The sequence below is a fragment of the Flavivirga aquimarina genome (genome assembly GCF_030540835.1).
GTDB lineage: Bacteria > Bacteroidota > Bacteroidia > Flavobacteriales > Flavobacteriaceae > Flavivirga > Flavivirga aquimarina.
The window spans coordinates 1-98,875 of record NZ_JAUOEK010000024.1 but is presented as its reverse complement, the minus strand read 5'-3'; the positions used below and the strand labels follow the sequence as shown (position 1 = coordinate 98,875).

Below are 98,875 nucleotides of genomic sequence, written 5' to 3'. Positions count from 1 at the left end.
TACGCGTTACGCACCCGTGCGCCGGTCGTCGGCGGTAGCAAGCTACCCCGTTACCCCTCGACTTGCATGTGTTAGGCCTGCCGCTAGCGTTCATCCTGAGCCAGGATCAAACTCTTCATCGTTAATTTTTTAAGTCTTGTTTGACTTGTTTTATCAACAACTAAATTTGGAATTTCTAGTACTCAAAATGGTCTATTCTCGTTTGTCGATCGTTATCGTTTCCAATAACTTTCTTACGCTGTCAATTCAATATGTTTATGAACTTTTATTTCTTGTCTTAACTTGTTTCCTTGCTAAGCGGGTGCAAATATAAAACCCTTTTTTAACTCACACAATACTTTTTAAATCTTTTTTTGAAAAAAGTTTTTTATCGCTCTTTTCGCTTTTATTTTATCGTGCTTGTCAATGAACTTCGCTACATAGACATTGTCTTTTTTAGCGGCTGCAAACATACGACCCTTTTTGTATTGCGCAATACCTTTTTTAATCTTTTTTTTATTCTTTTTTTATTCCCTTTTTAAATGCCTTGTTTTCCGCTATTTATAACTCTTTATTTTTTAAACATTTTTGGCGTTTTTGGTATTTGCACGGAAAATTGTGAGAGGATAGCTGCCGGTTTTGACACTAAATCGCTCTAAGATGTTAAATTGTGCGACGAATATTGTGCGATTATATGCGTATAGATAATCACAAATCGGTAATCTTACCTATAGATGATTTGTGACTTTTTGTATCATTTTATACTTTATTAATCAGAAACCTTTAATGGTATGCTCAATCTTTGGACTATAAAATGACTTATACGAACATCCCCGCGTTAGGGATTGAGGCATTTGTTGAAGCTCTTTTTATGTTGTTGCACATATGCAACATAAAAAAGCGACTGACGAAAGCCCGACCCTTTTGGGAAACGCCCTAGTACTTATATTATAAAAAGAAATTCCATACAATACCAAAACGTAAAGTAAAATCTCTATATGGATAGTTGGGTGCCGAATAAAAATCGTATCCTGTAAAAGATGAATTGAAATGCTCGGCTTTAAAAAAGATTCTAGTTTGCCTGATTTTTGCGTTTAAAAAGAAATCTAATCGTGGAAAGCCACCATATTCCCTTTCTGTTTGCACATAAAATTCTGCTAATAAAGGATTGTAAGCATTCATATAGTACTTAGTAAAATAATTGAAAGTTACACCTGTTTGCAGAAACATGGCCTTTTTAAATAAATGACTGGAATAATATAAAGTGTTACGGATTGTAAGTTCCGGCATATTTAATGTATTATTTTCGTCTGTTACCTTTTGATATAACACAGTATTGTTTAAGGCAAACTTACCCGCTTTTATTTCTCTATCTAATTTAATTCTTAAATAACTAATTGAATTGTCATTTTGAAACGCCTGTACTTGACTACTTGTTTCGTCCTCTTTAAAATAAACATAGTCACTTATTGTAGAATAATCGGCTGAGATATTAGCAATTTTCTTAGACTTTAATTGGAATGCCAATTGCTCTGTTTCTGTATTATTAAAATTGTTTTGCCAATTATAATTTATATAATCACTTTGATATAATAAAGCATTATAGTTTGGTGCTTTTGAGCTATGGTTTACTGATGCTATTGCCGATAAATCGTCGTTAAGTTTAAAAGTGGCTTTTGCTTTAAAAAAATTGCCGTTAAAATCGCCAGATACATTTAAACCGAACGCTCCATCTAAATCGAAACCTCTATATTTTTTATGATACTTACCTCCTGCTGAAAATATATCGCCTTTTAATCTATTCGTTATGGTATTTCCATTTAATACTACCAACTTATCGTAACCATAGTTATAATTATTACTGGTTATATTAAATTGTAAATCACCAATAATATTATTACTATAGTTTAATTGTACTTGATTATAAAAATTTTCCAATGTTGCTCGGTCTCTAAGACTAGAATTTTTAAATGCATCTCCAAAGAAAACATCTGATGCAGATTGATTATATTCATAGTATTTATCTTCAAAAGACATAATATGTCCTAAACTAAGTTTGTTTTTTGATAACGAGTCTTTTTTCCTAATGATTTTATAAGTGTGTTCTAAATGAAAACGTTTTCCTCTTATAATATTCTCTGCGTTTTCGAAATTCACTTCTAAGATAGAACGGTCTATAAACTCATCTTCCCCTGTTTCAAAATTCTCTACACTTGGATCATCTTTAAGTCCGCCATTTTCTTCGTTTAACAAATCTTGCGTTACTATATGTCCTCTAAAGTTGTAACGGTTATTTTTAGTTCTATAGTTTGTTGTAAATCTGAAATTACCTGTACTTGTTAATATGTGCTGGTACTTACCCAATGAGCGCAATCCTTTGTATGCTATCGAAAAATTGACTCGTGGTGATGTATTTACTGTAAAAAATGCGTCTAATAATTGTCCTTGTTCAAAAGCGGATTTATAAAACAATTCTGTTAGTGGCGTTGGTACACGATAATAATTAATATCTTCAATCTCCATATAATTAAAGTGCCTTGCGCGAGCACCAAAATCAGGCATTAAACTGGTATTTTGAAAATCATAGGTTAAACTATTATATGTTTGTCCTAAGTTTGAAAATGGTATTAAACCAAAATTATCCCTTCTTAAATAATTAAACTTATATTCTTTTTGAATTGTTAATGTGGTATCTACAAATGTTGTATCGTTTACATGTGAGATTATTAAGTAATCCTGAATTTTGGCTTTTTTATCCTTAGGGTCTTTCTTTTTCGTCGAATCTTGTTTCTTCACAACTGCATCCGACAAAGACCTTTTAGTCTTAGACTTTGTTTGCGCGTTTAATGGATTAAAAAGGCATATTAAAAAAAGGGCTAAAAATAGTTTCTTCATAATTATGTGTAAACGGTGCAAATGTAAATACAAAATATGATAACGTGGAAAAATGGGAAAATTATATTTTAATTTCATCATATTTTTCGAACACAAAAAACCCTACACTTACTTGATGTAAGTATAGGGTTAGATTATTACTAGCTAATTTTAATTCTTATGTTATCGGACGAATTTTTCGATTAAAAAAAGTACCCATAAGCTCTAAGCGATTCGTTATCCAAACTAGTAAAAGCTCCTGCAGCATTAAGATAATTACTGACACTTCCTCTGAATGCCCCTTCATTAGTGTAAAGCAAACCTTGAGAGCTACCGAAAAACGCTATTAAAGGCAGTACATCTGCTTCAAAAAATGCGTCGTTAGCTCCTGAAAATGGCCCTTGATACTCTAAGAACAATGTATTATCTTGAATACTTGCCAAATGACAATAATTTGCTCTAAAATTATCACCGTTAGCATCTTGCAAAAAGATCGCCAAATTAGTACAGTTACCTTCAAAATTTAAGAAAACAGCAAAAAAAGAAAATCTTAATACTCCTGGACCAAATCGATTATCTAAATTAGTATTAATTTGATCTAATACCTGTTCTTGAAAACAAGGGCTTAATAATGGATTTGTCCCGTCTGCTGTATCATAAATATACGTTGAACCTGGTAACTCAAAAATATCTTCTCCCGTAGGAACAGATGGCGACGTTTGAAGGATTCTTGCAGTAGCCCCATTTACAGTTGCTACATATTGAACTTCAGGTGCACTGGAATCTAAGATAAAATCCTTGAAGCTATTATCTCCAACCTCTAATACAGGGCTAATTGATATTGCTTGTTCTCCTCCAATTAACGTAAAAGCGACTCCAAGACTTTGCCTTGAACTAACACCTCCTGCATCTGTAGTTTCAGCATCAAAGAAAATATTATTTGGATCGTAGTTCAAAATATAACTAATGGTTTCACCTCCATTATTTATTTCCATCACAAGATTATCATACACAGACGCAGTTGCACAATCAACTTCTGAAAAAGCTTGTCTATTAGCATAAGTAATATCTGCACTAGCGACACTTTCTGTATCAAAATCTGTAAAACCTGAGGGAGACATTACAAAAACACCATCGCTACGCACATCTTTAAAAGTAATATTACCATTTTCTTCACCTGCATATTGAAATGAATTGCTCCCAAAAAAGGTATTAAATCCTGCCGCTCCATCTTGGATTAAATCCGTTATATGTCTCGATCCACTTGTAAACACTAATTCTGCCGAAGTAGTTCCTGTAACAATCTCGTATCTCGTGTCTGTAAGACTCGTAGTGCTTTTGAAATCTGATGTTATTTTAACTCTAAGATCTTCTGTAAAATTCATGTGAAAATTAATGCCTCCCACAACATCATCATTTGGAAAATATACCCCAGAAAACCCCTGCGATTCTGACAGCAATAATGTTCTTAATTCACTTATTTCTTTATCTATTCTTACTGTTGGCGAATCGTCAAATATTTCTTCAGTTCTATCTACTTCACAGGAGTTTAGAACTAGTGTTAACATTAATAAACTGAATATATAATTAATTGTTTTTTTCATTTTTATTTTTTTTTAGTCCAAACTATCTAAAAGTGCTTGATATGCTAATTCCTGTAATTCATAAAGGTCTATACCAAAATTCTCTTGAAAATACGTTAGCACAATTTCTAACTTTTGTCTTATAATTGCCTGCCCAGAAGGACTCGCACTATCAATAATTGCTTCAAAATCTGCTCTGGAGTTTGTTAGCATAGTTGCTACAATTTCAACAAAATCTTCATTTTCTTGACTTGATGCATATGCTGTAATAAATCCTAAATCCAAATATTCTGAAGGATCTGGATTACCAAACTCATCAAAACCTAAATTAAACCACTGTGCGGTATAATCTGCAGGTGTAATTAAACCAAAATCGTCAGTAAAAGGAAATTTTTGATTTAAGATATGTGCATATTCATGATGCAATGTTTGTAGAGGTCTTCTAACACTATTCACATCAGAATAATCCAAAAAGTCTAAATTAAAAAATGTAATTCTGGTACCAGCTTCTGCAATACCCAATGTTATTGTAGGGCTGTTTGGATTAAAATTAAATCCTCCTGAATATACTATTTGACGTGGCGTAATTTCTGCTATAAAATCCTCACCTCCCAATTTATTATAGGGATCGATCCAAGTTCTTTTTATGGTTTCAGACCAGCGTTGCACATCATCTTCCTTCATAGGATATAAAAATCTAGCGATATCAGTATTACTTGCTCCCCATAAGTATGATATTTCAATGTTGTAAGGTGAAACAAAATTAGATCTTAACCATACATCTAAATCTGATAGAATTGGTGTACTTGCATCTATTTGGCTTTCTTTTATGGTATCAGAAGAGTCACTGCATGAACTTATTAGTAAAGCAACTAATACAAGATTTGCCCATATTATATTTTTTATGTTTTTCATTTTAATCATTTTAAAAGTTTAACAAGGCTATCTTGGATTAGGTAAAATACCGCGAGATTGCGCCTCCGTTGGGATTTGCAATGCCCTTCTGTTATCTCCTTTAGGTAGCGTTAATGTTTCTGAAACACTTGGTGTCAACTGTCTTTCATGCTCAACTACTATATCATGCCTTTTCATATCGAACCAACGTAAGCCTTCATTATAAAATACGGATCGTTTTGTTTGTAAAATGACATTTACAAAGGGTAATGCATTTGCTGGTATCTGGTAATGTGGTGTATAAAAATCTGAATCAATTCCGAAATTGGTTGTAATATCATCAGTAGATAGTACAGCAGCACTAGTATATCCTTCAGACTTTACAGACAATAATGTATTTAAATCATCAGCTGCTAGTTGAAATTCTCCAAGCATCGCGTAAGCTTCAGCCCTGTTAAACATAGTTTCATCAGTTGTTAAAATCGGGGTTTGCACAAAAACAAGCCCTATCCCAGCTGCTTGGTTTGTTGTTCTAAAATACTCATCATATTTTGGAACGTTGAAAAACAAATCTTGGCCAAATACCGTTTCAGACCATGCCAGCCCTGCAGCATTACCATTGAAAAAAAGCTCTCTGGCTAGATCACCGCTTAATTGAAAACGCAAAGAAGCGTGATTTCTACTATACACTGAAGAACCTACTGTAATTAAAAGATTTGCTGGTTCTAGAGTTGAAGAAAACCTCAAAGCTCTTTCGCTATAACTTAAACCAGCTACCCTGTAATCATTTTCATAATCTCTTAAGTCATTAACACCAGATCCAGATCCTAAAACTTCATTACTATAATCTATTACCTTTTGCCAATCACCCTTAACTAAATAGAAACGAGATGCAAATGCATTGGCTCCTCTTGTTGTGAAATGAAATTTTGGCTCACTATAATTTAAATCATTGCCAATATATTTGAGTCCTTCAACTAAATCTGTTTCTATATTGTCATAAACTTCTTGTACAGTATGCCTTGTATATTGAGGCAGCAATGTAGTTTCTGGCTCTGTGATATAGGCAATTCCTAAATCTGACGAAGCAGTTGATGGATTATAGGCTTTTGCAAAAATACTTACCAACATAAAGTGAGCATAGGCTCTACATAAAAGTGCTTCTCCTCTTTGATTCACATCAATTACTCCTAATTCATCTAGAGAAGCTAAAGCTTGATTTGCTTGTGATATAGCCTCGTAAGCCCCATTCCAATAAAAGGTTGGTGTATCTTCATCATTATCAAAAAAATCGCCCCACTCATACATAAAATCATTTAAGCGGGATTCTTCAGCAGAAAAACTTTTATCATCTGCATTATCGGACATTGGTTCTAAAAAAGGAGTATATAAAGCTTGTGGATACGCATTAACTAAAAGCTCGCTTATTTTTTCTAAAGAATCTATCTCTGTTCTATTGTCTGGAGACTCGTCTAATATATCATCACATGATACTAAAACTAAAAATAACGTAATGACAGATATTTTTATTAAATTATATTTTTTCATAGTTCTTTTTATTAAAATCCAACATTAACTGTAAACGTATATAATCTAGTAATTGGGAATGCAACACCACCAGACCTTATAAATTCTGGATCTTGCCCAGCCAATTTTTTATCAGAATAAAACAGGAATGGATTTGTAGTTTGTAAACTTAGCCTGAAGCGACTCATCCCCAATTTTTGAACAATGTTTTTATCCAGTGAATATCCAAGGGTAATATTTTTCATTCTAATAAAATCTCCATCAGCTATACGTTCTGTAGAGTAATTGTAGGCATTATAGATCTGTCTAGAGTTCGTTTCCCCACGTCTTTGTATGAGTTGTGTTGATGGAATCACTGGTATATTAGTGATATTTTCATCTCCAGGGGTTAACCATCTATTGAGAAATTCAGTAGGAAAAACTGATAAATCTGAATAATTGGATGCGTATGCTGGATCCAATCTAATTTTATTACCTGCTGAAAACGAAATAAAGAAACTAAAATCCCAATTTTTGTATTTGAAATTATTAGCGAAACCGCCTGTAACATTAGGTAATGTTGGCCCTTCGTATTTAAGATAAGACAGTGGGTCATCGGTTGACTGAAAGTCGATACCATCTTCTGGCAAAGTAAATGTAGGATATCCATCACTATCTAATCCTTCAAAATTATATGAAAACAAAGAATTAGGAGCAAAGCCTACTGCATTACCAAACTGACCTCCTGTAATTAAATCAAATACATTGGGCTCTTGCTGTAATTCTGTAATTTCCTGATCAAGTAATGATATATTAAAACCAGAATTCCATTTAAATTCATCATTTGATACATTTACCGTATTAAGCTGAAATTCTATTCCTTTAGTTTCTAAAGAAGAGAAGTTTCCTAATTTTATGGGTTCTCCACCAATCCCAGAGGTTGTTATAAAATCTATTAAGTCTTTTCCATCTCTAAAATAAGCATCAATATTCATGGCTATTCTGTTATTGAATAAACCAATATCTAATCCTAAGTTATATTCTATTTGCTTTTCCCAGGTTAGTTCTGAGTTTTGCAAATCTATTATATCAATGGCATTTTCTCTATCTGATATAAAACCTCTATCGGTAACTTGATTTCTAAATATGGCTTCATTATTAGAAGCGGTATTAGCGATCAAAGCAGATAAACCATAAGAAGTCCTTAGTACTAAATTATTAATAATGCCCAAGTTATCTATAAAGTTTTCCCTATGAACGTTCCATCTTCCAGAAACGGTGTATGTTGGTAACCATCTGGTACCGTCAGATTTACCAGCTCTGTTGGAGCCTTCATAATTCCCTGAAAGATTCAAAACATATTTCTTGTCAAAATCATAAGTTGCATTGGCAAAAAACGTAATTTCTCTGTTTCTGGTTTCTTGAAAACCAAAATAATCATCTCCTTCCAGAATTGCTTTTCTTAGGATATCTGGATCTGTAAAAACAGTACCTCCTCTTGAAAATTGGTAGCCATAACCCGTATTAAATACAGCCGACCTATCTGTATGCCTATATTCCTGACCTCCATAAAGTGTCAATCCATGTATGTCATCTTTAAACCGCTTCTTATATTCTAAAGTATTCCTAAAGGTATATGTTGTAATCGTATTTCTATTACTTCTTAAAATACCTCCAACTGGAAGCACGACTCTTGGACTTGAATTTGGAAGTTCTGGATCTTGAAATAAAAATGTGTTTGCATCTCTTATTATAGTATTATCATTTGCTCTGTAGGCTTCTGCTGCATTTGAAAACTCTGTAGTAGCATGATCACTTGTTGAATTTGCATAGCGAGCTGTTCCTAAAAAAGAATATTCAAGATGATCATTAATCTTGTAATCTAATTGCGCTTGAAAACGAACATCGTTAACATTTAGTTCAACAGAATTATTCTCTATTTCTTGTAAAATATTGAATGGTGCCCAATTGTTACGGACGAACTCTAAATCGCCATTATTATCTCTTGGACGTATTGCTCTACTTGTATTAAGAGCATAATTAAAAGGGTTTGTATCAAATTCTCTATTGAATGAACCAAAAAAGTTATCTGATTCCCTATCTAAGGTACCTGGTGCGTTTTGATTTCTTATAGAGGCATTTAGCTGCGTAGTTATTTTTAATTTATCATTATCTCCTAAATAGTATGTGTTTCTTAAATTACCCGTTAGTCTTCTTACTCTATCTGCTATAGTCCATCCTGGGTCTGCAAAATAACCTATGGAAGCATATGTGGTACTTTTTTCACCACCTGCGGAAAAACTCAAAGTATGTGTTTGGGTAGGTGTTGGTCTAAACAATTCTTTGAACCAATTTGTGTTTGCCAATTCGTATTGTTGTAAAAATCTAGCTCTTCCTTCTGGAGTATTACTAACTTCAAAAACGCCTTGTTCATTAGGTTCTAATGAATTGTATAATAAATTATAAATACCACCGTTTCGTCCATTAACCACTCCTGTATTTGTTATTTGTCCTACTTGCTGGCTTGCCAACTGTCTGTAAATTGAAACCGTTTCTTGCGAATTCAAAAGGTTATATTCATCGTAACTCGGAATGGCTCTAACAGCATATTCTGAAGTATAATTAAAAGCTGGTTTTTGATTCCTCTTACCAGATTTAGTAGTGATCACTACAACTCCGTTTAAAGCTCTTGCTCCATATTGAGCACTTGCAGAGGCATCTCTTAAGATTTCAAAACTCTCTATATCATTTGCATTTAATCCTGCTAAAGCAGAACTTAACAAACTATTAAGATCACCAGCAACTAAGTCTTGAAATGATATATCAACAATTTCTTCTTGTATCGCACCATCTACAACCCAAATAGGTTTTGTGTCTCCTAAAATAGAAGATGACCCTCTTATTGTAATTCTAGGGGCTGCGCCAAAAGTTCCTGTTACGTTTTGAACACTCACACCAGCAGCTCTACCTTCTAGACTTCTTGTTAAATCTGGGACTGCATCTAATTTAATATCAGCCGCTTTAATAGTTTGCGATGCTCCTGTAAATAATTCTCTATCTACATTTTGATATCCAGTGATTACCACCTCGTCCAAACTTTCAGGGCTCTCTTCCATAACAATATCAATAACATCATTTAGCCCCACTGTAACATATTTAGTTTGCATCCCTACGAAACTAACTTTTAGAATATCTCCCTCGCTTGCATTTATAGCATAAATCCCATTAAAATCTGATTGCACACCTCTCGATGTCCCTTCAATTATTATGTTAACACCCGGTAATGGTAAACCATCTACATCTGCAGTAACTACTCCTGAAATTTGTTGTTGTAATTTATAATCAAGAATTTCTTCTTTTTTATTTAAAATCACTTGACGCTCATTTACAGAGTAAACAAGCTTTTCTTTATTTAAAACTCTATCTAAAATTTTATAAATGGATTTATTTTTAATTTGAATATTACCTAAAGCTTTTTTTAATTCAGGTAATACTTCATCATTGTAAATAAATACAAATTCACTTTGATTTTCTATAGATTCAATCATATTCATTAATGTAGCTTCCTTAATCTCTATTCTCAATTTTTTGTTTTGAGAATATGAATTTGAAAAAGAATACAATGAAAATACTACTAAAAAAGTGGTGAGACCCTTCATCACGAATAGAGTTTTATTTCTAAAATCCAAGAGGGAGTCGTAGAAACGTTGGTTATTTTTCATAAATTTGAATTAGTTTTTAATTAAACATTAAGCTGCCCCTATAGCAGTTTATTTTATTCAGAGAATGTTGGCGCATTCTCTGATTTTTTTACTTTAATATAAATTTTTTGTCATTTATTATTTCGAATTTAAGTTCTGTTGTTGCTGTTAAATTTTCAAGTGTTTGCTCTATTTTATCATTTAGGTCCAATTTTCCACTTACGTTTATACTTTTTGCACCAGACATATTCTCGAAAATTATTTTTACATTATAAAAGCGTTCCATTTTTCTAACAATATTTATTATTGATTCGCTTTCAAAATGTAAAAGCCCTTGAATCCACAATGTGTAGTTATCTGTGTTAACGTCTCTAACATTGGCTTTTTCGGTATTTTTATTCCATGAAGCTAATTGTCCTGGCTTTAAAATTGCTCTTTGTGTTTTAAATATGTTTTTCTCTACAACTACAACTTTACCTTCCGTTAGAACTGTTAAAATATCCGAATCTATTGGATAAGCAGATACATTAAACTTTGTTCCCAATACTTCTATCGAAATCTTCTCTTCGATAGTTTTTACTACAAATGGTTTTTCTTTATTTGTTACTACTTCAAAAAAGGCCTCTCCTGAAAGGAAAACCGTCCTCTCGTTAGAGGCGAATTTTTCAGGGAACACGAACTTTGTTCCAGCATTAAGATGCACCACTGAACCATCTGGTAATATGATCTTACTTCGCTTCCCAAAAGGTACGATTAATTTATTAAAAAGAAAGTTTTTTCCTTCATTTAATATATTGCCGTTTATGGTATCTTTTTCATTTAAAACAACATTTCCATGTTTTGTATATTCAATTAGGGACTTCTTTCTATCAATCAATAGCGGCTCTCTTGATCCGATAATTAACTGCGTATTCGATTTTCCTAAAGAATCTAAAGATATTTCACTTATCGTATTAAAATTGAAATCACTGTTCTTTTCAAAAATGGTATTAACAACCGCTTTTCCTCCAATTAATACTAATATTAATATTGCTGCATATTTATACGTTCTTTTAACAAAACTGTATACTTTATTTGGTTTATTCTTAGCATCTATTTCATTTAAAAGTTTCGTAAATACTTCTTGTTTTTCTTTTTCTGAAAGCGTGACATCTTCAGGTTTTATGCTTATTAAAATTTCTTTTAGGGCATAAATTATTTCTTTTTCTTGCGGATTTTTAAGCACATAATCTTTCCAAAAATTAGTTGTTTCTGGCGTTGGGTTGTATACCCAACTTAAAAAAGAATCATTCTCTATATATTTAGAATAAAGCTCCATACATTTTACTTTTATTTCTTATAGGGTATCAAGTCTCATTTTTGTGGACACTTTTTTAGAAGTATTCTCAAAAAAATAAATAGCATAAATCACAACAAGTTGATTATGAAGATCTTATCTTTTAGATAAAAAAAGAGAAAATTAAATAAGTTAGAAACGTAGTTATACCAGGGTTTCTTTTTTAATTTTTGGCAATTTGGAAGAATGAATATTTTAAAGAGGAACCTAAGAGGTACCTTTTTTATGAAACCATTACTAAAAGAGAATAAATATTTAAATCTGTAATATTATTTATAGTTAGGCTTTTACGCAATTTTTTTATAGCTCTATAAACCTGTTTACGTACAGAATTATGATTAATGTCGATGATTTCTGAAATCTCAATATAATTGAATCCTTTTGTAAATCTTAAATATAGTATTTCTTGTTGTTTAGCCGACAGTTCTTTAATTATACTTTCAATAAGTTTTTTTTGATGCTTTTCAACTTCTTTATCAATAGTCTTGGTTTCTATATTATATTCTGTAAAAAAAGATAGATTTTCTTGTTCTGGTAAACTATTTTTCTTTCTCGCTTTCTTCAACTCTCTAAACATAGTTCGCTTGAGTACTTTGAATAAATAAAACTTAATATTTCTAGGTGTAGAAATTTGCTTTCTGTGTTCATAGATATCTAAAAAAACATCTTGGATACAGTCCTTTACAAAACTTTTATTTGAGTTTAATTTTATACCATATGAAAACAACGCATCTATATTTGAATTATAAATGAATGAAAAAGCATTTTTATCACCATTTACAAATTTAGTCCAGACTTCTTCAAATTCTTCTTGTGTTGTTTTCTCTATAATACTCATCAATTATAATAAATGGACATGTTACAGATTAATCTTGTCCATATTGTTGTTAACAAAATGTTCTATTATATAATTTACTAAAAAAGACAAAAAAATATTTAAGTTCAGAAATTGTCAATTATTTGGGGTTTAGTATTATTTAAATACTCTTTTAAAAAGGCTTATAGGTTTAGTTAGCACAGCTACATTTATTTTACCTAAAGATTTTTACACCTAACTTCGAAACAATTTAGTGAAAATATTTAAAAATAAAGAAAGCCAGCAATAATGGCTGGCTTTCTTTTTAAATATTAGTCATCTTCTTAAAAGATAAAACTATAATATTTATTTTGAGTTAGTCGATTGCAAACATCTAAATATTATATTTAAAAAACAAAAAAACCCATGAAAAAAGTAGCTGATCATCATCAACTTGCATTTTTTCAATTATGAAATTCGTAAAATTTTAATTATTATATTTAATTATTATCATAATATTCGCTTTAAAAACAATATTTAATAATACGCTCTATCAAATTCTTATAATAATGAATAAATTTATTGAGCGTGCATAATAATTAGTATGTAAAATTATAAATTTGACAATATTCCTATTTAGATGTTATTAAAAAGTCATTCAAATTATTCTTTAGAATGTGGCACAGACGAGGCTGGACGAGGCTGTTTAGCAGGTCCTGTTACTGCTGCTGCGGTTATCTTACCTAAAAACTTCGAAAATTCAATACTAAATGATTCTAAACAGCTTAGTGAAAAAAAAAGGGAAACCTTAAAACCAATTATTGAAGCACAAGCTTTAGCATTTGGAGTAGCACATATATTTCAAGGGGAAATTGATCGCATTAATATTTTAAATGCTTCTATTTTAGCAATGCATAAATCTATAGATTTGCTAGTTAAAAAACCACAATTTATAATCGTTGATGGTAATAAATTTAAACCTTATAATAATGTTCCTTTCGAAACTATTATTAAAGGGGATGGTAAATATTTAAGTATTGCTGCTGCTTCGGTTTTAGCAAAAACTTATCGTGACATCTATATGAACACTATTCATGAAGAATACCCCATGTATAATTGGAAACAAAATAAAGGCTACCCTACTAAAGAGCATCGAGCAGCTATTAAAAAATATGGTATAACAAAATATCACAGAAAATCGTTTAAACTTCTTCCAGAACAATTAAAGTTAGACATTTAGTAAACCTTACTTACCAAGTTTTTATATGCATTATAAAATGAAAAATATGTAGGTTTGTAAAAAGTAATTTATTTTATGAGAGTCTTTTGTTTTTCCCTTCTTCTTATATTGGTTTTTAACTGCTCAAAGACTAAAAAAAATCGTTCAAAACTTATTGATTTTGTTCCGAAAAACACCTCTGTTATTTTAAAAACTTCAAATCTTGAAAGCTTAAAAAGCAGTATTAATAATAGTGATTTTTTACAAAAAGTCTCTAAAACAGACTCATACAAAAACATAGAAAACACATTAAGTATCTTATCTTATTTAAAACCTAAAAATGAGATATTGATTTGCTTATCGAAAGACTCAAAAGATAGTTTACAATATTCAATCATAACAAAACATAATCAACAATTGTTTGAAACCGATTCGTTACCAAACTATATCGAAGAGACTCTTTCTTATAAGAATAAAACCATTACTAAATCTACATTAAATAAAGACTCATTTTATAGCACTATTACAGACAGTATCTTTTTTGCTTCTTCTTCAAAAGATATTGTTACTACTCTTTTTAGTAATGCAGCCATAAATATTGAGTTAGAGAAAATGTACAACATAACTAGTGATGATAAAACCATCTCGGTTATTTTAAAACCTGACACTACATTTTTGGAATCATTTTTTATTGAAGACTCGCTTTCTTTTAAAACATTTACCAATTATATAACAGCCGATGTAAGTATAAATCAGGATGATATTCTTTTTAATGGTATTACAAAAGCTATAGATTCATCGAAAAGTTTGATCAATATTTTTAAGAATACCCTCCCTCAAGAAAATCAAACTCAAAATATTACGCCTTCTAACAGTGATGGTTTTATGAGCTTTACTTTCGATGACTATAAAACTTTAGAAACCAATTTAAACAAGTTTAATGGTAAAGATTCTATAAGTAACACCACGACGCTTTTTAATGATATTATTGAAGTTGGTATTATTTACCAAGGAAAAGACCAAGCTATTGTATTAAATTCTATTGACGTTATAGCCACTAAAGATGCTCTTTTAAGTGAAAAAAACAGAATTGGTTCTTATAGAGAAGTTCCCCTTTTTGGTTTTAGCCTTCCTGATATGTTTTCTAAAACTTTTGCGCCTTTAGTATCATTCAATAATACCAATAGGTACTGTATATTAGATAATTTTTTTGTATTTGCCGGTAGTACCGAAATGCTTCAAAATATTATTGCCAATTACCAAAACAAAACAACACTAAATAAAAAAGCATATTTTCAAGATATAAAAAACCATTTAAGCGATGCTTCATCATTAATGCAGGTAGTAAACCATACTTCTTTAAAAACTATTTTGAACAAAAACATCAAAGGAGGTTCAAATTATAAGCTGAACAATTATAACACCTCTGCCTTACAATTTATCTATGAGACTAATTTCGCGCATGTAAATGGCATCATAAAAAAGAGTAAAACTAAAGCCTTATTACATTCTGTTTCTGAAGAATTAAATATTAAATTAGATACAGACATATTAACCAACCCTCAATTTGTAAAAAATCATATTACCAAACAAAAAGAGATTGTTGTACAAGACATAAATAATAACCTTTATTTATTTTCTAATAAAGGAAAAATTCTTTGGAAAAAACAAATACAAGGCGCTGTATTGGGTACTATTAAACAAATTGATATTTATAAAAATGGTCGATTGCAGCTCGTTTTTGCAACCCCAAACAAAATTTATGTTATTGACAGAAACGGTAAGGATGTAGCACCATTTCCAATCAAATTTAATGACGAAATCACTCAACCTCTGGCTCTTTTCGATTATGACAAAAACAAAAATTACAGATTATTAGTTACACAAGGCAAACATGTTTTGATGTACAATGTAAAAGCACAGATTGTAAACGGGTTTACATTTAAGTCTGCAAATAGCACGATAGTGTCCCAGCCAAAACATTTTAGAATTGGCAGTAAAGATTACATCACACTTAAAACAAAAAACAAACTTTATATTTTAGATAGAACAGGGAGAACCAGAGTGACACCAAAAACATCTAGTTCTTATTCCAATCAGCCTGTATTCTTATACAAGAACAATTTTACAACCACAACCTCTGATGGAAATTTAATAACCATAGACTCCAGAGGAAATACAGCTGTTAAAAATTTAAACATATCAGAAAAGCATTATTTAGAAACTTCAAGTAAAACCCTTGTGGTATTAGACGAGAATAAACTAACTATTAAAAGCAAGACTACAGAGCTTGATTATGGAGATTATTCTGCACCACACCTATTCTATATCAACGATAAAATTTATGTAGCGACCACCGATAAACAAGCCAACAAAATTTATCTTTATAATAGTCAAGCAAAACTATTACCCAACTTTCCGGTATACGGAAACTCACCAATAATATTGGATAATATTGATGGAGACAGAAATCTTGAATTCGTGAGTAAAGGAGAAAACAATTCCATTATTTTATATCAAATCAACTAGCTTGTAGTCGAATTCTCAATTATTTACCTGTATATTAACATATGTATATAAATTTTGTATTTTTTTTGTATATGAAAAACTAATTTTTATCTTTAAGGCTGCTATTAATCAATTATTTACAACATTTTTTTAAACCTTCTTGAATAAGGTTTATAAATAAAAGTGATTATTTTAAGAATTTTATTGAAGTAAGAATTTAATCAATAAATAAACATTTATTTGATGAATTTAAAAACATAACGATAACCAAATCTGAAGTCCCCGGGTCTTGAACGTCAAAGCTTATGCTTTGGCGTTCTTCTTTACTCTTAATTCTAATTATTTTAATAGTATTGCATATTTAATAAGCAACCCATATGATTTCAAGAAAAAATGCCTCAATTTCAAAATTCATTATTCATAAAGTTGGAAATAAGTTTAACGATACTAAAAATGCTTTTTCTGAGAATATAGTAGATTTTGATGAAGCCAGTTACGATTTAATGCTCCCATTTTTACTACGCCCATTTACCAATGTAGTACAAAGTTACAGGTTTAACCACCATGCTAATATTTCTTTAAACGAAATTAATAGCTATTGCAAGCAGTTATTTGATGATGAAGATGCTTTTATAGATATTTCAAAACATATTGTAACTCATTTATTCGAGCAATCTACTTCGGCTAATATAAAAACCGGCGATGTTTTAATCGTACTGTTTGAAGGTATAGAATATCTGGATATGACCACTAATGCTATTGGTATTTTTAAAATAGAAAGCAAAGTTAATTTCTTTCAAACCTATTTAGAAAATAAGAGTTATGATGTATTGGTACAAAAAGGGATTAACTCTAAAAAAGTTGATAAAGGCTGTTTAGTTTTAAATCAAAATGATACCGAAGGCCCTATTGTTTTAAGTGTAGATAATAATAGCTACGATGCGCAATATTGGATAAATCAATTTTTAAATATCAAATATGCCGACGATGCTAATAACCACACCCAACAGTATATTGAGCTTTGTAAAGAATTCTCGACAGAGGTATTAAAAACTGAATACAGTGCACAAGAGCAGAACTCCTTTTTAGCTAAAACTATTGATTTCTTTAAAGAAAATGAAGTTGTAAACGTAGAGCAATTTAAAGAAGGGGTTTTTGAAGAAGAAAAGCAAATAAGACAGTTTGAAGATTATAAAAAGGAATATGAAAGTGAGCAAAATCTGATTATTAGAAACCAATTTGATATTGCCGAACGTGTAGTTACTAAAGAAAAGAAAAAAATTAAAACCGACATTAAATTAGATACTAACATACAAATTAAATTAGATATTGACGCACCAGATGCCTCTACAGAGTATTTAGAACGCGGTTATGATGATGAGAAAAAAATGCACTATTACAAAGTGTTTTTTAATGCTGAGGCTTAACTCGATTTTGCACAAAAATTTAGTTAGCTTCGTTTAACGACTAAAACATATAAAACAATTCTCATAAAATAACTCCAGAGTTCTATTAAGTTTATATCTGATTTTTTGGTTACAAAAAACATTAAATGGAAAACTCAAAACAAATTGCAACACGTTTTAAAGAAGTTCTTTTAAACGGACAATGGATTGCCAATACAAACTATAAAGATTTATTATCGAATACAACTTGGAAACAGGCTATAATTAAAATTGAATCTTTAAACACTATTGCGACTCTAGCTCAACATATTAATTATTATATAGCTGGAGTTTTAAACGTTTTCGAAGGAGGTTTACTTGAAATTAGGGATAAACATAGCTTTGACTTCCCTCCAATTAAATCTGAGGAAGACTGGAGTAAACTATTGAATGATATGTGGTCCAATACAGAAAAATTTGCAACTCATGTCGAACTAATGTCGGAAGAAAAATTACAAGGCACATTTGTAGATGAAAAATACGGAAGTTATCAAAGAAATATTGAAGGGATTATTGAACACAGCTACTATCATTTAGGACAAATTTCTTTGATTAAAAAAATGATTATAGTATCTCAAATATAGGTACAAAAAGTACCATTATTAATTTTATTTAGTCCAAAATGTCACGTTTTCATCATTTAATTTGTCATCCTATTAAACTAGAAATTGAAAAACTACCAAAATAAATTATTCCCTTATGCCTATAATGTTTTAGGCTCTGTTGAAGATGCTAAGGATGCCATACAAGATGTTTTAGTTAAATACCTCTCTATAGAAAAAACAGAGATCGAAAACGAAATGGGTTATTTAATAAAAGCTGTAGTCAACCAATCCATAAATATCAAGAAGAAGAAAAGTAAAATCACCGTTAATAAAATGTGGCTTCCAGAGCCATTTGCTACAGAAAATGCAGATGATAATATAAATAGCGAAGAAATAATATCATATTCTTTACTAGTGCTACTTGAAAAATTAACTCCAAAAGAAAGAGCGGTATTTATATTGAAGGAGGTGTTCGATTACTCACATAAAGAAGTTGCTAAAACTATTGATACTACTATTGAAAACTCTCGAAAAATATTGAGTAGAACAAAAATAAAATTGGTCGAATATAGAGCAGAGAACCAAAATAGTTCATTAAACACCTCTACCTATTTTCAAAATTATATACATATTATTAAAAATGGCGATGTAAAGAGTTTAGAAAAAATACTTTCAGAAGACATCTCTTTATCTGCAGATGGTGGTTCTAAAATAAAAGTAATAAGAGAATTAACTACTGGAAAAAGGGCTACATCAAACTTGTTACTTTATGTATATCGAACCTATCAAAAACTATTAACAATTAAAATAACAACAATAAACCATCAACCAGCTTTATTGTTTTATCAAGATGATACACTAATAAATTGTCAAATTTTTGAGCTAGAAAACAATAAAATCAAACAAGTATTTTCTGTAATCGATCCAGAAAAATTATCGTCACTCTTTTTATAAACCTGTCACGTTTTCTTTATCCGTTTTGTCATCCTATTGAAATTAAAATATCAATAGATGAAAACATTATTAAGAATAGATTGTAGCTCACGAACCGTAGGCTCACACTCCAGAACATTAGCTGATTATTTTGAAAAAAATTGGAAGCACGCAAACCCAAAAGGAAGAATTGTTTACAGAGATTTAGTAAAAGAACAATTGCCCCATATTCAAAACGATACTATTGAAGGTTTTTACACGCCTTCGGAGCAACTATCTCCTAAAACTAAAAAAGCAACAGCCTTATCTAACAAATTAATAGACGAACTAAAATCTGCTGATGAAATCTTAATAAGCAGCCCTTTGTACAATTTGAACATCCCATCTAATCTCAAGGCTTACTTAGATCAGACAGTAAGAATTGGCTATACTTTTAATATCAATGAAAATGGGTATTACGGATTGTTAGAAAATAAAATTGCTCATATAATAACAGTGAAAGGAGGTTTATATAAAGGCACCGCTATGGAACCGTATGATTTTCAAGAGCCTTATTTAAAAGCTATTTTAGGGCATATGGGAATAAAAATTCAAACACTATTATCCCTTGAAGGAACAAGTCATGCTAATGAGTTGGAACATAATAGACTTGAATTACAAAAAACCATTAATCAATTATTTAAAAAAGCAAAAAATGAAAACGAATAAAGAAAATTATTTCGAAGATAGCTTAACAAATAAGGCATCCATAATTAATCCTAATGAGGGTAAAAAATTGGAACTAAATACGACATCAATAACATTTAAAGTTACCAGTGACATGTCTAATGATCAATTGGGTGTTTATGAGATTTTACTATCTCCAATGGCTATTGGTGCAAAATTACACTATCATAGATTTATGGATGAAACATTTATTATAAATGAAGGTATTTTAACGCTACAAGTTGCAAATAAAGAATATCAAGCCCAACCGGGAGCAGTTGCTTATGTTCCCAGATTTACACCTCATGGGTTTAGAAATGACACGAATAAAATAGTAAAACTCACATTAATTTTTAATCCATCCCAAAAACGAGAAGGCTTTTTTAAAGGTTTACATGAAACATTAAATGAAGTTCCTATTGATCCGGAAAAATACTTGAAGCTGTATAATAAATATGATAGTTTTCCTGTAGATACTTCAAATATGCTACCTGTTAGAGAATAAAAGACCAGAGGTTGCAGCATGTAAAAAATAATAAAAGATTTAGTGCTAAACCTAAATGAATACATTTTAAAAGTCCGAGAAATTGTAACTTTTCGGGCTTTTTTAAACTATTCTTAAAAAAACGCAATCGTTTGTTATTTATTACATCTATAAATAAACTATGATATAACCCCATATGAAAAATACTCTTTTATTCACGACACTTTTTTTTATCTCCTTTTTATCATGTAAAAATGATGATGATAATTTTAACAATACTTGTAATGTTTTAAACCCAGTGGAAGATTTAAGTTGGTTAAAAGAGCAAATTGCCGAACTTGAAACAGAAAATTCTACTTTTTTAAAATTCATGTATTTTTCGCAAACAAAATATGACGAACAAACCGTATACGTTTTAAGAAATTGCTGCCCATATTGCAATACTGCTATTCTTGTATATAACTGTGAGGGCATTCATATTGGAACGATTGGAAATGATGATAATGATATTACTCCTGATATTTTAAAAAACGAAATAATAATATGGGAAGCCAGCAATTTTGAATGCTTTAAAAAAAAAATCTACCTCAAAAAGATTGGCAAAATGTTTTAAAAGTTTTTCTTTCACCTCTCCCATAGCAATTTCTTTTACACCAAACCCCATAATTTATGGCTATATATGAATGGCCCAATAAGTAATACCACAAATACACTAAATGATTTGCATGATTTAACGCAACCTTATACATTTCTATGCATCTAAATCACAGTATATAAGATTTCATACCCGGTTATAGAATAATGATATCCCAAATCTAAAAAGAACATATAACAACATGCCCCATAAATACCTGTTTTTTTTACTAGCAATCGCTTTAATAATATTCTGTTCTGCTTGTACCAAAGATACCCCCCAAGAGAATAACATCCCCTTTGATGAAGTGATTACTATTCCTGTAGTTATACATGTCGTTAATTATAAACCAGAACCATTTACCATTAGTGATGAAAAAATCCGATCACAAATTGAGGTATTAAATCAAGATTTTAGGAAAAAGAATCCGGATCATATAAAAACACCTGATGAGTTTATTGGTTTAGTAGCAGACATCGCTATTGAATTTTCTTTAGCAACCATAGACCCTAATGGCAACCCCACAACAGGAATAATAAGAACAGAAAGTGACGTAACAGGATTTGATGGTAAAAGTATAACAGATGAAACCCCCATTGAAGACCTAAAGTTATACTTTACGAATAAAGGCGGGCAAGATGCATGGCCCAGAGATAAGTATTTAAATATTTGGATTGCCGATTTAAGTGATCGCTACGGAAATTTAGCACTTGCCGGTTATGCTCAGTTTCCAAATTCAGACCCAAAAATAGATGGTGTCGTAATTGACCCTAGAGTATTTGGAACTTTACCTCCATTAGAGCCTATACATAGCTTAGGTAGGACGGCTACTCATGAAATTGGGCATTGGTTAAACTTAAAACATATTTATGGAAAAAATGGGGATTGCGAAGATGGTGACTTAGTTGATGATACACCCAGTCAGGAATCTGAATACAATGGTAACCCAACGCATCCTCAAAATTCTTGTAACAGTAATGACATGTTTATGAACTTCATGGATTATGTTGATGACCAATCCATGTATATGTTTACCTTGGGTCAAAAAAGAAGAATGCGAAATCTCTTTAATCCAGGTGGTTTAAGAAGAGAATTATACCTTAACAATAGATAAAATACCTATAATAATTTTTTATATGATTATTAAAAGAAGGTTGCCTCGAAAAGATTAGCAAAATGTTTTAACAGTTTTTCCTTTACCTCATCCATAGCAACTTCTTTCACACCAAGTTCTACATTTAATGATGTTACTGCTTTACCACGAATACCACAAGGGATAATATTATCAAAATACCCTAAATTGGCGTTTACATTTAAAGCAAAACCATGCATAGTCACCCAACGACTAGCACGAACACCCATAGCACAAATTTTGCGAGCAAATGGCGTACCTACATCTAACCAAACACCAGTTTCACCCTTACTGCGTTCTGCCTTTAAACCATATTCAGCTAAAGTTAAAACAATCATTTCTTCTAAAAAACGAAGGTATTTATGTATATCGGTAAAAAAGTTTTCTAAATCTAAAATAGGGTATCCCACTACTTGTCCGGGACCATGATATGTAATATCACCACCACGATTAATTTTATAAAAAGTCGCGCCTTTTTCAGTAAGCTGTTTTTCGTTTAAAAGTAAATTAGACAAATCGCCACTTTTACCCAAAGTATAAACATGCGGATGCTCTACAAATAAAAAGTGGTTTTTTGTTTGTAGATTGGTCTCTTCCCGTCTATTCTTAACTTTGGTATCTACAATGGCTTTAAATAAAGCCTCTTGATAATCCCAGGTTTGTTTATAGTCTTTAAAACCTAAATCTTCCAGTACAATTTGCTTATTCAAAATACTAATTTTCTAATACAACCTCTAAATTTAAGGCTTCAGGATTCGATATATATTCCATAAAACCAAATTCTACAGTAAAACTTTTTCTATCGGCACTAAACATTGCCTTTTCGTTTGATACAGATTTAATTGGTTTAGGGAAATGATAATTTAGCTTATACATAGAAGACCCAAACATAACAGCCATTTCTCCCAAGCTATCTGTAACTTGTTTATATGCTTCTTTATCAACTATTTTGGCCGTACGCTTAAATTTTTTGCCATCATAATTATAATTAAGTGTGGTACTTCCATCTGTTCCAAGAGAAGAAAAAGGGTTAGGTTTTTTATTAGCCTGATCACCAGATTTTCCATTCATCCCACCAAAACTATTCATGGCTTTAAACATATCCTGAAGCTCACTTACTTCTTTAAAATCCGTGTACATATCAAATTTCATTTCTGATGTTTCCGGATTCATAACCATATGCATATTAAACGGCTCTAAACGTTTTAATTTTAATTGCTCTTCTTCCGACAGTTTAGAAATACTATCGCGTTTTGCTTCAAACAATTCTTTAAAACTAAATGTAGAATCTATAGCTTCTTCTTGTCCTTTACTCATTTCTTCTCCTGCCATTTGCATAAGCTGGGTACCATCAAAAGAAAATTCCATTCTACCAGAACCATCCTCTTTTATATATATGTTTTCTGAAAATTGACATCCGGTAAAAACAATAGAAAAAATAAAAACGATAAGTGCGTTAAATCTGTTCATTATAATTAAATTTTGGGTTTTTAATTTAGTAAACAAAGATACGCCTTTTATCTATTTGGGTTATTTATAATAACAAGGGCTGCAATAACTCCGGGTACCCATCCGCAAAGCCATAATAAAAAAACAATAAAAATAGAGCCACAACCTTTATCAATAACTGCTAAAGGCGGGCAAATAATAGATAGTAAAACTCTCCAGAAACTCATACTTTGATTTACTTTTATAGATTGATGATTAATTGTTTGACGTTATCGTTTCTATTTTGTTACAATTTATATTAGAAGTTGTTAAGAAAATCTCTTTTGCCTGTTTTCTACAAAAAATCATAACAGATACCCCTTGTAACAACACAAAAAAATCGCAAATCAATCATCGTAAATCGTAAATCAAATGATTATCTTTGTGCCTTTAAAATTCACATAGTATTTAAAATATGTCGCAATTATCAGAGCAGGAGCTTGTAAGAAGAGAAAAGTTAGCAAAATTACGTGCATTGGGTATTAATCCGTATCCAGCAGATTTATACCCAGTAAGCCATACCTCAAAACAGGTAAAAAGTGAATTTGAAGCTGGTAAAGAAGTGATTATTGCAGGTAGATTGATGTCTAGAAGAATTCAAGGAAATGCGAGTTTTGCAGAATTACAAGATGGCGATGGAAGAATTCAGTTATATTTTAACAGAGATGAAATTTGCAAAGGAGACGATAAAAGCAAATACAATGATATTTACAAAAAACTTCTTGATATTGGCGATTTTGTTGGTATCAACGGAGAACTTTTCACCACAAAAGTGGGGGAAAAAAGTGTAAGAGTTAAAGATTTTAGCCTGTTAAGTAAAGCACTAAAACCACTACCATTACCAAGAACGGATGCTGATGGTGTTGTACATGATGCGTTTACAGACCCCGAACAACGTTACAGGCAACGTTATGCAGACTTGGTGGTGAATCCACAAGTTAAAGATGTCTTTGTAAAACGTACAAAATTATTTAATGCCATGCGTTCATTTTTTAATGACGCAGGTTACTTCGAAGTTGAAACACCTGTTTTGCAACCTATCCCCGGAGGTGCCGCAGCACGTCCGTTTATAACGCATCATAACGCCTTAGATATTCCATTGTACATGCGAATTGCCAATGAGCTGTATTTAAAACGATTAATAGTTGGTGGTTTTGATGGAGTGTATGAGTTTTCTAAAAACTTTAGAAACGAAGGCATGGACAGAACACATAATCCTGAGTTTACCGCTATGGAAATTTATGTGGCTTACAAAGATTACAATTGGATGATGGATTTTTGTGAGCGTTTATTAGAGCACTGTGCTATTGCTGTAAACGGAACCACTAAAGTTACTTTTGGTGATCATAATATAGATTTTAAAGCACCTTATGCCCGTGTAACGATGGCAGATTCTATTAAGCATTTTACAGGGTTCGACATTATCGGAAAAACGGAAGACGAGATTCGACAGGCTGCTAAAGACTTGGGAATTGAAGTAGATGATACCATGGGTAAAGGCAAACTTATTGATGAAATTTTTGGTGAAAAATGCGAAGGTAACTATATACAACCAACATATATTACAGACTATCCAAAAGAGATGAGCCCGTTGTGTAAAGAGCATAGGGAAAACCCAGATTTAACCGAACGTTTTGAGTTAATGGTTTGTGGTAAAGAAATTGCAAATGCCTATAGCGAACTTAACGACCCTATTGATCAGCGTGAACGTTTTGAACACCAACTTAAATTAGCGGCCAAAGGAGATGATGAAGCTACAGAGTTTATTGACCATGACTTTTTGCGCGCTTTAGAATATGGCATGCCACCAACATCGGGTATGGGAATTGGTATGGATAGATTGATTATGTTTTTAACAAATAATCAATCCATACAAGAAGTCTTATTCTTTCCTCAAATGCGCCCAGAGAAAAAACCACTTGCTATAAGTGATGAAGCTAAAGCTGTTTTAGAACTTTTGAAAAAAGCTGAGAAACTAGAACTTATCGATTTAAAAACGCAATCTGGTTTATCCAATAAAAAATGGGATAAAACCATCAAAGAATTAACCAAAAACAGTCTTGCTAAAGTTGAAAAAACCGATGATGGATTGTTTGTTACAATAGCATGATTTTAATTTAATTCACTTGGCTTGTTTATCCTAAAAAAATCAACAACCTCTATATTTCCTTATTGAAGTAACATTTTATCTTAATTTACTGCTTCAATGATAGTATAGAGCAATATTTTGAATGAAAAGAGAAATCTTATGTTCTCTTTTCAGAATATATTAGCACAACTACATTATTGTAATATATTCTTAGTACTGAAACAACTAAATATTTATTTAGAGCCTGCATTACTAAGAATAGGCATCCTATTACATAATGTTGTATTTAGTAATATCAAAATATTAAAATGGTCAAAAAAACTATACTGTTCATAATAGTTTCTTCTTTTTTATCTTTCTCTTTAAGCAGTAATTTTAGAGAATTAGTCATTAAAAAACTGGAAGATTATATTAGCAATCATCCAGAAAAAATCTACGTTCAAACAGATAAACCTTACTACATTACTGGCGAAGACATATGGTATACAGCTTATTTAGTAAATGGGATTACCCATAAAAAAACCGAAAAAAGCAAAGTAATCCATGTCGAGCTAATTAATGAACAAGACAGCATTATATCTACTAAAAAACTACACATTGATGATGTAAGTGTTGCCGGAGATTTTAAAATTAACAAAGACTTGGCACCTGGAAATTATTTACTAAGGGCCTATACAAATTATATGAGAAATAGTGACGCCGATTATTTCTTTCAAAAACAAATTCCAATATGGAATTTGAAGAATGTTGATAGTTTAGTAAATCTAACAATGAGCAATTCTCATACATCAGAAACCAAAGAAACTCAATTAACCGAAAAGCCAGACTTGCACTTTTACCCAGAAAGCGGTTATTTAATTAATGGTATAGCTACTAAAATAGGCATAAAAATTAAAGATAAACATAACAGAAATATTACTATAAATGGCCTTATAAAAGATTCTAATGATGAGACAATTACTTCATTTAAAACTCTTAAATTTGGTTTAGGCATTATTTCTTTATTGCCAGATATTAATAAAAATTATTATGCGAGTGTTGATATTGATGGCAGAACATATAAATACCCATTGCCAAAAACCATACAAAAAGGATATAATATAAGCGTTATAAATAATGGTAGTCACATTATTTTAAAAGTATCAACTAATTATCATATTGGTTTAAAAAACACATTATTGATAGCTCATCAACGTGGAAAATTAATTTATGAAAAACTAGAAACTGAAGATAAAAACTCCTATTTCATTAAAATAAACACTAGTACTTTGCTCGATGGCATAGCTAATTTTACATTATTTAACAGTTCTGGTGAACCTATGTGTGAGCGTTTGGTATTTATTGAAAACACGAATAATACTGTTAAAGTAAATATTAACTTGAACAATGAAACTCCTACAACTAGGGATAGAGTTTCCATGCAATTAAATTTAAAAGACAAAGGTGGAAATAACATATCCGGAAACCTATCTATGTCTATTACAAACACTGATGCTATTGGACAAAGTTCAGAAGTTGAAAATATAAAAACTTACCTTTTATTGAATTCTGATTTAAGAGGAAACATAGAAAACCCCAATTATTTTTTTGAAAAGGAAAATGATGCTAAAAGACGTTATTTATTAGACTTAGTTATGCTTACACATGGTTGGAGGCGTTTTATTTGGACCGACCTTTTATACAACAACACTAAAAAACCGGATAAATTTAAGCCTGAAAAAGGTTTACATATTTCTGGAAACACTAGAAATCTAAAAGGACATAAAGAACGAAGGCAAGCATTTACACGACTAACGTTTTTAGGGGGAGTCCCATACCAAGAGCATCAACAATCTAGCATAAATGGCTCATTTAAATATGGTCCATTTGTTTTTAATGATACAATACCTGTGCTTATAGAAGCAAGAACTAAAGGTTTTAAATCTGATGAAAACTCAAAAAACAGATTGATATCAATTCATTTAAGCCCTAGTTTTGCTTCTAGCCCAAAAATTATTAGAAATGACGTTTTAATATCTAATTTGAACGATAGCCATGAAATTACCAACTATTTAAAACAGGCTCGAGATATTTTTAAAATCAATGAAACATATGCCAAATCGACAAGAGTACTTGATGAAATTATCATTAATGCTAAAAAAGAAACTAAAGAAGAACTAAGGGATCAATCTATGAGCGACAGAACAGATTATGGATACGCTACTCATAGAATGGACATGCAAGCGTTTAAAAACCTATCTCACTTATCGGTTTTTGAATTACTTCGTATGCTTCCAGGAGTAAATGTTTCAAATGACTCTATTTCAATTAGAAATCAAGGAATTCCTCTTATTTATATGGATGGTATACAGGTTAATCTGGATGATATATCAAACCTTACTGGTAATGACATAGATTTTATTGATATATTATCTGGGGCTGATGCCGCTATATTTAGCAATAGTGGTAATGGCGTTATTGCTATATACTTGAAAAACGGAGCTTCTATTTCTGCAAAAAACATAAAACGTAAACCTGGAATTATAGATTTTACAGCCATAGGTTTTTATACAGCTAGAGAGTTTTATGCGCCGGAGCATATAAATGGTTTTGGTGATAATTTAAAACAAGATATAAGAACCACTCTACATTGGGAACCCAAAATAAAATTAACCAAAATGATTAATAAAGCAGAAGTATCATTTTTTACAAGCGACTCTAAAGGCAAGTACACTATTAAAATAGAAGGCTTAACAGATACAGGAAACCCCGTTTATCATATGTCTACTTTTGAAGTTGAATAAACTCATTTCTATAAAAATAAAAGCCCCAGTAATTTTATAATTACTGGGGCTTAAAAACTAACCAACTAAACTTTTATTTACTATTCTTAAATGTTTTAAAAACTATCTAATACTCAAAATAAATAACAATACAAATAGACGTAAATAATTCTAATTCTTAAACTTATTTAGAAATGTTTAACACCATATCATTACATTTTATAACTTCTTTAAGATTAAAGATCGACCTTCTCTATTTTTTGAAGTTTACAAAAGCAACTTCTCCATTTGAATTCGATAGGCTTTAAAACTATTTAAATTAGTATGCCTTCCTCCTTCAATTTTTATAAACGTTGTCAACGCTTTAGGGGCAGCACTAAAAAGCCTTTCGCCAGATTCAAAAGAAATAACAAAATCGTCGGTTCCGTGAAATATTGAAATCGGACATTTCACATTGGAGATATACTTAAAGCTGGGAAACTTATATTTTAACATCCCTTTTACCGGAAATATAGGAAACCTGCGGTTTGCTACATCTTCAATACTATGATACGGTGCTTCTAAAATAAGTTGTTTAGGGTTGTTTTTTGAGGCTAAAAAAGTAGCTAGGCCAGTTCCGATAGAACGCCCATATAATATAATATCCGATTCATCATAATGCTCTTTTAAATAATTATAACAATATTGAACATCATTGTAAAACGCTTCTTCATATAATTCACCAGTACTTTTTCCATACCCCCTGTAATCCATAATTAAAACCTCATAACTCATCTCTATAAAAAATTCTGCAATTTTCTCTAAACGAGCTACATTGCTTCCATTTCCATGGAAGTATAAAATAACCCCTTTGGGCTTTTCTACTTTAAAATGAATGGCATTAATAATCGCATCTTTTTCAGTTTTAAAAAATAATTCTTCAAAAGGGTTCGAAAATGAATAAATGTAATCTTGGGGCAGCTCCATTTTATAAAACAGCATTTTTTCCTGTGTAAAATATATTAAGGCCCCAACCATAATATATAAGCTTATTAAAAAGAGACCTACCCTTCTAAGCCTTCGTATTACTTTTCTTCGACGCGTGTTTAACATGTATACTTGTAGTTGATAAATCTATTTCTTCGGGAACTCTATTCAGAATTTCATGAATCATTTTATGATATGATTCAAAGTTATTTAAATTTTTATGACCGCCACCAATTACAGAATGCAACTTAGTAAGCTTAGGGTTTACTTGAGACAGTTTAACACTCGTTTTATATGGAATAAGTTTATCGTTCGTACCATGTATAATATGTATTGGACATTTTACATACTTCAACCATTTGTAAGTAGGCAACGGGTATTTTAATAAAATAGATAACGGCATAAAAGGGGCATAGCGAGCTGTAACCTTAGTTAAACTATAATAAGGGGCATCCATAATAAGCATTTTAGGATGGTTCATCGAGGCTAACTTGGCAGCAAACCCAGAACCTAAAGACCTCCCATAAAGTATAATTCTATCTTCGGTAGTAAGTTCTTTTATTCTATTATAAATTACTTGCAAATCTCTTTTAATGGCTTTCTGCGAACGCCTCCCAGTACTTTTTCCAAAACCACGGTAATCGACCATTAAGACATTATAGCCATGCCGGGTAAAATCGATCGCAAATTTACCCCAACCTTTAATACTTTTAGAATTTCCTTTTAGATATAACACAACCCCTTTACTTTCTCCTTTTGGAAAAAACCGAACACCATTAATTATCGCGCCATCTCTTGTTTCTAAATTATACTCTTTAAACGCTTGATTATCATAATTAAATTGAAAATCTTCAGGAAGTTTTTCTGGTTTAAATAACATATAATCCTGTAGATAATACAACGCAATGCTTATTGCTATATAAGCAATTAAAACAAGCATCATAATATACATCCAGTAAGGCATAGTTAGAAAAAAACGTTAGAATACTAAGATACAATAAATTGACTTGCTGTATTATACCACTCTAAAAGCTTCATAAACATTTCTTGAAAAGGATCTCTATTAACAACAGGATAACAAAAAATTAAAACAGTTATCTCTGCCGAATTTAAAAACACTATAGCACATCTTTCGGTTAAATTGACATTCATAAAGAAGCTATTTTTATAATAAGTTTTAATAGCTAGTGAAAGGTAAGATGAATAATAAAGACATATACATAATCATTTTAAGTTTAATAAAACAATCTCAACAAGAATTAACTAACACTAATATTCAGTTATTTAAACTTTAACTATTTTTGCTTGATGCTAAAAAAAGGGCTTTTTATTGTTTTTTGTATTTACAATCATTTTGTTATTGCTCAGCAAAAAGATAGCCTATCAATAAAAAATGGTATTGATAATCCCACCCTGTTAGCTACCCATCATTTTGGTATTTTTAGTTCTAGGATTAATCAGAATTTTAAACTATCTCCTCCTAAAAAACCAACCTTAGACATAAGTTCTATAAGCGGAAATAATTTTCATCCTTTTGTTGAAGGGTATTTTCCAAAAGACCCGGCAGTAAGAGAAGCACAAAGTAAACTTATTTGGTATAGCAGAAATTTTAATTTTATAGACCAAGAAACGACTCCTGCCGATTATTTAAATATTATCATTGATGCCGTTATAAAAGAATTTAGATTACGTGTAAATCTTCCGTTAGGAAAAAAACACGAATTAGGGGTTACACTACGGTCTTATTTAATAACGAAGGGGAAAAATCCGTTTTCATTTTTTACTGGAGATGAGACCATTGAGTGGTTTCATAGTAATATACAAGGTGGAGAAGACCCTTTTGGAAGACGTTTTTATGGTTTGAATCAAGTTCATTTTAATTATCTTGACAAAAACGGAAATACACTTGAATTAAATAACAATGACTTCTTTATAGGGGGTATTGAATTAAATCATTTTTATTATCCAACCCTTTCAATAAATAAAACCAGAAATATATTTTTCAATCTTGGAAGTCACTTAGGTGTTAACACTTCTAAATTTAATTCATCTTTAGACATAGGCGTTTCTGCAAATGTTATTAAGAAAATAAAATTTAAAAATAGCTACGAACTTGATATAGGAATTGGAGGGAATCTTTTACGTAAAAACCTCATCGACTTTAAAAAGGTTATAGACTTAGGTAATAACCCTTTTTTGGCAACCTTTGAAGGTGATATCGAAATAACCAAATATACCAAAAAGGGACATTTTAATGCTTTTGGCATAAACTACAATCTCCAATCTCGTTACAATAAAAAAGAAGAAGCAAGTTATTATCAGCTTTTAGGTAACTGGGAAGACATAAAAGGTGGTTGGCAACACGGCGTTTCAACGTTATATAAAACACAAACCAATTGGTCTTTTATTTATAGTTACGGCCATCCTAATTACAAAATCTCCATATACTTTAAAGAAGATTTTTTGATTACTAATGCTCCAGATTTCCAAACTGGTGTTTCTTTAAAAATTCCTTTATCTAAATAATTCCTATCTCGATTCAAAAGTTTAACAGCATTAACCCGATTTTCAATTGTTAATATTTGGTTAAAATTAAAACCTCATTAAACTTTTTAAAAAATCTGAAGTCCTAACTACAAACAATATAAAAACATAAAATAACATAAAAATGAAAAAATTAATAATTATTGCCTTAGCATTAATATCTATTCAAGGGATAGCACAAACAGAAAAAAGAGAGCGACCAGAAGGAGCTAAAAGAATGCACAATCTTTCTGCTGAAGAAATAGCTACTTTACAAACAAAAAAAATGACTTTGTCATTAGATTTAAGCGAATCACAACAAACCGAGATTCAAAAAATAAATCTGGAAAATGCTACTTTACGTAAAAAATTAAGAGAAGAGCGTAAAGCTAAAAGAGAAGATGGAACGGCTCAAAAGCCTACTAAAGAAGAGCGTCTTAAAATGGAAAATGCCAGATTAGATCATAAAATTGCTATGAAGGCTAAAATGAAAAAGATATTAAATAAAGACCAGTATGCTAAATGGGAACAGGCTCAATCAGAAATGGGCTCAAAACGAAAAGGCAAAAATAAAGGTAAAAATAAAGAAAAGTAAAATCAGATTTAATTTGATTTTAGTTTGTTGATTGGTTAGTTAGTTAATTTGATTAAAAGAGCATTTCAAGTTTTGAAATGCTCTTTTTTTATAAAGATTTTGCCACCGAATTTACTGCGGCAATAGTAAAATCTAAATCTTCATAAGTTAAAGCATCAGTAATAAACCATGTTTCGAAAGCACTTGGCGCAATATATACGCCTTCATTTAGCATACCGTGAAAGAATGTTTTAAACGTATCGTTATTCCCTTTGGCAGAGGTTTCAAAATCTATAACCTCAGAACCATCAAAATGAACTGAAATCATAGAACCAACCCTGTTTATAGTATGAACAATCTTATTATCATGCAGAACCTTAGCTATGCCGTTATGCAAATATGCTGTCTTTTCAGCCAATCGATTAAAAATTTCAGCGTCGTTATTCAATTCACTCAACATCGTCAAACCAGCAGCCATAGCTAACGGATTGCCACTTAAAGTACCTGCCTGGTATACCGGGCCTAATGGTGCCAAATAATTCATAATCTCGTTTCTAGCGGCAAATGCTCCTACAGGTAAACCACCACCTATTACTTTCCCAAAACAAACAATATCTGCAGCAATACCAAACAGTTCTTGAGCGCCACCTTTGGCTAAACGAAACCCCGTCATAACCTCATCAAAAATCAATAAAATATGATGCGTATCACACAAAACTCTTAACGCTTGTAAAAAGTCATCTTTTGGAGGAATACACCCCATATTTCCAGCAACCGGTTCTATTATAATACAGGCAATTTCACCATGATTAGCTTCAATTAATTGTCTAACATTTTCAATGTCATTATAGCGTGCCAACAAAGTATCTTTGGCTGTTCCTTCTGTAACTCCCGGGCTATTAGGCGTTCCAAAAGTAATAGCACCACTACCCGCTTGTATTAAAAACGAATCGCTATGTCCGTGATAACAACCCGCAAATTTTATAATTTTATCTTTTCCTGTAAAACCACGTGCTAAACGTACCGCACTCATACAGGCCTCGGTACCCGAATTTACAAATCGTATTTTATCAATATTTGGCACCATTGAAACAGCTAACTCTGCAATTTTAGTTTCAATTTCTGTTGGCATTCCGAACGATGTACCTTTTTTTGCTTTTTCTACCACTGCATTAACAACAGGTGCATAAGCATGCCCTAAAATCATGGGACCCCAGGAATTAATATAGTCAATTAGTCTGTTACCATCTTCATCATACAGGTAAGCTCCTTTTGCTTCTTTTACAAAAATAGGCGTCCCCCCTACTGCTTTAAATGCTCTTACCGGTGAATTTACACCGCCAGGAATAACCTTTTCTGCCTCTGCAAAGAGCGAGCTACTTCTTTTATAGTTCATACATTTATAATTATTATGGTTTTACAACTAATACTTGCCCAACACTTAAAGCTGTATTATTCAATCCATTTAATTTTTGAAGGTCTTTAACTGTAATATTATACTTTTTAGAAATAGAGTACAAAGTATCTCCTTTTAAAACTGTATATGTAACACGTTCTGTACTTGTTGGCTCCTCATATTCTACATACGAATCTCCCAATACTGCCTTATCCAATTTATACAATTTATAGCGTTCAATAATACTAATTAATTTTTGAGGATACTTTTTATCGGTGGCATAACCGGCAGCTCTTAATTCTCTAGCCCATCCTTTGTAGTCATCCTTTTTAAGTCTAAATAGTTTTGCATAACGCTTTCTATCTTTTAAAAAAAGAGAATGATCTCTAAACGAATATTTTGCATCTTTATATTTCCTAAAACATTCTTGCGCTTTGTCATCATCATGATAAATTTTACCACCAGTCCAACCATGACACTTAATACCAAAATGATTATTAGCTTTTACAGAAAGGCGACCATTACCAGAACCAGATTCCAGAATTCCCTGAGCTAAAGTTATACTTGCAGGAATACCGTACAAATTCATTTCCTGTTGAGCTATTTCTTTATAAACATCAATATACTTCTCGGTAGCATTTGCATACACCTTTGTTGAATTTTCAGAAGTTTTTTCTGTTTCTTTATTAACTGTTTTTTCTGTATTTGTTTTTGGTCTCTTTACAACGACTGTTTTTTTAGCACGGCAACTAAAAAGAAAACATCCTAAACACAATACTAACCCTATTCTACTTATTTTTCTATTCAATTATTGAAAGTTTTTTATTTTTTAATACAGCATTCATACCCTTAATACCTTGTAGGCCTCCAGTATGGATTGCTAAAATTTTCGAATCTTTTTTAAAATACCCCTTATCAATTAAGTCTAAAATCCCAAACATCATTTTACCTGTGTAGACAGGGTCTAACGGAATATTATTTAACTTTTTAAACTGATTGATAAACGCCACTAATTCTTCGTTTATTTTTGCATACCCGCCAAAATGATAATCGGTTATTAATCCCCAACAGGTATTGGTTGCAAATTTACTAATATCTTGTTGTAAAAAATCACCTTTTAGAGCAGGAAAACCTAAAACTTGTTGACCAGGTTTTAAACAATTTATAAGTCCGGAAATTGTTCCGCCTGTTCCAACTGCACAACAAATATAATCGTAAACGCTATCTGCTTCTGTTAGTATTTCTTCACACCCCTTAATAGCCAAGGCATTTGTACCGCCTTCAGGAATAAGATAAAAATCATCAAAGGTCTCTTTTAACATTTTCAAAAAGGTCTCAGACGTTTTATCTCTATAAGCATCTCTAGAAACAAACTTAAATTGCATCCCGTTTTGTTTTGCAAAACTTAATGTGTCATTATCAAAAATTTTATCTTCCAGTTCCTCGCCTCTAATAACACCAATGGTTTTAAAACCTAATAAATTTCCGGCAGAAGCCACTGCTGCTATATGATTGGAAAAAGCACCTCCAAAAGTAAGCAACGTTTTAAAGCCTTCTTTTTTAGCTTCAAGAAGGTTGTATTTAAGTTTCCGGTATTTATTCCCAGATATAAAAGGGTGTATCTCGTCTTCTCTTTTTATAAATAACTCAACCCCTTTATTATCAGGTAAGTTTATTTGTTGATTTATACTATGCCCAAACTTAAATATCATGGGTACGAAGATACTTGAAAAAACTAAAAAGTGATCGTTGATTTAAATAATCGAGATTTGATTCATTAGCGTAAGCTTCACGCTCAAAAGAAATATTTCGATATGCTAAATCCCATTTTTTATATTGAAACAATCGAAATAAAAATTCAATAGCATACACAAAATAAAAAGGAATCAACAACATCTCTAATTGCTGTTTTAAATGAATCTTTTCATGATTAATTAAAACTATATGACTTTTTAAATGCTGTGATTTTAAAAATACAAAAGGAAAAATAGTTAAGCTATTATAACCTTTTGGAACTAGATGCTTCGAAATCAAAATCATACTTTAAGACACTCAAAAATCAATCCAAATTACATTATCTTTGTTTTAATACTATTTAGATGAAAAAAATAATTCCTATTGAGGAAGGTGATTACTACTTAACACCTGAAGGCTACCGCTGTTTTACAGAACAATACCACTTAAGAAGAGGTTATTGTTGCGAGAGCGGATGTAGACATTGCCCATATGGATATGATAGAAATAAGGGGTAACAAACACCGCTATTACACTATATACCATAGGCTTGGTATGATTATTGATGCCATTATTAACAAAAAAAGTTTTTAAAATCAATAATTTTAAGAATAATTGTATAATGTAGAACTAAATAAAAAGGCTATGAAAAAATTATTAAACACCTTACCACTTTTAGCGTTGCTTATTGTGGTTACCTCATGCAGTTCTGTACGTGTAGCTGCAGATTACGATAAGAATGCAAATTTTGGAGAGTACAAAACCTTTGCGTTTTTTAAAACAGGTATTGACAAAGCAGAAATTAGTGATTTAGACAAACGAAGAATCCTTCGTGCCATTGAGGCCGAATTATTAGCTAAAGGCTTTACAAAATCTGAAAAGCCTGATTTATTAGTAAGCCTTTTTACAAAATCTCAGCAACGTGTAGACGTTTACAATAACTCTTGGGGTTATGGTGGCTGGGGTTGGGGTGGCTGGGGAGGCTGGGGTGGCTTCGGACCTGGTTGGGGCTGGGGTTGGAACCAACCTAATGTATCTACCAGCACACAAGGTGTTTTATATATAGACCTTATTGATGCTAATAAAAAAGAATTAATTTGGCAAGGCATGGGAACTGGTTACTTAAGTAGAAATATGGAAAAAAAAGAAGCACGTATTAATGAATTCGTGACAGAAATTATGACGAAATACCCTCCGGAAGTAAAACTATAAATAGACCATTCTCTATAGAAATAGCCCATATAAATTGTTTTAAATTAGATAATTTATATGGGTTTTTAATTTTTAAACATTTAATATCAATAAAATGAGAATAAAATTTCTATTCTTTATCTTTTTTTTATTTACTATGTCCTTTTACGGTCAAGGTCATGATTGGAAAGGAAAACGTATTACCAATAGAGAAAATCAAAACAAATCGAATACTTGGATAAACTTTCGTAGAGATATAAATATCAATTCTATACCAAATCAAGCTATTGCCAAAATAGCCTGCGATTCAAAATATTGGCTATGGGTCAATGGGAATATGGTTGTTTTTGAAGGCCAACTTAAAAGAGGCCCAAACCCTAACGATACCTATTATGACGAAATTGATATTGCCCCCTTTTTGACTGAAGGCAAAAATACTATAGCCATTTTGCTATGGTATTTTGGCAAAGATGGTTTTTCGCATAACAGTAGCGGACAAGCAGGTTTGGTATTTGACTGTGCTGCATTAAACCTTTATAGTGATGGTAACTGGCTTAGTAAATTAGATCGCGGCTTTAGCAGCACTATTGATAAAAACCCTAATTATCGATTGCCAGAATCCAATATATTATTTGATGCTAGAAAAAGTGATTTTAAATGGATTGATCCTAATGAAGAATTAACAGGATCAAGTAAAGCAAATGTACTAGGAACTGCAGAATCAAAACCTTGGAACAAACTTGTATTACGTCCCATACCACATTGGAAAAATTACGGCATAGCAAACTATACCAATCCTACAGAAATCCCTAAAGAAGGCCATGGAGAATGGATTATTTGCAAACTCCCATATAATTGCCATGTTACTCCAATTCTTGATATAGAAGCACCAGCAGGATTAACAATTAAAATGCAAACGGATAATTTTGATTATATGGGGTTACATGTTGCTTCGGTGAGAGCGGAATATATAACCAAAGAAGGGGCACAACAATATGAATCATTAGGTTGGATGAACGGGCACGTAGTAAAATATTGGATTCCAAAAGGTGTTAAAATTAACACACTTACTTATAGGGAAACTGGTTTTAATACCGAGTTTACAGGCTATTTTAAAAGTAGCGACCCTTTTTATGAAAAACTATGGCAAAAAGCAACTAGAACACTATATGTGACTATGCGTGACACATACATGGATTGCCCAGATAGAGAACGGGCACAATGGTGGGGAGATTTGGTCAACGAAAGTGGTGAGGCATTTTATGCTTTAAGCCCATCTTCTGCTAGTATTGCAAAAAAAGGCATCCTGGAATTAATTAATTGGCAAAGAGCAAATGGCATCATCTATTCGCCAATACCAGAAGGCAACTGGAACGCTGAATTACCAGGACAAATGCTCGCCAGTATAGGATATTATGGCTTTTGGAATTATTATATCAATACAGGAGACAAGGAAACCATTGCAAATGTTTACGATGGTGTAAAACGCTATTTAGATGTTTGGAAGCTAAAACCAAATGGCACGCTTATAGACCGTAAAGGTGATTGGTACTGGGGAGATTGGGGAAAAGAAATAGATAAACAGTTACTTTACAATGCTTGGTATTATTTAGCTTTAAAAGGTTACTTAAATATGTCTGAATTATTAGGCAAAACAGTAGAAGCTGACCGTACCCAAAAAGAGTTATTAGCTTTTAAAGAGGCATTTAATAACATATTCTGGGATGGAAAAGGCTATCGCAGATCCGATTATAAAGGAACTTACGATGATAGAGCTCAAGCCTTGGCCGTAGTATCTGGATTGGCAGATAAAACTAAATACAAAACACTACTTAAAATTTTTAAGACGTCCCATTTAGCAAGCCCATATATGGAAAAATATGTTCTTGAGGCACTATTCGTTATGGAAGAAAGTAAGTTTGGATTAGAACGAATGAAGAAAAGATATCATAATATGGTAAATGTATCGCCCTGGACAACCCTTAATGAGAATTTTGGTGATGAAACTACTACCAAAAAACCTGATTATGGAACAAACAATCATGCATGGAGCGGTGGCGGACTTACTATTTTAGCCCAGTATGTTTGTGGATTGTATCCAATAGAACCTGCATGGAAAACGTTTATGGTAAAACCTCAACTAGGCGATCTTGATTATGCCGAAACAGGCAATAAAACAATAGCTGGAAATGTAAATGTAAAAATCGCCAAAGTCGATAAAGGACTGGATATTGTGCTCACAGTACCAAATGCAAGTGAAGCTTTGGTTTATGTTCCTCTAAAAAATAAAAATGTCATTATAGATGGTAAAAAAGTTTATACCAATATAAAAGAAGACGCTTATAACATATACCGTGTAAAAAGCGGTAAACATAAAATCAGTGCCAGATAAGTTTTCTACATCACTATATCATTCTTCCAAACATAAGGTTCTGGAATATCGGTATCATCAATAAGTTGACGTATATCTATTTCTATACCTCTACTCATATCGGTTATAGGAATGTCGTTTGGCCCTCCTTCAAAAGGGTTCTCTGTGTTTTCTCCTATAGCTTCCATAGTATGAAACACCCAAGAAATTAAGGCACTAAACGGAATTGAAAACCATACAAAATGCTTCGCTATAAACTCCTGTACCAGATGCCCTAATGATGTTCGAGATTTATGCGTTAATAAATCTTCCAAAATATGGTCTCCTATAGTTTCAAATCCTTCCATAATTCCAAAAGGTAAAAGAATGATAAAAATCCAGACAAAAAGATAGTTTAATGTTGCAAACTGTCTGGGGTACGGAAAGTTTTTAATACGTTCGCTCTTACCTTGAAGCGTATAAAATTCTACTAGTATGTTTGCCATTTCCATATGGCGAAAATCTTCAATCAACCCATCACTCATTAATTCTTTTAAACGCTTAGACTGGATACCTAACAATTGCGACGCCTGATTACCTTTTGCAAAAATGGCTTTATATTCGGCATCAGAAATATAAGGTTTTATAGCCCCTTCAATAGGTTCAACGTCTTCACATACCCTATAATGAGATTCCCTAAACTCTTTGTTAGATTTTTTTTGTTTTAAATGCATTTCCCAGGGTTTATCTTTACGCAGTTGATATCGTAATGCTGTTAACCAGGCAACATGCCTATGTACCAACTCCCGTTTTATAGATTGCAATTCCTCTTCTGTTCTTTTAAGCTTAGCATGGTCATTTGTTATAAAATCCTTCACCATAATAGTCCAGGAACGTGATGCATTAACAATACCTCCCCAAATTTTTCTGGCTTCCCACAATCTATCGTACGATGCATTATTTTTAAACCCGACTATAAATGCGACTGCTGTGGCTAAAGCGCCTAAAGGTAACCAGGGCACATGCAACCATTTTAACCCAACAATATCAAAAAGCACCACAGGGATTAAGGCCAAGAAAAGAAATAAAAAAATATATCGACGTGTCCATTTTAGCACACCTCTTACGGGAAATATTCGTCTTGTATACATAGTGTTTTTTAAGAATTATAAATATATAAAAATAGATTGATTTAAATAAAAACAGCAAAACAGTCTATTTGAATATTAAAAAACCAATATTTAATTAAAACAAATAAAGAATTCGTATTTTTACTAAAGAAAACCCATAAATAAAAATGAATAATTCAATAGAGTCCAATCCCATTTTAAATCGTTTACCTAAACATTTAAAACAGTTTATAAAACCTCAGAATTATGAAGATTATTCGGCTATCGACCAAGCTGTTTGGAGGTATGTGATGCGTAAAAATGTCGATTTTCTAAAAACGGTTGCTCATAAATCGTATTTAGAGGGTTTAAAGCAAACAGGAATTTCTATTGACAATATCCCAAATATGTATGGCATGAACCGTATTTTAAAAGACATTGGTTGGGCAGCTGTAGCGGTTGATGGTTTTATTCCTCCAAATGCTTTTATGGAATTTCAAGCTTATAATGTTTTGGTGATTGCAAGCGATATCAGGCAATTGGAGCATATCGAATACACACCAGCTCCCGATATTATTCATGAAGGCGCAGGGCATGCCCCCATTATTGCAAACCCAGAATATGCCGAATATTTAAGGCGCTTTGGCGAAATAGGTTGTAAAGCGATCTCTTCGGCTAAAGATTATGAATTGTATGAAGCGGTAAGACATCTTTCTATTATAAAAGAAGCTCCTAACACCCATAAACAAGATATCGCTTCCGCGGAAAAAGTAATAGAAAAATTGCAACAAAATATGGGCAAACCAAGTGAAATGGCTCTTATTAGAAACTTGCATTGGTGGACTGTTGAATATGGCTTAATAGGAACATTGGAACAACCAAAAATATATGGTGCTGGGCTATTATCTTCTATAGGTGAAAGTGCTTGGTGTATGACCGACAAAGTAAAAAAAGTCCCTTATGATGTTAGTGCGACTTATAAAGGTTTTGATATTACAAAACCTCAACCTCAACTTTTTGTCACACCAAATTTTGCGCATCTAAGTCTTATTCTAGAAGAATTTGCAAATACCATGGCTTTACGTAAAGGCGGGCTTTCTGGTATTAATAAATTAATCCACTCTAAAGAATTAGGTTCTATAGAATTGAGTACCGGGCTCCAAATTTCTGGAGTATTTACCAACGCCATTGAAAGTAACGGAAACCCTATTTATATTCAAACTACTGGAAAAACAGCTTTGGCATATCATGAAAAAGAATTGGTTGGACATGGTACAAGTACCCACAATAAAGGTTTTGGGTCTCCTATTGGCAAACTTAAAGGTATTAATTTAGCGATTGAAGATATGAGCCCGCGTGACTTAAGCGCTTATAACATTTACGAAGAACAAAGTGTTACCTTAGAGTTTGAAGGTGGCATCATCGTTTCTGGAGAAATTATTACCGGTAAGCGCAATCTGCAAGGGAAAATAATATTGATTAGTTTTAAAAATTGTACAGTTACCTATAACAATACGGTATTGTTTCAACCAGAATGGGGTATTTACGATATGGCAATAGGAAAAGACATTGTTTCTGCATACTCTGGACCAGCCGATTTAAATAGCTTTGATATGATAACGCATGTACCATCTACCAAAACAATTCAATTAAAAAAGTCAGACGAACAATTACAATTAGAGATACTTTATCAACAAGTTAGAGATTACAGAGAAAATAAAAACAAAACTATTTCCAGAACAAAAGTGTTAGAACAACTTATTGAAAAACACCCTAATGATTGGTTATTGCCTGTTGAACTTTATGAATTAGCTTCTAATGCTAATGAAACCAAACTTAGCGACAACATTTTGCAGCATTTAGAGACCATAAAACAAAACAGACCGGAAGTTGGTCACTTAATTGATGATGGGCTGGAGATTATTAAACAAACAGTTCGTATTTAACTCGATTAAAATTATCTCGACTTTAGCCTGTCTTGAGCATAGCCAAAAGACTAGACCTGACATACCATTAATTAATTGGAAGTCAGATAAAATTTATATTTATAACATCGGGTTATTTAGCATGAAATCTCATCTAAACCGCTTTAAAGTCTTTTTAGTAAACTCACTCAATACTAGTTTTCCGCTAATTTTAGCGCGCTCTAAAAGCAAATCGTCCCAATGATCTGTACCTTCCCAAATCACTGTTTTCATATGTTGTAAAGCCTCAGGGTTATACGATGCTAATTTTACGGCCAAATTTTCAACGGCTTCGTCCAATTCTTCTGTTGTCTCTAAAACCTCGGCATATAAGCCTTTGTCTTTAGCGAATTCTGATGAGAAAAATGTTTCAGCATCAATAGTCATTTGAGACATGGCTGTTTTTCCTATTTTCTTAGAAACTACTGGCTCTATAACAAACGGCCCTATACCAATACTTAATTCACTTAATCTTATAGAGGCATACTGGGTTGCTAAACAATAATCTGTTGCTGCTGCTAAACCAACGCCTCCTCCTACTGCTTTACCTTGCACACGACCAATAATTAGTTTAGGGCATTTTCGCATGGCGTTAATAACATTAGCAAACCCAGAAAAAAACTGTTTGCCCGTTATTTCATCTTTTATTGAAATAACCTCACTAAAACTAGCTCCTGCACAAAACGTTCTATTACCTCCACTTTTTAAAACAATAACTTTAACAGCATTATTATTCCCTGCTTCTTGTATGGTTTGTGTCAGCTCTAACAGAACATCACTAGGCATAGAATTACGATTCGGATGAAAGAATTCAATATACCCTATTTCGTTATTAATGGTTAACTTAACATAAGACTCTAACATAACTATAAATTGCGATAATTATTTAAAAAGGCAGATTAGACACATCTATATTTCCACCTGATATTATAATTCCTATTTTTTTATTTTTTATTCTTTTTTTATCCTTTAAAACAGCAGCTACAGCTACGGCACTGGACGGTTCAATTATAATTTTCATACGCTCCCAGATCAATTGCATTGCTTTAATAATTTCCTTTTCATCTACACGTATTATTTCTTCAACATACTCTTTTATAATCGGAAAATTTCTATCTCCTAAATGCGTCCGTAAACCATCTGCCAATGTATTGGACGTTTTATTTATTTCAATGTTACCAGAAATCAATGATCTATAAGCATCATCTGCTTCTTCTGGCTCTCCTGCTATTACTTTGCATCCATTAGAAAAATAATTTGCTGCCAAAATAGTACCAGCCAACAAACCACCACCGCCTACTGGTGTAAAAATATAATCTAAATCACCATAATCTTCTAATAATTCAATAGCAGCAGTACCCTGTCCATAAATAACAGCATCGTGATTAGAAGGGTGGATAAAAGTTGCTTTTTTTTCTTTTTGAATTCGTAAGGCTTCATTTTCTCTGGCATTTATATTAGGATCACATTCAATAATAATACCTCCATAATTTTTAACAGCTTCTTTTTTAACTTTTGGCGCATTACTTGGCATCACTATGTATGCTTTTACATTTAGGTTTTTAGCTGCTAATGATAATGCTTGAGCAAAATTCCCTGACGAATGTGTTACAACACCTTTACTTCTTTGTACATCGGTTAAACTTAAAATAGCATTTACCGCGCCTCTCATTTTAAATGCTCCTGTTTTTTGAAAGTTTTCACATTTAAAAAAGATTTCGGTTTCGCAAATCGCATTTAACGATTGAGATGTTAAAACCGGAGTTCTATGTATATAAGGTTTTATAAGGTGATACGTGTTTTGAAAAGTAAGCTTATCCATTGTTAGCAACTATAATTTTAAACCTTGTAAAGCATCCATAGTCGATACCGGATTCTCGTTGTATTTTAAAGTCCATCCTAGAGAATTTGTTAGAATATAAAATTTTGAGAGCTCGCTTATCAATCTGTTTTTAGCATTTGTCTTTAAATCGGAGGCTTCTATTTTTTTATTTAATGATGCCTTAACAATGTTCTTTATATCATTATAATCTTTTGCTTCAAATGGGTTTAGAAAATCTGACTGAATATCGTAATATTCCAAATCCGGAGTAATTTTTATTTCTTCCTTTGGAATGCTTGAGATGGTTAATGTTTTACTGGTTTCGTCTATTTCAAACTCAATTTTACTCAAATCATAAGCTATAACAACCTCAGCATTAACAACAACCAAAGCTTTTTTTTCCGAAGTAAAATATTCTCCAAAAATATCTTTAGAGTTCTTGTAATTAAATACTTCGCTAAAATGCCCTTCTGTTACTATTAGCTTTCCTACATTGTTTATTTGCTGCTGGATAAGTGCAGAGTTTTCTTGAAGCATTATTTTATCTTCCTGTTTATCTCCACAATATCTAAAAGTAAACAGGATAATTAAAGTGACTACAACACCAAATAGAATTTTACGCATACGCTAAGTAAAGAAATATTTTGGAATATACATCTTCATATATACCTATGTATTCATTTTTAATTTAGATTCCCGCTCCTGTTTATCAACAAACAAGTTAGCAAGAATAACAATTTTAATTGATGCTTCTTAGTAAACTTAAGAAGAATTCTTTTCTTATTTAAACAAAAAAACATCAGTTTCCTTCGACATAAGAAGTCTAACCAATGCATTTATATATTCCCGTATCACTTCGAATGTGCTCAAATCGATAAGTTATAATAACTTTAATAAAAAGCTCAAAACTAAACTTGAGGCATTCAAACCAAATTCATGTCAAAAATAATAAACTTGCCTGCAAGCAGCATTAAATAAAAGTTAAACAAAGGTTATGCTTAATCACTCATTAACACTGATATTTTAGATTAAAAAAACAGCATAAAAAAAACACCAATCGAAATCATTTTTACTGATTATTACAATTGATGTTTTTTGTTACGAACTGATTAATAGCACCTAAATCTACAATTATTAGCTTTAGAATTCGTAATTCTTCGATAAAACGTTATTAAAAAAAGATAAAATGTAATAATAAAATTGGTTGTTCTTAATCAACAAATTTCAACTACAAAACTCACCTTTTAAATATTATTTATATATAATTTTTCGCACACGCAACATCACCTTTTAACATACTGACTATTAATTATTTAAAATGAAATATACGAGAATTGAGATTGAATTTGAGTTTTTTTAACTTCTAAGTTTTGAAGAAACTTTTGATGCGCTTCAGAATTTGGGTTGAATGGTTTATGCTGTAATCCTTTTTGAATCGTATCAACTTGCTCCATTATTTTATCTGCTTTTGGGGACATCCAAGCTTCTTGAAAACGATTCCAAATATAATCGATAGCTATTTTATTGGGATGAATCATATCTTCGGTATAAAAACGATAATCGCGCAGTTCGTCCATCATAATTTCATAGGAAGGAAAATAAAATGATTGCTGATTAACGATTGATGCTTTTTGATTTAAAAACTGATGTATTGCTGTTATTAAATATGCTTTGCTCTGCGTATTTTCGATAAAACCGTCTTTTATGTGGCGTACGGGAGATACTGTAAAAATGATTGATGCTTTAGGGTTTATACTTTTAATCGAACTTACTGTTGCTTCTATTGATGTAGTAATCGCATCATCTGTGAGTAATTCTTTCGTAAACTGTTTTTGAGGAACCTTATGGCAGTTCGCCACAATTTGTTTGGTATTAATAGAACGATACACCCAAGCGGTACCTAAAGTAATAATAATATGTGTTGATTTCTGGATCTGTTGATTTGTCAACCTTATACTTTCATTTAAATTATGCAACAAATCTTCTTTTGAGTTATTACTTAACTTTGAATGTGCATTAAAATAATGCCACTGTTCATTATGAAAAAAAACATCTTCTTCTGTGTACGTTTTTTCATTTATGGCATCAAAAACTAAACTTTCAATCGCTTTAGGGTGAAATAAGATGCCAAATGGGTTCTGAAGATTTTGAAATTTAAAATAGTCTAACTTTTTTCCAATATTTTCTACAAAACAAGATCCTAATAATAGAATATTAGAGGTATAGTCTATTGGGTTATTAGATTGTTTTTCTAATGGTATTTTTGTTTGTAGTTTCATATTTTCTCGCAAAGATGTGAAGACGCAAAGTTTACTCTATTATAAACCATTAACTATTCTGGTTATTCCTGTTTTTATTAAAGGACTATTGAAATTAATTAGTAACCCTAGTTTTAATCCGCTTAATTTCAAGTATGTTAACAATTGCTTAGGATGTACAGGATGGATTTCTTGTACTGATTTAATTTCAATCATGACTTTGTTTTCGACAATTAAATCAGTTCTAAAACCTAAATCCAATTTTTTATTTTTCCAAACAACAGGCAATTGTTTTTGACGTTCTACTTCAAATCCTTTCTCAGTTAATTCACAAAATAACACTTCTTCATAAACAGATTCCAAAAGACCAGGCCCTAAATTAACATGAATATGATAACAACAATCAACTATTTTAGTAGCTAAATAATTTTCAAAAAGCACTTCTTTTTTTCCATAAAACTTTGTGTCTTCGCATCTTTTCGAGAAAAACTGGTTAAACCAGATAATCCTTAGCCTTAACCAAAGCCTCATCAATCCCAGCAGGGTTTTTACCTCCCGCAGTTGCAAAAAATGGCTGTCCACCACCACCACCTTGGATGTATTTTCCAAGCTCTCTTACTACTTGTCCTGCATTTAGTTCTTTACTAGCTACTAATGCTTTCGAAATATAACAAGACAATAATGCTTTTCCATTTTGTTCAGCTCCAAATATCAAGAACAAATTATCAAACTGGCTCCCTAACTCAAAAGCAACATCTTTTATACCTGCGGCATCTAAATCTAGCTTTTTTGCTAAAAACTGAATTCCATTAATGTCTTGCAATTCACTTTTAAGTTCGCTCTTTATATTTTTAGCTTTATCTTTTAAAAGTGTCTCTATTTGTTTTTTTAGATTCGCATTTTCTTCTTGCAGATTTTGTAATGCTTTTACAGGTTCTTTAGTATTGTTAAGCAGATCTTTCATTTCAAAATAAGTGCGGTTATTTTCAAAATAAAAATCTTTAACAGCATCGTTAGTAATCGCTTCTATACGACGAATTCCTGCTGCTACTGCTCCTTCCGATACTATTTTAAAATGCCAAATATCTGCTGTATTTTTCACGTGTGTACCTCCACAAAGTTCGATAGATTGTCCAAAGCGAATAGCGCGAACTGTATCACCATACTTCTCACCAAACAAACTCATGGCTCCTTCTGCTATAGCTTCTTCTTTAGGAATGTTTCGCTTCTCTATTAAAGGTAATTTCCCTTCTATTCTAGCATTTACAAAATTTTCGACATCACGTAGTTCTTCAACAGTTAGCTTTGAAAAATGAGAAAAATCGAAACGCAAATATTTTGAGTGTACAGCACTTCCTTTTTGCTCTACATGTATTCCTAAAACTTCTCTTAAAGCCTGATGTAACAAATGCGTGGCAGTATGGTTACATTCAGTTCTATAACGCTGTTTTGAATCTACAACTGCTTTAAACGTTTCTTCTATATGTTTCGGTAAATTTTTAGTAAAATGAATAATTACATTGTTTTCTTTCTTTGTATCTAAAATATAAATAACATCCCCATGTGTATCTTCTAAATATCCTTTATCGCCTACCTGGCCTCCTCCTTCGGGATAGAAAGGTGTTATATTAAACACCAATTGATACATTTCTCCTTCTTTTTTCGAAACAATTTTTCTATATCGGGTTAATTTAACATGAGCTTCAAGCGTATCATATCCTACAAACTCTTCTTCTTTGTCATCAAATAAAATCGTCCAATCGTCCGTCGACATTTCACTGGCTGCACGCGAACGGTTTTTCTGTTTTTGTAGTTCGTCATCAAAACCTTTTTCATCAAGTTTTAATCCTTTTTCACTTAAAATAAGAGCTGTTAAATCTATTGGGAAACCATAAGTATCGTATAACTCAAAAGCTTTTTCTCCAGAAACTATGTCATTTTTTGTTTCTTCAACAATTCTGTTTAACAACACCAAGCCTTGATCTAAGGTTCTTAAAAATGATTGTTCTTCTTCTTTAATAACATTTTCAATAAGTTGTTTTTGAGCTTTTAATTCTGGGAAAGCTTTTCCCATTTTCTTACTCAAGATATCAACTAATCTATAAATAAAAGCTTCTTTTTTATCTAAAAACGTAAAACCATAGCGTACTGCACGCCTTAAAATTCTACGAATAACATAACCAGCACCTGTGTTACTAGGCAGCTGCCCGTCTGCTATAGAGAATGCTACAGCCCTAACATGGTCTGCAATAACACGAATGGCGACATCGGCTTCTTCCTGTTCTCCATATTTCTTTTTAGCAATTGTTTCTATTTCTCTAATTAAAGGTGTAAATACATCTGTATCGTAATTAGACTGCACCCCTTGTAATACCATACAAAGACGCTCAAACCCCATACCTGTATCAATATGTTTATCTGGCAAGTTCTCTAAACTACCGTTGGCTTTTCTATTGTATTGCATGAAAACCAAGTTCCATATTTCCACCACCTGCGGATGGTCTTGATTTACTAAATCTTTTCCAGAAACTTTGGCTTTTTCTTCTGCCGATCGAATATCAACATGTATTTCACTACAAGGACCACAAGGCCCCTGTTCTCCCATTTCCCAGAAATTATCCTTTTTATTGCCTTTTAAAATACGATCTTCTGCAATGTATTGTTTCCAAAAATCGTATGCTTCTGTATCCATTGGAAGGCTATCTGCATCATCACTTCCTTCAAAAACCGTTACATATAGTATCTCTTTATCTATGCCGTAAACTTCTGTTAACAACTCCCATGCCCATGCAATGGCTTCCTTTTTAAAGTAGTCTCCAAAACTCCAGTTACCAAGCATTTCAAAAAGTGTATGGTGATACGTATCGTAACCAACTTCCTCTAAATCGTTGTGCTTTCCTGAAACTCGCAAGCATTTTTGAGAATCGGAAATACGACTATTCTTTGGCTGCCCATTACCTAAAAAATATTCTTTAAAAGGCGCCATTCCTGAGTTTACAAACATTAAGGTAGGGTCGTCTTTTAAAACCATAGGTGCAGATGGAACAATACTATGCTTCTTTTCTTTAAAAAAACTTAAAAATTTTGATCGGACGTCTTGTGACTTCATATATTTTTATTAAAAATTTTGATTCTTTTAAATTACTTTTAATAAGAAACAATTTTTATATTTACTTTTATATTTTATATTTAAGATATCGTAAACCTACAATCAAAAAATAATCGTAAATGATTATATATTTTTTTGTAGGTTTGTTCGTTTATATATCATATACAACGATTTTCTTTACCCTAATTTAGTTGCAAAAATAGTATAATTTGAGAAATGAGTAAGGTAAAATATTATTACGATTCTGAATCGCTTTCTTATAAAAAAATAGAGCGAAAAAAAAGAACAACTTTTAAGTACGCATCCTTTTTTATTTTAGGTTGTGTTTTCTTTGCTTTTATTTTTGTTTTTATTGCAAGTCAATATATTGAATCTCCAAAGGAAAAAGCCTTAAAAAGAGAATTGCATAACATGCAATTACAATTCGAATTGATTAATAAAAAAATGGCCGAAGCTGAAACTGTTTTAGCAAATATTGAAGATAGAGACAATAATATTTATCGTGTTTATTTTGAAGCCAACCCTATTCCTGAAGCACAACGTAAAGCCGGATTTGGAGGCATAAACAGATATAAGAATTTAGAAGGCTTTGATAATTCTAAATTAATAATAGAAAGTAACAAACGCATAGATATATTACAAAAGCAAATCGTTGTACAATCTAAATCACTTGATGAAATTGCTGTATTGGCCGAAGAAAAGGAAAAAATTTTAGCAGCTATTCCTGCCATTCAACCAGTGAGTAATGAAGACTTAACAAGAATGGCTTCTGGTTACGGTATGCGATCTGATCCCTTTACAAAAGCCCGTAAAATGCATTGGGGCATGGATTTTACTGCTCCTAGAGGCACCCCCATTTATGCTAGTGGTGATGGGATTGTTGTTCGTGCCGATTCAAGATCTAGTGGTTACGGTAAACACATAAGAATTAATCATGGTTTTGGATATACTAGTTTATATGCGCATTTGTATAAATATAATGTGAAAAAAAATCAAAAGGTAAAACGTGGAGATTTAATTGGTTTTGTTGGTAGTACTGGTCGCTCTGAAGCGCCTCATTTACATTATGAAATTTTTAAGGACGGCTCACGTATTAACCCTATTAATTTTTACTATGGCAGTTTAACAGCTGAAGAGTTTAACAAACTACTGGAGCATGCTTCTTTAGAAAATCAATCTCTGGATTAATGCATATAGATTTACCTGAAAAACGATATTATGGTATTGGCGAAGTCGCCAAAGCATTTCATGTTAACACCTCTTTAATTCGCTTTTGGGAAAAAGAATTTGATGTACTAAAACCTAAAAAGAACGCTAAGGGAAATCGTAAGTTTACTCCAGAAGATATAAAAAACCTTAAGCTTATTTATCATCTCGTTAAAGAACGCGGGTTTACTCTAGAAGGTGCTAAAATCCATCTAAAAGAAGACAAAAAAGACACTCTTTCTAATTTTGAAATTATAAGTAAGTTAGAAGATGTAAAAAACCAACTTATAAAAATAAAACAACATCTTTAAGTATTTTATTTTGACTTAAAACAAAAGCTTTTCTCAAAAAAAATGCTTAGACGAGTAACTTTTATACTAATTATGTGTCTTATTTATAACAACAAAAACAACATCTAATAAATTAACTATTATGAAAAAAGGGGTTATTGCCGGTTTAGGCTGTGGTGCATTATTATTAATTGGAATTATAGTATTAGCTTTATTTGGAGGAGCATTTGCATATAATTTTAACAATACCGCAGTAGAATATGAAGCAGATGCAAAAACAGCATGGGCTAATGTAGAAAGTGCTTATCAACGTCGTGCAGACTTAATTCCAAACTTGGTGGCTACCGTAAAAGGATATGCCGCTCACGAAAAAGAAACTTTAGAAGGTGTTATTAAAGCGCGTTCCGAAGCGACAAAAACAACCATTGATGCTAATAATTTAACCCCAGAAACCATGGCTCAGTTCCAACAAGCGCAGCAAGGTTTAAGCGGTGCTTTATCTAAATTATTAGTTACTGTAGAGCGTTATCCTGATTTAAAAGCTGACAAAAGTTTTTTAGAATTGCAATCGCAACTTGAAGGTACTGAAAACAGAATAAACGTAGAGCGCAATCGTTACAATGAGACGGTAAACATTTATGATATCTATACTACAAAATTTCCTGGAAAACTATTCGCTGGTCTATTTGGTTTTAAAGAAATGGCAAGATTTAAAAGTGCTCCAGGTAGTGAAAATGCCCCTAAAGTAGAATTTTAAATGTCAAACATTGAAGCTTTCCTTTCTACCAGTGAAGAACAAGAAATTGTTGAGGCTATTAAAACAGCCGAATTAAATACTTCTGGTGAAATACGTGTTCATATTGAAAAAACATCTAACGGGGATGCAACAAATCGTGCTTTAGAGCTTTTTCATACCTTAAAAATGGACAACACCAAACTTCAAAACGGAGTGTTAATTTATGTGGCGGTAAATGATAAAGCCTTTGTTATTTATGGAGACAAAGGTATTAATGATGTTGTTTCAAATGATTTTTGGGATAGCACTAAAGATATCATGCAATCGCATTTTAAAGTAGGTAACTTTAAACAAGGATTGGTTGATGGAATTTTAAAATCCGGTGAGCAACTTAAACACTATTTTCCTTATACAGATTCGGATACCAACGAACTGCCTAATGAAATTTCTAAAGGCTAAGTTTTGATATGAAACATTCAGTCATTAGCATACAGCTTCTTTTAAAAACAAAAAGCCTTATTATTACTTTAATAATGTTTCTTTTTGTGTTTACTAGTGCTCATGCACAATTTGATATTCCTGAGAAACCTAAATCTCAAACCAGTGTTTACGACTATATTAACCTGTTTTCCTCAACGCAAAAAAACAGTTTAGAGCAAAAGCTCATTAAATATTCAGACACTACATCTACTCAAATTGTAATTGCAGTTATTAATTCCACCAAAGGCGAAAATATTAATTTCTTAGGTGCTCAATGGGGTCACAAATGGGGTATTGGACAAGAAAAAGAAGATAACGGTATTTTAATTTTATTAGCTAAAGATGATAGAAAAATAGCTATCAGTACTGGTTATGGAGTTGAGCATCTTTTAACTGATGCGATGTCTAAGCGAATTATAGATAGAGATATTATTCCTTTTTTTAAGAAAAATGACTATTACGGTGGGTTAAATCGTGGGGCTGACGCTATTTTTGAAGTTTTAAACGGCGAATATAAAGGGACTCGTAAATCTAATAATGAATTCCCTGCCGGGTTTATTTTTATACTAATTTTTATATTTATTATTATTCTTATATCTATTTCTAAAAACCGACGCGGTGGTGGTGGAAATAGAGGTAATAGGTCTACTGGCTCTGATATTTTAGAGGCTATCATATTAAGCAATATGGGACGCGGCAGTTACCGAAGAGGCTCATCTGGAGGTGGCTGGACATCAGGCGGAGGAAGCTTTGGAGGTGGCGGTGGTTTTGGTGGTGGCTTCGGCGGCGGTGGTTTTGGCGGTGGCGGTGCTTCTGGTGGTTGGTAATTATAATTATTTTTTCCAACTTTTCATCAACTGCGTATGTGGCTTCATATAAACATACCGAATTTAGCATCTTCAAAAATTTCAAATAATTTTGGTTATGAAAAGATTTATTTTAGTTTCTCCCTCTACCTCATTTTACCACTGTATAATCAGTTCTATTCAGAGTAAAATAGCTAAATTTTATTTTGTATTATAAATCCGTTTTTTAGAATTATAACCGTAAACCGTTTTATAATAAATAGTTTCTTCTATAATTGCACCTGCGTTAATATCTCCTTGCTTTATTATCTTTTCACTTGTTTGTACATATTTACCTAGAGCACCATCAATCCATACTTCATGATTAATAATTTTATGTCCATCCATCACTATGGTAACTTGCTTTTTAGTTTTAATACTCTCCTTTGGGTTTATAACTTCCGCTACTTTTTTATTTTCATCAAGAAAATCAGCTATACTAGGTGTTTTAAATTCTTTTAGCTTTATTGAATCAATAACATTAATTCGAGTTACTTTTTCTCGAATTTTGGCACGTTCCTTTGGTTGAGGAATCTCAACCTTATAAATTTCTGAAGTTGAATTACATGATGAATTCAATAAGTTAATAGCATCTTCAGCAACCAATACTCTATAATAACTTAAAGTACTTATCTTTTTTATTGAAAAATCACTTCTATTTTCTCCTATAATATTAACCCAATCAATACCATTTTCACTTTTTTGCCATTGATAAAAATGTGTCGAAAAAACTGAAAAGTCTGGAGCAGCTTTAAGTATTGTAGAATAAGGCAATTCATCATTAGATAAAGAAATATTGTTTTTATTTCCTGATGCATCTTCTATAATAACAGAATCGCCACACGTTTTAAACATGATATCATCTATAGCTAGGTCATTACCACAACCACCTATACTATTATTTCTCATTTTTAAAATCACCGATGTTTGCCCTAGTTTTGTTTGAAATACTAACCCATATTGCTCCCAATTAGGAGCATAAGAACCTTTTATATTTCCTGTATCTCCACTTTTTATCAGCACAGTATCTGTACTATCCCAAATTTCAAATGTTACATTTATTGGTATGGCACTTTCATTTTTAAAAAAACCACATACTTTATGATTATAAGGAAACAAATTAATTAACCAAGATGAAAATTCATAGGTTGTGTTTTCGCATAAACCAGAAACTGAAATTTTAAAAAATTCTCCTGGTTCAGTGCTTGCATTTACAATAAGAGCTCTTCCATTTTTATCATTTGGTGTGTGATCTCTAGTATTAAACCATCCAAACCAATTTGTATTACTAGATACTTTATAATACCCATCTCTTGGTATTCCTGTAGTAAAATTATATGTCGTACTACCAGAAGATATTGGTTCATCATTATAACCAACTCCAAAATCTTCACTAAAAATAGGGTCTCCAGAATTACCTGTACAAAACCCTAATTGAGCTTGCAATTTTAAACCTAAAAAAATAAATAAAATTAAAAGTATTATATTGAGTTTCTTTTTCATCGCTGGTTTTAATAAAGCACGAAATCTACCGATCGAAATATTTAGATTAATTCAATACTCTTCTTTAATACTACAATTTTTACTGTTCTTTTTTATACAAAAAAACTATATGTCACTTTTAATTTGTTTTTTTAAAATAGTTTTAAGTTTTGAGTTTGAGTTATGCCCCATTTTAGGCTTAACAATCTCTCCTTTTTTATTAACTAAAGTATAATGAGGGATTCCCGATATTTTAAATTTGTCTGTAAGATAATTCCATTCATCCTTAGTCACTCTATAATGTTCTCCTTTAATATCTGCAATAGCGTTTTTCCAAGTACCTTCTGGAGATGTTTGATTTGTTATATAAAGAAACACAACATCATCATTTTTCATTTCTTCTTTTAAAGGTTTAATTCTACTAATTCCAGATTTACATGGCCCGCACCAAGTAGCCCAAAAATCGACATAAATTACTTTTCCTTTAAACTTTTTAATCATTGCATTAAACAACTCATCTCCTTCAGTATTTTCGACTGCATTGACATTATAACCTCCTTTTGTTTTATTTAATTCAATTTTTTCTTTTGTATCCTCATTTATAGCAGCCATATACGTCACCAGAAAGGGATCTTTAATTTTTTGTTGAATAGTTTTTAGCTCATCATCTGAATACACATTGTAATCTTCTAATCTTTTATTCGCTCTTTGAAAAGCTATAATATCATATAGAAAAACATCTGAATCGCCAAAATAATCTTTAATATTTTTATCTATTTTAGAATAATAGTTATGCCTATTTAGACTTGAAATACTGTTACTATATTTTTTATAAAATTCTCCTCTTACTTTTCCATATATTTCATTAAACCTTTTTTCATTTTCTAATTCAATAGCTGTTTTTAATATTTTAACAGCTTCAACCATTTTAATCTCTTCATCAGAAAGAGTATCGCCTTTGGTTGTCACATAATCAGCTAAATTCAAAACATAATGATTAAATTTTGGTTTTTCTTTGTTCTCTTTTGAAAAACTTTGATATTCTTTAGCATATTTTTTATAAAAAGTTTGCTCAACGTTTCCATGAGCTTTTCTAAATTTCTCTTGTTTTATTACTATTTCAGGTGTTTCTATTTCTTTACTCGCTTCTACCATCTCTAGTTCTTCTAATGACAATTCTTTCCCTTGCCTTTGTATCCAATCTGCACGCTCAGCAATAGTTGGTCGTTTTGCATTATCTGCTCTAAAAACATTATCATACATTAATCTGTTTATAAAATAATTATAATTTGTAGATAAGACAGCTAACTTATTATTAATAGACTCTGTTGTTACAAAATCAAAAAAAGACCTATCAACTTCAAATGCTTTAAAAGGTTTTTTTTGTTTTTCTGTTTTAGCAGATTTATTTCTTCTTTCTAAACTCCCTCTATACATATTATAACCGGATGCTTCTTCAAAGGCTCCATATGTTATATCTATCTTTTTAATTTGAAGTGATTTATTACTAATAAATTGTTTTTCTGCAAGCTCCTTAACTGCTTTCAACTCTTCATCCATAGCATCAAAACACATTTTTTTGTATGCTTCAGGAGATGTTATCCCTATACTGTCTATTGCTGATTGGGAATCAAAATATCGTATATCTTTCATTGCATATAAATCAGAGTTTACTTGAGCACAATCTCCCATAAAAAGCGATTTTTTACCATTTATAAAATGAAATGTTTCTTTTCCAGGTTCTACAAAAACAAACTCATTAAGGCCTGCTATTCTTACAAGAACAAACTGAGGGTGCCTCAAATTAAGTTTAATTGAAAAACTACCATCTGCAGAAATTTTAACCAAATTAGATTCTTGATTTCCTTTAAAAACATTGTTAACATAGACCATTCCTGTTTTCATACCGACTCTTTCTGTGTAACCTTTTATTACACCAGAATAGATTGCTGAATCTTTATTAAGAATATTAGATGCTTTAAAAACCTCATCATTTTCTAACTTAAATTTAGGGTTATTTGTTTTTTCTAAACTATAAGTCTGTAATGCTTTAGGGGTTAACCCAAAATCTACTTTCCCTTTTTTACTTAGCTTTCCATAAACTATTTTAAATTCCCCAGAACTCTCAAGAGTTATTTTATATGTCTTTCCTTTATTTTCAACCGACTTATAAGTCCAAACACGTTTATCTACTATCGCATTTTTTGGATTAAAAGTATAATCCCAACGGTTACTACCGTCTGTTAATAACCAATCTCCACGCAACACTCTTGGCAACATTAAATCATTTTCATCCTCATTAATAATTACATCATACATAAACCAAGTACCTCCATCATTGGCTTCTCCAAAATCAATTTTATTTATAGGTTTATTTAATTTAGGAAAATATAATTTATACCTAGTTTCACCTGACTCTGGCATGAAAAAACGTTTGGACAAAGGAATCCCTTCAGCTTTAGTAACGAAAAGTTTCTCTTCTGAATCGACGTTTTTTATAAACGTTTTTTTAGGTATAAAAATCCAATATTTCGGTTTGTACTTAATGTGAAAATGCAATACTGTAGCATCTTCTAAAATTTCTATTTTAGTTAAATCTCCTGGAACGGTACTATAACTATAATCTGGATTTTCAATTGTTTGTTGTGCAAATGAAAAAGTACAAATTAATGACAATAAAAGGATGAATACATTTTTTCTCATGTTCGATTTTTGATTGATAATTAAATTATTGTTTGTTAAAATTTAAAACTGTTTTTTAAAAAACTATTTAATACGTATTTTATTTTAATAATTGATTTAACTGTTCTTTTAGTTCCTCTTCAGTTGGGTTTATAGAAATAATAACACCTTCTTTATTAATTAATAACCTTCTATAATGTGTATTTATAACATTATACCTATCCCAAATTCTGTCACCTCCTTCTAAATCTAAAAGATTTACCCAAGGTTGCTTATTTTTAGCAGTCATATCATGTATAGTCTCAAGAACATTTGAACTGCCCCCCTTAGTTACACCAACGATAATTAACCCTTTAGCATTAAATTCATTATAAATGGTCAACAAAGACTTATTCCTTTCATTGATTTTCTCATCCCATAACCTCCAAAAATTTATTAATGCTACTTGCCCATCAATCAACTCGGAGAAATTAATCTTTTTATCATCAAAACTTGTTGCTGTAACATCAATGTATTTATCACCTACTTTAACATCACTATCTTGTAAATGCATTTTAAATCTATTTAATCGTTCTCTATACAAATCTGTCCATCCGTGTCCTTCTCTCTCAAGTATCTTCACTGCTGTATCTTGATGTTTTACAGCTTCTTCAACATAATCTAACTCAAATAAAATATTTGCATAGGTATCGTGCATGTGTCCATCTTGAGGGGTTAACTTAACAGCTGTTTCTGCCCAAGTTTTTACCATTTTTAAAGCATCAAGGCTACCAAATTTCTTATAGTTATTATAAATAGTCCAACAAGCAGTATTATAATCTTCTACATACAAGATATTACCTGTAAAATATAATTTTGTTTTTTCTAATAATTTTCCCCAATTCTCTCTACTCTTATTATTTCGAAATTCATCACGAGCTATATAAAAATCATCTCTTATCTCTCTATTTTTCGCTTTTTCAATCCTTAAGGCTTTATAGCTCTCTTCGTGTAATTTCGAGTCTATATGCAACACTGTTATTGATCCAAAAAAGAAAATCAAAAATGCAATTAATATATATTTACTTGTTTTCATGAGTATCGTTATTCTTCATTTCTAAAATAAGTTCTTGTAAATCTTCACTATTAAGTTTTAGTAGCTTAATTTTTTTTATTAGGTACGGAAACTCATTTTTAAAAAAATTCTGCTTTTCTTTTTTTAAGATTAACTTAGAGGCATTATCTGCTACAAAAAAACCGACTCCTCTTTTATTTACAAATATTTCCTCATCCTGTAAAAAGCTAAAAGTGCGCATTACAGTATTTCTATTAACCTCCATCTCTACAGCTAATTCTCGTATAGATGGCACTCTTTTATTTTCTTCTAACTTACCTTCTAATATCTGATTACAAATATTTTCAGCAATTTGGAGATATATACCTTTATTTGATTTAAACTCCATATTAAGCTTCCTTTTCTTTTAATTTAAAATAAGCAATTGGAAAGAAAAATAAACTAGACATCACTCCTATAGTAGAAAGGCATATTTGTATGGTATTCCATTTATTAGGCAATTCTCTATCAAATATTTTCATTTCAAATCCATTAACTTCATCAGGTAATAATACATGAGACATTACAACCGAAAAAACAAAGGCTAATAAAACTAATACTCCTAATGCAAGTACTGTATTTAAAACGGGGCGTTTTTGAAAATAAGTTGTCGCTGCAAATAAAAATGAGGTCACAGAGAATAAAGACAGTATTATAATTATTTTATGAGAAAATATTAACGATTTTTCAAAAAAGTCAAACACTCCAAAACTAGGTACAATTAAACTTTGCTTATCTTCAAATAAATAAATTATAGAAAGCGCCAATTTAAACTCTATCCAATACAAAAAAACAAACAGACATGTAAATACGACTACTCTTATAATAAACTGCACTAAAACCTTCTCCAATAAAGATACTGGCAAAAGCAAATAATTAATAGTACTACTTCTTTTTCTCAATGGTAAAAAGCTTGATCCAATTACTAACACCCAACTCATTAAAAGTGTTAACAAGAAAACGACTTGATAGATTTCTGTTCTAAACGTTCTAACATAATTATTTTCTACTTTAACTATATATAAATTCTGTTCAATTACAAATAAATCTATTAAAAAAAGTACAAGAATAAAACTTAGAATAAAACCAAGATATTTTTTTTTATACAATTTTAAATCATGCTTTAAATACAACCAGAACCTGTTTAAATTGAAATACTCCTGTAAATTCATTATTATAATTTTATTTGAGCCTTACTTATAATTGCATTAAATAATAATTCTAAATCAATATCTGTTTCTTCGCTATTATCGACTGGAGAAATAACTTTATACGCCCCTAATTCTTTTTCATAAAACACTATATTTTTTTTGTTTGAAATATCTGCAAGCCTTTCAAACTTTAAGTGTTCTGATATATCATTAACATGATAATTAAAAACATTATTTCCATCATCTAAAACCAAAACACGGTCTATAATAGTTTCAATATCTCTTACTTGGTGTGTGGATATAATTACCATTTGATGATCTGTTATAGAATTTATTAACACCTTTCTAAATATACTTTTTGATGTGATATCTATTCCATTAGTAGGTTCGTCTAAGAGCAAAAATTGACAATTGGTGGAAAGTGCGAAAGCAATCAAAAATTTTTTCTTTTGACCGTATGATATTTTGTGCAAATAATCTGTTTCTTGAAGCGCAAAATCTTTCATGATTTTATGCATTTTTTCTAAATCAAATTTTTTGTAAAAGAACGCATAAGCATCAATGTATTTTTTAATAGAAATGTCGGGTATATATAAATCTTCTGATACTAGGTAAACATCTTCCATCAAAGAAGGTAAACGCTTAAAAGGGTTATCTCCATTTAATTTCACAACACCAGATCTTGGATTTATTAATCCAGAGATTAACTTTAGAAAAGTAGATTTTCCTGATCCATTTTTACCAAACAAACCAACTATTTGTCCACTTTCAAGTTCTAAACTCAAATTATTAAATAAACTTTTTTGTTTATCATAATTAAATACCAGGTCATTTATATAAATCATACAGTAATGTATTAGTGTCCTATTCAAGTATGACACAAAGATATAATTTAATTTTAGTTAACCAAATGGAATTATAAAAGTTTATTTCTTGTGCATGTAAGCACTAATTTATTCTATATCTTCTCCCGTCTCTTACCTCACCTGCTTTTCCTAAAGTATTAAACTTCCAGCTAAAACTTAGCATAAAATACTGTTGTAATACGGTACTTTGCGTATCTTCTATATAGTTTTGGGTGGCCACTCTTCTGGCATTGGTATTCTGTTTTAACAAGTCGTAAGCCTTGAGTGTTACTGTTGCTTTATCTTTCATAAAAGAATATGCTAAAGTGGAATTCCAAAACCAGGCACTTTTTTGAAAATCGTCTGATATATTAGGATTATAACTAAATTGAATATCGTTTCGCCATTCTAATGCTTTTGGTAAAAAAGTAGCTGTATTTATATTTAAAGCGTGGTTAACAAATTCTTGTTCCTCAAAATTATCCAAATCAAATGTGTTTTTAGTAAACGACATTCTATACATAGGGGTAAGTTCTAAAACATCTTTCCAAACAAATCTTATCCTTAAATTAGGGGTTATAGATTTATTGGTACTTGCATATTGAACATCGTTATTAAAGTTTATTGTTCTTCTTATGCCTGGTCCAAATCCTAATCTAAAATCGACAGAAAGCAAATTATCTAGTTTCACTTTTTTATTAACCGATATGTATCCATTAACATTATAATTACCATTTACATTGGCATAAGTCGTTTCTCTAACTAAATTTTCGTCTATTATGGTTTTTCTAACTACCGTATTGTCTCGAAAGTTGGCACTTAAATATCCGTAAAAACCAGAGCCTTTTTGAAAATCAAAACTGTTATAACGTATATAAACTCGATGGTTATTTTCCGGCTCTAAGTTCGGGTTTCCCGTAACTGTATTTAACGGATCTGAAACATCTTTGAATGATTGTAATTGTGATAATTGTGGCGGATTATTATTTAAGTTATAACCCAAACTAAATGATGATTTGGAGTTAAACCTATACCGAAATCTAGATCTTAATTCTATAGCTTCAAAATCTCGTTTTAAACTTAATTCCGGCCTCAATTCATCATTATTTTCCAAGTTTCTAAAAATATATAATGCTTCAAATCTTGCAGACCATTCTTTCTTTCTATATTCTAACTCAAAAGAAGGTGTGCTGGTTTCATTAATATATACAAAATCGGTACTTAATTCTGTATTAAAAATTGCAAACTCATTAGTATCTTCATCTCTATCGAATGTGCTTTTTCTATCCTCCTGTTTATTCCTTCTATAATCATATTTAAATTCTAAAAAGAATTCCTTTCCTATTAACGGTAACCGATATGTTATATCTGAATTAAAATTAACAACCTTGTTTTCTCCATCTGTATATTGCTCTCTTATGATGTCTTCTGGATTGTCACCAAAAATATTAGTTTCAGAATTTAAAAAATCATCACTTTCACTAACATTTATTTCATTTTCTATACTAAACCTTAAAAATGCACCATTAGAACCAAATCGTTTTGTAATGTCAATATCATTACCAAAGTTTTTACCTATTGTTTCTACATTTGATGTTAATGTAGATTGATTTATTAGTGTATTTAATTCATCTTCTGATGTTTCATTTTCAGAATATACTGTTTTACTTTTTGAACGTCTAAATGATGGTTCTATATTTATTAAAAGTGTGGGGTCTACTTTTATATCAAACTCAAAATCTGCACTATGACTATCACTATCATTAAAAGAATTGGAATTAGAAGCTGTAAAGTATCTTGAATCTGCTAAAATATTCTCTCTATCTCTCACTGTTTTATTTTCTGAGTTACTTCCAGAATAAAAATAGTTTGCAGCTACATCTACTTTTTCTCCAAATTTGTCAGCATAATTAGCTCCATAGTTTTCAGATTCTGTAATACCTTGACCTCCGCCAAAAGACCGTCCACCCACACTAAACGATCCATTACTATTAAAATTCATACTACCTCCGCCAAACATTTTGCGTATTTCACCAAAACTAAAGCCTGGCGAGTTAATATCATTACCTCCTGCTAAAACACTTATTCGCCGATCGTTATCAAAATAGTTAAACATACCAGCATACTCATAATGATCGTCTGTACCAACCCCAGCTGCCGCTCTACCAAAAACACCTTTATTGTTTTCTTCTTTTATAACCAGATTTACTGTTTTGTTTTCGCCATCTACTTCTTCGCCCGTAAAGGCTTGATCTTTCGTTTTGGTATCTAAAATCTGAATCTTTTCAACGATATCTTTAGTTAAGTTTCTTGTCGTTATTGTTGGGTCGTCTCCAAAAAATGGTTTTCCATTTACTAATACTTTATTAACTTCTTTTCCATTTACTATTATCTTTCCTTCTTCATCAATTTCTACTCCGGGAAGTTCTTTTAGTAAGTCTTCAACATTAGCATCTTTCTTTGTTTTAAAGGATTTCACATTAAACTCTAATGTATCTTTTTTAATTGTAATAGGAGCTACAGCAGTAATCACAATTTCATCTAAAGCATCTGTATTTATCTTTAAGTTTATTTTACCTAAATCTATGATCTTTTTGTCTAAATTAATTGTTTTGAAATAGGTTTGATAGCCCACATAAGACACATAGAGGTTCGCCTTTGCATCTGGAGTCCTATTTTCTAATGCGAATTTCCCATGCCTATCAGAAATGGTATAAGTTATTAAACTGCTATCAATGACACGTTGTAAATATATTGTGGCCGATTCTAAAGGAATATTTTCTTCTTCGGAGATTAAAGTTCCGGATATTTTAAATTCTTTTGATTGTGAAAATGAAGTAAAAACAAATAATAGTAGGATAGCTAAAAAAAGGGATCTCATTTGGTTAATTAGTTGATTGATGATTGACAATTCTTTAACAATATTCGTACCAACAGAAACACAAACCTCTTTTTTTAAGTTAACTTTAACATATCTTTAAACATCCAACAAAATACGGTATTAATTCTTGTAAATTTCTTCATATTAACGCACTATATAGTACCCGTTCCCTCCTTTAACCTCTCCAGCTTTTCCTAATGTATTAAATTTCCAACTAAAGCTTAGCATAAAATACCTTTGTAAAACCGTACTTTGTCTATCTTCTATAAAGTTTTGATTCGCTATTCTTCTCGCATTAGTATTTTGATTAAGCAAATCGTATGCTTTTAAGGTTAAAGTGGCTTTGTCTTTCATGAAAGAATATGCCAATGTGGAATTCCAAAACCATGCACTTTTTTCGAAATCATCTGCAATATCGGGGTTATAATTATAGCGTATTTCATTTCTCCAATCAAATTTTTTATTGAAATAGTTTATTGTTCTAATAAACATAGAATGATATGAGAATTCTTGATTGTCAAAAACATCAGTATCAAAAGTATTATTGGTAAATGATAAACTATAATTTACTCCAAATTCTGCAACATCTTTCCACATGAATCTGGCACCTAAATTGGGTGAAAGTGTTTTTGACAGACTTGCATATTGTACATCATTATTAAAATTTACAGACCTTCTTATATTTGGATTAAATCCTAAGTTTAGCTGAACCGTTTTTAAACTATCTATTTTAACTTTTTTATTAAAATCCATATACGCTTGAAATGTGTAACCTCCATCTATATTAGTATATGTGGTTTCTCTAATAAGATCTTCATTAATTGATCTTTTAGCAACTGCATTATTGTTTAGAATATCAGAACTTAAATAAGTATTAAACCCAATCCCTTTCTGAAAATTGTTTTTATTGAAATACATATAAAAGTTATGTCGATTTGATGGCTTTAACTCAGGGTTACCTACTATAATATCTAAAGGATTTGTAACATCTATAAACGTTTGTAATTGAGATAAACTAGGTGCATTATTACTTAAATTATAGCCTAAACCTAAAGATGATTTAGGGCTTCTGTAGTTTAATCGGTATTTTACTACTACCGCGTTAAAATTGCGTTTCAAATTAAATTCTGGTCTTAAATAGTCGGTATTCTCTAAGGTTCTAAAAACAAAATCAGCATTAAAAGAACCAGACCATTTTTTCTTTTTATACTCTAAAGTAAGCTTTGGGGTTTTGGTTATATTAGCATACTCAAAATCTGAACTTAAGTCTTCATTGATTGAGGTTTCATAATCTTGTGTTAAGTCATTAAAATCGTATGAGTTTCTAATATTTTTTTGTGTATTATTTCTATACCCAAATCCTATATCTAATGATAATTCTTTTCCTTTAATAGGTAATCTGTAAGAAGAAGATATAATAAACGTATTATCATTACCTTCAACTTCTCTTAATTGATTTAGAGTAATAGTTTCCAGTCCATTACCATAAATATCTACTTGATTATTTAAAATATTCTCGGTATCAGTTTTAGTACTTCTATTAAAAATATCTAATTTAAAAAACGCCCCTTTAGTTCCTAATCGTTTGGTTAAATTAATATTATTAGAAAAGAAATTCTCTGTAGTTTCTTTAAACGATTTACTTGTAGACTCATTAATCAACACGCTATTTTCATCAAAAGATTTCTCATCGCTATTAAAGTCATTGGTAGTTTTTATATACCTAAACTTCGGCTCTATGGTAATTAACAATGTAGAATCTACCTTAATTTTAACTTTAGTTTCGGTACTGTGTCTTTCTGTATTGGAAATTGTTTTAGAGTTTAAGTTTGTAAAAAAACGACTATCTGGCAGTATGTTTTCACGCTCAGATTTCACAATATTCTCTAAGTCGGAATTAGACGCAAAATAATTTGTTGATGCATCTGCTTTCTTTCCCCAATCATCAACATAATTTAAGCCTACATTCCTGGAAGTAATAATACCATCATTCCCATAATTAAATACTTGTTTATTAATATTATATGATGATGATCCTCCAAACATTTTTCGAATTTCCCCAAAACTAAATCCAGGTGAATTAATATTATTTCCACCTACTAAGACACTAAATCGCAAATCATCATTAAATCTATTATACATACCTGCATATTCGTAAGTTTTATCTGTTCCTGCTCCCGCTGCTAAACGCCCAAATACACCTTTATTATTCTCTTTTTTAACAACCAGATTAACTGTTTTGTTGCTTCTATCTCCTTCTTCTCCTGCAAAAGCTTCTTCATCTGTTTTAGTATCTGATACCTGAATTTTTTCAATAATTTCTTTAGATAAATTTCTTGTAGCAATTGTGGGGTCATTGCCAAAAAAAGGCTTCCCATTAACTAATACTTTATTAACTTCTTTACCATTTACTTTTATCTTACCATCTGGATCAACTTCAACTCCGGGCAATTCTTTTAACAAGTCTTCAATACTAGCATCCTTTTTAGTTTTAAAAGATTTTACATTAAACTCTAAAGTGTCTTTTTTTATGGTTATTGGTGCTTGAGATTTAACAATGACTTCATCTAAAGCATTTGTACTTATTTTAAGACTAATATTTCCTAAATCTATTTTTGATTTATTTATATTAATTAGTTTTTGATATGTTTGATACCCAACATAAGACACATAAAGATTAGCTTGATTATCGCCAATTTTATTTCCTAAAAGAAACCTCCCTTTTTGGTCTGAAATAGTATAGGTAATTAACGAGCTGTCTTTTACTCGCTGCAAATAAACCGTAGCAGATTCTAAAGGTATTTTATCATCTTCTGAAGTTAAAGTTCCTGAAATTTCGAAAGTATTTGATTGAGAAAAAGTGTTTGTTGCAACTAAAACTGTTAGTAGTAATAAAAAGTATTTCATGTGTTGATTGATTGATGAATATATGTTAATACACGATAAACATATTACATATCAATCATTAAATACTATCACAATTAGCCATTAACATTATTTACTTAGTAACTGGTATAATTTTCTTAGAATTTATTTAGTACTGTATTATATTGATAAGTCCCATATGATAAAAAGGTGTGCCAATATTAGCTTAAAAAAGACTTACTTTTTTAACTCAGTTCTTTGTTATAGCACGTAATTTATGATTCACTTGCTAATTCTGCTATTTTTACTTCTGTAGATTTCATGCTTGGTCCAAGCTGATTTCCACTTTCAATAATAGAACCATTTTTATCAATAAGAATATGATATGGAATTCCATTGAATTGCATAATGTCTCTTAAAGATTGATCTTGTTTATTATCTAATAGGTATTGTTGGCCTCCATCAAGTTGGAATTTTGACAAAAGTTTATTCCAATTTTTTTCATCTCCACTAAGACACAGGTATACGAATTGTACATCTTGTTCTTTAAATTTAGACATAAGTAACTTTGAATCTGGCATTTCTTTAATGCAAGGTACACAATTAGTTCCCCAACAATCTATGTAAATAACTTTTCCTTTATTGTCTTCAAGAATCTTATTAAAAGTTTCTTCAATAGGGGAGTCCTTCATTTTTTTCAAAACTAAAGCAGTTCTTTCTTTTGGACTTTTTAAATAATCAATAGTCTTTTCAAAACTCTCATAGAGTGCTTTAGAAATGAAAGGAGTATTTAACTCCGTTTTCAAAACATCTTGATTCCTTTGGTAACTTTCTAGCGAAGTCATACCGAATAAATTTTTATAAAGACCACTAAATATAAGCTGACGTTGTAGATTATCTGTATAATTTTCTCGAACAAAATTGACAAATAATGAATCTGATTTTAATGTTTTGTCAGTTAAATAAGATATTAAATTAAGGTCTGTATTTTGCTTTGAAAAATTCGGAAACAAATCTAAATAAACGACACTAGTGATTCTACCTTCAATAACGCTCCAACAAATTAAATTATCAAGAGTAATAGGAAGAATTTCGTTATTATAATCTGAATAGTTATCCGGAAGGTTCTCCTTTCCATTTGCATAATTATCTAAAAAATAGTAATAAGTTTCTAATGCAAATAATTTCGCCCAATTTTTTGCTTCATCACTTGGAGATTGTTCTTCAACAAATGTCTTATACATTTTTAGTTGTTTTTCTTTAACTGAATTCATCTCGAGGATAAAATCTGTAACGTTTTTCTTGTATGATTCAGCTTGATTAATGGCTCCATAACCGAGATTGTTTTCTTCTCGTAAAATTTGAAAATTAATTATTTGATTGTTGGTTTTATTTCCATCTTCACTAAACTTTACCGTTTTTAAAAGTGGTATTTTTTTTTCTTTTGCTTCAAACTCTATATGTATACTGTCTCCAGGATGATAAATGAAATTAATGTTTGCAAATGTGTTTTGCTCTAATAGCACGGCGTCTAAAGGGATATATCCATCAATTTTATATTCAAAGTTTCCTTCTCCATCAATGTCTATTAATTCCCTTGACCCTAATACTCCTGGTTGAGAATATATAAAATACAACTTGGCATTTTCTCCATTATAATGATGGACTTTCCCTGTAACGACAACTTGTTTTTTATCATTAAATGTTTTTTTTTGTGTACAGCAAAATGAAATAAAAAGGATATTTAATATTAAGGTGATTTTGATGATTTTCATATGTGTTTTTATTTTGGCTTATGTGATATAACAAATGTATTATAACTATTAATTTGTCTATAGTCACTTTCTATAATATAAATAACTATTCAAAGACGTTAAAAACAATAGGATTAGGGCTCGTTTTATTAATTTCATGTTTAGTTCTTTAAAATGTTACAACATAAACATATTACATATCAATCAATAAATACTGCCACAATTAGCTATTACCATTATTTACTTAGTAACTGGTATATCTTATTAGAATTTATTTTACGGATGCTAGCTTACTTAGGGCTTGTTCTTTTTTATGTTTAGAAACACTTACCATGCTCCCATCGTTCATTAAAATATAGCCTCCATCTTTTTTTACATAAGATTTTACATGAATACTATTAATTAAATGCGATTGATGGGTTCTAATAAATTGATGTGAAGACAGCAAATCGTCCCATTCTTTTAAGGTACGAGATACCAATATGGAAGTCCCATTTGTTAAAAAAAACATGGTATAATTATTTTCGCCTTTACATCTTACTATTTCATCAATAGACACAAAGTGAAGTTCTTCTGTAGTAGGTAATGCTATTTTTTTAGGTTGATTAATACTTTTTAAATTATCAACGAGCACCTTTAGTTTCTGGTTTTCTCTTTTATGAGTAACTACTTGAGACACTCTTAAAACTGCTTCTTTTAATTCTGAAATTGATATGGGTTTCATTAAATAATCTAACGCACACGATTTAATAGCTTGAAGCACATATTGGTTGTATGCTGTAACAAAAATGATTTCAAAATTTACATTACCAATAGATTCCAGCATCTCAAATCCGTTCTTATTAGGCATTTCAATATCTAGAAACACCAAGTCGGGTACTTGATTTATAATGAGTTCTAAACCTTCTTCTGCAGAGGATGCCATTGCAACTACCTCAACATTAGGGCAATTCTTTTCTAATAACCTTTTTAGATTTTCTAGGTTGTGAACTTCATCATCAATTATGATGCTTTTAATTATCATCTATATTAAATTTAGTATTATTTTTTTATACTAATACTTTAAAGGCATTGAAATTTCAACCTTTGTTCCTGTCTTTTCGTTTTCACTATCAGAAATATCAGTTATTTTGATTATCGCATTGGTTTTATAATTTTCATTAATTAAATTAATACGATCTTTTGCTAATTTCAAGCCATATTTCTCTCGCTTTAAGTTTGAAGTTTTTTTAGCCTGTACCTTATTTATACCTATACCATTATCTATAATATAACATATCAAGTTTTTTTCATCTATTTTAAAGTCAATTGACACATGTTTTTCTCCTTTTTTTTCATTCAATCCGTGAATAATAGCATTCTCGACAAATGGTTGTATAAGCATCGCAGGAATTTCAATGTTATGCTTATTTATTTTTGAATCTACGTATATTCTATATTCAAAAGGAAAACGTAAGCATTCCAATTCTAAATATTTTTTTATAGATTCAATTTCATCATACAACGGCACCAAACCTTTTTCACTTTTATCTAAAGTTAACCGCATAAGTTGTGAAAACTCAGTTAAATAATGATTAGCTTTATCGTTATCACCCTTATTTATAAGATTTTGAATAGCGCTTAGTGCATTAAACAGGAAGTGAGGATTCATTTGAGACCGAATGCTCTTAAGTTGCATTTCTACTAACAAGCGTTTCGTAACCTCCTTGTTTTTAGCTATAGTAATCTTCCATTTTATTAAACAATAACTAATTAATAAAACTAAAGCTATAAACAATGTGATTAATATTGACTTGTATTTTCTAAAAAAAGATGCCTTCTCAAAAACAATTGTTTTTAGAAAATTTGCATTTAAATAATGACCATTATCGTTTATATAATTATATAAGAGGCTATATTCGCCAGAATTATATACTATTATATGATAATTAACCCCATTTGATGAAGTCACATAATCTATCTTATAAGAATTATCAGAAAATAAAACTTCATTTTCTTTAAGTTCAATCTTATTTTTTAATGAATACCAATTATCAATAATAGATTTAGGTAATTTATTTGTTTTGTTAACTGCTATTTTATTGAGTTGAGTTATTTTAAAACCTTCATCTAAAAGTATATTAGATGCATTTATTTTTGTTACATTTATGTATTGTACATTATCATTATGTACACAAGTAAAATTTATTTTCTCTTTTTCTTTTACAATGTTGTTATAACCATATAACTCATTTTGAATAACAATATAATCTTCGGATATAATGAGTACAATTTCATTTTTATCATTTACCCAAGTACCAAAAACATATTCTGGAAGATAAGAAGGTAAAACACTTACACCTTGACCCAATATTAATTTGGGAATAAATAATAGAAATAAAAAAAATCCTTTTTTGAGTTTCAAATGAACACGATTAATTTTTAACCTTTTTATATCTAGCGTTAACAAATCCTCTGGGTCTTAATACAAACTCGCCATCTATTTTACTTGCTTTATACAAATTATAGTTTCCTTCATTATATAAAACAAACCAAATTATATTTCCATAATCAGATTTTGCAACATGGTCAATACGGCTCTTTACAATATCGTTAACTCCTAAAACACCTTTATCATCATTATAAAAATAATTATCAGTCACCTTAATTTTTTTGATTTTTCCCCAATGTAACCAGTCTCCTTTAATAGATAAAGGCACTGTATTATCAATGGGTTTTCTTTTTAAGGTACTTAATTTATCCGTTCTTATAGTGATCGTTTTGCTATCTAAATTTAAAACTTCAAAACCGCCTCTCGTAGACCTAATAACAAATTTATTCTCTCCATTTCTTTGAATACTTCTATAATATTCAATTCTAGAATTTGAGACTATATAATCTGGTGTTGTAATTAACATTAACGTACCGTATTTATCATACCAATTTCCAAAAAATTCTTTCGGCAATTCTTCTGGAAGCACCATGTTTTCTCCCGTTTCAATATAACTACTTGAAGGATTACCAAATGAAGGATTATTAAGACTTGTTGCGTTTATTTTATATTCATTTAATGCTTCAATTTTAGCAGCATTAGCAGCTTCAGGGCTGGGGTAACCTACAGATACTTTCCAACCATTAAGGCTCGCTTTGTTAAAAGGATTTAAAAAACGCTCTCCGTTTTTAGAAATATCTAGTTTATAAATAAACCAATGGCCTTTAGGGTTCGCTTCACCATAATTAATTTTTTTTACATCTTTTTCTAAAGGTGGAAAGTATAACTTATATCTAACTTCATCAGAATCTGACATGGTATTCCATTGAGATATATTTACGCCTTCAGATTTTGTTATATACAATCGTTTTCCGTTAACAGCAGCATTTTCAATATAAGTTAGTTTGGCTATTAAAAACTTGCTTCCTATGGGGCCTTTCATATTAAAATGAAGTATTGTTTCGGTACCTGTAACCTCTACCTTAGTTACATTGGCCGAAAAATTCTTACTAATATAATTTGGATTATTAATTACTTTTTGGGCAACAATACTTTTACACAAAAACATAATAGATAAAAGCAAGAAGCGTTTTTTCATAATCCCATAAGTTTTAAAACAAATATACTCAACTAATAAAATGAAATTTTTACCTTATTAGTATTTGTTGGAAAAAAATGAGTAATTGGCCTTAATGATTTAGAAATAAAGCTATTTCTGCATTTCAGTTTTAAAAATCGCTTTTAATGTAGCATTAGAGTTATGCTCCATCTTAGGGTTTACAATTTCACCTTGTTTATTTACCAATGCATAATGCGGGATTCCTCTAATGTTAAACTTCTGTTCTAAGTAATTCCATTCGTCTTTTGAGACTCTATAGTGTTCTCCTTTAATATCTACGATAAGCTTTTTCCATTGCACTTCAGGAGTCGTTTGATTTGTTATATACAAAAATACAACATCTTCATTTTTCATTTCTTCTTTAAGAGGCCTTATTCTATTAATTGCAGGAATGCATGCTCCACACCAGGTTGCCCAAAAATCGATATAAACCACTTTTCCTTTAAATTTTTTAAGCATCGCATCAACTAAGTCCTCATCTTTTGCTTTTTTTACGACATTAATGTGATACCCCTTTTTTAACTTATTTGCTTCTGCTATCTCTTTAGCTTTATTATTAACAACTTCTATATATTTTGATAAAAATGGATCTTTAATTTCTTGTTGAATATTTTTCACTTCTAAGTTTGTATATATTTTCAAGCTATCTGTAAATATTTTTGTTGCTCTATGAAGTCTAATATAATCGAATGCAAAACCTTCTGTCATCCCAAAAAATTCTTTAATATTATTTTCTATAACACTATCTGATTTTCCAAAAAGTGCCTTCGGATTATCTTCTGTATAGTTCTCTGCTTTATTTCTAAAAGCATAAGCAGAAGTTAAATTTCTTGTAAAAGAAGTAAATTGGAGCGGTTCCAGAACCATCAAACGATTATCTAATACCTCTTTTGAAATAAAATTATAAAACGATGCTTCAACCTTAAAATCTTTAATACCAATTTTATCCTTATCCATCTTAGCCTTCATATATTTTCTATAGCGTTCATAAGCCAAAACAGTTGTTATCATCGAAAACTCAATCCCTATTTTTTTTATTTGAAGTGCTTTACGACTAAAAAACTGTTTCTTATTTAATTCTTTAAGTGCATTATTTTCTTTATCTCTAAGTTCAAAGCATGCTTTTTTATAATCATCAGGGTTCCCAACAGACATTTCCACTAATTCCATCATAATTTCCCTATTACCAAAAGAATCTATAGATTCCATATCTCGTAAACCTGAATTTAACATAGCACAATCTCCCATAAAAAGCGTATTATTTCCATCTACTAAATGGAATGTTTCTTTTCCTGGTTCTACATAAACCTTTTCATTACCGTAAGGTAAAACTACTATTATATTCTGCGGGTAACTTACGGGAAGTTTTATTGAAAAACTACCATCGTCTGCTATCCTAACTTTATAATGATCTCTTTTAAGTGTAAAACAGTCCTGCATAATTATTGGAATATCTTTTACACCTTTAGCCCTATTTGTATAACCTTTAACAACTCCAGCATAGGTAGCTGAATCTAATTGAAATAAAGATGCCGCTTCATATGGCGTATCATTTTCTAATTTATAATTGGGGTTATATACTTTTTCTAAACTATATGTTTTTAGCAATTTTGGTTCAATACCAAAATTTACCTGTCCATTTTTGTTAAGCTTAGCATAAACTGTTTTTAAATTGCCGTTTCTTTCTAAAGTAATTGTATATTTTTCTCCTTTTACCTTAACCGATTTATAATTCCAGACACCTCTATTTATTATAGCATTTTTATTATAAAAACCATAGTCCCAACGATTACTCCCATCTATTAACATCCAATTTCCCCGAAGTATTTTTGGTAATACAAAAGCGTCACTTTCTTCATTTACGATAATATCATAAACAGCCCAATGACTATCATTAATTCCTCCTCTAAAATCAATGGTTTTTACACTAGCTCTTAATTTAGGAAAATGTAATGCGTAAACAAGCTCTCCAGATACAGGTAGAGTATTTGAACCTATTTCGACTCCAACAGCTTTAGTCATAAATAATTTATTACCACTGTCTACTTCTTCTATATAACTTTTTCTAGGAATAGTTATTCTTCGACCAGATCTTTTTTTAATATGAAAATGTAAAACTGTAGTGGTATCTACTAATTCTATTTTAGTTATTACCCCTGGAAAAGAAGATAATCCATATTCTGGGTTTTCAATAATTTTTTGAGCAATGACACTTTGAGAAAATATTACAACAAGTAGGATTAAAAGCTGTTTCTTCATGGTTTATAGATTTTAAACAAATATACTATGCAATAAAATGAAATTTTCACCTTATTAGTAATTTGTTGGAAAAAAAATGAGTAATCTGTTAAAACGAACCAGAATCCTTTTTAATATTTTTTAACTGTAAATTACTTCTTCCTCATATAAACACTAATGGGCACACCTTTAAACCCAAAATGCTCGCGAATTTTGTTTTCTAAAAAGCGTTTATAAGGATCTTTAATATACTGCGGAAGGTTACAGAAAAAAGCAAATTGTGGTTGCGGTGTTGGTAGCTGCATGATATATTTAATCTTAACATACTTAGCTTTATAAGCCGGCGGCGGATAATTTTCTATTATAGGCAATAGAATATCATTTAATTGACTCGTTTTTATTTTTTTAGCACGATTTTGATATACTTCAACAGCCGTTTCAATAGCTTTAAAAATACGCTGTTTTGTTAATGCAGAAATAAATATAACCGGGACATCTGTAAATGGTTCCATTTGTTTTTTAATGGCTTTTTCGTATTCTTTTACAGACTTATGGTCTTTCTCAACCAAATCCCATTTATTAACCAAAACCACAATACCTTTTCGGTTACGTTCTGCTAACCAAAATATATTTTGAACCTGCCCATCAAAACCACGAGTTGCATCTAAAACTAACAAGCACACATCGGCATGTTCAATGGCGCGTACACTTCGCATCACTGAATAAAACTCTAAGTCTTCTTTTACTTTCGATTTACGACGAATCCCAGCAGTATCTACCAAATTAAATTCGAATCCAAAACGGTTGTATTTTGTATCTATAGCATCGCGTGTGGTGCCTGCTATATCGGTAACAATATACCTATCTTCTCCTATTAAGGCATTTATAAACGAAGACTTGCCCGCATTTGGGCGACCTACTACGGCGAAACGAGGTAATTCTTCCTCTTCAATTTCTTCTTTTTCTGGTAAAGCTTCAACCAAAGCATCCAATAATTCGCCGGTACCACTACCATTAATACTTGCAATAGTATGATACTCACCTAAACCTAAAGAATAAAACTCAACGGCATCTTCAGCTCGTTTAGCATTGTCAACTTTATTTACAACTAAAAATACGGGTTTACTAACCTTTCTAAGTAATTTTGCAACATCTTCGTCCATTCCTGTAACACCGGCCTCCACATCTACCATAAAAATAATGGCATCAGCTTCATCTATAGCTAATTCTACCTGCTTATCGATCTCAGCTTCAAAAACATCGTCACTCCCCAGTACATAACCTCCTGTGTCTATTAAAGAAAACTCTTTACCGTTCCAATCACTTTTACCGTAATGACGGTCTCTAGTAACTCCACTTACTGCATCAACAATGGCTTCTCTTCGCTGTATTAAACGATTGAAAAATGTTGATTTCCCTACATTTGGTCTTCCCACTATAGCTACTATATTACTCATAATCTATAAATTGTCTGCAAAGGTAGTGTTTACTGTTTGAAGAAAAAATAGTATTTTACTATCCCTAAAACCTATAACCAAGTGCCGACAACAAATGACATTATTTTACGCCCTCGATTTAAGATGACATTAAATCAAAACAACGATGTTTTACTAAAAGCTTTTGAGGATACTAAAACGAGCCAATCTAACTTTATTATAACGCGACTAGACCAGCATGTTTTTATTAAATTCTCAAAAGAAAAACAGCATTTTTGGTCGCCACAACTACATTTAGAGATTGACGAGATTGATGATAATTCTAGTTTACTTCATGGTCTATTTGGCCCCAGTCCAACGGTATGGACTATGTTTATGTTTTTTCATTTTATTGTAGCAGGCTTGTTTATAGCTTTTGGCATATGGGCTTATACTAATTGGTCTTTAAAACAAAGCTATACCATCCAATTAAGCTTAATGCTTTTAATGGTAGTTGTCTGGGTTACTTTATACTTTGCCGGTCATATTGGAAAAGCTTCCAGTAAAAACGACATGCAAATATTGAATGATTTTATGTATGATGTTATAAAATCTCAATCTTAAAAAAGTAGTTAATTGTTCTCGTAAAAAGTTTTCCTCTTAAGATGAAAGTATTCGTGTATTCTTAGTTATAACCGAAGCGTTTTAACTGATTTTGATTACTTCTCCAATTTTTATTTACTTTAACATAAAGTTCCAGATGAATTTGTTTTCCGAAAAACGTTTCTAAATCTTTTCTGGCCTCTACTCCAACTCGTTTTAAAGCACTTCCTTTATGCCCAATAATAATCCCTTTTTGGGTCTCTCGTTCTACCATAATGACCGAACGAATTCTAATAATGGTGTCTTCTTCTAAAAACTCTTCTGTATCGACCTCAACGGCATAGGGTATTTCTTTTTTATAATGAATCAGTATTTTTTCTCTTATACTTTCATTTATAAAAAAACGTTCGGGTTTATCTGTTAATTGATCTTTTGGGTAAAAAGGTGGAGATTCTGGAAGTAATTCTATAATTCTATCAAATACTTCTTTTACTTGAAAACCTTCTAACGCCGAAATAGGTATAATTTCTGCATTTGGCACTTTTTCTGCCCAAATTTGCACTTGCGTTTCTAATTGTTCTTGATTTGATTTATCTATCTTATTTAAAAGCAGTAATACAGGTATCTTCGAATTTGTAATTTTTTTAAAGAACGCTTCATCTTTTAACGCTTGCTCACCAATTTCAACCATATAAAGTAATACATCGGCATCTTCAAAAGCAGATTTAACAAATCCCATCATAGATTCTTGTAACTCATATGCTGGTTTAATTATACCTGGTGTATCACTAAACAACACTTGAAAATCATCACCATTTACAATACCTAAAATTCTATGACGCGTGGTTTGTGCCTTAGATGTTATAATAGATAGTTTTTCACCCACAAAGGCATTCATTAGGGTTGACTTACCTACATTTGGATTACCAATAATATTTACAAAACCAGCTTTATGGCTCATATAATCTTAATTTATTAGGCTACAAAGTTACAACCTTGGTTTATTTATAGCACTATTAACAAGATGTAAAACAAAAAAAGCAGGAAGATATCTTCCTGCTTTTTGTATAAATAATGTTAGTAACTATTAATTACTTAACTATTTCTAATAATTCTACTTCGAAAATTAATGCGCTAAATGGCTTTATTTCTTTACTTCTGTTTTGAGCTCCGTATGCTAATTCTTGTGGAATGAAAAATCTATATTTAGACCCTACTGGCATTAATAGTAATCCTTCTGTAAACCCTTTAATAAATTGATTTGCTAAAGATTCATAAGGAGTTCCTCTATCTACAGAACTATCAAACACAGCACCATCAATTGTAGTTCCATGATAATCTATTTTTATTTTTGAAGTTGCTACAGGTTTTTCACCACTTCCTTCTTTTAAAACGATATACTGTAATCCGCTTTCTGTAGTTTCAACACCTTCTTTTGATATATTTTCAGCTAAAAACTTTTCTCCTGCAGCTTTATTTTCACCATATTGTTCTTCTGCTTTTTTAGCAGCTTCTTCTTGCTTCTTCTTCATTTCTTCTTGCTGTCTTTTCTGGAAATAAGCTTGAATAATACTATTAATCTTATCTTGCTCTATTAAAATATTTGTTGAATCAACACCATTTCTAAGCCCTTGAACAAAAAGATCTATGTTAGCTTCTTCAAAACCTGCTCTTACTTGGTATCCATTGCTTAATCCTATTGCATAACTTACCGAATCTGCTTCTGTTACTAATGGCTTATTTGATACACCATTTTTATTACACGAAACTACAAGTAAAGCAATTGTTATTAAACTTAAAAATTTTATTGTTTTCATCTGTTTATATTTATTTTTTTAATTGTTAAGTGTAACATTTATATGTCTTATTCAAATTTCTCAATTTAGAAGCTCAACTATAAATGCTATATTTTTTTAGTTTTTTGTTAGATGCCAAAAGTAACAAATTTACCCACACTAAAAAAAAAACCTTCCTGAATATTGGAAGGTTTTAACGATAGTAAATATTATAATATTCTTTTGCTAACTTCTAACATCTTGAATGAGTCCAATAGAAAACTTTATAAGCGCTTCTATTTTAGTATAGTCAAATTGTCCGTTAGCATCCTTGGCAATTAATTTAGACCCCATCCCAACGCAAGTAACACCTGCTTTAAACCAAGCTTCTATACTTTCTTTTGTTGGAGACACACCACCTGTAGGCATAATACTTGTCCAAGGTTGCGGTCCTTTAACCCCTTTTACAAATTGTGGTCCGTAAATATCTCCAGGAAACAATTTAACAATCTCACAACCTAGCTCTTCTGCTCTGGCTATTTCTGTTAAAGTACCACATCCAGGAGACCATAAAACCTTTCTTCTATTGCATACTATGGCAATATCTTCTCTTAAAACAGGTGTTACAATAAAATTAGCTCCCAAAGCCATAAATCTCGAAGCTGCTGCTGCATCGGTTACAGACCCAACTCCTAGAATCATTCCCGGTAACTCTTCTATGGCATATTTTATTAACTCACCAAAAACCTCATGAGCAAAATCACCACGAGCAGTAAACTCAAGTAATCTGGCACCGCCATCATAACAAGCTTTTAATACTTTTTTGCTTTCTTTAACATCTTTATGATAAAACAAAGGAACTAATCCTGTGTTCTTCATAACTTCTGCAACTTCTATTCTTGTATATTGTGACATTTTGTAATTGTTTAATTGTTAAACCGTCTTATTTTATCGTGCAACTCGACCAGAAGCATCTCCACCCATTAATTTTTGTACTTCATCTACAGTAACTAGATTAGCATCACCTTTTATGGTATGTTTTAAACATGATGCCGCTACAGCAAAATCTAATGCATTCTGGTCATCTTCAGGATATTTAAGTAATCCGTAAATTAAACCACCCATAAAGCTATCTCCACCACCTACTCTATCAACAATATCTGTAATTTGGTATTGGCGTGTTTCGTACATTTTTGTTCCATCATATAAAACACCTGCCCATGTATTATGTGATGCAGAAATAGAACCTCTTAAGGTTGTAATTACTTTTTTAGCTCTTGGGAATTTCTCCATCATCTGCTTACATACCGATAAGAAAGCTTCTGCTTTTACATCGTGCCCTTGCGTAGTAATATCTAAACCTTCTGGTTTAATATTGAAATGCTTTTCGGCATCTTCTTCGTTTCCTAAAATAACATCACAATAAGACGTTAACTCCGTCATAATAGCTTCACGATCACCACCATATTTCCACAATTTAGCTCTATAGTTTAAATCGGTAGAAATAGTAATTCCTTTTGAGCTGGCAGCTTTTACAGCTTCTAAACAAACATCGGCAGCTCCTTGAGAAATCGCTGGAGTAATCCCTGTCCAATGAAACCATTCTACACCTTCAAAAACAGCATCCCAATCAATCATACCTGATTCAATTTCTGCAATTGCAGAATGGGCTCTGTCATAAACAACTTTACTACCTCTTGAAACAGCTCCGGTTTCTAAAAAATAGATCCCTAAACGATCTCCTCCGTAAACAATTTTATCAACACCAACGCCTCTTTTACGCATTTCCATCATGGCACACTCACCAATATCATTTTTTGGTAAACGTGTTACAAAATCTACCGGAACACCATAATTGGCTAACGATACTGCTACATTTGATTCTCCTCCTCCATAAACAACATCAAAATTATTGGCTTGAGAAAATCTTAAAAATCCTTGAGGTGCTAATCTTAGCATAATCTCTCCAAAAGTAACTACTTTTTTCATGTTTTTAATTCTTATTTAAATATTAGTTTTGCGTTATTGCTTAAACGTTTAAGCAGTTGTTATAAATAAAACCAAAACCTTAATACAAACGATCGAAGTTTTGATTTTTAAACTAAAGCATTATATTTGCTTAAACGTTTAAGCAAATATATAAAAATTTGAGTAATAACAAAAAGACTACTATTAAAGATATTGCAAGTGTTTTAAATATTTCGCCTGCAGCTGTATCTAAAGCGCTTCACAACGATTCTCGAATTAGCCTTAAAACTAAGGAAGCTGTTAAAAAAGTAGCAAAAGACTTAAACTACCAACCCAACCATCTTGCCAGTGCTTTACGTAAAGGAAAAAGCAATTTAGTTGGCGTTATTGTACCTAGAACTAATAGCAACTTCTTTTCTTCCGTGATTGAGAATATGGAGGAAGCATTAAATAAAGAAGGCTATAATATTATTATAACACAATCTAACGAATCTTATAAAAAAGAGTGTCGTAATATTGATACACTTTTATTTACACAAGTGGACGGCATTATAGCTTCTATGGCTAACGAAACGACTAATTTAGAATATTATGAAAAAATTAAATCTAAAGGAATTCCTTTAATTCTGTTCGATCGCGGTGAAAACGATTTAAACGTAGATTATATAGGAATTAATGACTACGACAGTAGTCATTTAATTGTTGATCATTTAGTGCAACAAGGCTGTAAACGAATTGCTCATATTGGTGGTTATAAACATACACGAATTTTTAATAATAGAATTAGAGGTTATATTGAAGCTCTAAAAAAACACAATCTTCCTTTAGAAGATGAGCTTTTAATTGAAAGTAGCCTTACAACCAAAGATGGCAGAGAGAAAATGATACAATTATTGTCTTTAAAAGACAAACCAGATGCTGTTTATGTTGCTGGTGATTATGCTGCTTTAGGGGCTCTACAAGTATTAAATGAACAGGGTATTAGAATCCCTGAAGATATTGCTTTAGTTGGTTTTGGTAACGAACCCTTTACGGCAATGGTTACTCCTGCTATTTCAAGTATAAATCAGCATAGTACCGAAATAGGGAAACTGGCTGCTAAAACATTTTTAGAACACGCAAAAAAAACGATTATAGAACAAAGTTTAAATAAAATAATTCTCGATGCTGAATTAGTCGTTAGAGATTCTTCAAATATCAAAAACTCATAACTTACCTAGATTTTGATTTATACAACATATGGTCTCAACTAAACCATTATGGACTGGAAGTCCATAGGTTCGTTTTGGCAGACTGAAAGTCTGCTTCGTGAAATATGGTAAAACTGAATTCGTGTGAATTCGTGTCTAAAATTTTTAGAAGCTAAAAGTGGAATGCACTACATAGTTTTAACTACAGTTGGGACCAATAAATTTCTAAAAATTAATTATTAGTAGTTTCCATAACACTCATTAATCCCAAAGAAAAGTTGTCTTTTGCCTGTATATAGGCGTTTTTTGGAATAATAGTGGCGCCCACTTTTTTCTTTTCAAAGGATGCTGTCATACCAAAATCTATCTTTTTAAATCCAAGTTCTGTAGCACGTTTAATGGTTTGATATAATAACTGTCTGTAAACTTGATGCTCTTTAGTATAATTATAATCCATACCAATAAAAGCTGGTGTATAAGTGGCACCCAAATTTTTGTAACAAAGCATAACACCTACCGGGATATGCGATTTCCCAATGTTAAATTCTTCTTTTAAATAAAGTGTTAAAAATTCCCAATTAGGATGCTGAGACATCATCACAAATAGCTTTTTTGGTAAGGCAAACATATTTAAAGCTATATTATTTTTATTAACATTATTATATAGCTCATAAAACTGATTTATTTGATTTTCGTCAGGTTCTTTATTATATACAACCTCAAAACGATCTTCATAAGGTTGAATATCTTTTTTAAAGTGTTTTCTGGAACGTGTAGATAATGACTCTGGATATTCGTCCATGGTATTCCAATAAAGATCAAGGATCTGGCATGAATCGGGTATCATCATCTTAATGAACCCTTGTTGGTGAAATAACTGACTAAGTTCCTCATCATCTTCAAAATCCCTTAATACCACCCAGTTGGAATTACATTGATGTTGCAGTTCTTCAATTTTATCCAACATCTGCTTGACTGCTAGTTTCCATTGTGGATGCGATTTATCTACATACAAATGCTTTCCTTCTGTAAATGGCGACCCCATACCCAGCACGTAAGAAGTCAGGTAATAAGGTTCATCTTTTCGTATGTCTTCTAATTTAGTAGAAACAGAAACCGGAGCTAGCATATCATCTTTAGATAAGGCATATGTAAAAAACGTAGCTAATATTGGAGTATTCGCTTCATCTTTAATGATGATGTAATGAAACTTCCAATTATTTTCATAACCTTCGTTTTTCGTAAAAACTTTTTCTAGAAAAAGCAGGCCATCCCAATCAAAAACCCCTTGTTTCCCCATAAGTTTATTCCATTTATCTTTATCGATATCTTGTATCGTCTGTTTGTATTCAATACGAATACCCTCAACAGCTTTCTTCTTTTTCGATTCCTCATTTAAAATGGGTAGTTTAAAAGCCATCCTAACTTTATTTGGTGTAGTATGTGTATCTTCTAAAGCTTTCGGATAATGATAAACCATAGCGTCTACTAAACCTTTTATTTCTTCTGCCTGATTATGTCTGGAAATAGTAACTCTTATGCCTGTATTTTTCACGGGTACGGCTGGGAATATTCCCAAATTCACAAAAAACCCTTCAGACATTAACCTATTCACAAAATTATATCCAGTAACCGGCATCCCTGTTCCTATATAGAATACTGGCGAATTATTTTCTTCAACTAAAGGCAAATCTGTGTCTGCTAACAAGGTATTAAATAAGGTGATGCGCTCTAACAATTCGTTTTGAAGCATATAAATCTCTGGTGAAAGGTGAATATTTGCGGATGCAATTGCCGCAGCTATAGAAGCAGGTTCTAACTGAACTGAAAAAGTTAAAGGCCCCCCAAAAGTTTTAATTTTATGATGTCTTTTTTTATGGGTACATACAGCAACAGCTCCACTGGCTCCAAAAGTTTTACTTAACGTTCCAAACAACAATATATTTTCAGGTAATTCCTTTAATTTACTAAACGCATACCCCGTTCCTCGTTTACCTGCCCAACTCATTCCATGAACATCATCTATGTATAAATGTAATTGCGAATATTTGTTACATAACTTCATAAGATCATCTATAGGAGCTACATCTCCATACATAGAATAAACACCATCTACCATATACCATATCTTTTTACATTTGGATGATAATTTTTTAATTTTATCTTCCAACATATCAAGATTGTTATGCCTAATCATCTCAATTGGCACACTACGGGTTTTAAGTGTATTTGCTGCGCTTTGTACACTCCAGTGTACCTGATGGTCTAAAATAATGGCATCACCATCATCAACAGCACTGGGGATAGCTCCAAGATGGCCAAGGGTGCTATTTTTTGTAATAATAATAGGCGCATTATACAACTGGGTCATTTTCTCTTCAAGTTCACGGTATAACGGATTTGAAATATAACTTTTAGAAAGCGGAAACTGTGTTCCATATTTATAAATAGCATCCACAGCGGCTTCTTTTAAGCGCATGTCCTGTTCTAGGCCTAAATATCCTGTAGTTCCAAAATGAAAAAGATCTTTTTGTTTTACTTTTATCTTTCTACCTGTGAAATTAGTACCTTCTGCATATAAATGTAATACACCTTGTTCTTTTGCATCTGTAAATACTTCATTAACTGTATTAAGAAAATTATTGTGCTTAATTTTTGCCATTTTGGAGTTTATTTAGGTTTTAGTTCAATTTAGAATTTGGTTTTTTATCTAAAATTTTATGTTAAATAAATCTAAAATTAATCATCTAATCTTGTACTGGTTATAAGGGGTTAGAAAAAAATCCTCTACAGATAAGTTTTTATCCCTTTAAGACAAATGCTTTCTGTAGAAAACTATAGATTGTTATCTATGTAGCAAAAAACAAATCAATAACTATTTGAATTACAAGTAATTGCATTTATATAGATTTAAAAAACATCATTTAATTTTTAACTAGAAGGGTAAAACACAATTGCCATCAAAAATTACTCATTAAGTATAAAAAAGTACGGTTTTTCCTCAATAATGTTAAAATAATTGTAATTATATTTGTTATGCACTAGTTAGTTTTGTTTGAATCCATTCAATTATATAAGATGTTTCTCTCTCATAAACAAATTAAATTAAGACAAAAAGCACTAGTTGTGCGTATATTTAAAAATAAATATGAAATTTTTGAACCCCTTAAATCTTAAAACACTTTGGCTAACCATATAGAAAATGAATACTCAAAATTCTGGATTGAAAAAGACATTCTTCACTTTGTTTATAAAAAAGGAGTCGAGATAGATCTGGAAGTTGCAAAAAAAATTGTGAGTGACAGACTCGCATTACAACAAGGCAAATCACTTTTAATTCTTTGTGATATAAGAGGTATTAAAAGTGTAAATAAAGAAGCAAGAAACTATTTCGCTATAGAAGGCTCTACTTTATTAAAGGTAGTTGCTTTATTAGTCAATAGTCCATTAACCTATACCATATCAGGTTTTTATATCAAAACAAGTAGTCCTTCCATCATAACTAAAGCTTTTACCACAAAGGAGGCTGCTTTAAAGTTTCTAAATGATTATAAACCTGTATAATTATGAACCGCATAACTTTAATGTCATACTAATTTTTCAAATAAAATAATTTTTGATTTATTCAGTTTATTAAAGTATATCCCTCTTACATTAAATGATTAAACTCTTTAGGATTTATGACCGATGAAGTTATCAATGAGAAAAGAATAAAACAGATCCATAACATGCTCATGGAATTTGCGAGCGGGAATTTTTCATACAAAATTGAAAGATCCAACATGAATGATGGCATCGAAGCACTCATCGCTTTGGTTAATATGTCTCTTGAAGAAATAAGAGGTTCTTTTCTTCATCAAGGCTATACAAATTTAACAGAAACTTATAAGCATATGGTACAAATGTTCTTTGTATTAGACCCAGAAGATGTTATTATAACTTATAATTCTCGAATAAAACAAATGTTGCTTTTTAATGATGATGAATTACAGAAAAACACTTTTTCTACCTTCCTAACTCAAGATTCTAAATTGGCTTGGAAAGATTTAAAGACCAAGTTAGAACATTCAAATCAAGATACCTTAGAGAAATCTATAGAGTTATATTTTAAATCCAAACAAGATTTAATCGTACCAACAAATTGTCTGGTAAGCAAATATATAGACCGGATTAACCAATCGGAAAGAATCATAATCACGTCCATAGAAATTATTAAGAGTAGTATGGAAAGGAAAAACGAATTACAAGAAATTGTAAATTCGAGAAAGAACAAAGAAAAAACAACTGGCAACTCTACCGGCAAGAAAGTACAGCTAAATCTAAGCTATTTAGATATTAGAAAAATTCGAGAAGTACATGATTATATTATAAACAATTTAGATAAACCGCTTTCACCATTAATAGAATTAGCACATACCTTTGGAACCAATGAATACAAATTAAAATACGGATTCAAACAATTATATGGACAAACTATTTTTCGTTTTTTAATAGACCAAAGGTTAAGAAAAGCAAGTGTATTAATCCAACATACGGATACATCTATAAAAGAAGTGGCTCATGTTACAGGGTTTATTAGCGCACCTCATTTTTCTAAAGTTTTCAAAGAAAAATATGGCTTTTCTCCAAGAGATTTAAGAAAACAATCTAATTTTCATCAAAATCAATAAAAAGCTTTTAATTAACTGACTAGTTAATATGAGTTTGGTTTAAGACAAGTTCATTTTAAGGATAAACTCAATAATATTGTTACTTGCCGCCTTGAGTACTTCGGCTTTAGTTTATCTTGAGCGATCTGTGCTAAGCGGAGTCGAAGTACTCGAGGAGGCATTACGTCATTATATCCGCTTAAAAAAAATCTCGGGTCTCAACCTGACATTCAAGTTTAGCGTGTTGATTTTCTAATAAATATATTTATTCTTAAATCGAACACACCTTAATTAATCAAAAACACGTTTCTTTTCAGTAAACCACTAAATACATCCTTTACAGACAAGTTTTAATCCATTTGAGATAATTTTTATCATCGATATTTGCTCTATAGTTGTTAGTTAATTTTGTTGTCTTTTCAACTTCGGTTGCGCCTAATACCTACTACTAAGATTTTAGGATTTAGCGTAGCTGGAATTGAAAAGGTAAGAATTTCAAGTATCGGACAATAAATCAACATGGATTTAAAATTAATGGTTTTGGGTAAGGAATGAAACGCCTTTTGACCATAGCATAGTCTATGACCAATTGTCATTCCTTCGAAGATAGGAATCCACCTATGAAAAATGGATTCCGCATCAAGTGCAGAATGACAAAGTTGTTGAAAAAGGTTTATAGAAACTAAAGTAGCTGCAATGAAATTGTAGAGTTTTAGTCTTTAACTTGAAAATAAATTCTCACCATCAATTGACAATCATATTATAAAAATATAAGAACATTTTTAAAAACCTACTGTATGAATTCAAAAAACTACCATTATAAAATATTTAATATGTAAACTACATGTTTACACAAGTTTTAAGTTTTATAATTCATTTATTATCAAAAAATTAACTAAAATTTAAATCTGTGAAATATTGTTTTTTCATATTAACAATGCTCTGCACAATAAAGGCTTTCTCCCAAACGAAACCATTTAAAATTTCCGGAACTTTAATAACCGAAACCGATAAAATGGCTTTGGAAGCTGCCACTATTTATTTACAACGCGCTAAAGATAGCCTATTAGTCACTTATACCATTTCGGATAAAAATGGCAGGTTTTCTTTAGAAGGAAAAACAGCAGATAGGCATTTAAACCTTTATATTTCTTATGTTGGTTATCTAACCCACTTTCAATCTATTAATTTAGATCAAGAATCTATTAATTTGGACACCATTAATCTAAAAACAGATGTTAATGCTTTGGACGAAATTCTTATAAAAGTGAGTCCTCCTGTTATTATAGCAAAAGATACTTTAAAATTTAATGCAGCCTCTTTTAAAACTAAAAAGGATGCTAATGTTGAAGATTTATTAAAGCAACTGCCTGGCGTAGGAGTTACCGAAGAAGGAAAAATAACCGTAAACGGTAAAGAGGTGGATAATATTTTGGTAAATGGAAAACCCTTTTTTAGCAATGATCCTACTATAACAACCAGACATTTAAACAAAGAAATTATTGAAAACATTCAAATTACAGACACAAAAACCAAAGCAGAAGCTTTTGCCGGAGACGAAGGCGACAAAGAAAAAAAAACTATTAACCTCGTTATAAAAGAAGAAAATAATGATGGTATCTTTGGGCAAGTTGCAGCAGGTACAGGAACTAATAAGCGTTACGAGCTTGCCGGTATGCTTAATCTTTTCGATAACGATAAACGTATCAGTATTCTTGCCGGAGGTAACAATATTAATTCGCCTGGATTTAGTTTTGGGAGAGGGCTTACCAGTGGAGAAGGCATTACAATATCTCAAAATTATGGTGCCAATTATGTTGACAAATTGAGAAAAAAAAGTGATCTCTCTGCCAATTATTTTTTCTCTGATAGCCGTTCTGAAAACGAAAACACAATACAACGAGAATATATTCTCCCCGACTCTAGATATTCCACCAGTTCTAATACGAGTTCATATAATGAAAGTGGTAATCATAATGTTAATTTAGGACTAAATATCGAAGTCGATTCTACGCTTTTAATCAACATAAATCCATCATTTAACATCAGCACTAATAAAGCAGAAACGTCTACAGATGAAACGTCCTTAGACGAAGAAGACACCTTAACAAACCAATCTATTTTATCTTCTTTTACAGAAACTACAAATAAAAACTTTAATAACCATTTAAGTATCACGAAACGATTTGGTAAAAAGGGAACTTATGTTAGATTCCTTATTTCGAATAAGTATCAGTCCACAAAAAGCGATGCCTTTTTAAATTCTGAAACTTCTATTTTTGGATCGGACTCGGAAACTACCAATAGAAACCAATTTACAGATGGCGACGAAAAATTAAAAGGATTCTATACAAGTGCCATTTTTAGATGGCCCTTAAAAGCAAAAGAATTCTTCTTAGATTTTAAGTTTAATTATAGAAATGATACACAGGAAAATATAAAAAGCACCTATACTTTTGAAGCAGATACACAGGATTTCACTTTATTTGATGAAGACTTAAGCACAGATTTTGAATATATAAACAAAAGAAGTACTCCTGCGTTAAAACTCACTTATAAAAAAGAAAAGTGGTCTGTTAGTTCAGAAATGGGATATGTATTCAGAACGCTGGAGAATATCGATTTTTTAAGACCCGATTTAAGTTTAGGGCGAGATTTTGAAAATATTGAATTAAGGTCTAATTTTCATTATCGATTTAATCCAAAATCATACGTATATTCTAGTTATAACCTAAGCAATACGCCTCCGTTATTATCACAATTACAGCCATTTCAAGATGTCTCTAACCCTTTAAATACGGTGACAGGAAATCCCAATTTAAAACCTACAAATACCCATAGTTTTTATTTTGGGTACCATGCCTTTAATTTTCAAAAACGTAGCGGTTTTTTTAGCCATATCAATGCCCGTTTAAGTAACAATCAGGTAGTTACTAAAACAAGTATAGATGAAAATTTTGTACGAAACACAAGCTATGCCAATGTAAATGGAGGCTATAGTTTAAGTGCCAGTGGTAGTTATAATAAGGAAGTAAAAATAGATTCTTTAAAAACATTTAAGTATAGTCTGGGGCTGTCTACAAGTATAAACAAATCTGTTAATTTTAATAATGATGTGCAATATGTTTCCAACAATACTGCTCTAACACCTCACGCCGGTATAACTTTTTCATGGGATGATGTTATGATGATTACACCAAATTATAGGATATCTTTTAACAAAACCACATTTGACCTGGAGAATTTTAACGATCAAGAGTTTCTTAATCATTCAGTAGGGTTACAAATGACAACATTCGTTCCTAAAAAATTTGAATGGCTACACAACATAAGCTTTAATTATAATCCAAACGTGGCTACAGATTTTCAAAAAAGTGCCTGGTTCTGGAACACGACCTTGGCTTATACTATGTTTAAAGACCAAGGCATTTTAACTTTAAAAGTTTATGATCTATTAAATCAAAACACAAACGCAAGACGAATAGCGACCAATGATTATATTCAAGATTCCCAAAGTATGGTTCTTAAACAATACTTTATGTTAAGTTTTAGCTGGAAATTCAATAATTTTTAAGGTTAAAACTAAAACAAACATGGTAAAATCCTTTTCAGGCAAGTTTTAATCCATTTCAGTTAAACTATATGATCGATCTTTGTTTTGGTTAGTAATTTTTGTCTTTTGACTTCGGTTGCGCCCAATCACCACATTAGTTGGATTCTACAGGTTGAGCGTAGCCGAAACAAAAAGCAATAGTCAAAAATCCAAAAAAACAGATTCTTATTCTACAAATAATTTAATCCTTATAAACTAAATTTTAATCCTTTTAAACTAAATTTTATCAACGACCTTTGTTGTTGTCTTTTAAGATTTATAACGATTTCGGTTGCGCTCGATCTCTTTTTTTATAGGGATTCTGGAGATTGAGTGTAGCTAAAATCAATAAAAAGCAACACTGGCAAACCAACATATATAGCCTTCAACTTTCCGGCAATTAAAATTCTAATAGCAAATAATCATTCTTAAGACAAAACTTATTACCTGTAATAATCCATAAAACAGATAGTGATCGCTTGTTGTTATCTTAGAAATCACTGTTATCTTATTCAATTAACATCACTTTAAAACTGACCGTGTTAGTTAATCCTTATTAGACAAGTTATTATCCCTTTAGAATAAGTATCGTTTCCGATTTTTGTACATCTAATTCTAAATTAAGAACAAATTATGTTTGAATACAGGGAATTTGAAATGAAAAACCCTATTAAACAATATGGTAACCACATTATTGTAAAGCAAATGATGTTGAATGGGGTTCCTAAAGAAGAAATGGCTGGTAAAAAAGCCTTTACAGATATGAGTAATGACATATTTAAAAACGCGTATACCCATTGGTTAAAACTAAAAAGAGAGTTTCAAAAAATAAAAGTTCCAGAAAATTTAATGTTACTTTTAAAAACCAACAAGAAAGAGGATCAGATAAAGTTACTTGACGGGTGCTTTCTTCCCATGGAAATTTTAACCTCATTTATGTTTACAGCTTATCACGATTTCGGATTTACACTAAGTCAATATATCTCTGGAGTTTCAAAAAAAAAGTTTAAAGCTGTTGGTAAAATTATGGATTGTGGTGAGCATTGGCATTGCTTTCTTACAACATTTAATGGTTTAAAAGGACAAAAGCAACTTTATTATTTGTCCAGTGCTTTTGGTATTGATAGAGCTGAACTTGTTAAACAAATAAAATCGAATAAATTCTTGTTTAAATTAGATAACCTACCTCAGGTTATTATATAAATTGATATGATAATTTATAATTAAAAACTAAGAGTTTACTCTAAACGTCCCCCAAAAGAGCCAGAACAATATCTATTTCATTTTTTTACTACTTCTCAAAAAATGAGTGCGTTCTGGCTTTTTTCTTTTATATACTAGCAAAACGAATCTTGAATAAGAAAATTTATTTCTGTTTGACCAATAATAATAACTTGAGTTTCGATTTAAGACAAACTAATTTTAGTGATAAACTCAGTAATATTCTTACTTGTCACCTAAAGGAGCACAGTCAAAGTAAAGCAGGAGAGTTGAAAAAGTAGATTACAATTTCAAAATTAAGTTAGAAACAAAAACACCTTCCCTTGTGAGGGAAGGTGGCTTTGATTTCAATAAAAGAAATCAAAGACGGAAGGGTTAAATTATAATTATGGACAAGAAAACGTAATAATAAATACCTTGAAATGAGCCCCAATCCTCTGGTTGCTGCTGAGTCAAAATGAAGACTGGAATTTCATGATTGGGAAATACAAATATTAATATTGTATCAATAAATATGATACATATCAAAAACTATAAGATTCCTTCCTTCTCTTCGGCTTACTTCGACTACGCTCAGCACAAAACGCTCAGCGACCACACTGGAATGACAGTAAAACTACTAACAGACCATACTCAATAACGTCATTTCATCCGCTTGATATTTTTTTTGGTCTCAGGGCCCAACCTGACACACAATCTAGTATCTTGATTTTCAAATAAATATTATTAATCAAACTTAGATTAATAATATGTTCAAAGACCTAGATTATGTGATATCTCAATCGTACTTCTTGTCAAAAGAAATAATATAGCCTTAATAAAAAAATACAAACTCAATATTTCATTAGATCTTAACATATTGAAACATTTTTTTAAAATTTACTTGTGCTAAATTCATTGGTGTAGTTTCGTTTAAATACAGCACAATCATACTTTCGTATTACTGTCTTCTTAAAATTAGGTATTACAAATTAATCCCTCTCAGATAAGTTTTTATCCTTTTGGAATAAGTATTGCTTCCTAAATTTGTTTGTTAAGCTAACTTGTAAAGCTACCTGTAACCTAAAGCAATGATACAAAGCATATTGACACATAAAAAGACTCACAAATCACATTTCATATTTGAAGATAGGGAATTTGAAATGGAGAATCCCATTAAACAATACGGCAATCGCATTATTGTAAAGCAAATGATTTTAAATAGGGGTTCTAAAGAAAAGGTCGGTGAAAAGGTTCTTACAGATACGGATAGTGACATATTTAAAAATGCGCGTACTCATTGGTTAAAACTAAAAAAGGAATTTCAAAAAATAAAAGTTCCAGAAAATTTAATGTTACTTTTAAAAACCGACAAGAAAGAGGATCAGATAAAGTTACTTAATTGGTGCTTTCTTCCCCTAGAAATTTTAACTTCTTTTATCTTTAAAGCCTATCATGATTTCGGGTTTACATTAAGTCAATATATCTCTGGAGTTTCAAAAAAAAATTTTAAAGCAGTTGCTAAAATTATAGATTATGGTGAGCATTGGCATTGTTTTCTTACAACGTTTAATGGTTTTAAGCAACATAAGCAGCTGCATTATTTGTCCAATGCTTTTGGTATTGATAGAGCTGAGCTTGTTAAACAAATAAAATCGGGCGAATCCTTATTTAAGTTAGGCAATCTACCACATGTTACTTTATAACCCTATAGTAATATTAGTATCCGACGTTAAGGATTTACTCTAAAAAGCCCCCAAAAGGCCAGAGCAATTTATATTCAATTTTTAATTACTTTTCAAAAAACGAATGCGCTCTGGCTTTTTCTTGTTCAAAGAGGTTTAATCTATATTGATTTGAAATCTGCAGACCACCAAATAAACTCGTAAAATTAGTGTCATTTTTTTGTAGTATGTTTAGGGTATGGTATGTCCATCTCTTTATTTGTACTTTAATCAAAAACAAAACTTTTTATAAAAATCAAATGGAAATATCATAGAAATCACGTTAATTTAGAGCTCATATTAATAACATTTCAAAATCAAGCCGTATTAACTAATCCCTCTCAGGCAAGTTATTATCCTTTTTGAGTAATTTTTTATACACTATAAATTCTATATTTGATCGTATATTACTAACATACAGACAATTACAAAAATTCATCACTATAACAATACTTTATTTGTGTTTTTATATTCCACCTATGCTAGTTTATATAGCGATAAGCGAATTATTAACTATTAACGATATCTAATTCTCATTTTTAAGGTATAAAGCCAAAGATTACGATACCATTGTAAATAAATGGATTTAGATCAAGCATTTTTTATACGACTTACCTACCACAAGAATCAAAGATCAAGGCTTTAAAATACTATAGTCAGGGTAAGACCGAAAACCTGTAAAAGAGAGTAGGTCATTAATTTTTAAATATGTTATTATGAAAACAAAAATTTTCAAAATCGCTTTTCCAGCTTTAGCATTGATATTGGCTATCACTGCTTCGCTTGCTTTTACTTCTGCCGAAAACAGTATGGCAGATGATATAGTAGTTACTCAAGGGTGGTACCAAAACCCTAATGAGATTAGCTGCACACTGGTATCTCCTATTAATTGTGACTGTACTTCCTCATATAATCCAATATGCACTTATACGGTAGGTTTCAGTGTCCATCAAGTATATCAAAAACAGAACAGTATATCACCATGTAATGTTATTTTATACAAAGGTTTCGAATAATCTTAAAAAAGGAATAAGAGTCTATTTTTGGTCTCTAGTTCCTTAAATATAACGTGAAACTTGTTTAAGAGTTCGGAAGTCACTTCGAGTGAAATTCTGAAAGAATTTTGTATCGAGAAGCTTTTTTAGTCGAAAATTTACTTGTCAGCCTGTCGGCAAACAGGTTTTCGATACGATTTTTTGCAAAAATCACTCAAACTGACACAAATTTTCTTATTCAAGTTTCACGTTAAATTTTAAAGTAAAAAGAGGGTGTTTCACTTTTCAGATACCCTTTTTATATTAGCTTTCTTTAAAATGACACATTTAATCCTAAAGTAAATTGTCGTAGTGGTGGTAAAATAGATGAATTTTGTACTTCAGGGTCTAAACCATCGTACCCAGTTATAATAAACAGATTCTGACCTTGGAAGTAGATATTTATATCGGTATTCTTTGTTACAATTTTGGGAATCGTATAATTTAAAGATATGTTTCGTAATCTTATAAAGGAAGCATCAGTGACTGATGCATTACTATTCTGATACTTCACTGATGCCATCGCTGCTTCATGGTTTGTAGATAGAAAATAACGTTGAATCGGATTCTCATCACCTACTTGTTGCCAACGATCCAAGACTGATACAGGCGTATTTTGCACAATCTCTCCCAGGTTAAAAAACCCGGACTGAAAATAACTTCGTCCTTTTTGTTTTGCAAATTGGAAAAACACATTTAATTGCAGATTCTTGTAAGTGATGGTATTCCCTAAGCCTCCAAAATACTTAGGTGTAAAGTCTTCAAGCCATTGACGGTCATCTGTATTTATAACCCCATCCTTATTATAATCTTCGAACTCCCATATACCTGTTTCAGGGTTAACCTGTAAAACATGATATAGTTTTGTAATTCCTAAAGGCTCTCCTATCAGAAGTTGATTAGCATAGGTAGAGTTTTCCAATTGTGGAAATGCTACTAATTTGTTTCTATTTGCCGAAATATTAAAGGCTGTTCGCCATGTAAAGGAGCCACTTTGAATATTTATGGTACGCAAATCGATCTCTATACCTGTATTTTCTATAATAGCATCTAAGTTCGCATTTATACTGGAAAACCCAGTAGTATTGGGTAAAGGAATAGGAAGTAATTGATTGGAAGACCGGTTACGATACCATGCTCCAGACAGAAAAATACGGTTCTTAAAAAAACCTAGTTCTAAAGCTGCTTCCAACTTTTTATTTGCTTCCCAAGCACGGTTAGGATTAAAAAGGCGCGTTGGCTTTAAACCCGAACCATTGTAGTTTCCAAAAACCTCATAAGTATCTAAAAAAGCATAGTTAGGTGGTTTATCACTTCCTGTAATACCATAACTGGCACGTAATTTCCCAAAACTCAGAACAGTATTATCTTCAAAGAGGGTTTCTTCCGAAAATAACCATGCAGCTCCAATGGCACCAAAATAACCAAATTGTTTACCGGGTCCAAATCGAGAGGAACCATCTCGACGGCCGGTTATATTTAAAACATACTTATCTTTCCAGTTAAAATTAATCCTCCCAAAAAAGGCCTGATATTTATATTCAGATTCTGTATCTAGACCAGGCATTCTATTTTCGGCTGCTGTTAAGTCAAGTAGTTGTGCATTACTGGGGAAATTTGATGCGGACTCACTCAATTGCCAATCTTTTTCTTGCTGAAAAGTGGCACCTACCAGTAGTTTCAAACTAGCATCTCCCCAATGCTGTTGCCAATTAATTTGAGGCTCTGCTACCCAAGACAAGCGAGAACCATTATTCGTACTAATTCTTGACGAACTGCTATCTTGCCCAGAAGTGCTATTGGGGTCAAAACTGGTATGAGGATATGTCGCATAAGAGTTTAAGTGGTAATCGGTATACCCCAGACTGGTTTTAAACTCCAACGATGGGATGAGGCGATAAGATAACACTGTATTAGCAATAAGGCTATGTGTTCTTGCATGGTACTCTTGTTCTAATATAGACAGAGGATTTTCCCAAGTGGAATTTTCCCAGTTTAAATTACCGGCGTCATTATAAAGCCTTGGAGCGTTTGGCGGCAAAATTCCTGCCTGTTTTGTTAAATCTTGAGTAGGTAAATTATTGGTATCTGAACCATAACTCCCCGAAAAACTCAGTTTGAAACGATTGTCTTTAGATTGGTGGTTTATATTAGCATATACTGAAACTTTATTATATTTTGAATCTCCTGGAAATACAGTAGTCTCTGTTGAATAACCACCACTTAGCAAAAACTGTGTTCGGGCACTGCCTCCCGAAAAAGACAATTGGGCATTCTGTCTAAAAGCAGCACCTCCAATAAGCTCCTCTTGCCAATCTGTATAACGATCTTGGTTCCATACATATAAGTCCGGAAAAGCACTATGATACTCAACCGGTAATGTTTCTGGCATAAAACCTTCGTTTTTCAAAGCTTCAATGCGCATGCCTAAATATTGCTGGGTATTTAATAGATCTACAAAACCGGTTACTTCACTTATACTACTACTAACATTAAGTTTCACCTGTATTTTTCCTTTCCTGCCTTTCTTTGTAGTAATCAGTACCACGCCATTAGCACCTCGAGATCCATAAATAGCCGTAGCATCGGCATCCTTAAGTACTTCAATACTTTTAATGTCTGCCGGGTTTAAAACATTTAATGGATTTACATTTCCATCAGGAATAATTTGGCTCGCTAAGGAGTTCAATTCTAAAGACCCGGAATTGTAAGGTACCCCATCTAAAACATATAAGGGATCGTTGATCTCACCTAAAGGTCCTCCTGAATCTATAAAGTTTTGCCCACGAATTCTAATACGATAACTTCCACCGGAAACTCCAGTATTCTGGGTTATGTTTACACCGGGAATATGCCCTTGAATAGCGACCATAGCATTATTAGCAGGTTGCTTTTCTATAGTTTTTGCCTCAACTTTACTAATACTTCCAGTGGCTAACCTTTGGGAGGTTTTATAATAACCTGCTTCTATGGTTACCTCCTCTAATTGGTTTATAGCTTCTTTAAGAGTAACATCAATAGTAGTTCCTGCCTGACCGGCAGGCAGATGATTACCAACTGTTATTTCTTGTGTTTCAAAACCTAAAGACATAAACACCAATATATGAGACGTGTCGGGTATCAAAATGGTATACCGGCCATCCAAATTGGTAACTTCACCATTATTTGTACCTTTTATTAAGATGGTTGCGCCGGATATAGGAACTCCGGATTGATCTTTAACTATGCCTGAAACGCTTCGTTGTTCTATCTCATGAGATTCTTTTATAAAAATGGTTTTGCTATTTTGAGATACCGCATGCTCGAACGTTAAGCTAAATAGGGTAGTATAAAACAAGCATATAACAATCCGCATCATACATTTTATGAATTCTTTTCTTATTCCGATAATTATCGAGAAGGAAAGCATATTGGTTAACTTCTTAGGTTTATAGGACATTAGGTTTGTTTATTTTTTAATTTAGTTTTTGTGTTCTGATAGATGGGTTCACTTCGGCTACGCTCAGTGACTACACTAGTGACAATTCCAGCGGAATCATTGTTTTACTAATCCATCTCTAATTGGTTGATTATACAAATCTCTCTAAGTGACAGAACCTCGTGCTTTCTTAAGTTTCATGACTATTAGGGTGACGAGATGAGATTCTTGTCCCTGTTACCATATAGACAGGTATCTATTTCAATGGAAGCTCAGCCTGACTATTAGCAGAACCAAAGCAAGGTTTCTGAGAGTATTTTGATTCCTGTGGTCATTGAAGTCGAGAAACTTAGTAGCCATACTTCACTTCGACTTAGTTTACCTTGGGTACTTCGGTTTAGTTTACCTTGAGCATAGCCGAAAGGCTCAGTATAAACTCCGACCGAAAGGCTCAGCGAACACTCGAAAATGGTATTTTCAATGGATACCCTATCTGCCAACAGATATCTAGCATTAAGGTTGAGGAATTCTTTTTTAATCGAAGGGCTTTTATTTCATACATGTTTTGAGTAAATTTAGTTTAGTTTTAGTTTTGCAAGGTTTTATTAAATTAGACCTACTGCTAATTTTTTAAAAAGTGGGTTTATTTTATTGGAAATAATTCATTTACATTATAATTGGGTTATAAATTCATCTTGACTATTTATGGTTTAAAACAATCTTATCTACATGTTATTTGCTTCTAAACTTCATTTTTTTCTGCATAATGTAGCAACACCACAAGGAAATAAAAAGCTAAACTCAATCGTGGGTATCATTTCTGCTGAAATAAAAAACGTACAGACAACCTCAATCTATAAGTAAATACAACAAAAAGATAAAAACGGGTGGGTATTATTTTAAAAAATACATAATTATATTATTTTCAGTAAAACAGAAACCTTTTTTGGTTGTAAAAAAACGATTGGGTGGTCATTCTGAGGAGTCCCGTCCCGATAACTCCTAAAATCCGCAAGTGTATGTATATTTTGCCAGTTTCCTATATTATAGGACATTTTTCAATCGGGATATTGAGTTTATAAAGAAAAACCATTCGTTTCTTTTATATTTTAGGCCATGCATTGCCCGATGTTAGTAGGCGGCCATTTTTGGGGCATGTGTTCACACCCCACTTATGCAGGCCAGGCAATCTTCTACCAATACGATCAATTGTTTTTGGGTCGGTCTATAAGGTTTTTCAAGGTACGCCACTGTATAAGCGGAGGCACCATTGCCCTGAGTGCCTGACCCACTTGGCAGGAACAGCGATGAAGTGGAAGATGAATTTCTTGATACGGTAAGTAGGCTCGAGGCTTTTGAACCTATTGCTCAACCTTCCCAGAACAATTGTGTAGAGGTTTCTGCACAGAGCGGTAAAGTAGAGGAAAACAGTATTGTTTTCCAGACTTGAGAACGGCAGGTGGTTCCATCCAAAGTCATTCTTAAGGATGTCAAATTGTTTTTCGGCATTACCCCTGTTGTAGTAACGTTCCAGCGCCTCTTGCGGGGAGAGCCCAAAATCATTTGTTATCACAGAATGGTAGTCATAAGCCGTCCTGTGTAAATACGTCTATTTGACCATCGTTCCTTTTCTTTTTCTTTACCAGTAGCCTATATGTTTTTTGGGGCTCTCCCTTTCTATAGCGATTGGAAAAAGGCTTGAAGCTGATATCCCCTACCTGAATATCCTCTCCCTTCCTGTCCTTTGCCTTTTGCCAGTTTTTGACCTGTGGATAGTACTTTTCCACATAACTCCTTCTGGTTCCAATGTAAAAGGTATCGACTTTGCCTTCTAACGTTTCGATAACTTCATATTGATAGGAGGCCGCATCTGCTCTAAAAAAATCAAGACGGGATATACCATTTTTGGCCAGGATTTTGAACAGGCGCTCAAGGGTATCCCCCTGAAATGACTTTGCATCACTATTTCCATTGCGGTTTTCAAGATAAAGTACCCTGTCCCCGTTCAAAAAGCATATTCCTGGCTGGTATCCATATGCACGTTTATAGGTCATCCGGCTATCGCTCTTCTCGTTGAAGATGATCGTATTGTCGTAATCGATGAAGGTTGTTGCCTGCTTGAATGCACCATTCCTTTTAAGCCATCCTATGTTGAGGTCTGCCAGCAGGTCATTGCAATTATATTGGTGTACGGTACGTCCTCTGGCAGTACTGCAACTCTGCTGCAAAGTGGCTAGTTGCCTGAGCCTCCGAAGCAGGGTATCGGGCTGCAGAGATTGAATATCGGATTACCTGAAAACTGTCTGGAGAGTACTGTCTTTGAATCCTCTATACAATCGCCCCCACAATAGTAGATACTGGCGAAAGAATAAAATATATCTTTCCAGTTGTAAAAAGTGGTCGGGCTTAAAACAGGAAGATTGGACTGGAGAAAATCGCCAAGGTGCATCTTGTCAAACTCATCCAAAACAAAATTAATACCGCCAAAGGCGTTTATCTGAGAAGAATTCAATACTTTCATCTTGTGTCTTTTTGTGGAAACACCAATTTAGGTGAAAAA

Annotated in this window: 76 protein-coding genes and 1 rRNA gene; 30 read left to right on the top strand and 47 right to left on the bottom strand. The window is 31.5% G+C overall.

The genetic code is table 11. The features are described from left to right. The 8 genes from Q4Q35_RS01400 to Q4Q35_RS01365 form a co-directional block, all read right to left on the bottom strand. A 16S ribosomal RNA gene (locus tag Q4Q35_RS01400) occupies nucleotides 1–122 on the bottom strand; the annotation flags it as partial. 805 nt (nucleotides 123–927) lie between these two features. Continuing rightward, nucleotides 928–2,874 carry a putative porin gene (locus Q4Q35_RS01395; RefSeq protein WP_303276129.1) on the bottom strand — a complete coding sequence of 649 codons (1,947 nt, stop codon included), beginning with the start codon at nucleotides 2,872–2,874 and terminating at the stop codon, nucleotides 928–930. Nucleotides 2,875–3,056: 182 nt separating this feature from the next. Next, entirely contained in the window at nucleotides 3,057–4,457 is a 1,401-nt protein-coding gene (locus Q4Q35_RS01390) for a DUF4302 domain-containing protein (protein ID WP_303276128.1), read from the bottom strand. Nucleotides 4,458–4,469: 12 nt separating this feature from the next. After that, on the bottom strand, nucleotides 4,470–5,351 hold the full coding sequence (locus Q4Q35_RS01385; protein WP_303276127.1) for a substrate import-associated zinc metallohydrolase lipoprotein: 882 nt from the start codon (nucleotides 5,349–5,351) through the stop codon (nucleotides 4,470–4,472). 27 nt (nucleotides 5,352–5,378) lie between these two features. Continuing rightward, nucleotides 5,379–6,878, bottom strand: a complete 1,500-nt coding sequence (locus Q4Q35_RS01380; RefSeq protein WP_303276126.1) for a RagB/SusD family nutrient uptake outer membrane protein — start codon at nucleotides 6,876–6,878, stop codon at nucleotides 5,379–5,381. A gap of 11 nt (nucleotides 6,879–6,889) precedes the next feature. After that, nucleotides 6,890–10,495, bottom strand: a complete 3,606-nt coding sequence (locus Q4Q35_RS01375) for a SusC/RagA family TonB-linked outer membrane protein (protein WP_303276125.1) — start codon at nucleotides 10,493–10,495, stop codon at nucleotides 6,890–6,892. Between the two features lie 151 nt (nucleotides 10,496–10,646). Further along, complete coding sequence (locus Q4Q35_RS01370; protein ID WP_303276124.1) at nucleotides 10,647–11,855, bottom strand: FecR family protein; 1,209 nt, start codon at nucleotides 11,853–11,855, stop codon at nucleotides 10,647–10,649. A gap of 241 nt (nucleotides 11,856–12,096) precedes the next feature. Then, on the bottom strand, nucleotides 12,097–12,711 hold the full coding sequence (locus Q4Q35_RS01365) for an RNA polymerase sigma factor (RefSeq protein ID WP_303276123.1): 615 nt from the start codon (nucleotides 12,709–12,711) through the stop codon (nucleotides 12,097–12,099). Nucleotides 12,712–13,309: 598 nt separating this feature from the next. Between Q4Q35_RS01365 and rnhB the strand changes: the two genes are divergently transcribed. The 9 genes from rnhB (at nucleotide 13,310) to Q4Q35_RS01320 (ending at nucleotide 22,256) form a co-directional block, all read left to right on the top strand. Continuing rightward, on the top strand, nucleotides 13,310–13,909 hold the full coding sequence (gene rnhB, locus Q4Q35_RS01360) for a ribonuclease HII (RefSeq protein ID WP_303276122.1): 600 nt from the start codon (nucleotides 13,310–13,312) through the stop codon (nucleotides 13,907–13,909). A 75-nt stretch (nucleotides 13,910–13,984) separates the two neighbouring features. Beyond that, nucleotides 13,985–16,417 (top strand): ribonuclease HII, encoded by a 2,433-nt coding sequence (locus Q4Q35_RS01355; protein WP_303276121.1) that lies wholly within the window; start codon nucleotides 13,985–13,987, stop codon nucleotides 16,415–16,417. A 356-nt stretch (nucleotides 16,418–16,773) separates the two neighbouring features. Further along, nucleotides 16,774–17,823 (top strand): nucleoid-associated protein, encoded by a 1,050-nt coding sequence (locus Q4Q35_RS01350; protein WP_303276120.1) that lies wholly within the window; start codon nucleotides 16,774–16,776, stop codon nucleotides 17,821–17,823. Between the two features lie 125 nt (nucleotides 17,824–17,948). Beyond that, nucleotides 17,949–18,425: a DinB family protein gene (locus Q4Q35_RS01345; protein ID WP_303276119.1), complete on the top strand. Its 477-nt coding sequence runs from the start codon at nucleotides 17,949–17,951 to the stop codon at nucleotides 18,423–18,425. An 84-nt stretch (nucleotides 18,426–18,509) separates the two neighbouring features. Then, the gene (locus Q4Q35_RS01340) at nucleotides 18,510–19,340 is read left to right on the top strand and encodes a sigma-70 family RNA polymerase sigma factor (protein WP_303276118.1); all 831 of its coding nucleotides are present in this window, start codon (nucleotides 18,510–18,512) and stop codon (nucleotides 19,338–19,340) included. A gap of 57 nt (nucleotides 19,341–19,397) precedes the next feature. Then, nucleotides 19,398–20,027: an FMN-dependent NADH-azoreductase gene (locus Q4Q35_RS01335; RefSeq protein WP_303276117.1), complete on the top strand. Its 630-nt coding sequence runs from the start codon at nucleotides 19,398–19,400 to the stop codon at nucleotides 20,025–20,027. Beyond that, nucleotides 20,014–20,529, top strand: a complete 516-nt coding sequence (locus tag Q4Q35_RS01330) for a cupin domain-containing protein (protein WP_303276116.1) — start codon at nucleotides 20,014–20,016, stop codon at nucleotides 20,527–20,529. Before Q4Q35_RS01335 ends, Q4Q35_RS01330 begins: the two co-directional genes overlap by 14 nt. A 175-nt stretch (nucleotides 20,530–20,704) precedes the next feature. After that, complete coding sequence (locus tag Q4Q35_RS01325) at nucleotides 20,705–21,121, top strand: hypothetical protein (RefSeq protein ID WP_303276115.1); 417 nt, start codon at nucleotides 20,705–20,707, stop codon at nucleotides 21,119–21,121. Nucleotides 21,122–21,344: 223 nt separating this feature from the next. Then, nucleotides 21,345–22,256 (top strand): zinc metalloprotease, encoded by a 912-nt coding sequence (locus tag Q4Q35_RS01320; RefSeq protein ID WP_303276114.1) that lies wholly within the window; start codon nucleotides 21,345–21,347, stop codon nucleotides 22,254–22,256. 29 nt (nucleotides 22,257–22,285) lie between these two features. Here Q4Q35_RS01320 and lipB read toward each other — a convergent pair whose 3' ends face one another. Genes lipB through Q4Q35_RS01305 form a run of 3 tightly spaced genes read right to left on the bottom strand, consistent with a single transcriptional unit; the run spans nucleotide 22,286 to nucleotide 23,950 of the window. After that, nucleotides 22,286–22,984: a lipoyl(octanoyl) transferase LipB gene (gene lipB, locus Q4Q35_RS01315; protein ID WP_303276113.1), complete on the bottom strand. Its 699-nt coding sequence runs from the start codon at nucleotides 22,982–22,984 to the stop codon at nucleotides 22,286–22,288. A gap of 4 nt (nucleotides 22,985–22,988) precedes the next feature. Continuing rightward, the gene (locus Q4Q35_RS01310; RefSeq protein WP_303276112.1) at nucleotides 22,989–23,744 is read right to left on the bottom strand and encodes a hypothetical protein; all 756 of its coding nucleotides are present in this window, start codon (nucleotides 23,742–23,744) and stop codon (nucleotides 22,989–22,991) included. 47 nt (nucleotides 23,745–23,791) lie between these two features. After that, nucleotides 23,792–23,950 carry a YqaE/Pmp3 family membrane protein gene (locus tag Q4Q35_RS01305; RefSeq protein WP_135878136.1) on the bottom strand — a complete coding sequence of 53 codons (159 nt, stop codon included), beginning with the start codon at nucleotides 23,948–23,950 and terminating at the stop codon, nucleotides 23,792–23,794. Nucleotides 23,951–24,177: 227 nt separating this feature from the next. Here Q4Q35_RS01305 and lysS point away from each other — a divergent pair, with 227 nt between their 5' ends. Further along, nucleotides 24,178–25,872 carry a lysine--tRNA ligase gene (gene lysS / locus Q4Q35_RS01300; protein ID WP_303276111.1) on the top strand — a complete coding sequence of 565 codons (1,695 nt, stop codon included), beginning with the start codon at nucleotides 24,178–24,180 and terminating at the stop codon, nucleotides 25,870–25,872. Between the two features lie 287 nt (nucleotides 25,873–26,159). Continuing rightward, on the top strand, nucleotides 26,160–28,634 hold the full coding sequence (locus Q4Q35_RS01295; RefSeq protein ID WP_303276110.1) for a TonB-dependent receptor plug domain-containing protein: 2,475 nt from the start codon (nucleotides 26,160–26,162) through the stop codon (nucleotides 28,632–28,634). Nucleotides 28,635–28,880: 246 nt separating this feature from the next. Here Q4Q35_RS01295 and Q4Q35_RS01290 read toward each other — a convergent pair whose 3' ends face one another. The 3 genes from Q4Q35_RS01290 to Q4Q35_RS01280 all read right to left on the bottom strand — a co-directional run bounded on the left by Q4Q35_RS01290 (nucleotide 28,881) and on the right by Q4Q35_RS01280 (nucleotide 30,731). Beyond that, nucleotides 28,881–29,594, bottom strand: coding sequence for an alpha/beta hydrolase (locus Q4Q35_RS01290; protein ID WP_303276109.1), 714 nt, complete (start codon nucleotides 29,592–29,594; stop codon nucleotides 28,881–28,883). Between the two features lie 70 nt (nucleotides 29,595–29,664). Further along, a complete protein-coding gene (locus Q4Q35_RS01285) occupies nucleotides 29,665–30,543 on the bottom strand; it encodes an alpha/beta hydrolase (protein WP_303276108.1) in 879 nt (292 codons plus the stop codon). A 23-nt stretch (nucleotides 30,544–30,566) separates the two neighbouring features. Then, nucleotides 30,567–30,731 (bottom strand): hypothetical protein, encoded by a 165-nt coding sequence (locus tag Q4Q35_RS01280; RefSeq protein ID WP_303276107.1) that lies wholly within the window; start codon nucleotides 30,729–30,731, stop codon nucleotides 30,567–30,569. A 153-nt stretch (nucleotides 30,732–30,884) separates the two neighbouring features. On the opposite strand from Q4Q35_RS01280, the gene Q4Q35_RS01275 reads away from it, so the two are divergent. Beyond that, nucleotides 30,885–32,105, top strand: coding sequence for a hypothetical protein (locus Q4Q35_RS01275; protein WP_303276106.1), 1,221 nt, complete (start codon nucleotides 30,885–30,887; stop codon nucleotides 32,103–32,105). Nucleotides 32,106–32,247: 142 nt separating this feature from the next. Beyond that, nucleotides 32,248–32,697, top strand: a complete 450-nt coding sequence (locus tag Q4Q35_RS01270; RefSeq protein WP_303276105.1) for a DUF4890 domain-containing protein — start codon at nucleotides 32,248–32,250, stop codon at nucleotides 32,695–32,697. Between the two features lie 88 nt (nucleotides 32,698–32,785). On the opposite strand, the gene hemL is transcribed toward Q4Q35_RS01270, so the two are convergent. Genes hemL through Q4Q35_RS01250 form a run of 4 tightly spaced genes read right to left on the bottom strand, consistent with a single transcriptional unit; the run spans nucleotide 32,786 to nucleotide 36,112 of the window. After that, a complete protein-coding gene (hemL, locus tag Q4Q35_RS01265) occupies nucleotides 32,786–34,072 on the bottom strand; it encodes a glutamate-1-semialdehyde 2,1-aminomutase (RefSeq protein ID WP_303276104.1) in 1,287 nt (428 codons plus the stop codon). A 13-nt stretch (nucleotides 34,073–34,085) separates the two neighbouring features. After that, nucleotides 34,086–34,880, bottom strand: a complete 795-nt coding sequence (locus tag Q4Q35_RS01260; RefSeq protein ID WP_303276103.1) for a glucosaminidase domain-containing protein — start codon at nucleotides 34,878–34,880, stop codon at nucleotides 34,086–34,088. Next, nucleotides 34,873–35,784, bottom strand: coding sequence for a 1-aminocyclopropane-1-carboxylate deaminase/D-cysteine desulfhydrase (locus tag Q4Q35_RS01255; protein WP_303276102.1), 912 nt, complete (start codon nucleotides 35,782–35,784; stop codon nucleotides 34,873–34,875). The genes Q4Q35_RS01260 and Q4Q35_RS01255 overlap by 8 nt, the downstream gene beginning before the upstream one ends. Then, nucleotides 35,774–36,112, bottom strand: coding sequence for a hypothetical protein (locus Q4Q35_RS01250; RefSeq protein ID WP_303276101.1), 339 nt, complete (start codon nucleotides 36,110–36,112; stop codon nucleotides 35,774–35,776). Before Q4Q35_RS01250 ends, Q4Q35_RS01255 begins: the two co-directional genes overlap by 11 nt. A gap of 59 nt (nucleotides 36,113–36,171) precedes the next feature. Here Q4Q35_RS01250 and Q4Q35_RS01245 point away from each other — a divergent pair, with 59 nt between their 5' ends. From Q4Q35_RS01245 to Q4Q35_RS01235, 3 genes are all read left to right on the top strand, one after another. Further along, a complete protein-coding gene (locus Q4Q35_RS01245; RefSeq protein ID WP_170179822.1) occupies nucleotides 36,172–36,324 on the top strand; it encodes a C1orf53 family protein in 153 nt (50 codons plus the stop codon). Nucleotides 36,325–36,451: 127 nt separating this feature from the next. Then, nucleotides 36,452–37,018: a DUF4136 domain-containing protein gene (locus Q4Q35_RS01240; RefSeq protein WP_303276100.1), complete on the top strand. Its 567-nt coding sequence runs from the start codon at nucleotides 36,452–36,454 to the stop codon at nucleotides 37,016–37,018. A 94-nt stretch (nucleotides 37,019–37,112) separates the two neighbouring features. Beyond that, nucleotides 37,113–39,389: an alpha-L-rhamnosidase-related protein gene (locus tag Q4Q35_RS01235; protein ID WP_303276099.1), complete on the top strand. Its 2,277-nt coding sequence runs from the start codon at nucleotides 37,113–37,115 to the stop codon at nucleotides 39,387–39,389. A gap of 5 nt (nucleotides 39,390–39,394) precedes the next feature. Here the strand turns inward: Q4Q35_RS01235 and Q4Q35_RS01230 are convergent, their stop codons facing one another. Beyond that, nucleotides 39,395–40,498: a bestrophin family protein gene (locus Q4Q35_RS01230; RefSeq protein ID WP_303276098.1), complete on the bottom strand. Its 1,104-nt coding sequence runs from the start codon at nucleotides 40,496–40,498 to the stop codon at nucleotides 39,395–39,397. A 146-nt stretch (nucleotides 40,499–40,644) separates the two neighbouring features. Between Q4Q35_RS01230 and Q4Q35_RS01225 the strand changes: the two genes are divergently transcribed. Then, a complete protein-coding gene (locus tag Q4Q35_RS01225; RefSeq protein ID WP_303276097.1) occupies nucleotides 40,645–42,402 on the top strand; it encodes an aromatic amino acid hydroxylase in 1,758 nt (585 codons plus the stop codon). A gap of 129 nt (nucleotides 42,403–42,531) precedes the next feature. On the opposite strand, the gene Q4Q35_RS01220 is transcribed toward Q4Q35_RS01225, so the two are convergent. The 6 genes from Q4Q35_RS01220 to alaS all read right to left on the bottom strand — a co-directional run bounded on the left by Q4Q35_RS01220 (nucleotide 42,532) and on the right by alaS (nucleotide 49,609). Further along, complete coding sequence (locus Q4Q35_RS01220) at nucleotides 42,532–43,284, bottom strand: enoyl-CoA hydratase/isomerase family protein (protein ID WP_303276096.1); 753 nt, start codon at nucleotides 43,282–43,284, stop codon at nucleotides 42,532–42,534. A gap of 22 nt (nucleotides 43,285–43,306) precedes the next feature. Continuing rightward, a complete protein-coding gene (locus Q4Q35_RS01215) occupies nucleotides 43,307–44,242 on the bottom strand; it encodes a pyridoxal-phosphate dependent enzyme (protein WP_303276095.1) in 936 nt (311 codons plus the stop codon). A gap of 9 nt (nucleotides 44,243–44,251) precedes the next feature. Next, the gene (locus Q4Q35_RS01210) at nucleotides 44,252–44,866 is read right to left on the bottom strand and encodes a DUF4230 domain-containing protein (RefSeq protein WP_303276094.1); all 615 of its coding nucleotides are present in this window, start codon (nucleotides 44,864–44,866) and stop codon (nucleotides 44,252–44,254) included. A 689-nt stretch (nucleotides 44,867–45,555) separates the two neighbouring features. Continuing rightward, nucleotides 45,556–46,521, bottom strand: coding sequence for a GSCFA domain-containing protein (locus Q4Q35_RS01205; RefSeq protein WP_303276093.1), 966 nt, complete (start codon nucleotides 46,519–46,521; stop codon nucleotides 45,556–45,558). A gap of 39 nt (nucleotides 46,522–46,560) precedes the next feature. Continuing rightward, nucleotides 46,561–47,031, bottom strand: coding sequence for a GxxExxY protein (locus tag Q4Q35_RS01200; RefSeq protein ID WP_367892730.1), 471 nt, complete (start codon nucleotides 47,029–47,031; stop codon nucleotides 46,561–46,563). Further along, entirely contained in the window at nucleotides 46,994–49,609 is a 2,616-nt protein-coding gene (gene alaS, locus Q4Q35_RS01195; protein ID WP_303276092.1) for an alanine--tRNA ligase, read from the bottom strand. Before alaS ends, Q4Q35_RS01200 begins: the two co-directional genes overlap by 38 nt. Nucleotides 49,610–49,825: 216 nt before the next feature. Between alaS and Q4Q35_RS01190 the strand changes: the two genes are divergently transcribed. The 5 genes from Q4Q35_RS01190 to Q4Q35_RS01170 all read left to right on the top strand — a co-directional run bounded on the left by Q4Q35_RS01190 (nucleotide 49,826) and on the right by Q4Q35_RS01170 (nucleotide 53,148). Beyond that, entirely contained in the window at nucleotides 49,826–50,797 is a 972-nt protein-coding gene (locus Q4Q35_RS01190; protein WP_303276091.1) for a M23 family metallopeptidase, read from the top strand. Then, nucleotides 50,797–51,126, top strand: a complete 330-nt coding sequence (locus Q4Q35_RS01185; RefSeq protein WP_303276090.1) for a MerR family transcriptional regulator — start codon at nucleotides 50,797–50,799, stop codon at nucleotides 51,124–51,126. Before Q4Q35_RS01190 ends, Q4Q35_RS01185 begins: the two co-directional genes overlap by 1 nt. Nucleotides 51,127–51,247: 121 nt before the next feature. After that, nucleotides 51,248–51,862 (top strand): LemA family protein, encoded by a 615-nt coding sequence (locus Q4Q35_RS01180; RefSeq protein WP_303276089.1) that lies wholly within the window; start codon nucleotides 51,248–51,250, stop codon nucleotides 51,860–51,862. Next, complete coding sequence (locus Q4Q35_RS01175) at nucleotides 51,863–52,300, top strand: TPM domain-containing protein (RefSeq protein WP_303276088.1); 438 nt, start codon at nucleotides 51,863–51,865, stop codon at nucleotides 52,298–52,300. Nucleotides 52,301–52,374: 74 nt separating this feature from the next. After that, the gene (locus Q4Q35_RS01170) at nucleotides 52,375–53,148 is read left to right on the top strand and encodes a TPM domain-containing protein (protein WP_303276130.1); all 774 of its coding nucleotides are present in this window, start codon (nucleotides 52,375–52,377) and stop codon (nucleotides 53,146–53,148) included. Nucleotides 53,149–53,328: 180 nt separating this feature from the next. Here Q4Q35_RS01170 and Q4Q35_RS01165 read toward each other — a convergent pair whose 3' ends face one another. From Q4Q35_RS01165 to der, 14 genes are all read right to left on the bottom strand, one after another. Next, nucleotides 53,329–54,669, bottom strand: a complete 1,341-nt coding sequence (locus tag Q4Q35_RS01165) for a DUF8696 domain-containing protein (RefSeq protein ID WP_303276087.1) — start codon at nucleotides 54,667–54,669, stop codon at nucleotides 53,329–53,331. Nucleotides 54,670–54,774: 105 nt separating this feature from the next. Beyond that, complete coding sequence (locus tag Q4Q35_RS01160) at nucleotides 54,775–57,351, bottom strand: TlpA family protein disulfide reductase (protein ID WP_303276086.1); 2,577 nt, start codon at nucleotides 57,349–57,351, stop codon at nucleotides 54,775–54,777. 79 nt (nucleotides 57,352–57,430) lie between these two features. Then, on the bottom strand, nucleotides 57,431–58,405 hold the full coding sequence (locus tag Q4Q35_RS01155; RefSeq protein WP_303276085.1) for a peroxiredoxin family protein: 975 nt from the start codon (nucleotides 58,403–58,405) through the stop codon (nucleotides 57,431–57,433). After that, on the bottom strand, nucleotides 58,392–58,772 hold the full coding sequence (locus tag Q4Q35_RS01150; protein ID WP_303276084.1) for a GntR family transcriptional regulator: 381 nt from the start codon (nucleotides 58,770–58,772) through the stop codon (nucleotides 58,392–58,394). Before Q4Q35_RS01150 ends, Q4Q35_RS01155 begins: the two co-directional genes overlap by 14 nt. Before the next feature lies 1 nt (nucleotide 58,773). Then, nucleotides 58,774–59,595 (bottom strand): hypothetical protein, encoded by an 822-nt coding sequence (locus Q4Q35_RS01145; protein WP_303276083.1) that lies wholly within the window; start codon nucleotides 59,593–59,595, stop codon nucleotides 58,774–58,776. Between the two features lie 2 nt (nucleotides 59,596–59,597). Continuing rightward, the gene (locus tag Q4Q35_RS01140) at nucleotides 59,598–60,419 is read right to left on the bottom strand and encodes an ATP-binding cassette domain-containing protein (protein WP_303276082.1); all 822 of its coding nucleotides are present in this window, start codon (nucleotides 60,417–60,419) and stop codon (nucleotides 59,598–59,600) included. 103 nt (nucleotides 60,420–60,522) lie between these two features. Then, nucleotides 60,523–63,300: an outer membrane beta-barrel protein gene (locus Q4Q35_RS01135; protein ID WP_303276081.1), complete on the bottom strand. Its 2,778-nt coding sequence runs from the start codon at nucleotides 63,298–63,300 to the stop codon at nucleotides 60,523–60,525. Nucleotides 63,301–63,444: 144 nt separating this feature from the next. Beyond that, nucleotides 63,445–66,207, bottom strand: coding sequence for an outer membrane beta-barrel protein (locus Q4Q35_RS01130; RefSeq protein WP_303276080.1), 2,763 nt, complete (start codon nucleotides 66,205–66,207; stop codon nucleotides 63,445–63,447). Nucleotides 66,208–66,440: 233 nt separating this feature from the next. Then, complete coding sequence (locus tag Q4Q35_RS01125) at nucleotides 66,441–67,940, bottom strand: TlpA family protein disulfide reductase (protein WP_303276079.1); 1,500 nt, start codon at nucleotides 67,938–67,940, stop codon at nucleotides 66,441–66,443. A 250-nt stretch (nucleotides 67,941–68,190) separates the two neighbouring features. Further along, on the bottom strand, nucleotides 68,191–68,943 hold the full coding sequence (locus Q4Q35_RS01120; RefSeq protein WP_303276078.1) for a LytR/AlgR family response regulator transcription factor: 753 nt from the start codon (nucleotides 68,941–68,943) through the stop codon (nucleotides 68,191–68,193). Nucleotides 68,944–68,973: 30 nt separating this feature from the next. Next, complete coding sequence (locus Q4Q35_RS01115) at nucleotides 68,974–70,323, bottom strand: sensor histidine kinase (protein ID WP_303276077.1); 1,350 nt, start codon at nucleotides 70,321–70,323, stop codon at nucleotides 68,974–68,976. A 10-nt stretch (nucleotides 70,324–70,333) separates the two neighbouring features. Continuing rightward, the gene (locus Q4Q35_RS01110; protein WP_303276076.1) at nucleotides 70,334–71,488 is read right to left on the bottom strand and encodes a hypothetical protein; all 1,155 of its coding nucleotides are present in this window, start codon (nucleotides 71,486–71,488) and stop codon (nucleotides 70,334–70,336) included. Nucleotides 71,489–71,599: 111 nt separating this feature from the next. Next, nucleotides 71,600–73,768, bottom strand: coding sequence for a TlpA family protein disulfide reductase (locus Q4Q35_RS01105; RefSeq protein ID WP_303276075.1), 2,169 nt, complete (start codon nucleotides 73,766–73,768; stop codon nucleotides 71,600–71,602). 131 nt (nucleotides 73,769–73,899) lie between these two features. After that, the gene (gene der / locus Q4Q35_RS01100; RefSeq protein WP_303276074.1) at nucleotides 73,900–75,204 is read right to left on the bottom strand and encodes a ribosome biogenesis GTPase Der; all 1,305 of its coding nucleotides are present in this window, start codon (nucleotides 75,202–75,204) and stop codon (nucleotides 73,900–73,902) included. 123 nt (nucleotides 75,205–75,327) lie between these two features. On the opposite strand from der, the gene Q4Q35_RS01095 reads away from it, so the two are divergent. Beyond that, entirely contained in the window at nucleotides 75,328–75,786 is a 459-nt protein-coding gene (locus tag Q4Q35_RS01095) for a GTP-binding protein (RefSeq protein WP_303276073.1), read from the top strand. A gap of 61 nt (nucleotides 75,787–75,847) precedes the next feature. Here Q4Q35_RS01095 and era read toward each other — a convergent pair whose 3' ends face one another. From era to Q4Q35_RS01075, 4 genes are all read right to left on the bottom strand, one after another. Further along, nucleotides 75,848–76,726, bottom strand: coding sequence for a GTPase Era (gene era, locus Q4Q35_RS01090; protein ID WP_303276072.1), 879 nt, complete (start codon nucleotides 76,724–76,726; stop codon nucleotides 75,848–75,850). A gap of 130 nt (nucleotides 76,727–76,856) precedes the next feature. Continuing rightward, a complete protein-coding gene (locus tag Q4Q35_RS01085) occupies nucleotides 76,857–77,582 on the bottom strand; it encodes an FKBP-type peptidyl-prolyl cis-trans isomerase N-terminal domain-containing protein (protein WP_303276071.1) in 726 nt (241 codons plus the stop codon). Between the two features lie 204 nt (nucleotides 77,583–77,786). Next, nucleotides 77,787–78,455, bottom strand: a complete 669-nt coding sequence (locus Q4Q35_RS01080; RefSeq protein ID WP_303276070.1) for a bifunctional 4-hydroxy-2-oxoglutarate aldolase/2-dehydro-3-deoxy-phosphogluconate aldolase — start codon at nucleotides 78,453–78,455, stop codon at nucleotides 77,787–77,789. Nucleotides 78,456–78,488: 33 nt separating this feature from the next. After that, nucleotides 78,489–79,529, bottom strand: coding sequence for a sugar kinase (locus Q4Q35_RS01075; protein WP_303276069.1), 1,041 nt, complete (start codon nucleotides 79,527–79,529; stop codon nucleotides 78,489–78,491). Nucleotides 79,530–79,687: 158 nt separating this feature from the next. Here Q4Q35_RS01075 and Q4Q35_RS01070 point away from each other — a divergent pair, with 158 nt between their 5' ends. Beyond that, nucleotides 79,688–80,719, top strand: coding sequence for a LacI family DNA-binding transcriptional regulator (locus tag Q4Q35_RS01070; RefSeq protein WP_303276068.1), 1,032 nt, complete (start codon nucleotides 79,688–79,690; stop codon nucleotides 80,717–80,719). A 211-nt stretch (nucleotides 80,720–80,930) separates the two neighbouring features. Here Q4Q35_RS01070 and Q4Q35_RS01065 read toward each other — a convergent pair whose 3' ends face one another. Next, entirely contained in the window at nucleotides 80,931–83,360 is a 2,430-nt protein-coding gene (locus Q4Q35_RS01065) for a bifunctional aminotransferase class I/II-fold pyridoxal phosphate-dependent enzyme/GNAT family N-acetyltransferase (RefSeq protein ID WP_303276067.1), read from the bottom strand. 521 nt (nucleotides 83,361–83,881) lie between these two features. On the opposite strand from Q4Q35_RS01065, the gene Q4Q35_RS01060 reads away from it, so the two are divergent. From Q4Q35_RS01060 to Q4Q35_RS01035, 6 genes are all read left to right on the top strand, one after another. Beyond that, on the top strand, nucleotides 83,882–84,262 hold the full coding sequence (locus Q4Q35_RS01060; protein ID WP_303276066.1) for a DUF7793 family protein: 381 nt from the start codon (nucleotides 83,882–83,884) through the stop codon (nucleotides 84,260–84,262). Between the two features lie 116 nt (nucleotides 84,263–84,378). After that, nucleotides 84,379–85,368 (top strand): helix-turn-helix domain-containing protein, encoded by a 990-nt coding sequence (locus tag Q4Q35_RS01055; RefSeq protein ID WP_303276065.1) that lies wholly within the window; start codon nucleotides 84,379–84,381, stop codon nucleotides 85,366–85,368. A 916-nt stretch (nucleotides 85,369–86,284) separates the two neighbouring features. Further along, nucleotides 86,285–88,921 (top strand): outer membrane beta-barrel protein, encoded by a 2,637-nt coding sequence (locus Q4Q35_RS01050; RefSeq protein WP_303276064.1) that lies wholly within the window; start codon nucleotides 86,285–86,287, stop codon nucleotides 88,919–88,921. A gap of 675 nt (nucleotides 88,922–89,596) precedes the next feature. Beyond that, nucleotides 89,597–90,142, top strand: a complete 546-nt coding sequence (locus Q4Q35_RS01045) for a hypothetical protein (RefSeq protein WP_303276063.1) — start codon at nucleotides 89,597–89,599, stop codon at nucleotides 90,140–90,142. 1,088 nt (nucleotides 90,143–91,230) lie between these two features. Continuing rightward, on the top strand, nucleotides 91,231–91,845 hold the full coding sequence (locus Q4Q35_RS01040; RefSeq protein ID WP_303276062.1) for a hypothetical protein: 615 nt from the start codon (nucleotides 91,231–91,233) through the stop codon (nucleotides 91,843–91,845). Between the two features lie 734 nt (nucleotides 91,846–92,579). Then, nucleotides 92,580–92,879 carry a DUF6520 family protein gene (locus Q4Q35_RS01035; protein ID WP_303276061.1) on the top strand — a complete coding sequence of 100 codons (300 nt, stop codon included), beginning with the start codon at nucleotides 92,580–92,582 and terminating at the stop codon, nucleotides 92,877–92,879. Between the two features lie 292 nt (nucleotides 92,880–93,171). On the opposite strand, the gene Q4Q35_RS01030 is transcribed toward Q4Q35_RS01035, so the two are convergent. From Q4Q35_RS01030 to Q4Q35_RS01025, 3 genes are all read right to left on the bottom strand, one after another. After that, nucleotides 93,172–96,255 carry a SusC/RagA family TonB-linked outer membrane protein gene (locus tag Q4Q35_RS01030; protein WP_303276060.1) on the bottom strand — a complete coding sequence of 1,028 codons (3,084 nt, stop codon included), beginning with the start codon at nucleotides 96,253–96,255 and terminating at the stop codon, nucleotides 93,172–93,174. 1,297 nt (nucleotides 96,256–97,552) lie between these two features. After that, a complete protein-coding gene (locus Q4Q35_RS22350; protein WP_367892729.1) occupies nucleotides 97,553–97,888 on the bottom strand; it encodes a transposase in 336 nt (111 codons plus the stop codon). Nucleotides 97,889–97,898: 10 nt separating this feature from the next. Beyond that, a complete protein-coding gene (locus Q4Q35_RS01025; protein ID WP_303276059.1) occupies nucleotides 97,899–98,543 on the bottom strand; it encodes a hypothetical protein in 645 nt (214 codons plus the stop codon). Nucleotides 98,544–98,875: the final 332 nt, after the last annotated feature.

Coding starts and splice junctions, on each gene's coding strand:
- Q4Q35_RS01395 (WP_303276129.1), bottom strand. CDS start 2,874: ATGAAGAAACTATTTTTAGCCCTTTTTTTAATATGCCTTTTTAATCCA.
- Q4Q35_RS01285 (WP_303276108.1), bottom strand. CDS start 30,543: ATGCCTTACTGGATGTATATTATGATGCTTGTTTTAATTGCTTATATA.
- era (WP_303276072.1), bottom strand. CDS start 76,726: ATGAGCCATAAAGCTGGTTTTGTAAATATTATTGGTAATCCAAATGTA.
- Q4Q35_RS01075 (WP_303276069.1), bottom strand. CDS start 79,529: ATGAAAAAAGTAGTTACTTTTGGAGAGATTATGCTAAGATTAGCACCT.
- Q4Q35_RS01385 (WP_303276127.1), bottom strand. CDS start 5,351: ATGAAAAACATAAAAAATATAATATGGGCAAATCTTGTATTAGTTGCT.
- Q4Q35_RS01045 (WP_303276063.1), top strand. CDS start 89,597: ATGAAAAACCCTATTAAACAATATGGTAACCACATTATTGTAAAGCAA.
- Q4Q35_RS01160 (WP_303276086.1), bottom strand. CDS start 57,351: ATGAGAAAAAATGTATTCATCCTTTTATTGTCATTAATTTGTACTTTT.
- Q4Q35_RS01210 (WP_303276094.1), bottom strand. CDS start 44,866: ATGCGTAAAATTCTATTTGGTGTTGTAGTCACTTTAATTATCCTGTTT.
- Q4Q35_RS01050 (WP_303276064.1), top strand. CDS start 86,285: ATGCTCTGCACAATAAAGGCTTTCTCCCAAACGAAACCATTTAAAATT.
- Q4Q35_RS01145 (WP_303276083.1), bottom strand. CDS start 59,595: ATGAATTTACAGGAGTATTTCAATTTAAACAGGTTCTGGTTGTATTTA.
- Q4Q35_RS01330 (WP_303276116.1), top strand. CDS start 20,014: ATGAAAACGAATAAAGAAAATTATTTCGAAGATAGCTTAACAAATAAG.
- Q4Q35_RS01030 (WP_303276060.1), bottom strand. CDS start 96,255: ATGATGCGGATTGTTATATGCTTGTTTTATACTACCCTATTTAGCTTA.
- Q4Q35_RS01080 (WP_303276070.1), bottom strand. CDS start 78,455: ATGTCACAATATACAAGAATAGAAGTTGCAGAAGTTATGAAGAACACA.
- Q4Q35_RS01120 (WP_303276078.1), bottom strand. CDS start 68,943: ATGATAATTAAAAGCATCATAATTGATGATGAAGTTCACAACCTAGAA.
- Q4Q35_RS01035 (WP_303276061.1), top strand. CDS start 92,580: ATGAAAACAAAAATTTTCAAAATCGCTTTTCCAGCTTTAGCATTGATA.
- Q4Q35_RS01325 (WP_303276115.1), top strand. CDS start 20,705: ATGAAAAATACTCTTTTATTCACGACACTTTTTTTTATCTCCTTTTTA.
- Q4Q35_RS01390 (WP_303276128.1), bottom strand. CDS start 4,457: ATGAAAAAAACAATTAATTATATATTCAGTTTATTAATGTTAACACTA.
- Q4Q35_RS01175 (WP_303276088.1), top strand. CDS start 51,863: ATGTCAAACATTGAAGCTTTCCTTTCTACCAGTGAAGAACAAGAAATT.
- Q4Q35_RS01320 (WP_303276114.1), top strand. CDS start 21,345: ATGCCCCATAAATACCTGTTTTTTTTACTAGCAATCGCTTTAATAATA.
- rnhB (WP_303276122.1), top strand. CDS start 13,310: ATGTTATTAAAAAGTCATTCAAATTATTCTTTAGAATGTGGCACAGAC.
- Q4Q35_RS01180 (WP_303276089.1), top strand. CDS start 51,248: ATGAAAAAAGGGGTTATTGCCGGTTTAGGCTGTGGTGCATTATTATTA.
- Q4Q35_RS01130 (WP_303276080.1), bottom strand. CDS start 66,207: ATGAAATACTTTTTATTACTACTAACAGTTTTAGTTGCAACAAACACT.
- Q4Q35_RS01165 (WP_303276087.1), bottom strand. CDS start 54,669: ATGAAAAAGAAACTCAATATAATACTTTTAATTTTATTTATTTTTTTA.
- der (WP_303276074.1), bottom strand. CDS start 75,204: ATGAGTAATATAGTAGCTATAGTGGGAAGACCAAATGTAGGGAAATCA.
- Q4Q35_RS01355 (WP_303276121.1), top strand. CDS start 13,985: ATGAGAGTCTTTTGTTTTTCCCTTCTTCTTATATTGGTTTTTAACTGC.
- Q4Q35_RS01345 (WP_303276119.1), top strand. CDS start 17,949: ATGGAAAACTCAAAACAAATTGCAACACGTTTTAAAGAAGTTCTTTTA.
- Q4Q35_RS01220 (WP_303276096.1), bottom strand. CDS start 43,284: ATGTTAGAGTCTTATGTTAAGTTAACCATTAATAACGAAATAGGGTAT.
- Q4Q35_RS01110 (WP_303276076.1), bottom strand. CDS start 71,488: ATGAAAAAACGCTTCTTGCTTTTATCTATTATGTTTTTGTGTAAAAGT.
- Q4Q35_RS01380 (WP_303276126.1), bottom strand. CDS start 6,878: ATGAAAAAATATAATTTAATAAAAATATCTGTCATTACGTTATTTTTA.
- Q4Q35_RS01225 (WP_303276097.1), top strand. CDS start 40,645: ATGAATAATTCAATAGAGTCCAATCCCATTTTAAATCGTTTACCTAAA.
- Q4Q35_RS01170 (WP_303276130.1), top strand. CDS start 52,375: ATGTTTCTTTTTGTGTTTACTAGTGCTCATGCACAATTTGATATTCCT.
- Q4Q35_RS01200 (WP_367892730.1), bottom strand. CDS start 47,031: ATGAGGCTTTGGTTAAGGCTAAGGATTATCTGGTTTAACCAGTTTTTC.
- Q4Q35_RS01215 (WP_303276095.1), bottom strand. CDS start 44,242: ATGGATAAGCTTACTTTTCAAAACACGTATCACCTTATAAAACCTTAT.
- Q4Q35_RS01185 (WP_303276090.1), top strand. CDS start 50,797: ATGCATATAGATTTACCTGAAAAACGATATTATGGTATTGGCGAAGTC.
- Q4Q35_RS01310 (WP_303276112.1), bottom strand. CDS start 23,744: ATGAACAGATTTAACGCACTTATCGTTTTTATTTTTTCTATTGTTTTT.
- Q4Q35_RS01305 (WP_135878136.1), bottom strand. CDS start 23,950: ATGAGTTTCTGGAGAGTTTTACTATCTATTATTTGCCCGCCTTTAGCA.
- Q4Q35_RS01065 (WP_303276067.1), bottom strand. CDS start 83,360: ATGGCAAAAATTAAGCACAATAATTTTCTTAATACAGTTAATGAAGTA.
- Q4Q35_RS01375 (WP_303276125.1), bottom strand. CDS start 10,495: ATGAAGGGTCTCACCACTTTTTTAGTAGTATTTTCATTGTATTCTTTT.
- Q4Q35_RS01105 (WP_303276075.1), bottom strand. CDS start 73,768: ATGAAGAAACAGCTTTTAATCCTACTTGTTGTAATATTTTCTCAAAGT.
- Q4Q35_RS01250 (WP_303276101.1), bottom strand. CDS start 36,112: ATGATTTTGATTTCGAAGCATCTAGTTCCAAAAGGTTATAATAGCTTA.
- Q4Q35_RS01270 (WP_303276105.1), top strand. CDS start 32,248: ATGAAAAAATTAATAATTATTGCCTTAGCATTAATATCTATTCAAGGG.
- lysS (WP_303276111.1), top strand. CDS start 24,178: ATGTCGCAATTATCAGAGCAGGAGCTTGTAAGAAGAGAAAAGTTAGCA.
- Q4Q35_RS01295 (WP_303276110.1), top strand. CDS start 26,160: ATGGTCAAAAAAACTATACTGTTCATAATAGTTTCTTCTTTTTTATCT.
- hemL (WP_303276104.1), bottom strand. CDS start 34,072: ATGAACTATAAAAGAAGTAGCTCGCTCTTTGCAGAGGCAGAAAAGGTT.
- Q4Q35_RS01370 (WP_303276124.1), bottom strand. CDS start 11,855: ATGGAGCTTTATTCTAAATATATAGAGAATGATTCTTTTTTAAGTTGG.
- Q4Q35_RS01085 (WP_303276071.1), bottom strand. CDS start 77,582: ATGAAAACAATAAAATTTTTAAGTTTAATAACAATTGCTTTACTTGTA.
- Q4Q35_RS01350 (WP_303276120.1), top strand. CDS start 16,774: ATGATTTCAAGAAAAAATGCCTCAATTTCAAAATTCATTATTCATAAA.
- Q4Q35_RS01205 (WP_303276093.1), bottom strand. CDS start 46,521: ATGAAACTACAAACAAAAATACCATTAGAAAAACAATCTAATAACCCA.
- alaS (WP_303276092.1), bottom strand. CDS start 49,609: ATGAAGTCACAAGACGTCCGATCAAAATTTTTAAGTTTTTTTAAAGAA.
- Q4Q35_RS01150 (WP_303276084.1), bottom strand. CDS start 58,772: ATGGAGTTTAAATCAAATAAAGGTATATATCTCCAAATTGCTGAAAAT.
- Q4Q35_RS01135 (WP_303276081.1), bottom strand. CDS start 63,300: ATGAGATCCCTTTTTTTAGCTATCCTACTATTATTTGTTTTTACTTCA.
- Q4Q35_RS01335 (WP_303276117.1), top strand. CDS start 19,398: ATGAAAACATTATTAAGAATAGATTGTAGCTCACGAACCGTAGGCTCA.
- Q4Q35_RS01230 (WP_303276098.1), bottom strand. CDS start 40,498: ATGTATACAAGACGAATATTTCCCGTAAGAGGTGTGCTAAAATGGACA.
- Q4Q35_RS01235 (WP_303276099.1), top strand. CDS start 37,113: ATGAGAATAAAATTTCTATTCTTTATCTTTTTTTTATTTACTATGTCC.
- Q4Q35_RS01155 (WP_303276085.1), bottom strand. CDS start 58,405: ATGAAAACAAGTAAATATATATTAATTGCATTTTTGATTTTCTTTTTT.
- Q4Q35_RS01245 (WP_170179822.1), top strand. CDS start 36,172: ATGAAAAAAATAATTCCTATTGAGGAAGGTGATTACTACTTAACACCT.
- Q4Q35_RS01095 (WP_303276073.1), top strand. CDS start 75,328: ATGACATTAAATCAAAACAACGATGTTTTACTAAAAGCTTTTGAGGAT.
- Q4Q35_RS01365 (WP_303276123.1), bottom strand. CDS start 12,711: ATGAGTATTATAGAGAAAACAACACAAGAAGAATTTGAAGAAGTCTGG.
- Q4Q35_RS01280 (WP_303276107.1), bottom strand. CDS start 30,731: ATGAATGTCAATTTAACCGAAAGATGTGCTATAGTGTTTTTAAATTCG.
- Q4Q35_RS01240 (WP_303276100.1), top strand. CDS start 36,452: ATGAAAAAATTATTAAACACCTTACCACTTTTAGCGTTGCTTATTGTG.
- Q4Q35_RS01040 (WP_303276062.1), top strand. CDS start 91,231: ATGATACAAAGCATATTGACACATAAAAAGACTCACAAATCACATTTC.
- Q4Q35_RS01140 (WP_303276082.1), bottom strand. CDS start 60,419: ATGATTTATATAAATGACCTGGTATTTAATTATGATAAACAAAAAAGT.
- Q4Q35_RS01055 (WP_303276065.1), top strand. CDS start 84,379: ATGACCGATGAAGTTATCAATGAGAAAAGAATAAAACAGATCCATAAC.
- Q4Q35_RS01190 (WP_303276091.1), top strand. CDS start 49,826: ATGAGTAAGGTAAAATATTATTACGATTCTGAATCGCTTTCTTATAAA.
- Q4Q35_RS01255 (WP_303276102.1), bottom strand. CDS start 35,784: ATGATATTTAAGTTTGGGCATAGTATAAATCAACAAATAAACTTACCT.
- Q4Q35_RS01290 (WP_303276109.1), bottom strand. CDS start 29,594: ATGCTGTTTTATAAAATGGAGCTGCCCCAAGATTACATTTATTCATTT.
- Q4Q35_RS01125 (WP_303276079.1), bottom strand. CDS start 67,940: ATGAAAATCATCAAAATCACCTTAATATTAAATATCCTTTTTATTTCA.